Source organism: Pseudoglutamicibacter cumminsii, assembly GCF_003143995.1.
GTDB classification, from domain to species: Bacteria; Actinomycetota; Actinomycetes; order Actinomycetales; family Micrococcaceae; genus Pseudoglutamicibacter; species Pseudoglutamicibacter cumminsii_B.
In genome coordinates, this window is the sequence record NZ_QFWG01000001.1 from 1 (window position 1) to 115343 (window position 115343).

Consider the following 115343-nt stretch of genomic DNA (forward strand, 5'->3'; position numbering starts at 1 on the left):
CATCCTCAAACACGAGAGGTTCGCGTCCACTAAGCGGTCACCACACCACAAACCCACCCCCAACAGCCATACAGCTGCACTGACGGGGTGAGAGACACACACAAAACTGAATACAGAACACTATGTTCACGTAACACACAGGTTTCCCCACCAGCAACAACACTGGCAGGGGTGAGAGAGTTACGGCGGCTATAGCGTGGGGGAAACGCCCGGTCCCATCCCGAACCCGGAAGCTAAGCCCCACAGCGCCGATGGTACTGCAACCGGGAGGTTGTGGGAGAGTAGGACACCGCCGAACATAACCACAAATAGAGGATGTTGGTCCTGAAGCTCCCAACCCCCACACCAGGGGTTCGGTCGAAGCATCAGGACCAACACTCATCTAAACCACAAACACAACCGACCGAGATCTTGAGTCCATTGCGTCAAAGATAAGTGCGGCCCCTGTATATAACAGGGTCCGCACCTACCGTTTGGGCCGCGTCCTATGTCAGCTGCGGCGTAGCTGATTCATTAGAACGGAAACTGCTCCGTTCCTTCCGAGACGCTGATCCAGTGATCGGTAGTGAACTCTTCGATTGCCCATTCACCGTTGAAGCGGCCCAGGCCAGAGTTCTTTTCGCCACCGAACATCACGTGAGCTTCATCGTTGACCGTGATGTCATTGACGTGAGTCATGCCGGCCTTAACGTCGCGAGCGAAACGCATACCACGCGTCAAATCACGCGTGTAAACAGCCGAAGAAAGGCCGAACTCAGTGTTGTTAGCGAGCTCGAGGGCGTGAGCCTCGTTGTCTGCCTTGATGATGCCGACAACTGGGCCGAAGATTTCTTCACGGAACAGTTCCATCTCTGGGGTCACGTCGGCGAATACGTGGGGAGAGATAACGCGGCCCTCAACGGTTCCAGCCACGACTTCACGCGCACCTTCTTCGCGAGCCTGAGCGATCTTGCCAGTAACAGACTTCAGCTGGCTGTCGTTAATGACCGGGCCGACGATCGTGCTGTCTTCCAGCTGATCTCCGTATGCGATGTCTGTAGCACGCTTGGCATACGCTTCGACAAACTCGTCGTAGAGCGGTGCCTCGACAATGATGCGGTTGATCGACATGCAGATCTGTCCCTGGTGGAGGAACTTGCCCATGATCGCAGCACCAACAGCTTTATCGAGGTCGGCGTCATCGAGAACTACGAACGGCGCGTTGCCACCGAGTTCGAGCGCAACCTTCTTGAGGTGCTTACCACCAACCGCAGTCTTACCCACGTCCTTGCCGACAGGAGTAGAACCGGTGAAGGAAATGAGGCGAGGAACAGGGTGTTCAACGAAGTAGTCGCCGATTTCCGAGCCAGCGCCAACAACAACGTTGAGCACACCCTTCGGAAGGCCGGCAGCTTCGAAAATCTTGGCCAGCAGGAGGCCACCGGTCAGGGGAGTGTCAGACGCTGGCTTGAGAACTACAGCATTACCACAGCCCAAGGCAGGTGCAACCGAACGCATCGACAACGTGAGCGGGAAGTTCCACGGGCTGATGACACCAACAACGCCCAACGCTTCACGGAACACGTAGTTGGTTTTACCTGGGGTGTTGGACGGCAGGATCTGCCCGGCAATACGGGTAGGGAAGGTCGCGGCCTCGCGTAGCGAGCCGACGGCCAGACCGGTTTCAACGGTGGCTTTGAGTGCGCTCGAACCGGACTCGGTGCGGATCAGTTCGATGATGGCGTCGCGGTTCTCTTCGATCCAGTCCGCTGCCTTGTTCAGGATGTCGCCGCGTTCCTTCGGTGGGAGAGCGGCCCATTCACGCTGAGCCTTCGCTGCTGCTTCGTAGGCCGCATCGACATCTTCCTGGGAAGCCTGACGGATGGTTGCGATCGGTTCGTCGTTGAACGGGTTCGACGTCGTTGCGGAACGCTCAGAACTACCTGCGCGCCAGCCGTCGATGTAGAGATCCTCAGAAATCAGGTCCGCGTAGGATTGCGCTTCTGACATGTCGTGTCCTTTCTTTTTGAAACGGCGTGAAATTCAGTTCTTAAGAGGAAACCTGCAGGACGGCCTTGATGGTGCCGCCTTCGTGAGCGTCGGCGATGGCTTGGTCTAGGTCGTCGAAACCATAGAATTTCACGAGTCGGTCGAACGGGAAGCGGCCCTGCCTGTAGAGCTCGATGAGGGCAGGGATGAGGGTGCGGCTGTTGGAAGAACCACCCAGGGTACCCACAACCGTCTTACCGAACAGAGTGCGCATGTGGTCGAGCGAGAACCGTGCCTCTGCTGGGGCTCCACCCACCAGGATGAACGTGCCCATGAGGCCGACCGCATCGGCGGCTTGTTCGATGACCTTGATGTTGCCGGTGCAATCGATCACGTAGTCGGCTGGGCCGCTGCAGATCTCGTTGACGGCATCGACGATGTTCTTGTCACGGGTATTGACTGTGTGGGTTGCACCGAACTCGCGTGCCAGTTCAAGGCGTGAATCCTGCAGATCCATCGCGATGATCGTGGTGGCTGGGGTGTTACGCGCCGCCATGATCGCTGCGAGGCCAACCGCTCCGGTGCCGATGATGACGACCGATTCACCGGGGCCCGGCTGCGCCGTGTTGAGCACAGCGCCTGCGCCGGTCGTGATGCCGCACGCCAGAGGCCCAAGGAGGTTGAGGTCGATGTCCTCGTCTACCTTGACGAGTGCGTTGGCGCGGGTCAGGGAGTATGTGGCGAAGGAAGACTGGCCGAAGAAGTGGCCTGAGACGGACGAGCCGTCCGTGCGGGAGTAGGCCGAGGTTCCGGCATCGGGGCCGTGAAGTCGAATACCGGCGAGCAGCTCAGCGCCAATGTTGAGGCAGTAGCGGTGCTCTCCACGGACGCAGTTGCGGCATTCCCCGCAGAAAGCCCAACCCATGATGACGTGGTCGCCCGGCTTGATGTCGGTCACGCCTTCGCCGACGGCTTCGACGATTCCGGATCCTTCGTGGCCAAATACGCCCGGCAGGGGCAACGGCATGTCGCCGGACTGGGTGTTGAGGTCGGTATGGCACACACCGGTAGCTACGACCCGGACGAGGGCTTCTCCTGGTCCGGGGTTGTCTAGCTCGAGTTCTTCGCGAACGAATGGTTCGTTGATTCCTTCTACGACGTACGCGTCGATCTTCATGGTGTCTCCTGTTTTTTGTGTGCGAATTATGTGTGGGATGCGAACTCTGGCGTGGTTCAAGGACAATGCGGATCAAGGACAATGCGGATGAAGGGCGCTCTGGTAGCGCATGCTCACGGAATCTAACTGGCCCGCTGAACCTACTTCGGAGCCTATCAGTCAGTGATTCCCGTCACATCGATGTTGCGTGAGTGGTCTCCTGTGCTTGCGTCGCCCGACATTGTGGTCTAGCAGTCGGCTATCGACCGAGATATCTTCAGCAACAGACCCTGTGGGTAGGAACCACGATGTGGTGGCGAGCTTTCCCTCGAAGTCGTCGCTAAAATGGTCAGTGGCGCTTGAGGCACGAGCGCGGCACAATCACAAAGAGGGAAACGTGGCAGACGAGCAGAAACGTCGCTCCCCGCGCGGAGCAGGCCAAGAACATGGCAAGAACCACCACAATCGTGGTGGGCACAAACGTGGACACGGCGCCTCACCACGTGGAGAACGCAATCGTGACGGCTGGAAGCGCGGCGAGCGTGGTGGCCGCGATGAACGGTGGAACCGTGGCGATCGTCGCCGCGACGATCACCCAGGTCGTAGCGAATGGAAGCGTGACGAACACGACAACCGTCAAGACCGGAGCCGCGGAGAATGGAACCGCGACGAACGTGGCGGCCGTGACGAGCGCCGCGGACACGGCCGCGCGCAAGGCGATGACCGCCGCCGTGATGGGCAGCGCCGTGATGGCGGGCGTCCAGACCGCCGCCGCAACGATCGTCAGCGTGACGATCGCCAGCATAATGAACGCAACCGTCCGCAAGGACGCCGTGGCGGCGACATCCGCGCCGCAAATCGCCCCGACCGCGAACGCTCCCCAGAAATCGATCCGAGCGTAACCGGGAACGAACTCGATAAAGAAACGCTCCGCGAACTCCGCTTCCTCGACGAAAAGCACCGCCCATGGGTAGCGAAGCACCTCGTTATGGCCGGCGCACTGATCGATGTTGACCCTGAACTGGCCTTTGCGCACGCAGAAGCGGCGTCGCGCCGTGGTGGCCGCGTCGCCCTCGTCCGCGAAGCTGTAGGTCTGACCGCATATGCGGCTGGCAAGTACAGCGAAGCACTCCGTGAACTGCGCACCCACCGTCGCATCTCCGGCATCCACGACCACATCGCCACGATTGCAGACTGTGAACGTGCGCTCGGCCGGGTAGACAAAGCCCTCGAAACGCTGCGCTCCGACGAAGCGAAGGCGCTCAAGGGCCAGCCTCGAGCGGAAGCCGCGATGGTCGAAGCCGGAATCCTCCTCGACGCCAACAAGGCGGATGAAGCCATCAAGGCTCTGCAGATTCCAACGCTCGACATGAACCGCGCTTTCATCTTCAGTCCGCGCCTCTTCGAGCTGTATGCAGACGCACTCGAGGCCACGGGTCAGGAAACTGAATCCGCCGCTTGGCGTGCGCGGATCCCGGTTGCGATGGAGGCGCTGGGACTCAACGATGTTGAGCCAGAAATCGTTGACCTCGTGGAAGACGAAGCCGACGCGGCCGAGGATGCGGAAGCTAAGCCATCGGGCGAAGGCGCAGCTCAGGGCGAGGCTAAGGACGGCGAGACCAGCGGCGAGGCCGACACGGAATGAGTGGCCACACGCATCAGGACGCGTCCCTGCTAGACATGCACGACGCGCTTCTGTGCGACCTCGACGGGGTTGTATATGCAGGCCCGGACGCAGTTCCGCACGCGGTCGACGCGCTCGTTGCGGCGCAGGAGGCCGGTATTCGCGTTGCCTACTGCACCAATAACGCCTCACGCACCCCGGAAGAGGTAGCCGAACACATCAGTTCGCTGGGTATCCCGACCACGCCAGAGCAGGTCTTCGGTTCCTCGCGAGCCGCTGCGGAACACGCACGGCAGACCGCATCGGAAGCTCACATCCAGGAGCCGACCGCCTACGTCGTCGGGACCGAGGCTCTACGCCGGGAAGCTACCGACGCAGGGTTCGAGCTTGTTGATTCCGCCGCAGATCAACCCGACTTCGTGCTGCAAGGTTTCAACCCCGACGTCACGTGGCGGCACCTCGCGGAAGCCGGCTACGCGATCACCGCAGGCGCGCGATGGATCGCGACAAACACCGACACGACGATCCCGCGGGCGGAAGGCATCGCGCCGGGCAACGGGACGCTCGTCGCCGCGGTAGCGGCCGCGACCGGGCAGGAACCCATCGTGACCGGAAAGCCCGCCCCGACGCTGATGCAGATGGCGGCGAGGGCCTTGGGAGCACAGAATCCGCTCGTGATCGGCGACAGGCTCGACACCGATGTTGCAGGCGGGAACGCTGCCGGCTTCGCTACCGCGCTCGTCCTGACCGGGGTCGATACGCTCGCCGCGGCCAAGCAGGCGGAGCCTGGGCTGAAACCGCGTTACGTACTCAATGATCTACGCGACTTGCGTGCACCAGCCCACTCCTGTGTACTCGAAGAGAGCGGACCTCAAGAGAGCCTGAATGACTAGCGAGAACTCACCAGAACACCACGCGGCAACGGAACAGCCAGCGCAGGAACAGCCGGCGCAGGAGCTACCGGCACAGGAGCTGCCGGAAGTGCTGCAGCCGCTCGCTGACCTCGATTCGCTACCGGTCAGCGAACACCCTGAACGGTTCAGCCGCGTTCTTGACGACCTCACCAATGTCCTGGAGAGCGATCTTCCGTGAGCGCCCCTCAACGCCTTGACGCCGCACTCGCCGACCTCGGCTATGCCCCGTCCCGGACCCGCGCGGCCGTACTGATCCGCGAAGGCCGCGTCTTCGTCGAAGGCAAGCCGGCGACCAAGCCTTCGGCCAAGGTTAAGCCGGGTGCCAGCATCGTTATCCAGGAGCATGCCGAAGACCGCTGGGTGGGGCGCGCAGCAGGTAAGCTGCACGCGGCGCTGGAAGCACTCAGCGCTCGCGGGATCAGGTTGCCGATCAACGGGGCGACGTGCATGGACGCGGGGGCCTCGACGGGCGGATTCACGCAGGTTCTGTTGGATCACGGGGCCGAACGCGTGTATGCGGTCGATGTGGGGCATGGGCAGCTTCACTCGAGCCTGGCTGAGGATGAGCGGGTTGTGAACCGTGAAGGTGTGAACGTGCGTCACCTTGATCCGGGGTTCATTCCGGGCGGTGTTGATGTCATGGTGGGGGACCTGTCTTTTATTTCGCTCACGCTCGTGTTGGTGCCGCTGGCCGCACAGCTGCGTGAGGGCGGGCGAATGCTGATGCTGGTCAAGCCTCAATTTGAGGTGGGGCGTTCGAGGCTGAATAAGGCGGGCGTTGTGGTTCAACCTGCTTTGCGGCGCCATGCTGTGACGAAGGTTCTGGACTTCGCGGAGCAAGCAGGGCTGGGTTTGAAGCCTGTGACTGTGTTGCGTTCCGAGGTGCCGGGGCAAAACGGAAACGTCGAATTCTTTGTCATGTGGATAAAGGAAAACGCTGAATCGGAGGATTCATCCACAAGCGAGCGCAACCTGACTGCGTTGCTGGATGCCGTTGACTATTCTTGAAAGTCGGGAACAACAAGGAGCGTCAGTGCGTCGGATCTTGGTGATGACCCACACGGGTCGAGAAGAAGCTGTAGCGATCGCCATTCGTGCAGTGAGCGTTTTGTCGGCCCACGGCCTCTCACCCGTCATGATGCGTGATGAAGTCGATGTGATTGGCCAGTCTCGCATCGACTCCTCCTTGCCGGATGCGGCTTCAAACCTTGAGGTCCTGGGCGAGGGCGTGGGGCTCGATGAACTTGAGCTCGTCATGGTTCTGGGCGGCGACGGTACGATGCTGCGCTCGGCCGAGCTGACGCGTGGTAGCAATGTTCCTTTGCTGGGCGTGAACCTGGGGCACGTCGGCTTCCTTGCTGAAAGTGAAAAAGCGGATATCGACGCGGTGGTTGAGGCGATCGCGAATCGCGCCTACACCGTAGATGAACGCATGGCGATTGACGTTCAGGTGTGGCATGAGGGCCGCAGGGGCGCGCATACGTGGGCGCTCAACGAGGCGGCTGTTGAGAAGTCGAACCGTGAACGCATGCTTGAGGTAGCGATCGATGTGGATGGGTCGCCGATCTCGACGTTCGGTTGCGATGGTGTTGTGTTTGCAACGCCGACGGGATCCACGGCCTATGCATTTTCTGCCGGTGGGCCGGTGGTGTGGCCCGAGGTCGAAGCCCTCGTGGTTGCACCGATTTCTGCGCATGCGCTGTTCGCTAAGCCGCTGGTTGTTGCGCCTTCGTCAACGACCGCCGCTGAGGTTCTGACCCGTACAGATGCGACGGGTGTTTTGTGGTGCGATGGCCGCCGCATGGTTGAACTGGCTCCGGGATCCCGCGTTGAAGTGACTCGTTCCAAGACGCCAGTGCGGCTTGTGCGTTTGACGAATACACCGTTCGCGGAGAGGCTCGTGGCTAAATTCAAGCTCCCCACGGTGGGGTGGCGAGGCCCCGTCGAGGACCCGGGTGCACACCCTAAAACCTCTGAGTTGCCGGCGGTGCACCGCATCAGCGTCGTGGAGCCGCCGCATAATTCGGAGCGCCTGCCGTCGCATCGGGCCACGGAGCTGTACCACCACGAACCCAAGCAGCCGCTGGGGGAGCAGCCGGGTGCGCTGCCGGAGGAGCAGCAGCGAGGCGGAGGTGAGCCGCGATGATCGAGTCCGTCAACATCCGTGGCCTCGGTGTTATCGAGGAAGCCTCCTTGCCGTTCGGTCCGGGACTGACCGTGGTGACGGGTGAAACCGGTGCAGGTAAGACGATGGTCGTGACGGCGCTCGGGCTGATCTCCGGGACGCGCGCCGATTCCGGTGTGGTGCGCCGCGGCCAAGATGCTGCGGTCGTGGAAGCCACCGTGGTGGGTGCGCCAGACGACGCCGCGTTTCAGATCGCTTCCGAAGCTGGCGCCGAAACCGACGGGGAAGATGACGAATCGGTCCTGTATCTTTCCCGCACGATCGCGGCGAAAGGCCGCAGCCGAGCACACGCGGGTGGGCGAGCCGTGCCGGTTGCAGTGCTGGGGCGCATCGGCGAATCCCTCTTGACAGTGCACGGGCAGACCGATCAGTTGCGTCTCCGGGGCGCGGCTGAACAGAGGGCTGCGCTCGACGCCTTCGCTGGCTCCGAACTCGCGGCGGCGCTCGCCGAATATAAGGACGTGTACCGGGATCTCAAGGCGGCACGCGCGGAGCTGGCTGACGTCGAGCAGAACCGCTACGAACGTCAGATGGAAGAGCAGACCCTACAGGCCGCTCTCGAAGAGATCGATGCGGTGGACCCGCAAAAGGGCGAAGCTCAAGAGCTCGATGCGCGCGCTCACAAGCTTAGCCACATCGAGGAACTCCGTACCGCTTCGGCCACCGCGCACGCCGCGCTGGTGTCCGAAGAGATCGGTGAAGCGGTCGATGTCGTCTCACTTCTGGATGCTGCTCAGAGAGCGCTCGAAGCAGTTGACAGCCAGGACCCTGCGCTGGCCGAACAGACCCAGCGCTTGCGGGAAGTCGGCTACGTGATCTCCGACATCGCGACCGAGCTCGCGAGCTACCAGCAGAGCCTCGACGCCGACGGGCCAGCTGAGCTCGCTGCTGTCGAGGAGCGGCGCGCAGCGCTCAACGCGTTGACGCGCAAATATGCTCCCGATGTGGATGCCGTGATCGAGTGGGCGGCCAAGGCACGTGCCCGGCACCTCGAACTCATCGACGACCCGAGCCGCGTCGAGGAACTGACTCAGAAAGTCGAAGAGCTCAGCTCGGAACTCAGCGAACACGCTGAGAAGGTCCACGAGCTGCGTTCTGAGGCCGCGCAGCGGCTTGCCCAGAACGTAGACGAAGAACTTGCTGCACTTGCGATGCCGAACGCTCACCTCACTATCCAGGTGACCGAGACCGAACCGGGGCCGCACGGTGCCGACGAGGTCGCGTTCCTACTCGCCCCGCACCCTGGGGCTGACCCGCGTCCACTCGGCAAGGGAGCCTCAGGCGGTGAGCTGTCCCGAGTCATGCTGGCTCTTGAAGTCGTGCTAGCAGCAACCGATCCGGTCCCGACGTTCATCTTCGACGAAGTCGACGCCGGAGTCGGTGGGGAAGCGGCCGTGGAAATCGGCCGCCGGTTGGCCCGGCTTGCCCGCCACGTCCAGGTCATCGTGGTGACCCACCTGCCGCAGGTTGCCGCGTTCGGCGACCAGCACCTCACGATCAACAAGACCAGCCACAGCGACGGTGCCGACGGGTTCACGACATCGGACATCAAGGCACTCAGCGAGGACGAGCGGGTCAAGGAACTCGCCCGGATGCTTGCAGGCCAATCGGAATCCGAGGCGGCACGCGCGCACGCGCAAGAGCTGCTCACCGACGCCGCGCGCGAACGCAACGAAGCCAACTGAAACTCAACGTCAGCGACTCAAGCACGGTAACGAGGAGCCCATGTCCACGCATCAGCCAGAGCATCAGGCCGAGACCAGCGCACACGAACTGGGTGACGTCCGGGTTCCCGCGGCTGTCACTCACGCAGAAACCGTGTTCGACGGAGCGATCTTCGACATCACCCGCGAAACATTCACGATGCCAGGGGAGGACGCGCCCATCACGCGCGAATTCATGACCCACCCGGGCGCAGTGGGAATCCTCGCCGTGGACGAACACGGCCGGATCCTGCTTCAGAAGCAACGCCGCCAGCCCGTCCGCGCCGAACTGTGGGAAGTCCCAGCAGGGCTGCTCGACGTCGAAGGTGAACCAGCGCTGGACGCCGCGCGCCGCGAACTCGCAGAAGAAGCCGACCTCCGCGCCGATACCTGGCACGTGCTTGCAGACCACTACATGTCGCCCGGATGCTCCTCCGAGGCGATGCGCATCTACCTTGCGCAAGACCTCCACGAGATCCCCGAAAACGAACGCCACGAACGCACCGAAGAAGAAGCGTTCCTCGAACCACAATGGGTTCCGTTCGAAGACGCCGTCACAGCGGTATTGAGCGGCCGCATCGGTAACCCGACCACCGTCGTCGGGATCCTCGCGCTCGCCGCTCACAAGGCCCGCGGCAACCAAACCCTACGGCCAGCCGATGCGCCATGGCCAGCGCGCCCACACCATGCGTGAGGCCGCGACGACGCCGCTTGAAAAAAGCGCGGAGATCTACCTGCAGCATCTCGTGGTTGAGCGAGGCCTGTCGGCCAACACCGTCGCGGCTTATCGGCGGGATATCCGCCGCTACACGGACTTCTTGGCTAGCCAAGGCATAACGCAAGCCAGCGATATCACCCCGCAGAACATCAGCGCGTTCCAGCAGTCCCTCCGCGACGGAGCAGACGGCAAGAAGCCGCTAGCCGCCCGATCCGCGGCCCGCACGATCGTCGCAGTGCGTGGAATGCATACGTTCTGGGCGATGGAAGGCATTACGGCCGATAACCCTGCGGCCGATATCCACCCCAACGCCGTGCCCCAGCAACTGCCGAAAGCTCTGAGCGTTCCGGAAGTCGCGCGCCTCATCGACGCACCCGACACCTCAACTCCGGGAGGCCTGCGAGACCGCGCGCTCATCGAATTCTTGTACGCAACCGGGGCACGCGCATCGGAAGCGGTGGGCCTCGATGTCGACGATCTGAGCCTCATCCTTGACGGCAACTCAAGCCCTGCCGACCTCGATGAGGACGGGAACAAGCTTCCCTCTGTGGTGAGGGTCCGAGGCAAAGGCGACAAGGAACGCTACGTTCCGTTGGGTAGCTACGCGGTCGATGCGCTTAATGCCTATCTCGTGCGTGGACGGCCCGCGCTTGCGGCGAAAGGCAAAGGCAGCCCCGCGCTGTTCCTCAACCAACGCGGCGGCCGGCTTTCGCGCCAGTCCGTTTTCAACAGCGTCACCGCAGCCGCGAGCAAAGCTAAGCTGACACAAGAAATCAGTCCGCACACCCTGCGTCACTCGTTTGCGACCCACCTCATCAGCGGCGGAGCGGACGTCCGCGTGGTCCAGGAACTGCTCGGGCATGCATCCGTGACCACGACCCAGGTCTATACGATGGTCACCGCGGAGACGCTGCGCGAGGTCTTCGCAACCTCCCACCCGCGGGCCCGCTGAGCCGAACGGCTTACGAACATTGCGCCGAACGGCCTAAATTCCAAGAATCACAGACGCGATGCCGAAATAGATGAGCAGGCCTGTCGCATCGCAGAACGTTGAAATAAACGGGTTAGAAAACACGGCAGGGTCGGCGCCGACCTTCTTGGCGATGATCGGCATCATGCCGCCCACCACAGCCGCTTGAACACACACCGCAAGCAATGTCAGTCCGATCACGGTCCCGAACGTGAATCCGTAAATGAAACCGGTGATGACAAACGCGAGCGAACCCAGAATCAATCCGAGAACAAAACCGACCCGCAACTCACGCCAAATCACCTTAGGCAAGTCACGGATACGAACCTCACCGACCGCAAGCGCACGCGTCACAGTGGTCGCAGCCTGGTTACCGGTGTTACCGCCCGTGCCCGTGAGCAACGGGATGAACAGTGCAAGGATCACGACCGTCGACAGCTTGTCTTCGAACAGATCCAGCACCTTGACCGTCAACGCCGCAGACAACGCGAGCATCACAAGCCACACAACGCGCGACTGAACAATCCGCATGATCGAAGACGAGAGGTAAGACTTCTCGAGCGGCTCCGCACCACCAGAACGAGCCGCGTCTTCCGCGTCTTCTTCGTTGATGATCTCAACCGCATCGTCATAGGTTAAAACACCAAGCAAGCGGTGCTCAGCATCCACGATCGGCATCGCAAGTAACTTGCCGCCCAAGAAGCGGCGCGCGGTCTCTTCACGAGGATCCGTAGCGTGCGCTGACTCGGCCTCGCGCATGATCTCCCGGACGGTCATGTCATCGTCCGAAGACAACAGACGGCGCAGCCCCGTGACACCCAGAAGGATGCGGGAGTCATCCAAAACCGGAAGCAGATAAATCGTTTCCGGCTCGTCGATGTGCGCTTTGACGTGGTCGATCGCGCGCCGCACCGTCCACTCCGGGTGCAACCACAGCACCTCGGGCGACATGTAGCGGCCGATCGCGTCCTCGGGATAACCGAGCACCGTGGTGGTCATGGTGCGCTGTTCAAGATCCAGCCCAGACATCAGGCGGTCAGCGACCTTAGCCGGAAGCTCATCGAACAGGGACGCACGGTCGTCCGGATCGAGCTCGTTGAAGATCTCAAAAATCTCGCCGTGCCGCAGCTCAGCGATCAACTCGGCCTGGGTTGCAGGGGAGAGGCTTTCGAAAACCGCGAGCGCCGTGTCCTTGTCTAGAACGCGGTACACGATCGCCGCCTGGTCGGTCGGCAGCGTCTTCATGAGGTAGGCCATGTCGTGCGTTGGCACCTTGCGCGCAAGGTGGCCAAGCTTGACCAGCTCGGCTTCATTACGCGGGTGGTCGCGCAGCGAATCGATCAGCTGATCCATCGTCATGATGACTCCTCACCCCGGGCTGACAACGCGGCAATAGACCGCCGCCGTTTACACCCTACCCGCAAAGATATAACCAACGATGCGGGAGCTGGCTGACGCGGTCAACGGCGCCTTTCAAGCCCTAAAGTTTCGAGTTTCAGTTGAGGGTCAAGGCTCGCCGAGATATAGGGCAAAACCAGCTTTAATCACGGAAAAACCACTAGCCTTAAAACAGAGCACGCAAGCACATCACGACAACGAAACTCAGCACGGAAGGGCGGTCTCACCCGTGAGCGATCCAAACTCCTTTGGCCGAGTACCTGCGCCAGGCGGAATGCAGGAACTCAACGCCCTCGGACGCCCTCTGAGTAAGCTCCCTGAGCCACCTGTGCTGACCGAACACGGCCCGGCCCGCATCATCGCGATGGTCAACCAGAAGGGCGGCGTCGGTAAGACGACGTCCTCGATCAACCTCGCAGCCTCACTCGCGGAACTCGGCCGACGCGTCCTCATCGTTGATTTCGACCCGCAAGGTGCCGCATCGGCTGGCTTCGGCGTCAACCCGCACGAGCTCGACCTCACTGTCTACAACGTGCTCATGGAACGCCGCGTCGAGATCCGCGACGCGATCCTGCAGACGGACGTCCAGAACATTGACCTGCTGCCGGCCAACATCGACCTCTCCGCAGCCGAAGTTCAGCTCGTCAACGAAGTTGCCCGCGAACAGGTCCTCGCCTCGCAGTTGCGTAAAGTCTCCGACGACTACGACGTCATCATCATCGACTGCCAGCCGTCCCTCGGCCTGCTGACTGTCAACGCGCTCGCCGCAGCGCACGGCGTCATCATCCCGCTCACTGCGGAGTTCTTCGCGCTGCGTGCCGTGGCCCTGCTGATCGACACGATCGAAAAAGTCCAGGACCGCATCAACCCTGACCTGCAGATCGATGGCGTGCTCGCAACGATGTATGACCAGCGCACTCTCCACTCGCGTGAAGTGCTGGGCCGCCTCGACGAAGCCTTCGGCGACAAACTGTTCGAAACCGTGATCCGCCGCACCGTGAAGTTCCCGGACGCAACGGTCGCGATGGAACCGATCACCGAATTCGCTCCATCGCACGCCGGAGCGCACGGCTACCGGCGCCTCGCTAAAGAGCTCATCGCGCGCGGCGGAGCTCCGTGACACAGCAACCCGGCGCCGGACACGAGAGCACAGCTCCCAAAGCCCCCGGCCCGGCCGCGAGCGCAAACTTCCAAGTAACGCTCGAAAACTTCAACGGTCCCTTCGAGGTGCTCGTTGAGATGCTGAGCCGGCGCGACCTCGACATCACCGAAGTTGCGCTCGCCGAAATCACCGACGAATTCGTCGCGTATCTGCGCACGCTTGCCGATGAAATCGGCGCAACGGTCCTGGACGAAACCACTGAGTTCCTCGTCGTGGCGTCAACTCTCCTGGACATGAAAGCCGCGCGTCTCCTTCCGCAAGGCGAAGTTGAAGACGCCGAGGACATCGAACGCCTTGAAGCGCGCGACCTTCTGTTCGCGCGGTTGCTCCAATACAAGGCGTACAAAGAAGCCGCGACTGTTCTGGAACACCTGCTGGAAGCGGGAAGCCGGTTTGTCCCGCGGCAGGTCAGGGCAGATGACCCCGATGTGCGCGAGCACCTTCCGGAACTCGAGTGGACGCACACTCCGGAACAGTTTGCGGCCATCGCCGCGAAGGCCCTCGCGCGCAAACACACTGCTGAGCCCGATGAGGTCGGCACGGACCATATCCACGACGCCCCGGTTTCGGTTGCCGAACAGGCACAACAGATCGCGGCACGGCTCCGCGCCGCCAAGGCGCTCACTTTTAGCGAGCTCACTGCCGACGCCGAAGCGTCCCTCGTTGTGGTCGCGCGCTTCCTCGCTTTGCTCGAAATGTATCGAGACCGCGCCGTGGATCTTGAACAGGAATCCCCGCTGACTGAGATCATGGTCGAATGGATCGCTACAGGCTCCGGAGAGTTCCGGGTCGCTGAATACGACGGCGACGAGGAAGCCGCCTCACAAGGAGAAACCGCATGAGCGAAGAGACTGCCAACATCGAAGAACCACGCAACGGCGAAGCCCCAGGCAACATCGAAAAAGCAGACACGGCCGACGATGCGCAGGTTCGTGAAGGGCTCGAAGCCGTGCTGATGGTCGCCGACCGGCCGCTCACGGAAGCCGAGCTCGCTGAACTACTTGAGGTCGATGCGGTGGTCATCAGCCGCGTGCTCCACGAGCTCGCGGCGGAGTATGATGGAAAGTCGCGCTCCACGGGCCACAGCGACACCGACGAATCCAACACAGACGACGGCACCACAGACCAAGCCAACACAGGCGACGGCGATATCGACCAAGGCTTCAGCGTTCGCCGTGGCTTCCAGCTCCGCAGAGTAGGTGGCGGCTGGCGCATCGGGGCGCGGCAGGAGCATCGTGAGCTTGTGTCTCGCTTTGTTCTGGAAGGCCAAACGGCCAAGCTTTCAGCCGCCGCGATGGAAACCCTGGCGATCATCGCGTACCGGCAGCCGGTGTCCCGGGCCCGCATCGCAAGCATCCGTGGAGTGAACGCGGACGGCGTGGTGCGCACCCTGATGACGCGCGGTTTGATCGAACAGGTCGCGACCGATGAAGTCACTGGGGCGGGTCTCTTTGGGACCACGCCGGTACTTCTGGAAAGATTAGGCGTAGACAGCCTCGAAGAACTTCCAGACCTGTCGCCACTTTTGCCAGGTGTTGAAAACTTGGATGATGTACTGCCCTCGTTGTGATAATGACGGCGACGGCGGAATAGTCATTCGCTAATCGAAGGACGTTGAGACGTATGACTCGCCAGACTGGATCGAATTCGCGTGGGGGTTCGCGCCGCCGCGGGCAGGGTAAACCGAAGGAACAACCTAAGGGGTTCCAGGCGGGGCAGGTTCGCCGTGGTCATGCCCCGAAGCAGGATGAAGTAGACCAGTACGCGGGCGGTCAGAAACCTCAGCGTGGAGGCCACAAGGGCAACGCCCAGAAGCGTGGTGGCGCTAAAGGTAACGCCCAGCAGCGCGGTGGGCAGCAGCGCGGCCAGAAGCCGCGTGGTCCGCGTGCCTTCGCTGAGGATCGCTTCAATGATCTTGGTCCGGTGCGTCGCCGACGCCGTGGCCCGTCGACCCCTGTTGATTCCGGCCCGCGCAAGGAGCACAGCGAGGGCGAGCGTTTGCAGAAGGTCATGGCTAACGCGGGTGTCGCATCGCGCCGTGCGAGTGAGGAGATCATCCTCGCGGGCCGTGTTGAGGTCAACCACCAGATCGTGACTGAGCTGGGCACGCGTGTGGATCCTGAGGTGGATGTGATCCACGTTGACGGCATCCGGCTACAACTCGACACGGAGAAGACCTACCTGGTGTTCAACAAGCCAGCCGGCGTTGTGACCTCGATGAACGACCCCGAGGGCCGCAAGGACATTTCCGATTTCTTGCGCGAGGGGCAGGCTGAGCGCTTGTATCACGTGGGCCGTCTGGATTATGAGACGGAGGGCTTGCTGCTGTTGACCAACGATGGTGAGCTTGCGCACCGCTTGACGCACCCGTCGTTCGAAGTGTCTAAGACGTATTTGGTTCAGATCCGTGGCCCGTTGCCTGATGGTGTGGGTGCGCAGATGCGTGAAGGCATTGAGCTTGAGGACGGGTTGGCGAAGGTCGATTCGTTCCGTCTGGTTGATGGCTCCGGTAAGGACTTGTTGGCTGAAGTGGTTTTGCATGAGGGCCGTAACCGGATTGTGCGCCGCCTGTTTGATGCGGTCGGTTTCCCGGTGCGCCGCCTGGTGCGGACTCAGATTGGCCCGATCACGCTGGGTCAGCAGCGCCAGGGTTCGGTGCGTCGCCTGAGCAAGACTGAGGTGGGGCATTTGCTAGCGGAAGTGGGTTTGTAGGCCGTGGCTGAGGGGTACCTTCAGGGTCCTGTTCTGGTGATTGGGACGGGGCTTTTGGGCACGTCGGCGGCGCTGGGTTTGCGTGCTGCTGGCATTGAGGTTGGTTTGCGGGATGCCTCGCCGACCGCGCAGCGTATCGCGGTGGATATGGGCGCTGGCTTTTTGGCACCGCATGGCACGGATTTCGCGCCTTCTTTGGTGATCGTTGCTACGCCTCCGGATGTGACGCCGGGGATTATTGCGCAGGCTTTGGCGGAGTTCCCTGACGCGGTTGTGATTGATTTGGCCTCGGTCAAGGGGTCGATCATTGATGCGCTGAAGGCTTACGACGATGTGGCTGAGGCTGATCTGGCTCGTTACGTTGGTTGCCACCCGATGGCTGGGCGTGAGAAGTCTGGACCGGCGGCTGCCAGGGGTGCGTTGTTTACGGCGTCGCCGTGGGTTGTTGTTCCGCACGAGGGCTCTACGTCGCATGCGGTGAAGACCGCGAAGTCGGTGGGCTTGGATTTGGGTGCGTCGATCACGGTGATGGACGCTGAAACGCACGATGCGGCGGTTGCGTTGATTTCGCATTTCCCGCAGATCGCGTCTTCGCTTTTGGCGTCGAGGCTTTTGAACGCTCCGGCGTCGTCGTTGGCGTTGGCGGGGAATGGTTTGCGTGACACGACGCGGATCGCGGCGAGCGACCCGAGGTTGTGGATCCAGATTCTGGCGCATAATGCGCAGCAGTTGATCCCGATTTTGGAGGGTCTGCAGTCGGATCTGGATCGGTTGCTTGTCACGTTGCGTGACCCGTTTGCTTCTGGTGCTGCGTTGGATCTTGCGGAGCTGATGACGGAAGGGAATCAGGGGCAGGCGCGGATTCCGGGTAAGCACGGCGCGCCTCCGCAGTCTTTCGCTACGGTTTCTGTGATTGTGAATGATGAGCCTGGTCAGGTGGCCCGTTTGTTGACTGACATGGGTGAGGCCGGCATCAATATGGAGGACCTGCGGATGGAGCATTCGTCGGGTTATGAGGTTGGTTTGGTTGAGATCCAGGTTCTGCCTGGGCGCCGCGATGAGCTTGTGTCTGTTTTGACGGGCTTGGATTGGAAGGTTGTGCAGTGAGCATGGATGAGCGGGATGCTTTTGGTTCTCTGATTGTTGCTATCGATGGCCCGGCGGGTTCGGGTAAGTCGTCGGTGTCTAAGGAAGTGGCCCGGACGTTGGGTTTGGGGTACTTGGATACTGGCGCGATGTATCGTGCGGTGACGTTCGCGGCGTTGGAGTCTGGGATTGATTTATCGGATCAGGATGCTGTTGCCCAGGCTGTGATTGAGGCTGACATTCAGTTGTCTACTGATCCGGATGAGCAGCGCGTTGTGGTCAATGGCCGCGACGTGACGAAGGAGATCCGTGAGCCTCGGATTTCTGAGCGGGTTTCTGACGTTTCGACGAACCTGAAGGTTCGTGAGAACCTCGTCGAGCGGCAGCGCAACGCGATTGTTGATGCTGGCCGGATTGTTGCTGAGGGCCGCGATATTACGACGGTCGTGGCGCCTTTTGCTGATGCGCGCATCTTGCTCACGGCCTCGGAAGAGGTGCGGATGAAGCGCCGTGGCTTGCAGTTGAATAACACGCAGTCTGCGCAAGCCTTGGCTCAGCAGGTGGGGGAGCGCGATAAGAAGGACTCCTCGGTCGTGAACTTCATGGAGGCCGCTGAGGGTGTGACTTTGGTTGACACGTCTGAGCTGAACTTTGAGCAGTCTGTTGAGGCTGTTTTGACGGTTGTCGAGTATGAGGTCAGCAAGCAGGCCACGGCGATTGTCGATGGCGATGATGAGGCCGATGAGCAGCGTGCTGAGGCGCTGTTGGCTGGCTTGCAGGATTATGAGCTCGATGACGAGGACGCCGCTCTCCTGGCCGGTGAGGGATGGGAGGCCGATGAGCCTGGCGAGAACCCTCCTGTGGTCGCGATTGTGGGCCGCCCGAACGTGGGTAAGTCCACGTTGGTGAACCGTATTTTGGGCCGCCGTGAGGCGGTTGTTGAGGACCTTCCGGGCGTTACGCGTGACCGCGTGACGTATGACGCGGAGTGGAACCTCAAGCGTTTCCGCGTTGTGGATACGGGCGGTTGGGAAGCCGATGCGAAGGGCATGGATCGCCTGGTCGCTGAGCAGGCTGAGCGTGCCGTTGACGTCGCGGATGTTGTTGTTCTTGTGGTCGATGCGGTGGTTGGGGCTACCGCGGCCGATGAAGCGATCGTGAAGATGTTGCGCCGCAAGGGCCGCCCGGTCTTGTTGGTTGCGAACAAGGTCGATGGTCCGTCGCTTGAAGCTGATGCGATGGCTTTATGGAACCTCGGCTTTGGCGAGCCGCATCCGGTGTCTTCGTTGCATGGCCGCGGTACCGCGGACGTGCTGGATGAGCTGATCAAGATGTTGCCGGAAGAGTCCGCTTTCGGTGAGGCTGACCCGGAGGGTGGTCCGCGCCGCGTAGCTCTGCTGGGCCGCCCGAACGTGGGCAAGTCCTCGCTTCTGAATAAGCTGGTGGGCCACGAGCGTGCAGTGGTTTCCGATGAGTCCGGAACCACGCGTGACCCGATCGACGAGTTCGTGGAGCTCGACGGCCGCATCTGGAAGTTCGTTGATACGGCGGGTTTGCGCCGTAAGCAACACATGGCGTCTGGCGCCGACTACTACGCATCCCTGCGCACGGCATCGGCCCTCGACAAAGCCGAGGCGGTCGTCGTGCTTTTGGCTGTTGACGAGGAACTGGCTGAGCAGGACCAGCGGATCCTGCAGCAAGTGATCGACGCGGGCCGTTGCTTGGTCTTGGCGTTCAATAAGTGGGACAAGCTCGAGGACGAGCGCCGCTACTACCTCGAGCGCGAGATCGAACAGGACCTCAAGCACGTGTCCTGGGCTCCGCGGGTCAACATTTCCGCGAAGACCGGCTGGCACAAAGACAAGCTCGCGCCGGCTTTGGATATCGCTCTGGAATCCTGGGATCGACGCATCCCTACGGGCAAGCTCAACTCCTTCTTGGGTGAATTGGTCGCTGAGCATCCGCACCCGTTGCGCGGCGGTAAGCAGCCTCGTATTTTGTTCGCGACGCAAGCGAGCGCGCGCCCGCCGAAGTTCGTGTTGTTCACCACGGGCTTCCTGGATCCGGGATACCGGCGCTTTATTGAGCGTCGTTTGCGCGAGACGTTCGACTTCCGCGGAACCCCGATCGACATTCAGATGCGGGTGCGTGAGCGCCGCGGAAACAAGCGCAAAAAGTAACACACAGAAGTTTCAATTCAGAACAAAATTTTCCAACGTTAGAATGGCGAACATGTCTAAGGTTCTTTCCAATCTGCCCGTCGGCGAACGCGTCGGCATTGCTTTCTCAGGTGGCCTCGATACGTCGGTGGCTGTCGCATGGATGCGTGAAAACGGTGCGATTCCGTGCACGTACACCGCGCACATCGGCCAGCCGGACGAGCCGGATATCGAAGGTGTTCCTGGCCGCGCTAAAGAGTACGGCGCGGAGATCGCTCGCCTTGTTGATGTTCAGGACATGCTGGTCCAGGAAGGCATCGCCGCGCTTCAGACGGGTGCTTTCCACATTCGTTCGGGCGGTAAGACCTACTTCAACACCACGCCTATCGGCCGCGCGGTAACCGGCATGATGCTGGTGCGCGCCATGAAGGAAGACGGCGTCAACATCTGGGGTGACGGTTCGACCTACAAGGGCAACGACATCGAGCGTTTCTACCGCTACGGCCTCATGGCCAACCCGAACTTGAAGATTTACAAGCCGTGGCTTGACTCGAAGTTCGTTGACGAGCTCGGTGGCCGCCAGGAGATGTCCGAATGGCTCACCGAACGCGGCTTCCCGTACCGTGACTCCGCTGAGAAGGCGTACTCGACGGACGCGAACATTTGGGGTGCAACGCACGAAGCGAAGGACCTCGAGTTCCTCAACAACGGCGTGAACCTGGTTGAGCCGATCATGGGCGTGGCCCCGTGGGATGAATCGGTTGAGATCAAGACTGAGGACGTCACGGTGACCTTCTATGAGGGCATGCCGGTTGCGATCAACGGCGTCGAATACGAAGACAAGGTTGAGCTCGTCAAGGAAGCTAACCGCATCGGTGGCCGCCACGGGCTGGGTATCTCTGACCAGATCGAGAACCGCATCATCGAGGCGAAGTCTCGCGGCATCTACGAGGCTCCGGGCATGGCGCTTCTGCACATCACGTACGAGCGCCTGGTCAACGCGATCCACAACGAAGACACGATCGCGACCTACCACAACGAAGGCCGCCGCTTGGGTCGCCTCATGTACGAGGGCCGCTGGCTGGATCCGCAGGCACTCATGCAGCGCGAGGCTCTGATCCGTTGGGTTGCTTCCGCTGTGACGGGTTCGGTGACGTTGCGTCTGCGCCGCGGTGACGACTACTCGATCATGAACACCGAGGGCCCGAACTTGTCGTACCACCCTGAGAAGCTTTCGATGGAGCGTGTGGGTAACGCTGCGTTCGGTCCGGATGAGCGCATCGGCCAGCTCACGATGCGCAACCTGGACATCGCTGACTCGCGTTCCCGCCTCGAGCAGTACGCCGAGCAGGGCATCGTGGGTGGTGTGACCGCCAAGCTCGTGGGCGAGCTTGAAGAGGGTGGCGCTGAAGCGATCGTGGCCGGTTCCGAACAGGCCGACGAGGACCTGGATGAGGCATCAAACCGTGCCGCATTCGACATGGGCACCGACTAATCAACGACGCGCCTAAACAGCCGCGCGACATCAGCGCATAATAAAACCGGCGCATAAAACCAGCACATAGCGACGGGGGCTGCGGTTCAGATTGAACCGCAGCCCCCGTCGTTGTTGATAGCCCTGTTGCTGTTTATGGGGCGCTATGTATGGCTTCTAGTCCTGGCTAGCTTCTTGGCTTGGGTCGTATTCGCCGGGTTTGAGGCCGGAGACGTCGATCTGATCGAGCGGGATGAGGCGGCCCTGTTTTGTGACGATGGCGTGGATGCCCCAGATCGCGAGGAAGATTGGCAGGCCGATGTAGGAAGAAAGTACGGCGCCGAGGTTGCCGTTCTGGATGGCTTCGAAGTTCTGGCCGATGATGACCACGAAGATGACGCTCAACCCGACGATCGGACCGAACGGGTAGAGCGGCGCCTTATACGGCAGTTCGGACAAGTCGTGGCCTTGCCTGATGAAGGCCCTGCGGAAGCGTAGGTGGCTCCACGAGATGCCTGCCCACACGGTGAAACCACACAGCGCGGAGATGTTGAGTAGCCACGTGTAGGCCTGGCCTTCGCCCATGAGGTGGGTTGTGAACGCGAAGCCGCCGATGGCCGCGGTGGTCAGCAGCGCCGGGACTGGGACGCGGCGCTTGGAGAGCCACGTGAAGATTTTCGGTGCACGGCCGGATTCCGCGAGCGCGTACAGCATGCGGGTTGAGGAGTAGAGGCCCGAGTTACCGGCCGAGAGGATCGCGGTGAGGATCACGGCGTTCATGACACCGGCAGCGAGCGCAATGCCGGCGCGGTCGAACACGAGGGTGAATGGGGATGCCGTGATGTCTTCGTTGTTGGCGGCCGCGAGCAGGTTCGGGTCGGTGTAGGGGAGCAGGAAGCCGATCACGGCGATCGCCGCGATATAGAAGATCATGATGCGCCAGAACACGCCGCGGATGGCGCGCGGCATATCGCGGCGTGGGTTTTCGGATTCGCCGGCGGCGACGCCCACGAGTTCGGTGCCTTGGAACGAGAAACCCGCGACCATGAACACGGCGATGGTGGACCACGGTCCGCCCACGAACGGAGCTTCGCCTGTGGTCCAGTTATGGAAGCCAGGGGATGGGCCGCCGATCACACCGATGATCATGAGCACGCCGAGCACGAGGAACACGATGACGGTCGCGACTTTGATGAGCGCGAACCAGAACTCGGATTCGCCGAAGGCGCGTGCCGAAAGTGCATTGATGGCGGTCAGTAACGCGAGGAACACTGCGGCCCAGATCCACCCGGGCACATCAGGGAACCAGAACCGCATCACAAGCCCTGCAGCTACGAGTTCTGCCGCGAGTGTGATGGCCCAGTTGAACCAGTAGTTCCAGCCGGTTGCGAACCCGAATGAGGGGGACACGTAGCGGGACGCGTATACCTCGAAGGAGCCAGCTACGGGCAGGTGCGTGGACATCTCGCCGAGTGACTGCATGACCATGAGCACGACGAAGCCGATGAGCGCATAGGCTAGGAGCGCGCCGCCGGGGCCGGCTTGGGAGATGGTTGCGCCGGATGCGAGGAATAGCCCGGTGCCGATCGCGCCGCCAATGGCGATCATGCGCATGTGGCGAGCATGCAGGCTCCGGTTGAGGTTGTCGGCAGCATCGTTGTGTGCGTGCTCGGTTTTGCTCATGGGTAGACCTTCTATTAGTCAGGGTGACACGTGACGTTGAAACGTCATGTGCGCTGACGTTACCCGTTTCTATAAGCAAATGGTGAGACATACGTAAAAAAGACGTTAGTTTTGATGCGCGCGAAAGGTAAGTCTCAAACTCTGCCCACACATATCCGGATGTCAAGCGCTCAACAAGGTGGATACAAGGGCGCGTGATGTATGTTCACACGGCTGTGAACGTTGCTCTCAAGCGCTGAAGGCCGGCCGGGCTCCCCCTAAATTACGGGCTTTTCAAAGAATATTAAGTTTGTGAACGTAGGTGAGTTGACATTAGTTGTGAATGTAGGTACAGTTCTAACTAACGCAAGCATCATTCATGTTGAAAGGTCTTCATGTTATGGAAACGCTCCGAATGGCCAAGCCGCTTCAGTCCAGTGCCACCGCCCGCCGCTTGATTCTCGTGGACATCGAGAACTTCAACGGTCTTCCAGTCCAGAGCTCGAAGCAGGCCGAGTGGTGCAAGGCAATGCTCACCAACTGGCTCGACATCAAAGAAGGCGAGATCGTCGTTGTCGCAGTAGACGGCAGTGGCATCCTGGCTGTGAACGCAGCTTGGACTGGTGTGCGCTTGTGTATGGGGAAGGGAGAGGACGGGGCGGATCTCGTCTTGATCGAAGAGATCAAACGAATGAACCCAGGGCGATTCACTGAAATTGCGCTCGTTTCAGGAGACGGGATCTTCGCCGAGTCAGTTGCCCGTGCTGCGGCACTTGGGTTACCTACCAAGGTTTATAGCCATCGTTCCCAGCTCTCCAAGCGGCTCCAGCTTGCCGCTACGGAGGTCCACCTTTCGCAAGACTTCTTTGTAAACAACGATGCTGTGGCGGCAGACGCTACAGCGGTAGAAGACAACGTTATTCAGCTTTATCCACACATCAAGGAGACGGCATAAATGGGTGCCACCACCGGACATCTCACCCTCAAGGACATCGCGGAGCTGGCTCAGGTCAGCCGGCCAGCTGTCAGCAACTGGCGTGCGCGTTACAGCGATTTCCCTCAGCCTGTTGAGGAATCCACGCCTCGGAAACCACTCTTCGAATCAGCTGCTGTTGTTGATTGGCTGAAGCGCAACGGTTTCTTCCCTGAAGATGCCGAGAACGAATTGCGGCTCACTGCCCTCTGGGCCGTGGCGAATCTGCTGCGTAATGAGCTCGATGTCGATGACATTCCACTTGTGATGCTCACGCTACTGGCCCTAGATAAGGACGCGAACTTTAGCGTCTCGAGTGAGTATGAAGAGCTGAAAGCAAGCATCAGCGGCGAAACGCTGAAAGAAGTTCAGCAAGGAATAGCTTCGTTGAAGCTGGAAGATTACGGTAAAGCCGCGCAGCTCGTGGTGGATCGGTTCCTGGGCATCGGTTCGCGAGGAGCCCGTAGCCAGTATGGTACGAGCACCTCGTTGTCGAGTGCCACTGTTGTTGCGGCTGCCTCCACTACCTTGGACGACGTCGGCACTATTTTGGATCCGGCGTGCGGCATCGCTGCAACACTGGTTGGTGTGGGGCGTCAAGTTCCTGAGGCTCAGCTCATTGGCGTAGAACTTGAACCGCACATCGCGAGTTTGGCGCAGCTACTTGTTTATCTCACTGGATACGAAGCGAACATCGAAGTAGGGGACTCGCTTGGTGGCGACCCATTTTTTGATCGCAAGGTAGACCTGATCGTGTGCGAGCCTCCCCTCGGGATGCGAGCCACGCGTTCAGCCGGCGATGCTTTGCGCGGTGCGTCCCCGAATGCATCCCTTGAAGATCTGTTCCTGTTGTACGCGTCTTCGCATTTAGGGACTGGCGCGCGAGCATATGTGATGGCCAGCGAATATACGACGTTTGGTACGCGGTTCAAGGATCAACGGCAGCGCCTTGTCGCCGATGGTCGTGTTGAGGCGATCGTGGGTTTGCCGGTTGGTTTGTTCTCGTCGTCTCGGTTGCCTGCTGCGCTCTGGGTTTTGAGTTCAGAGCCGGTCAAGGAGCCGCTCCTGATCGATGCGTCTGCTGCACGTCCGAAGTCCGTCCCTGGTCGGATTGCTGAATGGCTTACTGTCGCACGCAACGGCGAAGCCACGGATGTTCCGTACAAGACGGTGTCGTTGGCGGATGTTGTGACTCATGATGGTTCGCTACATCCGGCGACGCATCTCAAAGAACCTCTTGATAGCGCAGAAGTGGCACCTGTTTTTGATGCTGCTCTTGAATCTCTTCGAGCAGGGGTGAAGGGGGTTGCGCGGATCAACCTGCCAAGCACCACTTCCGCCGCCATCACGCCGGCTGAATCTTCGACTGCTCTAGGAGACCTTGTTCGTGCGGGGCATTTCGAATGGTTCGCGGGTCGCTACCGTGCTGATGAGGATCTCATCGATGAGGAACATGCCGGTAAGGAGAGCGGGTCTGGTGTGGCTCGCATCGTTTCCTTGCGTAGGGACTCGAAGCCTGCATTCGTTGGCGAGTTCGAAGCGAAGCACGTCTTGCATTCGGCTGACATTGTTGTGCCACGCATCAGCAAACAGGAAGCCTGGGTGTTCAAGGAGGACGGCCACACGTGGGTGCCGTCCGGCCATGTCGCGGTGCTTCGCCCTGTCTCAGGTGAATATGACTCGGACTTTATTGCGGCGTGCCTCAACGCGCCAGTCAATATCGACACTCGAGGCATGGTGCCACGTCGGGTCCCGCTGCTTCGAGCTGTGATCGCTGACCTGAACCCTGAACAAAGGGCGATCGCGGCTGAACTGTCACGTTCGCTGGCTGAGGCTCGGGAGTCGGCGCGTGAACTTGAGCGCGAGGCTCTAGAAACGAGTGATGCATTCCTCAACCTCATTTTCGCTAACTAGGGACGCTGTTGCTCTAGCCGTTGCCGCTCTTTGGTGGATACGTTCGCCAAAGAGCGGCAACAATAGAGATATCTATGTTGATTCAAAGATAGGATTAACGTCGCACATATATTGAAGTGACGTGCATCAGTCCGGGTTGCGGAAAGAGGCTGAAGGTTTGGAAAAGATAGCGGTGGCCAGGAAATGGTTCGTAGAGGCTCGAACTGCAAAGGCTGCGGCGGCGGTCAGCCTGGTGGTCGGGTTGGGGCTTGCAGGTTGTGGTAGTTCCTCGGAGTCGGCGAAGGGAACGACGCCTTCCGAGTATTCCGAGCAGTCAGGCGGCGCAGATTCGGCTGCGCCGTCGAAATCGGTCAGTTCATCGGATTCAGCTGCGCCGTCAGAATCGGCTGTGCCGTCTGAGACTAGTGCAGGAACCCAGCCAGGCACGAGCTCCAGTAAGCCTCAGAAGAGCACAAACAAGCCTGAGAAGAGCGCGAGCAAGCCGAAGGTCAACCGCAAGAAATTTGGCGCGAACACGGTGGTCATGGAAGGCACCGTGCGGATTATGTCCAACCGAGAACTTATTGACGGGCCGATGAAGAAGGATCTCAATGGGTGGGTGCCGGTTGAGGCCGATCAAATGACGGACCGCTATCCGATCCTGGTTCTCGACAAACCAACCAAGCTGACGGGGCATCAAGCTGACCCTGAGCCACGCACTGAGACTGTGAAGTATGTTTCGCTGGGGCATTCAAGCCCTGAATGGGCCAACCTGAATGTGTGGAAGCGGTACGACGGCAAGCGCGTCGTTGTCGTAGCTAATCAGGATGATTTTGGGTGGCCTTCCGATGTTTCGATGCCGCTCGGCTGGCTGCGGTTCGCTGGGCACGAAACCGCGGACATCATCGTCCGCTGAGCCCACGCCTAGCTGGGCCTACTGTTCGACGTAGGTGCACAGGGCGCGACCAGGCTTGACGTTGTCCTGCTGCTCCGAGACGACCTTGCCGTTGATGAGGATCGTGCATTTCGCGGCGAGGTGCGCGCCTTGTGGGACGTCGAAGCTCACGCGCACGTCGGAGAGGTCGTTGCTTTCGCGCTTCACAACGAGCGGTTCGCTGGTTGCGGTGTCGAGCTTCCCGTGTTCGCCGCCGATTGCTGGGCCGAGCTTCCAATCCATCGAGGTGAGATCAGCCGGATTGGTTGTGCTGGTTTGAGGTTGGGTTCCGGTCTCCACGGCGACGCCGCGGAACTCCACCTCGACCGTTTCGGCCCCGCAACCGGCGAGCCCCACTCCGATCAACGCTGTCGCGAGGCCTGCGCCGAGCATCTTGGGTAGGCGACGTGCAGGTTTTGAAGCGTGACGGGTGAACATACGGGCCTTTCATTCTTTCGCGATCCGCGCTCGATCCGTGGTTGGTGCGCGGTGGTGATCGTGCCCATTGTCTCATCTGCTGATCAGCCGCGCGGGACCGCCACTAATTGGTCGCTTAAACCGGGCATAGTGTACGGTTGATCGGAGTCTGTCCACTCATTTTGGGCAGAGCCGTCCAGCCATGGACAGGTATCGGGCTATGGCGCAGCTTGGTAGCGCGCTTGTCTGGGGGACAAGAGGTCGTCGGTTCAAATCCGGCTAGCCCGACCACGATAAATACCACTGGCGGGGTTGCAACAGTTGTTGTTGCACCGCCAGTGTTCTCTCTGGCACAGTTTTATCTAGCTGTGCTCACTAGAACTGGTAGTCGGTTACGTCAGTTGGTAGGAACAGAACGCCGACGACCGTTCCGTCGCGGCTGATCGCAATGCGGGAGACGAGCTCGCCAGCTTCGTGCCGCAGTGTCGAGGCGACCACGGCGGTACCGACATTTTTTGTGGTGAGCGTGTCAACCGCGTCGGTCTCGGGGTTGCCTTTGATGGGGACGACTGTCTGATCGGTGATCTCTTGTAGCTCGCCGAGGTCGGTGAGGATCTCCGTCCATACCTGCGAGATGACGCTCCAGGGGAGGTCGTCACGGACCCCTGGGTCGAGCATGGCGATGGTTTCGCTTTCTTCGCCGCGTGCGATGTGGCGGATGAGTTGGTCTGAAACGTCAGGGAGGTGCGTGGTTGGTTTCGGGGCCATGGTTTCTCCTGTGAATGGATTGCGTACCGTGCCGAACCGTTTGAAAGCTGCTTGCCGTGAGACGTTGAGTGCTTTCCCGATGTCTGCCCATGAGTGGCCCGCGGTGCGAGCTTGGGCCACGGCGTCTTCTAGCTGGTGTTCGGCGAGGCTGACTGCCTGCATGCAGTGGTGGATATGCGTCAATGGATCCATGTATGTAAGTCAACCTTAGGTTGACACTCATGTCAACTCAGGGTTGACGTAGGTGTAAAATTGAAGCATGACCGAGAAGAAGAAGCGCTTCGATCTCCCGAAGCCGCTATCCCTCGCTTTCACTATCGCTATCTTTCTTGTGATACCGATTCCTGCCGCGATCTATTTCGGCGGTGTTGACTGGTTGACTCAGGGACCGCAGGCTGGGTTGAAAGAGTTTCTCATCACCTACGTTCTGAGCCTCGTGGTGCTACTCGTGAGCCTTGGTTTTACTGTTTTTCGCGGCCGCTAAAAGAAGAATGACAAGGGAGCTCATTAGGCGCTGAGGTTGCAGGGTAACTTCTACTTCTGAACCAGGGGCCTCAGGTAGATCCCGGCTGGTTTGTGGTGTCGGTTTTACAATCGGTGCCGGTGTCCGCCGCCGCACTCGCCGAGTGAAGTTGACCACGCTCTCGGTGGCATTAGGCAACAAAGAACAAGCTAAGCCCGTATTTCTGGGTTCCTTGCAAAGACCCATCGGGTAACTTTTATCTGTGATATCTAAACGTCGCAAAGAGTCATCTGATCCAGATTGCCACCAGCCTCGACAGAACAGTCATGCGATCGACCCTGCAGGAATGCGTGCCATCTGGCTACTGCTCGTAGCCGCGTTCGTATCGATCCTCAACGAAACAACGATGGCGATCGCCATTCCGGCGTTGAACCGATCCTTGGGCATCCCGCCCGAACAAGGGCAATGGCTCACTAGCGGCTTCATGCTCACCATGGCAGTCGTCATCCCAACGACTGGCTTCCTGATCCAGCGTTTCACGACGCGTCAAGTGTTCTTGGCGGCAGCTGGTCTCTTCGCTCTGGGCACCGCGGTGTGCATGGTCTCGCAGGGTTTCATTCCGCTACTGACAGGCCGCGTGATTCAAGCGGCTGGAACCGGCATCATGATGCCGCTGCTCATGACCACCATGATGGAAGTCGTGCCGGCTCAGCAGCGCGGACGGATGATGGGCCGCGTAGGCCTCGTCATCTCGCTGGCGCCAGCTATTGGCCCAACCATGTCAGGCATTGTCCTCGACACCCTGGGTTGGCGCTGGCTCTTCGGAATCGTGTTGCCCATCGCGATCATCTCTCTTCTCCTGGGATGGCGCTGGCTGGGCAACCTGGGGGAGTCCACGACCGCGCCCATCGACGTCCTCTCTGTGGTGCTATCCGCGTTCGCGTTTGGCGGCATCGTCTTTGCTCTGAATCAGCTGGCCAACGGCGGTTCCTCCACTGAGGGCTCTTTCCTGACCTCGCCAGCGGGTACATGGGTACTGATGGGCACGAGCCTTCTGATCCTCGTGTTGTTCGTACTCCGGCAGTTGGCTCTCCAGAAACGGGATGGAGCGCTCCTCGACCTCCGCGTGTTCCTGTCCAGCAACTTCGTGGTGTCCGTAGCGATCATGACGATCGTTGCTTTGGCGATGTTCGGAACGTTCTCGCTCCTGCCTCTATACCTGCAGTCCGTCGTGGGTCTCACAGCAACGCATTCTGGGCTCGTGATGTTGCCAGGATCGATCCTGATGGGGTTGCTGGGTCCCATCATGGGACGCATTTATGATGCTCGGGGACCTAGAATCCTCCTGATTCCCGGCACGATTTTCATCTCGGCTGCTCTGCTTTCGTATTCCATGGTGGGAGCGCAGACCCCAGTCTGGTGGATCGTCTCCACACAGATCGTGATGGCGCTTGGCTTGGCCGCGTCCTTCACGCCACTGTTTTCCGCGTCCCTGGGATCCCTACAACGACACCTGTATTCGCACGGTTCAGCCGTGTTGAACACGCTCCAACAAGTGGCTGGGGCAGCAGGAACGGCGATGCTCATCGGCGTGTACTCAGCCTCGCTTCACTCCGGTGAGGCGCGCGGGCTCACGGTTGTCGAAGCCGGGGAACCGGGCGCACACACCGCCTTCCAGATGGCCCTGATCGCTGCCCTCGTGGCGGTAGTGCTCTCCGTCTCTGTGCGCAAGCCTGAAGAGCCGGAAGTGCCAGATCGCTCTGTCGTTGTGGACGAGGACGACAACCCGGAGCAGAACAACAACGACTGACGCTCGCCTCAGGGCTGACTTCTTCCCGTTAACGTGTCCCACTTCACTCTCAGGAAGCGATAGGCTCAGAGTAAGCGCACAGGAAGTGCCTAATCTGATCTGTGCTTAACCTGATCCAGGGAAGGTGATGACGTGGAGATTGGTCGCTTTATCGAAGGGCAACCATGCTGGCTCGAGCTTCGGACGTCCGTACGGCGTGAAGCCCTCGACTTCTACACAGGCTTGCTGGAATGGCAGTACGAGGAACGCGATGGCCTCACCACGGCCCTGATTCGCGGTCGCGCCGTCGCATCCATCGTCGACAAGACCGATGATTCCCGCCCAGACGAGTGGATCACCTACATCGCCGTGGCCTCCGTTGACGACGCGATCGAACGCGTCAAAGAATCCGGCGGCGTCGTGCTCGAAGAAGCCGAAAACCGCCCAGGCCTTGGCCGTGTAGCGCTGGTAGCTGACAGCCCAGGTGACCTCGCCGCCGTCATGGGCCTCATGGAGATCGGGGACCACCAGGGCTACGAGGTCTACTACAAGGCGGGCGCGCCGTACTGGCACGAGCTCTACTCCCGTAACTTCCCGGGCACCGTGAAGTTCTTCGAGGACGTCTATGACTGGAAGACTCAGAACGTCTCCGACGTCGTCGGCCACGAATACGTGACTCTCCAGGGCGAAGAATCCGGCCCAGTCGCCGGCATCATGAACGCCTCGGCGGTGCTCAAGGACAACATTCCTGCGACTTGGCGTATCTACTGGGGCGTGGCCAACGCCGCAGCGCAGATCGACGTCGTCGGCCACCTCGGCGGCCGTGCGGCTAGCCTGCCAACCGAAACGAACATCGGCGCCGTAGCCTCCGTGATCGATCCAGGTGGCGCACGCTTCCTGATCGGCTCGGGCTACCCAGTTCTATAAACGAACCGGCCGGAACGCGGCCTAAATGTGGTGGGTGCGCACTGCCAAGGTGCGCACCCAACATGTTTAAAGAACTTCCGGAATTCAGCACCGCAGCAAAAGCAACGCGGCCAAGCGGCGGCAGGGAGAGCTTTTAGGTACCGCTTTCAGGGGTGACGAGCCCCTCCGCTTCCATCCGTAACAGGTGCTTCTTAGCGGCCTCGCCGCCAAGATAAGCACCCATGCGGCCATCCGTACGAACTACACGGTGGCAAGGCAACAACAGTGGCAACGGGTTTGTCGCGCATGCGGTACCAGCGGCTCGAACCGCATCGGGGCTGCCGGCCATCTCAGCGAGTTCGGCATACGTGATCGTAGTGCCGTAAGGGATCTGGGCGAGCAAACGCTGCGCGTGCTCGCGGAAACCATCACCGTGAGGGCCTTCCAGAGGGACATCAAACATGTCACGCTCAAGCATGAAGTATTCATCGATCTGCTCAACCGCCATGTCGGCCCACATTTGAGCCTCTTCGCGCAATCCGGCGTCAGCGTCCTCAAACAACCGTGCCATGCCTTTCTCAACGAAAGGGTTCATGCGGTGTTTGAAGTCGACGCGTGAAATCCCGTTAGGGGTAGCGGAAACGACGAGCGTCCCTACCGCGGTGGCCAACTCAGCCACGGCAGCGACAATATGAGATGAGTCGCTCATTTCCACTTTCACCTGCCTCAACATAAGAACGGAGCCTACATCTCAAGAGGATGTTGGTTCCGAGGTCAATAAATCCATAGTAGTCGGCCATGCCCCACAGGCAAGGCATTGCATCCACTATGCGGACTCACAGAATCCTGTTGGGTGCTTGTTAAGCGGTACAAGGCGGGTGTGGAACGGGAACGTTAGAGGCAGATGACGCTATGAGTCGTTGCAAAAAGAAACAGTTTTCCGCGTAGTTTTAGAATGGTGCCTCAGGTGAACCGCCATATGGCTTCACACAACATACGGAGGGCACTAAAAATGACTACAGAAACGTCTGGAACTATCCGTGCCGGCATCGTCGGCTACGGCAACCTTGGTCGCAGCGTTGAAAAGCTCGTTCAAAAGCAGGCCGACATGGAGCTCGTCGGCATCTTCTCGCGCCGCGATTCCCTCGACACCGAAACCCCCGTCATCCCGGTCGCGGATGCCGCCGACTATGCCGACAAAATCGACGTTCTGTTCTTGTGCCTCGGATCCGCAACGGACATCCCAGAGCAAGCCCCAGGTTTCGCCGAGAACTTCACCACGGTAGACACCTACGACAACCACGCCCTGATCCCTCAGCATCGCAAAGCGATGGATGAAGCCGCTAAGAAGGGCGGCAACGTCGCGTTGATCAGCACCGGATGGGACCCGGGAATGTTCTCCCTCAACCGCACGATGGGGGAGGCCTTCTTCCCGAACGCCCAGCAGAACAGCTTCTGGGGCACCGGCCTGTCCCAGGGCCACTCCGACGCGGTCCGCCGTATCCCAGGCGTCAAGTTCGGTGTGCAATACACCGTCCCAGCCGAGGATGCGATCGAAGCCGCTCGCACAGGCAACGGCGAGAACATCAACAAGTACGATGCGCACCAGCGCCGCTGCTTCATCGTCGCCGACGAAGCCGATCACGAACGCATCCACGAAACCATCGTGACCATGCCGGACTACTTTGAGCCATACCAGACTGAGGTTAACTTCATCTCCGAAGAGGAGTTCAAGCGCGACCACCAGGGCATGCCGCACGGCGGCCGCGTCATCACGACCGGTGACCTGGCGGGCACTCGCTCAACCATCGAATACTCCCTGGACCTTGAAGCGAACCCTGACTTCACGGCCGCAGTGCAGGTTGCCTATGGGCGTGCCGCTGCGCGTCTTGCCGCTGAAGGTCGCACCGGCGCAGTCACGGTGCTTGAAGTTCCTCCGTACCTCATCTCGCCAACGCCACTTGACGAACTGGTCAAGCGAGACATCTAATGCCGCATCAACACCGCGACGCCGGCGCCGACGTCACCACACCCGAGATGCTCAACCGCGTTGCGCGGTCACTTCCGGTGTGGGAACCAACGCGCCCTGGAAGCGGATACATTGAACTGACCCACCCGGACGGTGCCCGCATTCGCATAACAGCGGACGCGGTCATCGGTCGGCAACCGGGGGAGTTCGCTGAAAAAGAGGGTCTCATTGGCATACCGGTTCAAGACCCGCACCGGAGCGTATCCCGTGTCCACGCGCATCTCTGGGTGCGCCCGGACGCGCCTGCGTCTGTGAGCGATGCCAATTCCGGGAACGGGACCCGGCTCCAACGCGGTGAACACTACATATCCGTAGCTAACGAGCCTGAACCTCTTGAAGATGGCGACATCATCTGGTTAGGTGACGTTGGATTGCGCACCGCAATTCAACGCTGACCCCGGTGTGGGGTGACCAGAAACGGTGTAGATATGGATCAGTACAGCTACGGCCTCGGTACGGAACACTTCACTGCGACTCACGGCGATGAGCCACCTCATGACGCAGCTTCTTCAACCCGCTATCTGCAAAATGCACTCGCCGCATGGCGTACGAATCCGTCCCCTCAGAACTGGATGGGTTTGCTGTCGGAGTTCTACGGGGCCTACGTTGCCGTGCCTGTCAACAGCCAGGGGCAGTTGGTGATGTATATCCACGAAGGCCAACTCGCGATCCCCGCCCACACCCGCCGCCAAGCCGTCTATGAATGGTGCGCGGCACTCGGGATCCAAGAACGCCCGCAGATACGCATGATGCTGGGCGATGACCTCGTGAGTGTCATCGCCTCGATACGCCCTGATCACTGCATCATGCTCGATTCGCAAGAAGCCGCGGTTGCTATCTATGCTGTCGACGAATATGTTGCCGGCTACTCGCGCTTCGGCCGTTTGAAAGCCGCGCTACGCAGTAACGACGTGCAACGCGGCTTCGTTGACCGCATCGTCCATGAGCTCATGCGGCCCGGAGCACAAATCGTGTACATGATGAGTCCTGGCTCGAATCAGCAACACTATCCGCAACTGGTCAACAGGCCAACAGACGGCGCCGTGGCTTGCCCGCTGTTCACATCGGCCCTTGAAGTTTTCCGCTTCCAACCCCAGGCTGGGGCCGGTCAAACAAGCGTCGAATGGTTCCGCCGCTACCTGCCGGCAAACGTTCCCATCTGCATCGACTTGGCCGCTGAAGGGCACGTCGTTGAGATCAGCCCCCAGCAATTGGCTGCGGCGGGTTTCTGGATGTGAAGCAATCATCACCTCCGTGGTCAAAACTGCCCCTCAGCATGCGATAAGGTTGTGACAGTTGTTAACACGAGTGAAGGAGTGGTCATGACTCAGGGTCAACCAGATGGCCGCGAATCTGGCGTGGAGCCATCCACGCAGACAACCTCCGTCGCGCTACCGCCAGTCAGCGACGAGGTCATCGCTAAGTACCGTTTGTCTGAAGACGAACGCCGCGCTGTATCGGCTCTTCCGCAGGATTCCGCGCTTCTGCTCTCTAACGAGGGCGAGGTTCGTGGTGCACGATTCCTGCTGGATCAGGACGTGACTACGGTTGGTCGTCGCCCAGATTCAGATATCTTCCTCGATGACGTCACCGTGTCCCGCAAGCACGCTGAGTTCCGCCGCGAAGGCCGCACCTTCCGCGTCGTCGACTCCTCGAGCCTGAACGGAACCTACGTCAACGGTGACCGCGTTGACGACGTCGAACTCCGTTCCGGCAGCGAAGTGCGCATCGGCAAATACGTCCTGAAGTTCTACCAGCCTCTTCCTGAGCAGTGACTCGACGTAGAAACCTTGATGTAGTTCTGGGCCGAAGCTCCGCAGCCGCTGCTGCTCCAGCTTCCGGCCCTCAGCGTGAGCCTGCGCTCGCCCCGCGCAGTGGCGTCAAGAACATCGGCGACGTGTTGTCTATCCTGCAGGAAGATTTCCCTGCGGTGACCGCCTCGAAGATCCGCTTCCTCGAGGAGAAGGGCCTCATCACTCCGGCCCGTACCGCCGCCGGATACCGTAAATACACGGCCTCCGATGTCGAACGTCTGCGTTTCATCCTCGCGTTGCAGCGGGACCAGTACCTTCCGTTGAAGGTCATCAAAGAGCATCTCGATGCGGTCGACGCGGGGGAGAACCCGCAAGCCCTGCCGGGCGGCACGACGATCGCGCCACGCGTTCTCGACGAGGTTGAGGCTGAGCAGATCGCGGGTCACGTGCGGCCCCTGACGCGCGCTGAACTCGCGGGCCGTGCCGGTGCGTCGGTAGCTTTCGTTGACGAGCTGACGGAACTCGGCATGATTACTGCCGATGAAGACGAGCTCTTCGATTCGCTTGCTTTGCAGGGCGTAATCGCTGCGTTGCGTCTGGCTGAATACGGTGTTCAGCCGCGCCACTTGCGTCTGGTTCGTACCGCCGCGGAACGTGAGTCTGCGCTGATCGAGTCCGTTGTGACGTCCTCGCATCCGCGCCGTGATTCGACCTCGTCCGCTCGCGCCGCCGACCAAGCCGAGACCATGGCTGAGGCTCTATCTGCTTTGCACCGCTCGATGCTCTACAGCCGCATCGACCACTTTGACCGCTAAACCGGGGTGTTTCTGTGACATTGGACGGTTATCAGGCCGTTGAGGTTGAGAATGCCTTGATCGAGTTGCCATCGCAACAACCAGTTGTTGTGATGCATGAAGTCGGTGGGGATCGCGTGTTCCCGCTGTGGATCGGTTCGCACGAATTCGCGGTGCTTTCGATGTTGCTTGAAGGTAGTAGCGCGATGCGCCCGCTGACTCACGAACTTTTGCTCAGCATGGTTGATGCGCTCGACGCCGAGATTGTGCGTGTGCGCTTGGTGGATGTGGAGGACATGATCTTTCACGCCCGGATTGACTTGAATAATGGTCGTGAAGTCGATGCTCGGGCATCCGATGCGGTGATTCTGGCTACGCACGCTGATTTGCCGATCCTGATGTCACGCGAACTTCTGGATCACGTGGGGTTTGCGCGGCCTGTCGAGGAAGATCCCGCTGCCACTGACATGCAGGTTGAAGAGTTCAAAGAGTTTTTGGAAGACCTTGACCCGTCAGATTTCGAATAATTATGACGACACGCCTTCAAGTTAAACCTGAAGGTCTTTGACCCGGGGCCGGATTCGGCCTACTTTCTTAACTAGAAGAGTCTCCTCTTTTCAACCTTGTTGTCTCACATCACTCGCATCCGAGAACTGCAAGGTTTATAACCGCCCCAGTTCTCAAAGACTTGAACGCAAGGAGATCGCACGTGAGTCACGATGTAGATCAGCCGGATATGGTCCCTGTGACGCCCGGAAACCAGGGAATGCTGTTCGATGACGACCTCCCTGTTCTTGACGAAGCCGCCGGCTACCGCGGCCCAACCGCATGCAAAGCCGCTGGCATCACGTACCGTCAGCTGGATTACTGGGCGCGCACCGGGCTTGTTGAGCCAACCATTCAGACTGCGACCGGCTCCGGATCGCAGCGCCTCTACAGCTTCCGCGATGTCCTCGTTCTGAAGGTCGTCAAGCGCCTGCTCGACACTGGTGTGTCTCTTCAGCAGATCCGCACCGCAGTCGCGACCCTGCGTGAACGCGGCGTGGATGACCTCGCTCAGATCACCTTGATGTCCGATGGCGCCTCGGTTTATGAATGCACGTCGGCCGATGAGGTCATCGACTTGGTACAGGGCGGCCAGGGAGTGTTCGGTATCGCAGTCGGCCGGGTTTGGCGCGAAGTTGAATCCTCGATTTCCGAGTTGCCAGTCGACTACGCTCGCAACGAAGAGAACGCAGAGCCAGAAGTTGCGCATCCAGAAGACGAACTTGCACGCCACCGCGCACGCAAGTCCGCTTCCTAACCGAGCGACCCAAGCGAAGAAAAGCCTGGACAAAACTTAAACGACTGAGGGCCACGACGAACTGATTTGTCGTGGCCCTCAAACGATTAAGTCAGTGAATCAGCTTAGGGCTGTCGATACACCGTTTCGCGTTTAGCGCCGGCTACGGCGACGTCCCGCGCGACGCGAACCGCTTGCAGGCTTGTTCTTGAGCTGCGGCAGTTCCGGTGCGATCGTGCGCAAGGCATCTTCGAACGCCTCCGCGGCTTCCTTCGCGGCGCTACCCGGCCAGTGGTGCACCGCATAAGCCGCGCCCTGGATCTGTTGCCAGTTAGGGGTCTCCGGGATCGGCGGCTGGATGAGCCCGTCACCAAACATCACCGCGAGCTCGTTGAGGCGGAAAGCGTGCTCGGAAGAGTCGCGGCGGTAACGGTTCGCTACCACGCCATACGTCTCAATCGTGGTGTTGAACTCTTGCCGGAACAGCCTCAGCGCACGCAGAGCGCGCTCCGTGCCAGCCACAGAGAACAGTGCCGGCTCCGCAACCAAAACCACGCCATCGGAGGTGTACCACGCCATCCGAGTTAACCCGGACAGAGACGGAGGGCAGTCAATCAAAACGAGGTCATAGCGGCGCTCCGCCCCTTCAAGGACGCGCTTGAGGCGCTTAAGATCCCGGGTACGGATATCAGGGCGATCAAAATAGCCAGTCAAAGCGGAACCAGGCAGAACATCCAAGACCGCATCCGCATCGCCATCGGCTTTTGCTCGCTCAGTCCACGCCGACGGCGTCGGGTCAGTGTCAATCGACGCCTTGCGAGGCGACTTCAAGAGGGTGCCGATGGGTGTGGTCGCGTTCGGGGAAACGCCCAGTCCCGTCGATGCGTCCGCATGGGGGTCAAGATCAACCACCAGGGTGCGCACTCCAGCGGCGAGCGCGGCAGAAGCCAAACCCAAGGTGACGGAGGTCTTACCGACGCCTCCCTTCAGCGAAGAAACGCTGATGATCTGCACAAGCAAACACATCCTTGACGAGGTAGCAACAGTTTGGTTCTCATCATATCCAAAAGGAGGGGGTATTCCGTGTTGATTCCACTGTGTTCCTGTCAGCGGCTGCTCATACAGGTGGCTTGTGTAACATCTCGCACTTATGTGAACCCGAGCCCATGATTCATACAGGAATATATATAGGATGTTGCCACCGGGCTATATGTCCACGAGGGCTGTAAGTCCACGGATGAAGGCGGCCGCATCGATGTGGCCCCGTGTTTGAGGAGGCTTATCTGTGAAGCAGAAAAGCAAAGTGTTGGTCGCTAACCGTGGCGAAATCGCGATTCGCGCGTTTCGCGCCGCCGTTGAACTGGGGATGGACACGGTAGCTGTCTACCCGTGGGAAGACCGGAAGTCGATCCACCGTCAGAAAGCTGACGAGGCCTACCGCATCGGCGAAGAAGGCCGCCCGCTACGCGCCTACCTTGATGTTGAGGAGATCATTCGTGTAGCGAAGTCTTCGGGTGCAGACTTCATTTACCCCGGCTACGGGTTCCTTTCTGAGAACCCAGACCTCGCGCGCCGCGCTGCAGAAGAAGGGCTCACATTTGTTGGCCCGCCTGCGGAGGTTCTGGAGCTTGCGGGTAACAAGGTCGCGGCGATCAACGCGGCAAAGAGCGCAGGCATCCCGACGCTCGCCTCGACTGATCCGTCAGAGGACCTTGATCACCTGTTGAGCCAAGCCGACACCATCGGCTTCCCGCTCTTCGTGAAGGCCGTAGCTGGTGGTGGCGGACGCGGCATGCGCCGGGTCGAAAAGGTCGAAGACCTTCGTGATGCGCTAGAAGCGGCATCGAACGAAGCCTCGACCGCGTTCGGCGACGGCAATGTGTATCTCGAACAGGCTGTGCTCAAGCCGCGCCACATCGAGGTTCAGATCCTCGCGGACGGCGAAGGCAATACGATCCACCTGTACGAACGTGACTGCTCGGTTCAGCGCCGCCACCAGAAGGTGGTCGAGGTCGCTCCAGCACGTGACCTCGACCCGCAGGTGCGCGAATCCATTCTCAACGACGCCGTGAAGTTCGCGAAGGCCGTCGGCTACCGCAACGCGGGCACCGTCGAGTTCCTGCTCGATACCGAAGGCGAACGCGCCAACGAATACGTGTTCATCGAAATGAACCCGCGCATCCAGGTTGAGCACACCATCACCGAGGAAATCACCGACGTGGACCTCGTCGCTGCGCAGCTGCGCATCGCGATGGGCCAGACGCTCGCTGACCTCGGGCTGAGCCAAGACGCCATCAAGCCTCGCGGCGCTGCCGTTCAGTGCCGCATCACCACTGAAGACCCTGCTCAGGGCTTCCGTCCAGACGTCGGAACCATCGCGGCATACCGTTCCGCGGGCGGAACCGGCGTGCGCCTCGACGGCGGAACCATCTACGCGGGCGCGGAAATCTCGCCGCACTTCGACTCGTTGCTTGTCAAGCTCTCGACCCGCGGCGCAACCTACGACATCGCGACCCGCCGCGCCTTGCGCGCCCTGGATGAGTTCCGCATCCGCGGCGTGGCAACCAACATCCCGTTCATCAAGAACGTCTTGAGCCACCCAGAGTTCCAGGCAGGGCCTGTCGCGACCGACTTCCTCGACAGCCACCCCGACCTGACCGACATCCAGCCAAGCCGCGACCGCGGAACCAAGGCACTGGCCTACCTTGCGGACGTGACCGTCAACCAGCCCCACGGCCCACGCCCGGACATCATCAACCCTGCGCTAAAGTTGCCTGCCTACCCGGGCAACACGCTGGAAAACCCGGAAGCCTCGCCGTTCGATACGGTGAGCGGGCCGGCGCCAGCTGATGGCTGGAAACAAGTGCTCGATGCGGAGGGCCCGGAAGGGTTCGCTCGTGCACTTCGCGCTCACAAGGGCCTCGCGGTGACTGACACGACGTTCCGCGACGCTCACCAGTCGTTGCTCGCGACTCGCGTGCGTACCCGCGACCTGCTCGCGGCCGCACCAGCCGTAGCGCACACGCTCCCGCAACTTCTTTCGATCGAAGCGTGGGGCGGAGCGACCTACGACGTCGCGCTGCGTTTCCTCGGCGAAGACCCATGGAAGCGACTCGAGCTTCTGCGCGCCGCAGTGCCGAACATCCCAATCCAGATGTTGTTGCGCGGTCGCAACACGGTCGGCTACACGCCGTACCCGCAAGAAGTCACCGAAGCGTTCGTCGACCAAGCCGCTAAGGCCGGCGTCGACATCTTCCGCATCTTCGACGCCCTCAACGACATCGAACAGATCGCTCCGGCGATCGCCGCCGTACGCAAGACCGGAACCGCTGTTGCGGAAGCCGCGCTGTGCTACACCGGCAACCTGCTGGATCCGAACGAGAAGCTCTACACCCTCGAGTACTACCTCGAGCTGGCTCAGAAGATGGTCGACGCGGGTGCCCACGTGCTCGCAATCAAGGACATGGCAGGCCTGCTGCGACCAGCCGCGGCAACAAAGCTCGTGACCGCACTGCGGGAACGCTTCGACCTGCCAGTGCACCTCCACACCCACGACACCGCAGGCGGCCAGCTGGCAACCCTGCTGGCCGCGGCGGAAGCCGGTGTCGATGTGGTCGATGTTGCTGCCGCATCGATGGCAGGAACCACCTCCCAGCCATCGATGTCCGCGCTCATCGCCGCAACCGACAACACCGAACACGAAACCGGGCTGTCCATGACCGCGGCAAGCGACCTCGAACCATACTGGGAAGCGCTCCGGCAGGTCTACGCGCCGTTCGAATCCGGGCTCAGCTCGCCAACCGGCCGCGTCTACCTCCACGAAATCCCAGGCGGCCAGCTGTCCAACCTGCGCCAGCAAGCGATCTCGCTTGGCCTTGCCGACCGTTTCGAAAAAATCGAAGAAGCCTACGCGGCAGTCGACAAGATTCTCGGCCACCTCATCAAGGTCACCCCATCCTCCAAGGTTGTGGGCGATCTCGCGCTCGCGCTCGTGGGCGCGAATGTCGACCCAGCCGACTTCGAGCAAGACCCGACGCTGATCGACCTGCCGGCATCCGTCGTCGGATTCCTCTCCGGTGAACTCGGGACGCCAGCCGGCGGATGGCCAGAACCATTCCGCAGCAAGGCGCTCGCCGCCGGCGCGAAGGATATCTCCGTGGTGCCGCTCGATGCGGAGGACGCCGAAGCTCTCAAGGGCGAGGACGAGACCGTACGTGAAACGCTGAACCGCTTGCTGTTCCCGGCGCCAACCAAGGAATTCAAGCAGAAGCAGGACGAGTACGGAGACCTCTCCGTGCTCGAAACCCGCGACTGGCTCTATGGCCCACAGCGTGGCGAAGAGTCGCTCATTCCGCTTGAAGAAGGCGTGCGGCTGCTCGCGAGCATCGAAGCGATCTCGCCAGCTGACGAACACGGAATGCGGACCGTGCACTGCCGCCTCAACGGCCAGTCGCGCAACATCCAAGTCCGTGACCGTTCGGTTGAAGTCCGCGCAGCGCAAGCCGAAAAGGCCGACCCGGACAATCCGGCGCACGTCGCCGCACCTTTCGCGGGTGCCGTGACCGTCCGCGTCAAGCCGGGGGAGACCGTCGACCGTGGTGGCCGCGTAGCGACCATCGAAGCCATGAAGATGGAAGCCGCGATCACCACACCAACCGGCGGGGTAGTGCGCCGCGTCCTGATCGACGGAACCGGGCAGGTCAACGGCGGCGACCTCATCGTCGAATTCGAACGCGACTAGCCGACTTTTAACACAATGAGCCGTTTAGTGCTCGAGGGCGCCGCGTTCGTAATGACGCGGCGCCCTCGTCATGAGTGCGGCCTCGGCACAATGGCGGCACCTACGTGGGAAGATGAAAGCATGACTCATTACGATTTGGTGATCGTCGGTTCCGGATCAGGCAACTCGCTCGTGACCCCGTTCTGGGACAACAAGAAAGTTGCCATCATCGACGGCGGGGTATTCGGCGGAACCTGCCTCAACAAGGGATGCATCCCGACGAAAATGTTCGTCGTACCAGCCACCTTGGCATCAGAAACCGAACACCTGCGCAAGCTCGGCGTTGACATGCACGTTGACGCCGTGCACTGGGCCAAGATCCGCGACCGCATCTTCGGGCGCATCGACCCGATCTCAGAAGCCGGTCGGAAGTACCGCGCGGAAGAGATCGATAACGTTGACCTCTATGAGGAGAATGCGCGCCTCGTGGGACCACGAGAACTCGTGACAGACTCCGGGAAGAAGATCACGGCAGACCAGGTTGTGCTCGCGAACGGTTCCCGGCCATGGCTGCCGCCAGAGCGCGGAATGGACCTCCCAGGCGTTCACACCTCGGAGACGATCATGCGCATCGAACGGCTTCCACGCACCATGGTTGTGGTGGGCGGTGGGGTCATCGCCGCTGAATTCGCAGCGATCTTCCATGGCCTCGGCGTTGAAGTGACCCAGGTAGTGCGCAGTGAGCAGCTCCTCAAGACCCTCGACGACGAAATTGCGGACGCGTTCACGCAAGCCGCACTGCGGCGTTGGGACATCCACCGCGGATGGGACATCAAACGCATCGGCGTGGGTGGAGACGCGGAACTTGCCGCCGAGTTCATTCGGGGTGACGAGAAACTGACCCTCAACGCCGACGTTGTGCTCATGGCGACCGGGCGTGTTCCGAACTCCGACACGATCGACGCGAAAGCCGCGGGCTTCGACGTCGACTCTTCAGGGTTCGTCGAAACCGACGAATACCTGCGTGTGCTCTCCGGCGGTAGGCCCGTTGAGGGTGTCTGGGCACTCGGTGACATTACCAACCCGGCGATGCTCAAGCACGTAGCGAACCGCGAAGCTCGCGTGGTCTCCCATAACATGGAGAACCCCGAGCAGCTACGCGCAGTTGACCACAGCGTCATCGCATCCGCAGTGTTTTCCAACCCGCAGGTCGCATCCGCGGGCCTCACCGAGGCGCAAGCGATCCGTGCAGCGGAGGACGAAGGCCGCGACGCCAACGACGTCATCGCCTACACGCAACGCTATGCGGACGTTGCCTACGGCTGGGCGCTTGAAGACGACGAAGGCCTCGTCAAACTCATCGCAGAGAAGTCCACGGGTAAGATCCTCGGCGCTTTCATCATGGGGGAGCAGGCTCCAACGCTGATCCAGCCGCTCATCCAAGCGATGACGCTCGGGACGGATGCGTACACGATGGCTCGCGCACCGTACTGGATCCACCCGGCACTCACCGAGGTCGTTGAGAACGCGCTACTCGGGCTTGGCACGCAGCCGCCTGAGAACCCAGCACTTTAGCTTTAAACGCGTTTTAGCTGTAAACCACTGTGGCTCCCCTACACAAGTAGGGAGCCACAGTGGTTTATGAGTAGGAATCAGGATTCGTAGAGTTTCTCCACCTCGTCCTGGAAGTCCTTCAGCACAATCTGGCGTCGGATCTTCAAGCTCGGAGTCAAGTGACCCGTCTCCTCGGTCAGATCCGTCGTCAAGACCCTGAACTTACGGATCGACTCAGCGCGCGAGACCGTGTCGTTCGCCGCATCGACACCCTCCTGGATGTCAGCGAGCAGATCCTTGTTTTCGACCAGATCCTCAACCTTCGTGTCAGCCGGCAGGTTGTGACGCTCAAGCCAACCAGGAAGCGCTTCCTCGTCGATCGTCACGAGCGCGCCCACATATGGGCGACCCTCACCAACCACAACACACTGCGAAACGATCGGGACACTACGAACGCGATCCTCCATGATGCCCGGAGCCACGTTCTTACCCGATGCGGTCACCAAGATCTCCTTCTTGCGGCCCGTAATCGTGAGGAAGCCGTCCTCATCGATAATGCCCAAGTCACCCGTGGCAAACCAGCCGTCAACGAACGTGTCCTCGGTGAGGTCTTCACGATTGTGATAACCCTCGAAAACACAGACACCCTTGACGAGGATTTCGCCGTCTTCGCCGAGTTTCATCTCGTTACCCGGCAACGGGCGGCCAACAGTACCGATCTTGATCTTCTCTGGAGTGTTCACAGTCACCGGCGCGGTGGTCTCCGTAGCCCCATAGCCCTCCAGAACCGTCAGGCCAATACCGTTGAAGAAATGCCCCAGACGCTCACCCAGCGCACTACCGCCAGACACCGCGTGAGTCACTTTGCCGCCCATAGCAGCGCGCAACTTCTTGTACACCAGCACATCGAAAAGCTTGTGCTTGACGCGAGTAACGAACGAAACCTTGCCCTCAAGCGACTGCCGCGAATACTCCTCGGCAACCTTGGCTGCACTCGCGAAAATCTTGCCTTTTCCGCCATCTTCAGCCTTCTGCTGTGCGCCGTTGAAAACCTTCTCAAACACGCGCGGAACAACAAGCAGGAACGTCGGTTTGAACGAATCTAACGCTGGCAGCAGATTCTTCAAGTCAGAGGTGTGCCCGGTACGTGCGCCGCCGCCAACCGCCATCAACGCAATAAAGCGAGCGAAAACGTGAGCCAAAGGCAAGAACAGGATCGTCGAGGCATTCTTAGTAATGACGCCCGGAACGGCTTTCGCAGCGTTATCCGAAAGGTCAACGAAATTCGCGTGCGTGAGCTCGCAACCCTTCGGCTTGCCCGTCGTGCCGGACGTGTAAATGATCGTCGCGATATCCGACTTAGAACGCGTAGCCTCCTGCGCCGCGCGGTCCTCTTCCGAGACCTTCTCGCCATCAGCACGCAACTGATCCAGCCCATCGGTATCCATTACGAGCGTTTCAGAAACGTTAGATAACGATTCCGAATCCTTAGCTCGCTTGACGCCCTGAGCATGGCGATCGTTCTCTACTATCACGATGTTCGAGCCGGAATCCTTCAGAACCCAAGCGATCTGGCTAGGGGAGGACGTCTCATAGATCGGCACCGAAATGCCACCGGCATAAGCAACCGCGAAATCGATGAGGCTCCACTCGTAACGAGTAGCCGACATCAACGCAACGCGATCGCCCGGCTTCACGCCGCGATGCATTAAGCCGCGCGCAATAAGTTTCGCATCTGCGGCGAAATCACGAGCGGACACGTCAACCCAACCGTTGTTGCCGTCCGGTTTAGAGAACAAAGGAATATCGGCATCGTTCGCTAGATGACGTTCGACCAGATCAACCAACGTGGCGCTATCTGGGTTCACGACCACAGCCGGAACAGAAACGGTCTCCACGGGCAAACTCCTGACTTCTCGTGTTGGCGATGGACCACACAAACACTGAGTGTGATGCGTGTCACCATATGTTTATCAACACTTTATGTCATTGGGCGTACCGATGCGTAACCACGCGCCGTCAGACTCGGCCGGCATCAGACTCTGGCGCCGTCATCCCAAGGGTCACGCCGATGCCGAGGCAACGTCCACCCCAAATACAGCAAGGCGCCCAACTCAGCCGCGATGAACACCCACCAAGCGAACGACGGCAGGGCCACCTTGAACAGCACGCAGACAAGCATCAACAGAGGCACACCCGCCACGACAATCCAGGCCAGGACTCGATCCGGGCGACCGGAGAAAACCGATGGGGGCTCCTCGGGAACATAATCGGTGTCCTCATCTTCGGCTTCCTCACCCGGAGGCCAGTCTCGTGGACCAGAACTTCCAAGACCAGAGGGCTCATCCATTGCCGTGGGGAAAAACGGCTGCGACGCAAAGAAATCCTCAAGGTCAGCGGCTTTGTTCTGAGCCCGCTGCTCCGCCGAGGGCTCACGCGGGGGTTTCTGGGACCCCGAAGACTCCCCAGCGTTAGGCTCTTGCGTTCCTGGATCCTGGATTCCCGGGTCCATCTGTTCAAGGCGGGCTACAAGATCAGCCCACGCCGCGTCGTCATCACGACGATCCTTCACGACACCTCACACACCTTTCGCCACATCGCGGGCAATCCCATCAACCACATCGCGCGACTCAGAGAAAATCAACGGAGCGTCCTCATCCAACGTCGCAACGTGGAAACTGTTCGGGAGATCAACGCGCCGCAACTGTTCCCGAACACTAGGACGCAAACCACGCTGCAAATGCGTCACGGTCGAATCCGGAACCACATGGTCAACAGCCGAACGGAACAACGTGATCGGAGCCTCGACACCCGGCAACATGCGGCGAGTACGCGCAACCAAACGCGTCATCTGATCCACAGCCGTAACCGGAACACGATCATACGCACCCTCAGTGACACCCGACTTCCGGATGTCATCTCCAATCGCAGGAACCGTAGCCACAAACCGCCTCACAAGCCCAGCGAACGTTGCCTGCAGAGGATACGAAAACGCCGGATTCACCAAAAATAAATGAGCCGGGCGGCGCACCGCACCCAGGTAAGCCGTCAACGTTCCACCCATCGAGAGACCACCAACAGCAACCGCATCGCACTCAGCCGCCAACGCATCGTAGGCATCCTCGACGCACGCACGCCACTCATCAGCGCTAGCAACCTGCAGATCCTGCCACCGCGTCCCATGACCAGGCAAGAGCGGCATCGACACCGCATGCCCCGCATCCTGCAACGTACGGCCCCAGTCGCCCAGCGAGGCCGGGCGAGACGTGAACCCATGAATCAGCAGAACCCCAACACCCGAAGTTCCGGGAACGAAAGAACTCGGCACTGCAGAACCCGGTTGGGGGACAAACGCTTCATCAGCCACCATTGGCACCCTTCTCTACGCGCTGCGCCACAACAAACCACACTACGTTGTGAACCCAAGGTTACGTTCAAAACCCAAGATTACGCTGAAAAGCTCAACCTTTATGCCCCACGCCGCCGGGCTTCGTAGACTGGAGTAATGCTGAACAACGCCGTATTTTCCGATGCTGGATCACAGACAGGCCCTGCCACCGACCCGGCCTTGGACCGGTGGCGTTCGCTACCCATCAAACAGCAGCCAGACTGGACAGGAACCGAAGCACACGACCGCGCCGTCGCGGAGCTCGGAACCAAACCGCCGCTCGTATTCGCCGGTGAGGTAGACGCCCTGCGTGAACAGCTAGCCCGCGCAACTCGAGGCGAAATGTTCGTGCTGCAAGGTGGGGACTGCGCTGAAACATTCGCCGGCGCAACCGCTGACAAGATCCAGGCGCGAGTCAAGACTATTCTGCAGATGGCCGTCGTGTTGACATACGGCGCGCAGATGCCCGTGCTGAAGATGGGGCGCATGGCTGGGCAGTTCGCCAAGCCGCGTTCCTCGGCCACCGAGACCCGCGATGGCGTGACCCTGCCGACCTTCCGCGGGGAGATCGTCAACGGCTTCGAATTCACAGAAGAAGCACGCATGCCAGACCCGATGCGCATGGTCCAGGCCTACGACACGTCGGCCGCAACGCTCAACCTGATCCGCGCGTTCACCCAAGGTGGCTTCGCGGACCTGCGTTCCGTTCACTCCTGGAACCGCGGCTTCATGAGCAACCCGGCTTACCAGGAATACGAAGAGCTCGCGGCCGAAATTGACCGTGCCGTTCGCTTCATGGACGCATGCGGCGCCGACTTCGAGGCACTGCGTCGAACCGACTTCTACGCTGCGCACGAAGCGCTGCTGCTCGACTACGAACGCGCGCTCACCCGCACCGACTCCCGCACCGGGAACCCCTACGCAACCAGCGCCCACTTCTTGTGGATCGGGGAACGCACGCGCGATATCGATGGCGCGCATGTCGACTTCCTGTCGCACGTCGAAAACCCGCTTGGCGTCAAGCTTGGGCCGACTTCGACCGGCGAGGACGCGCTGCGGCTCATCGAGAAACTCAACCCGAACCGTATTCCGGGCCGACTGACCTTTATTACCCGCATGGGTGCGTCCAACATCCGAGAAAAGCTGCCGCCTATCGTCGAAGCGGTGAAGAGCGCTGGTGAAGACGTTCTGTGGATCACCGATCCGATGCACGGCAACACCGTCACCAGCTCCAACGGCTACAAGACCCGCCGCGTCGAAGACGTCATGGACGAGGTCAAGGGCTTCTTCGAGGTACACCAGTCGCTTGGAACCGTGCCAGGCGGCCTGCACATCGAGATGACCGGCGACGACGTCGCCGAATGCCTCGGCGGCGCGGACCCGATCCGCGAAGACCAATTCGATGACCTCTACGAGACCGTTTGCGATCCGCGGCTGAACCACTCGCAATCGCTAGAGCTCGCGTTCCAGGTAGCCAACGGGCTTGCGCACCGCTAAACGGAACTAGCAGGATCGAAGCACGAAACGGGAAGAATCCGGGGAAGAACACAATGACTGAACAGAACAGTGCTAGCAACCTCAGCGTCGGACCATACGCCCTGTTTGACCGCGACGAGGATCCCAACGACCTCATCAGTGGCTTCTGGCGGGCAGACTATGCGCCGAACACATTGCCAGAGCGCCTCGTTCTGGCGTTCCTTGGTCCAACCGTCGACGAATTCGCGCACGAACGCGGCTGGGAATGCCGTGTAGAACTCGATTCGATTACCCGTGACTTCCCGTACTGGGTCACCGAGCACAACGGGGTAGAGGTTGGCGTAGTTTTGGCTCCGCTTGGCGCATCTGCTGCAACCCAGAACCTCGAGTTCGGCTTGGCGCTGGGCGCCAACAAGATCATCGCTGTAGGTAGCTGCGGAGCGCTAGACACGCAAGAAGAGAATGTGTTCTTTATTCCGCAGCGCGCACTCCGCGATGAAGGAACAAGCTTCAAATATCTGCCGGCCGAGGACTGGATCGACCTCGATGCTGCAGGCATCGAAGCCGTTGAAGCGGCGCTTGCCGCCCAAGGTCGCGCAGGCGAACGCGTCACCGTATGGACGACCGACGGCTTCCTACGCGAAACCCCAGCGATCATCGAACGCCGCCGTGCGGCAGGATGCGACGTCGTAGACATGGAATGCTCCGCGCTCGCTGCTGTATCGCGTTTCCGCGGTGCAACGTACGGGCAGTTGCTCTACACCGCTGACTCTCTTGCTGACCTGGACAAGCATGACCCGCGCGGATGGGGTAAAGCCTCGCGCGGTATCGCGCTCGACCTCGCGATTGAGGCAGCAAGCCGGCTCTAGTCTTCGGCGTCGGTCGGCGCCGGGGACTAAAGCCGGCTCTAAACCACGCCGGCTCTAGACAACACCGATCGTGATGGTCGAGCCGCGCTTGGCCATCTGGCCTGCACCTGGGTCTTGCTTCACGACGCTGTCGATAACCGTGCCGAAGCTGCCCTCCTCAACAGCTACCTTGAAACCGGCCTCCTCGAGGATCCGCGTCGCTTCGTCGCGGCTCTTGAACTTCACGTTCGGAACCTCAACAACATCGGGTCCTTTGGAGACGATGATCTCGATTTCGCTGCTGCGCTTGACCTCCTCGCCGCCCTCCGGCGAGCTGCGGATTACGTTGCCTTCGCGGTAAGTGTCAGAGAACTCTGGCTCGCCCTCAACCACGGTGAAACCAGCGGCTTTGAGCAAGTCTTTCGCGTCGCTGACGCTACGCCCGCGGACCTGCGGCACCTCGACGGGGGCAGGACCGGAAGACAACACGACATCGACGGCCGATCCTTCAGTGATCTGAGCCCCGATCTGCTCGGATTGCTCAATCACGAGTCCAGATTTCGCTTCGTCGTGTCGTTCGGTCACGTCGCCGAGCTTCAGTTTCGCTTTCTTGAGCTGAGCTTCGGCGGCATCACGGTCTAGACCGTTGAGGTTAGGCACGCTGATCATCCGTGGCCCGCGCGAAATCACCAAGTTCACACCCTGGTATCGGCGGACCGTGTCACCGGCTTTTGGGTCGCTGGATATGACCTTGCCTTTCTCGACGGTTGTCGAGTAGTCCTCGCTCGTGTTGGCGTGCGTTCCAGCTTCTTCGAGTTGTGAAATCGCGCTCGATTCCGTCTGGTTCTTGAGTTCCGGGACCACGATCTCGGCGCCTGGCCCGGCACCGAACCACCACGCGCCAGTGCCGCCTAGCAGCGTCACGATGAACACGATCAGCGCGATGAACCAGGCCTTGCGTTTGGTTCCTGGCTTGGAGACGGATTCAGAAGGCTTGCGGGCCGCGCGCCCGGTGCGGGGGCCGGGTTGAGCGTCCGATGCGGGAGCAGCTCCGCCGGAATGCTGGCTTGGAGCGGCAGTGTGGCCCGCATCGTACGCCGGGCCCGAGTCCGCTGGCGGTTCGATATTTTGTGATTGCGTATCGGCTGGCAGGCGTAGCTCGTGCTGTGGGATGCCGCCTTCGGGCACAAGGCTCGTGTCTGAATCCGGCGGTGGCGGGGAGAAAACCGACGTCCCGTCGTCACGGGCCATCGGTACGAAAGTGGTGGCCGCATCGTTATCGATGTCATCGCTTGCGGCTTCGGATTCAGGCTCTGCGTCCTGGGCGCCGGCGTTCGCGGCGGCAGCGTCTTCTGCGGCGGACGGCTCGTCGTCAGCGGGTTGGGTGCGTGCCAGGAGGTTCTGCGTCGCGACGACCAGTTCGTGGAGCGTGACGGGTTCGTCTCCGAGGTCGAGTTCATCCTCGGAGAGGTGATCTTCGATGCGGCGGAGCTCTTTGAGGAAATCTCCGGCGTGCGGAGGACGGTCATCCGGCTGGTGTTCGGTGGCCCACGCGACGAGGTGGTCGAAATCTTCGCTCAGCTCAGGCACTACATCGGATGGTGCGGGCACGGTTTCGTTGACGTGGCGCATCGCAACGTCCCAGGTTGTTTCACCCGTGTACGGTTGGTGGCCGGTCAGCAGCTCGTAGAGCAGGATTCCGCACGCGTAGATGTCGGTACGTTCGTCCGCGCCGCGGCCCGTGACGAGTTCGGGGGAGACGTAGGCGACGGTGCCGACGAGGCCGCCGGTTGCGGTGTGTTCGCTCGCTGCGCGTGAGAGGCCGAAGTCTGCGAGTTTGATACGACCGTCAGCTGAGATCAGGACGTTTTCGGGTTTGATGTCGCGGTGGACCATGTGTGCGGCGTGCGCAGCGGCGAGGCCTGCGAGGACTGCGTCCATGACTTCGAGCGCAGCGCGCGGTGTCATCGCGCCTTGGGTTTTGATGACGTCCCGGAGCGTGACGCCGGGGACATATTCCATCACGAGGTAGGCTTCGGAGCCGTCGACGCCTTGGTCGTAGACGTTCACAACGTTCGGGTCGGTGAGCCGGGCGGCGGCGATCGCTTCGGCTTCGAACCGTTCAACGGCTTGCTCGGAGTCCGCGAGGTGGGGGTGCAGGACTTTGAGCGCTACTTGGCGGCGGAGTTTGAGGTCCGTGCCGAGGTAGACGGTGGACATGCCTCCGCGCGCGACTCGACGCTCGATGCGGTATCGATCATCGAGTACTTCGCCAACTAGGGCGTCGCGGCGTTCTGGCATAGTCACACACTAGATCTTAGGTGAAAGTGGGGATGAATCCTTTGAAGCGCATCGTAGATGTGCGGCTTCGTGACGATTAAACGGCCTGAGGTTTAAACGCCTGAGGATTAAAAATGTGGGCGTCCGGGGTGAACTATGAACTAGCCCCCGGACGCCCACATCAATGGTGTGCGCTTAGGATGCGCGGCGTGCGCGTGCGGCGCGGCGCTTCATTGCGCGGCGCTCGTCTTCGCTGAGACCGCCCCATACGCCGGCGTCTTGGCCGGTTTCCATGGCCCACGAGAGGCACTGTTCAATGACAGGGCAGGTACGGCACACATTCTTTGCTTCTTCGATCTGCAGGAGTGCAGGACCTGTGTTGCCGACTGGGAAAAAGAGGTCAGGGTCTTTCTCCAGGCAAGCGGCTTTATCGCGCCAACTCATGCGGTGAATGCTCCTTGGTTGATGTGGCGGGGGTGGACCACGTTTGGTGGGTTCCCGCCGTGCTTGTTACGTGGGTGCCGTAACGGTTTTGTGGCGCCTGCAACCGGTGAACTTTTGGAAGGTGGTGCAGGCAGTTTGCTTACGAGGACGTTGGGAAACAAGACGGCCCACGCATCGTGGGCCGGTGTATCTCCAACATCAGGTACTGGGTTCAATTTTCCCATGGGCTTGGGAGGTAAACAAGGGTGTTCGCTACTTGAAAGTCACTAAACGGTATGGCGTTGATCACCGTTTGTGCACCTGGAACTGAATTTCTGTTGGTTTTTGTTCTCGCCCTGTTCATGTTTCTGCTCGGGGTGAGTGTGGGTGCTGTTGTGCCGCTTAGAATGTTGGGCATGATGACACAGTCTTCTGAACCTCGTATGACCGCGCCTACTTCGGTCAAAGTGACTGTAGCGATGCTTGGGATTGAGGTTTTAGGTGTTGCGGCCGCACTGATTATGTCGATTGTGAATCTGAATCAGCCGGGCCCGTTGAATATGGCGGGCCGTATTTTCATGTTGGTTCTGATCGCGGCTGCTGGGGCTGGTTTGTTGGTGACTGCGGTTCAGCATTACTTGGGTAAAGCGTTTACGCGCGCGATCATCGTGGTGTGGCAGCTGTTCCAGATCATCATTGGGGCGCAAGCGCTTGCCGCTGGTGGCGAGTTGTTCGGCGTCGGCATCTGGATGGGTATTGCGATGGTGGTTACGGCTGGGGTCGCGCTGGTCATGGTTTTCGCACCGGCGACTCGCTTGTATCTTTCGATTGACGACGTTCCCCGGTGATGAGGGGAGCAGGCCACTCATAGGAGTGGGACTGCTCGGTAGGTTTCTTGGTTGATGTTGACGAGCACGTGGTGGGGCTGCGTCGTGCTCGTTAGCGGTGGCCTCCAGTTCAGTGGCTCGAAGTCGCTGGGGGCGACGGGTGGGATGACGACGGTGGAGTTGCTGAGCGCTGTGCTGCGCCACCACGGCATGAGGTAGGCGAGGCGTGTTGGTGTGCTGGCTCCGAAGATGATGGGCTGGCCTTCCGCAATGCGACGTTCGCAGCGGGCTATGACCGCCGGCGTAAGGGCTTCCGCGTTGTCAACGATCCAGATGGTCTGATCTTCTGATGCTTCGGGTGAGTCGTCGCGCTCAGGGTTGATTCGTTTGATGGTGTAGCCGGCACACCATTGGTTAATGAGCTCGTTGCGTGCGAGTGCGTCCGCGCCGATCACGAGTCCTGCCGGTGTTGCCGGGATGGCGGTCGCCGTCTGGGCGGGAACGAGGCTCACGCGTAGCTCGGGGACCAGTGCTGCTGTGCTTCGCTGAGTCCTGTGCGAGGTGGCACTTCGGGTGGTACTTGCGATGTTTGGCGTTGTGCAGTTTTCTCCCCAGCGGTGAGGGTTTGGGTCACGGCGGGGCGCTTCGTCTGCGGTGGGAAGCTGCACGGCAAGGCCTTGGGACGGTGTTGCTGTTGAGCACAGCACGCCGCGTCCTGGAATGGACGGGACAGGGCGGATGCGAGGCCAGACGTGTCGGGCCTCTTCAGCGACGGCATAGGGAAGATAGATCCGGTGCGCGAGTGTCGAGAAGGTTCGCGATGTCGCGAGGTCCCGCCCTCCGTTGATGATCACACCAACCGTGCCTTTGAGTGCAAGCTCTCTCACTGTCTGTTCCCGATAGGTTGCTGCACGGTCGGAGGCGTCTGCCCACCAGCTGCTCGGGGAGATGATCCACAGCGTCGGTGGCGTGGTTTTCTGAGCTCCCGTGTATCCGCCCACGCTCGCTTTGCCACCGTGGCCCGCATTGCCGCCCGCGTGCGGGCAGCGGCCTTTTTTGAGTTCGCGTAAGACTTCGGTTGCGAGGCTGGTTTCGTTCGGTCCTACGTAGCAACCCCATACGTGTTTGGTTGACTCGAGGATTCCGAGTCCGTCCAGGACTATAACTGAACGCGCCGATCGTCCTTCGTCCTGACCCGATAGGGCGTGTGCGAGCCCCCGGACCACAGCCGCGTCTTCATTGCCTTCAGCGCCGCAGATCCCTAGCGAATACGGGGCACGAGGGGCGAAGTTCCCAACCCTCATCTCTGGGGTAGTGATCAACCCCAGTGTTGGAGCGCCACCGCATTGAGCAGTCGCATCGTCAAGACCGGAGAGGCTGTCTAGGTCGCGCGGGGAGAGATTTTCAGGCAAAGCCGGCGGAATGATCGCGTCGCCTAGCCCCTGAGGGTCCCGTGCCATGATTTGTTCGAGACGTTCAGCTAGAGTCGGCACGCCGTGGCTAGAGACTTCCCGCGAGGCTTCATCGCATACTCGTGGGCCGCGGACGCCGATGTGCACAGTGGTAGGCGCGTCGCTCGTCGGCTCAACCATGCCGTGGATGAGCGGGCTGCCTGTTGACGCGATGATGACGCGGCCTGGTTCAGATGCGGGAATCTCAGCTGCGGCAGTAGAGCCGATCAAAGACATCGAATCTGCGGTGTCTACAAGCCGAAGGCATACGGTGAGTGAAATGTTCGCCTTAATCTCTGGTGTGACGATCCCTTGCGGCCGTTGGGTTGCCAGAATCAGGTGGAGGCCTAACGCACGGCCAAGCGTCGCTAGACGCATGATGTCGGTGAGGATGCTCGGATGGTCTTGAGCGAGGATCCGGAACTCGTCGATCATCACGATGAGCCGCGGAGGTGCCTCCGGTAGCTCCGAAACATCTGAGACTCCCGCCCCACTGAGTAGTTTTTCGCGGCGGGTCATCTCAATCCGTAACGCCTCAACGATGCGGAAGACCTCACTCCCGTCGAGGTCTGTGACACACGTTTCCACGTGGGGTAGCGATGCGAACTCGCTGAATGTTGTGCCGCCTTTGAAGTCAACGAGGGCCAACCGAAGATGCTCGGGTGAATAGCGTTCTGTCAGGCCAAGAACCCACGCGCGGAGCAATTCGGACTTTCCGGAACCGGTGGTTCCGGCGATGAGCGCGTGAGGGCCGTCTTTAACGATGTCGACGGCGAGCGGGGCTCCGTCACTGCCGGTACCTAAAACGGTTGCCGCACTGTGCCGCGCCTCGGCTTTCGCAGGCCCGGCAGCAGGCAAGGAAGCGGCCGGCAAGGACTCAGCTCTATGTTGAGGGTCTGTTGCCGCTTGGAATATCACGGATGCATGATCAAGTGCTTCGAAACTGATGCTGTCTGGTTGGAACATCTGTTGAGAACCATCGTGATCGAGTGTCGCTGACAGTGTTTGCTGGGTGTCTTCGCTACACGTAATGATCCACTCGTCTGGGCCTGCCCCTTGATCGTGGGTGCGCGCGCTACGGGACTCGACGCGTACAGTGATCGGCTCAGCGCCGGGCGTTGGCGGGACGAGCAGGCACTCATACGCCTGAATAGCGTCATCCAAACGAACAGCGTTCACGCCTAGCAAGCGTGCGGGCAACCGCGAGGAAGCTGGGATCCGGAGACCCCAGCCCGCAGGTAGGCCGCGTTCCATGAACGAAACAAGCACTGCCCTCAGAATGCCAAGACACTGGGCTGGCGGCCCGACGATGCGCACGCTCTCTCCCGGCTGCAGATGAAGCACTGCCGGCCATTCGTGCGGTTCACGGCCGATGCCGCGCGACAGCTTGATACTCGTGGGTTCCCCGTTGGCGGTCAGCGGAAGCCGACACTCACGCACAGTCCCGACGCGCAGGCTCACTGAGTCTGTGCCGTGGGGTGTAGCCCCGAACTTTCCCCAACGGTCAGGTGTACTTTCTGCCGGAGCATTCGCTGTCTTGCCTGAGGTCTGCCGGCCCAGCGTCTGGTGCCACGAAGCGATGATCCGCGCCGGTGTCGGGGCATTGTGCTTCAAAGTTTCGATGTGACGGAGACCTTGCTGGCGGAGGCGTCGGCGATAGCGGCGGCGCTCCGCAATGTTCTGTCCCACCATGAACGATCCCGTGAGGACGCCCAGTACACCGAACACCAACATGAACCACGACCCGAGCGCCAGCCATAACGCGATCCCGATCCCCAGGGGAGCTACCGCCATGACGAGCCCAAGCCACGGGAACTTCGGTGGTGCTTGCACCGAAACGTCAAGCCGGTGTGGCAAAGGCGCTGTGCAGCGTCGCCGCTGAGTGCCCACGACAAGCCGCACAGTCGTGTCACCTGCCAGAACCGTGTCAGCGTCGGTGATGGCAGCTGAAACAGTGCGCTCGCCGTTGACGCTGAGTTCGCCATCGAGCTCCGAGATGGTGATGCCCGTTGCGGTGACACGTATGAGGGCATGTTCGCGGGACATTGCGGGGTCGTTGATTTGGATCCTTCCGGGGCCGCGGCCGATGAGGGAGTCACCTCGGGGGAGTGTGAAGACTGTCCCGCAGTCGGGCCCGGAATCCACGATGAGGTGTAGGGAGTCCCGATGCCGGTGCTCGGTGGCAAGCTCGCTGGCTGACGCCGTGCGGAGTTTTTGTGCGGTGTTGGACTCGCCCACGAGGGTTTGCGTGAGATGTTCGGCGGCGTCCTTCCGAAGTCCCGGAAGGTGAAATACGCGGGCTTGGTGTGGATCGAGCAACAACATGCGGCTGGCTCCTGAGTAAAAACAGTGATTTTCCGTTGTTGAAGCCAACGTAGTGAAGAACCTGCTGTGGATGCGCTGTGAATAGGTGTTGTGTGGATAACCTTCGTTATCCACATCGTGCTGTTTGATGCTTGCGGGCGTTTGGTTAGTGCTTTTATCGTCGAAACCGCATAGCAAAGTCATTCCAGTGGCGTTCGCACGTCCATGGAGAGTGCGTCAGGAGGTGGGTATGAGCGACATCGCAACCATGATCGAACACGATGTTCGCCAACGAATGCGCCGTGAGGGCCTGGACCCCGTCACGGCACCTACGCAAGTGCGTGCACTCGTCTCGCAGGCTCTCGAGGAATACGATCTGCGTTCGCTCACGGAATCCCTCACCCCGCTGCGGCAACGCGATGACGTAGAACGCACGATCGTTGATTCACTCATTGGCCTTGGGCCGCTGCAAGCCCTCATGGAGGACCCCGAGGTCGAAGAGATCTGGCTCAACGGTCCGGACAAGATCTTCGTCGCCCGTGCTGGGGTTGCATCACTCACACCCATCAAAATGACCCAGGAAGAGCTGCGTTCCCTCGTGGACCGCATGCTCGCCGGAACAAATCGCCGCGTCGATTTGTCGTCACCGTTTGTGGATGCCGCCCTGCCCGACGGATCGCGGCTTCACGTAGCGATCCCTGACATCACGCGGTCGGTGTGGATGATCAACATCCGTAAGTTCGTGGCCCATGCCCACCGGCTCAGCGACCTCGTTCGCCTCGGTTCGCTCAGTAACAGCGCTGCAGCATTCCTTGAGGCGTGCGTTGAAGCCGGCCTCAACATCGTGGTTTCAGGGGCTACCGGAGCGGGCAAAACGACGATGCTCAACGCGCTTTCCGCCTCGATCGGGGCGCGGGAACGTGTCATCACCGTCGAAGAAGTGTTTGAGCTTAAGGTTCCGCTGCGGGATGTCGTGGGGATGCAGTGCCGGCCAGCGAACTTGGACGGCATGGGTGAGATCACGCTGCGCAGGCTAGTGAAAGAAGCGCTCCGGATGCGGCCAGACCGGATCATGGTCGGCGAAGTCAGGGAAGCGGAAAGCTTCGACCTGCTCCTAGCACTCAACGCCGGATTGCCGGGGATGGCGACGATCCACGCGAACTCCGCACGAGAAGCGATCAGCAAACTGTGCTCGCTGCCCTTGTTGGCCGGCGCGAACATATCGCAAGAGTTCGTCGTCCCAACCGTGGCTTCGACGATGCACGTGGTGGTTCACTGCTACCGAACCCCAAGCGGCGAGCGCGGTGTTGACGAAATCGTGATGCTCAAAGGATCCGACGGGCAAGGGGTCATCGAAACATCAACAATTTTCAAACGTTCCGACGGTGAACTGCGTCCCAACCAGGATGCCGACCCCGCACACGTCCGCTTCGCTGCTCGCGGCATCGACCCGCGCAGTTTCTTGGTGGAACGCACATGAGCGCAATCCTAGGGCTGACGCTGGGGCTGGGTCTGCTTCTGATCTGGCAATCAGGTTTCGAAACCCGGCGACGCGCACGCTCCCTCACAGCGGACACCAGGTTGCGACGCACTATGGACCAAGCCGGCCTCCAACACGTCACAACCGTGACGTTCCTCCTCATCAGCGGCGGGATCGTCGCAGTTGCTACGGCGATCTATTTCCTCGCAACATCAACGCTGACGGTGTCGCTTGTTCTGTGCGGCATTACCGCAGTCCTGCCGGCGTGGTGGCTCCGGCACAAAGCAGACCAACGCACCAAAGCACTGCGGCAAATGTGGCCCGACGTCGTGGACCACCTCCGCTCAGCCGTACGCGCCGGACTGCCGCTCAACGAAGCGCTCGCACAACTGAGTTACGAAGGCCCTCAAGAACTCCAGCCAGCGTTCAGAGCCTATGCGGCAGACCTCAAAGTCACCGCCAACATGGACGCGACCCTCGACAGGTTGGCGCATCGACTCGCGGACCCCGTGGCTGACCGCATCATCGCCGCAGTCAAACTCACGCGCGAAGTCGGCGGAGCCGACGTCAGCATCATGCTCAGCACGCTCTCCGGATTCCTCCGAACCGACGCCCGAACCAGGGGAGAACTCGAAGCCCGCCAGTCTTGGACAGTCAACGCGGCCCGGCTTGCGATCACAGCGCCGTGGGCCATCCTGCTCGTTCTGTGCCTAGAACCGCGCATCGCCCAGGCATATTCAACGCCAACGGGGCTCATGGTTCTACTCGGGGGAGCGTTCGTAGCGGTCGTGAGCTACCGGATCATGATGCGCATCGCCCGGCTACCTGAACCACAGCGGGTGGTCGCATGAACATCTACGTAGCCAGCGCACTCCTGACGCTCGTAGGGCTCGCAGGGATCGCATTGATTATCGACTTTGTGGTCCGAGGAAGAAGCCTGCCCATCGGCGACAGAATTGCTGCACAATTCGGTGCCCGCACACCCCAGCCGTGGAGATGGCGAACCCTCAATCCGTTACGTTATCTCTCCCCAAAAGCCGTGCGAGCAGCGCGCTATTCAACCACTAACACGCGTGCCTCAAGCCCCCACATTGCGATGCGAGAGAAGAAGATCGCGGCAATGCTGGCGGCCGCAGGGCTAGAAACCAGCGTGGCCGAACACAAGCAACACCGGCTCGTTGCATCCATCGTCGCCGCAGGGGCAGCGGGAACGATCTTCATCGCGCTCAGCACACGGCAAAACATCCAACCCGTCGCTGCCGCCATCGCGGTCATCGCGAGCGCCATCGCTGGAACCTGGCTCGTCGACGCCCGGGTCAACCGAAAGATCAAACAACGCCGCCAAACGGCAATCGAACAATGGCCTGAATACATCGAACTCGTCGCGCTCGCCGTGGCCGCAGGTGACGGAATGCGCTCAGCGATCGCCCGCGTGGGGCAACAGTTCCCTGGTGTTCTAGGGGAGCGGATCCGCGACATGCTGATCCAGATGCGGACGAACGGGAACGTTGGCGAAGCTCTGATTGAGTTTGCGGATGAGCTGGAAAGCCCCACGATCCAGCGATGTGCCTCCACGGTGAGTGTCGCCGCGGAACGCGGCACTCCGCTGGCAGCGGTCCTACGAGATCAAGCAGCAGACGCTCGCGAATCAGCGCGACGAGACCTCATGGAAGCCGCAGGCAAACGCGAGCTCGGGATGCTGTTACCAGTGGTTTTCGGTGTTCTTCCGCTGTCCGTGGTCTTCGCGGTATTCCCAGGTCTGAGCCTGCTCACGATGTCTGTCTAGAAACCACACTCCCTGAAACTTTTGCCATCACTCCTGGAAATCCACTCACGAAAGGAACCAACCATGAACAATCGATTCACCCGCACCCGACTAGGTTCATCCATTACGGCTATGTTTTTGAAGTTCTCGGCTCTCATCGCGGGCGGTGCGGCCGCAGGTGAAGACCGTGAACGCGGCGACGTCCCGGGCTGGGTTCTCGTGACGCTCATGTCAGCTCTGCTGGTTGCCGGAATTTACGCGGTTGCCGGCCCAGCATTGGTCAAGATGTTCAACGAAGCGGTCGGTAAAGTCGGCGGCATGTAATGGCCCGCTGTACGCACGATGAGCACCGGGAGCGAGGCTCTGCCGTCGCGGAAACAGCGATGATCATGGGTTTAGTCGCTCTGCTGTTCATGATCCTGATCCAGCTCGCTGTTTTCCTGCATTGGCGCAACATGGCAGCTGACGCGGCAACCCACGGCGCACGCTACGGAGCATTTCCGGATCAGGAGGCCAGCGCCGGAGCGTTGAGGGCGCAAGAACTGCTGGATTCCTCGCTCAAACAAGGCACCGGACAAGCGCAGGCCGAGCTCATCAAGCGCGACTACGGGCCGGCAGTCAAAGTGACGGTGACCGTTAATGTGCCGATCCTCGGTTTCCTCCCTTCACCGCTCGAATATTCGACCAGCGCGGTCGTGACTAAAGCGACGTACTAATGCACTCAACTCTGATTCAGGCGACGTCTCGCGGGCCTGCAACCCACGAGACGCTAAAACCAAGCATCAAAACTGAACCTGAAAGAGGCAGCGCGATCATCGAGTTCATCGGGCTGTCCGTGCTCCTCGCTATCCCGCTCATGTACCTCATGCTTGCGATATCGATGGTGCAAGCCAGCAACCTTGCCGCCGTCGCGGCAGCGGATCAGGCGGCCCGCATCGTGAGCCATTCCAATGCCACGCCAGATTCTGGAACATCCGGCACGCGGGAGAAAGCCGAGCACGCGATCGCAGACGTCATGGATGGCTACGGGCTCGCGGCCGGCAACGCGAGCCTCAGCGTCGAATGTTCCGGCCCATGCCCCGGTCCCGGTTCCCTCATCACCGCACGCGTCGAAGTACGGGTTCCGCTGCCGTTCGTGCCTGAGGGCGTGCAAGGGATCGTCAAGACGCACTCAGAAACAACGATGCTGGTAGGGGAGACAGAATGAGCTCCGTCCACACGGAAACAGGTACGCAGGAAGAGGGCCGCATCGCCGTGATGATCGCCGGGCTCATGGGCCTGCTCATAGCGGTCATAGCAGTGACATCGGCGCTCAACCATGTGGCGATATCCCAGCGGAAATTGACCTCGATCGCTGACTCGGTGACCAGCACTGCGGTGCTGAGCAAATCGCAAGCGAAAGCAGTTCAAGAAAACGGGCATCCGGACGTCAACGCGGCGAGAGCCGACATCGAAAGGCAACTGAAGAAGACACCTTTGCCACCGCAGCTGCAAAACCTGCGGCTCGATAGCGTCGAATTCAGGGGCGAACCACTCACGCTCCACGTGAACATGTCAGCCACCACTCAGATCCCGATCATCGGCGGTATCTTGCCAGGTTCTGCACACGTACACACCCACGCGTTCAGCCGCCTCGAGGTCCAATAGCCGATGCGGACACGCCCGGGCGCACGACGGGTAGACTTGAAATCACTATGTCTTCAACTGATTACGCCGCCGAGATCCGCGACCTCCGACACACTCTTCACGAGATCGAAGAGGTTTCGGACATTGAGCAGCTTCAAGCCGAGATCGACCAGCTCGAAAAAGAAGCCGCCGCACCAGACCTGTGGGACAACCCCGACGAGGCGCAAAAAGTGACCTCCGCGCTGTCCCATAAGCAGGCTGAACTCGGCCGCATCACCGGCATGGGCGCGCGCATCGATGACTTCGAAACGCTCATCGAACTCGCGGAAGAAGAAGGCGAACCAGAGCTTCTCGAAGACGCCGATTCCGAACTCGCCAAGATCAAAGAAAAGCTCTCCGAGCTCGAGATCATGACGCTACTCAACGGCGAATACGATGCCCGCGAAGCCGTCATCACGATCCGCGCCGGCGCTGGTGGTGTCGATGCCGCAGACTTCGCGGAAATGCTGTTGCGTATGTACCTGCGCTACGCGGAACGCCGCGGCTGGAAGACCAAGGTCACCGATACGTCCTACGCCGAAGAAGCGGGCCTGAAATCCGCGACTTTCGAAGTCAACGAACCATACGCATTCGGAACCTTGTCCGTCGAAGCGGGAACCCACCGCCTCGTACGCATCTCGCCGTTCGACAACCAGGGCCGCCGCCAAACATCCTTCGCCGCGGTCGAAGTCATCCCGCTCATCGAAACCACCGACCACATCGAGATCCCTGAAAACGAACTCAAAATCGATGTGTTCCGTTCCTCCGGGCCGGGCGGCCAGTCCGTCAACACGACAGACTCTGCGGTGCGCATGACCCACATCCCAACCGGCATTGTGGTCTCGATGCAGAACGAAAAATCGCAGATCCAGAACCGGGCCGCGGCGTTGCGCGTCATGCAGTCCCGCTTGTTGCTCCTCAAGCAGGAACAAGAAGCCGCCGAAAAGAAGGCGCTCGCAGGCGACGTCAAGGCGTCATGGGGCGACCAGATGCGCTCCTACGTTCTGCACCCGTACCAGATGGTCAAGGACCTGCGCACCAACCACGAGGTCGGCAACACCGGCTCGGTGCTGGACGGCGACATCGACGGGTTCATCGACGCCGGCATCCGCTGGCGTGCAAGCCAACGCAACCAGGATGAAGACTAAGCACGACGCCGACTAAACACGACACAGACTAAACCGGCCCGGCGCATCGTGCGTTAGGCTACCTGTGTCTGACCGACCGTGATCCGCGAGGTTTCTTTGGTGTGGTCGGTGATCCGGCCATCGACCAACGTCACCATTTCGTCGAAGCGGTGCGCATGCTGCAGGTCGTGGGTCACCAGGAGCGTGGTGACGTCAAGCTGCTTGGTCATGCGGATCAAGAGGTCGATGATCGTTGCGCCTGCGCGTGAATCGAGCGACGAGGTCGGCTCATCCACCAGCAAAACCGATGGGTTGGCCACGAGCGCGCGTGCGATGTTGACTCGCTGACGCTGCCCTCCGGAAAGCTGCGCTGGCCGCAAGTTTGCTTGGGCGCTGAGACCAACCGCCTCAAGCAACTCACCTGCGCGGGCCCGTGCCGCGCGTTTCTGCGCGCGCGTCCCGGCAAGCTCAATCACGGCACGGATCTGTTCGTGGGCGGTCAGCGAAGGCAGCAGGTTGGACTGCTGGAACACGATCCCGATCTTCTCGCGACGCAAACGCGCCGCCTCAGCTGGCTTGAGCCGGCTGGCTTCGATCCCGTCGATCATGACGGACCCGGAATCCGGCTGGGTCAGCGTCGCCGCGACCGTGAGCAGCGAAGACTTGCCCGAGCCCGACGGCCCCGTGATTCCGACGAGCGTGCCCGGCTCCGGCGTGAGAGTCACGTTATCGAGTGCGGTCACGGTGTCGTTGCCGTCTGGGTAGGTCAGGTTCAGATTGGTCAGGGAAAGCATGGTGGTCCTTTCGATGGGTAGATACGGGACGATGCTGCGCGGGCGGGTTTAGTTGAGGGCCTGCATCGGGTCGGCTTTGGTCACGGAACGCAGTGCGAACGCGGCTCCGATGAGCCCCAGGAGGGTCATGAGGAGGCCCGGTGCGAGCGTTGTGAGCCAGTTGCTCACGAACGGAACGCTTGCGGAGATCGCTGGCCCGACGAGCATGATGATTCCGATGCCCGCGCCAACGCCGACGGCCAAGACGAGCAACGACTGGCCGATCGCGTCGCGCAACAGTGCGCTCACGGGGGAGCCGAGGGCCCGCATCACAGCGATGTCGCGGGTTCGTTGCAGGGTCCACACGGTGAAGAACGCGCCGACAACGAGCGCGGAGATCGCCATGAGCATCCCGATCATCATCCCGAGCGAGCCGACTTCTGAACGGAAAGAGCCGACCGCCAAAAGCTGTTCGAAACCCGCGGGAGACACCGTGTGGGCGGCCGCGTTGATGTTTGCGGCTTCGTCGTCAGAGACGTCGGCGTGGACCAGCAGGGCGTTAGGGTGACCGGTTCCGCCGGTGCGCTCGGACAGCTCTTGCCACGCGCTCCACGACATGCCGATGACTGGCACGTGCGAGTAGTGCCCGGTTCCGGTGACGTCGGCGACAGTGAATTCGTGGCCTGCGATGGTGATCGCGGCTCCGGCTTCTATGCCGAGTTCTTCTGCCGCGTCTTCGCTCAAGGTGACGTTAGTTCCGGACGGGGCGGCGGAGTCGTCGGCTTGGTTCGGTCCGGTACCGGCGCCGAGGTCAGCGCCCGGGCCATGGGCTACCAGGGCGACGCCTGTCGTGACATCGTCGTGAGCCGCCGCGATCTGAGTGACCCCAACGGCGGTCACGTTGCTACGGCCAACATGATCTTCCCAACGCTGTTGAGCATCTGGGGCGATGGATGAGGTGGACATGCTCGCGTCCTGACTACCGTTCGGCGCGGACATCACGAGGCGGTCTGCCTTCCAGGAACGGACGGTGTCCACGTTGGCGCCGGCGAGGCCGCCGGTCAGGCCGGTCAGAAACCCGACCAGGAGGGTCATGAGCATCACGACAATGGTGATGATCGCGAAGCGCCCTTTCGCGTGGAGTACATCGCGCCAACCGAGAAACATGTCAACCTCGTTTTCTGTGCCGTCTCTTCGCAGCTCCGCACTGGATCTGCGTTGTTCCGCCGCTGCGTTGTTCGTTGCTTCCATTCCATCGAGTTCGGGGCTTCAGCGGATCCGGCGCAAGACTGATCTTGAATGTCGACATGGTTGAGGTGCGGGATCAATCTTTCGGTTGATGCGTTGCGGCACCTGAGGACCCTTGGGCGCAGTATTCTCGTTTATATGGTTGAGTCCACGCCGTCTGTTGCCCGCTCTGCGCCGGAACCGGAGCACGTCGTATCCGCGATGGCGCCTGCTTTTCGGTTGCTCCGCGCGGGCTTGCATGTGGTGATGTTGGTGTGCGCTGGCATCGCTGTTGCGGCCGGTGTGAAGCTCGTCAGCGTGCCGGGGCAAGAGGTGCGTGGTTGGCTTGGGATCGTGGGCGTGGCCGCGTTTGTTGCGGGCTGGGCCGGTGGCGCGGTTCAGGTTGAGCGTGGAAAGATCCGCGAGAACACCACCTCGACCGTGCTGGGACTCAGCGGGATGGCCGCGGCTTGGATACTTGCCGCGAGCCAGATCTTCGAAGCCGCGTATCTGGTGTTCCCGTTCTTTTTCGCGCTGCTGTTCCTACTGGGAATGAGGTTCGGAACCATCGCAGTCATGGCGGCGACGGCGTGCGCGATCCTCTTCATTTCCCAACGTCTGGGGTTTTCATTCGCTGTCGTGATTGGTCCGGTGCTGGGTGCTTCGGTGAGCATCATGATCGGGTGGGCTCTGCGTGCGGTTGCGTATCAGGCTGCGTTGCGTGAGTCGCTACTACAGCGGCTGCTCGATACGGAACGCGAGCTGACCGTGACCCAGCGGGAAGCCGGCATTCAAGCCGAACGCGCTCGCTTGGCTGGCGAGATCCACGATGGTGTTTCGCAGTCTTTGTCTTCGATCCAGATGTTGCTGCACGCGGCCGAGCGTGGCCTGCCAACGGATGATGCGCATCGTAAGACCAAGGAATACATCGTGATGGCGCGTTCAGCTGCCGAGGACGCGCAGTCGGAGACGCGAGGGATTTTGCGGCGAATGGCGCCCGCGGCTTTGTCTGATGAGACGCTCACTGGCGCGCTCGAACGGATCGCCGATGTGGGCGCTGGCCCGGCCGTGGTGGTCATGAGCGATGACCCTCCGTTGACGATGAGCCAGCAGGCCGCGCTGTTGAGGATCGCGCAGGGTGCGGTCGGGAATGCGCGCCAGCATTCGCGGGCTCACCGCGTTCTGGTTTCGCTTGAACACGATGCGGATTCGGCCACGCTGACGATCAGCGACGACGGCGTTGGTTTCGTTCCGGGGACCGTTCCGGAAGGCTCGCGCGGCCGGGGTCATTTCGGGTTGGCGTTGATGCGTGAGCGGGCTGAGCAGATGGGCGGCGAGTTCGCTGTTGAGTCCCGGCCGGGTCAGGGAACGCGGATCTCGGTTCGCATCCCGCTTGAAAGCGTTGACGGGCAACAAAACACAGCGGGCGAGGAGGAAGCATGAGTGGAGCTGGCGAGGCCATCCGCATCGTAGTGGTGGATGATCATCCGGTGGTGCGGGCTGGTTTGCGCGCGCTTTTGGAGATGGAGGATGACCTCACGGTTGTGGGGGAGGACGGCAGCGAAGACGGCGCCGTCGCCGAGGTTGAACGTGAACGGCCTGATCTGGTGTTGATGGATTTGCGGTTGGATCACGACGGCTCTGGTGCCGTTGCGATTCAGCGGTTGCGTTCCGCGGGGCTAATGATGCCTGTTCTGGTGCTCACGAATCATGACACGGACGCGGACATCCTCGCCGCGGTTGAGGCGGGGGCTTCCGGATACCTGCTCAAGGACGCTCCACCTGAAGAGCTTTTGCCTGCGGTGCGTGCGGCGGCCGCGGGGCAGTCGGCGCTTGCCCCGGCAATCGCGAGCCGACTCATGGAACGCCTGGTTTCTCCCTTGCCGAGCCTCACATTGCGCGAGCTGGAAGTTCTGCGCTGCGTTTCGGACGGTCTCACGAACGCCGAGATCGCCCAGAAGCTGTTCGTTTCGCAAGCGACCGTCAAGACCCACCTTGTGCACGTGTTCGAAAAGCTCGGGGTCACGTCCCGCACCCAGGCGGTAGCGGAGGCGCGAGACCGCGGCCTGTTCTAGAAGCCGCCGCACAACAGCAGGCCCCGGGCAACGTTTGTTGTCCGGGGCCTGAACTGTAACGGTTCACTAGCGGCTAGATATAGACGACGATGTCCTCGCCCTTGATCTCGCATGCGAAGCGTGGAAGCGCGGCATTCGCTGGGCCGGAGATGACGCTGCCGTCTTCGGCCTTGAACCAGGATTCGTGGCACGGGCAGTGGAAACGGTTTTCCGAGCCAGGGCTGACTTCGCAACCAGCGTGGGTGCAGACCGCCGAGAAAGCCAGAACTTCCTTCTCCGATGGGCGGAAAAGAACAAGCTTGGTCTTACCTGCGGTTACGCTCGCTTGGCCGCCAACAGCAAGATCGCTCGTCTTCAAGACAGGCTCAGGCTTGCCCGTGGCCTCCGGGATTTCGTTGGGACCGCTCGCCCCACACGCCGCAAGGCCGAGGGCAGCCGCGCCCAGAACCGCACCGCCAAGAACAGCGCGACGGGACGTGCAGCAACCCTGGTGGACCGCATCGTGCTCAACTGGTGAAGCAGCCTCAGCTGCCGGGGCTTCGACTTGCGAAATCTTGTTCTCCATACCGCCTATTGTCTCACTTCGAAGAGGTCGGCAGGCTCCACGCGCCGAACGGTGCGCCGTTGGTGCGTTCGCTCGCGCCCGACTGATCCAGGAACGGCGTGATACCGCCCAAGTGCTGCGGCCAGCCTGCGCCGAGGATCATGCACAAGTCGATGTCCTGCGGGCCAGCGACGACGCCCTCATCGAGCATGATGCGGATCTCGGTTGCCAGCGCGTCGAGCACCGTGGTGAGCAGCTCATCCTTGGTGATCGTGGCATCCCCGCGTTCAAGAAGCGCAAGGTTCTCTTCCGGAATGAACTTGCGGCCGTTCTCATCCTTCGACCAGATCGAGGTGACCTTGTTGTCGATGAGCGTCTGCAGGTTCTTCGACAACAGGAAACGCTCCGGGAAGCTGCTGTGCAACGTCTCAGCGACGTGCTGAGCGACAGGCAAGCCCACCATCGCGAGCAGATCGAACGGGGACATCGGAAGGCCCAGCGGATCCAGAGCAGTGTCCGCTTCGTGCGGATCCATGCCCTGATCGAACGCGTCCATGACCAAGCCGAGCAAAAGCAAAAGCAAACGGTTGACGACGAACGCCGGCGCGTCCTTGACCAGAACGGCAGTCTTGCCGAGGCTCTTCGCGGCCGCGAAGGCCGTAGCCAGGACCTGATCTGAGGTCTCAGGGCCACGCACGATCTCGATGAGCGGCATCTGCGCTACCGGGTTGAAGAAGTGGAAGCCGACGAGGCGCTCAGGGTGCTCGAGGACCTCGGCCATCTCCTTGACCGAAAGCGAAGAGGTGTTGGTTGCGAGGATCGCGTCCGGGCGAACGATCTGCTCAACCTCACGGAAAACCTGCTGCTTGACGCCGATCTCCTCAAACACGGCCTCGATCACGAAATCGGCATCCGCGTACACACCCTTATCGGTGCCAGCCGTGATGAGGCCCTGGATCGCGCGAGCATCCTCTTCCTTCATGCGGCCACGCTCAACGTTCTTAGCGAGGTAGCCCGCAACGTGATCCAGGCCAGCCTGAGCGCGCTGCTCATCCATGTCCGTCATGACCACTGGAACCTGCAGCTTCTGAGCGAACACCAGCGCAAGCTGAGCCGCCATGAGCCCAGCACCGACCACGCCGACCTTGGAGATTTTCTGAGGCTCAACATCGGGCACGCCTGCCGGACGCTTAGCGCGGGCCTGGAACAGCTCGAGGAACGAGTAGATCGTGTTCTGGAACGCAGGCGTGAACATGAGGTACGCGAGCTTGTCGACCTCAAGCGCACCCGATTCCTTCTGAGTCATCGAGCGGTTCGCATCCAACGTATCCAGAAGTGCCGTCGGGGCCGGACGGGTTTCAGCGTGCGTTGCCTTCTGTACCAGGCCGCGAGCGTACTTGAGTGCGGCATCCCAGCGGGCGGAAACCTCAAGGTCGGACGGATCCTCGGGCTCGCGCTGGGCCTCAGGGGCTGTGCCATCCAGGACCGAGGCGGCCCACTCGAGCGAATCCTGAAGGAAGTTCTCCTGCCCGAAAGCGATGTTCGCGCCGCCCATCTCAGCCAGCTGGCTACCGTTCAGGAAGCGGTTGCCCTTGAGAGGGTTTTCAAGCATGACCTTCAAGCTGTTTTCGATGCCCACCAAGCGAGGGAAGCGGTAGACGCCACCCCAACCAGGGATCAGGCCGAGGCCCGCTTCAGGCAGGCCGAGTGCGCGCACCGCGGTGTTGACGGTTCGGTAGTCGCACGCGAGCGCGGTCTCGAAGCCGCCGCCGAGGGACTGACCGTTGATAAAAGCGAAGCTCGGGACGTCGGCGTCCGCGATGACGTCGTAGGCGACGTGGCCGAGTTCCGCGAGCAAGCGTCCATCTTCAGGGTCAGTGAGGGTGCGGATCGTGCTGAGGTCAGCGCCGGCAGCGAAGGTGCGGCCGGTTCCGGTAACGGCGATAGCGTCGATCTCGCCGGCCCCAGCTCGCTTGACCTGTTCTTCTGCTGCACGGCCGAAGTTCAGGAGGCCGGCCGGCCCCAGGGTTGCTGGATGCCCTTCCTTCTCAGAAACCATCGTCATGACCGCGATGGTGTGCCCGCCAACCTTGTGGTCCTCAACCTGAACCTGGGTCACGACCTCGTAAGGGGCGGCCGAACGCAGGTCATCGAAGCGCGCGAAACGGTCTTGTGCACTCGATACGGAGCTGTGGGATGAAGCCTGGTTACCGGCAGGGTTAAGTGAATCGGTCACGTGAGTTCCTCCTAGGAAGCGGTACAACCTCTCAACAGGAGGTTACCGCATAGTAGTGAGGTGAATCACATGTACTTAGCTATGAGCGGATTAGGGCCGGTTTCCACGCGAGGCGAGCTCAGTGTTCAAGGGGCTCAGGCTCAGTGCTCAAGCGGCTCTGGTTCTAGGAAAGCGACGGTAATCACGGCAGCGGTGCGGCGGATCTGCCACTCGCGGGATCCGAGTTCCCGTAGCTTCTTTTGAACAGAATCCAGCGTGACAACCTCAGGCGGTTCCCACGAGATTTCCTTCAAAACAGCGGGAGCTAAAAGATTCTCCAAAGGCATACCCAAAGCCTGGGCATCCCGCTCCAAGCGCCACCGCGCGGTCTGATACCGCTCAGCGGCATCAGGGAATCGGTCGTTCCACGACCGCGGGGGAGGCATCGTTGAACGGCGCGCCGTCCGAGGTGGGAAACGCGTCGCGTTCCGGGCCCGAGCAATCGCGGTGACCCAACGGCGGGCCTCCTTGCTAGCCAACCGGCCGCGGAAACCATCCGTGCGCAACAGAGCCGGAACCGTCGTCGGGAGCGCACGAGCCGCAGCGATGATCGCCGAATCCGGCAAAAGACGGCCCGGAGCGCGGTCCTTGTTTTGGGCGACCTTCTCGCGCTCTTCCCACAGCTCCTTGACCGCCAGAATCTGGTGCTTGTCCTTCAACTGGTGCAGGCCGTGGGTGCGCCGCCACGGATCCTTACGCGGCTGCGGGCCGGGCTTGAGGCGTTCATACTCGAACTCTTCTTGCGCCAAATCCCACTTCTTCTGGCCGCGCAGAAGCTTCTCAAGCTGGTTCCGCAACTCGATCAAAACCTCAACATCGAGTGCCGCGTAATTCAGCCAATCCTCAGGCAACGGCCGCATCGACCAATCCGCGGCCGAATGCTCCTTCGCCAAGCGGACGCCGAGCATCGTCTCGGTCACGTACGCCAAACCTACGCGCGGAAGTCCCGCTAGACGGGCGGCGAGCTCGGTGTCGAATAACCGAGGCGGCTGCAGTTCGAGCTCACGCAAGCACGGCAAATCCTGGTGCGCCGCGTGCAAAATCCATTCCGCGTCCGCGAGCGCCTCGTTCACATCCAGAAGATCGTCGAACGCCTCAGGATCAATCAGGAACGTGCCAGCGCCAACCCTGCGCAGCTGAACCAAGAACGCGCGCTGACCGTAACGGAAACCGGAAGCCCGCTCCGCATCGACCGCCACTGGGCCGTGCCCTTCGCGCAACTGAATGACCGCGTTATCGAGTGCGGCCCGCGTCGAAATCACCGGTGGGATCCCCTCGGCGGGGGAGTCAAGAAGGGGGAGGTCTGAAGGCTCGCGCTCCGGGAACTGGCCAGAGGCGAGAAGGGCTGCCGGCGGTGGATCAAGCTTCATGGTTCTTCTGATCATACTAAGGAGTAGCCACGATCAAGGGTCAACGCCCGATGCGGAAGCCAGCTCAGCATGCTTGTCACCTAGGTGAGCCGGACGTTGGGCATCGGTGTGACGCCATCTTCCATAGGAGGTAGCCCCGCGAAGGAGCACACCATGTCGCACCACGCCTCGAGCTGGTTTTGGACGTTGTAATCCTCAGGCGTCCACGAGGCTCGAAGCTCAATGTCCACGCGCTCAGGCTGCTGCGCGAGGTCGCCGAAATTCTCACTCAACGCACGCGTGGCCGTGCCGCCGGCGCGGCGATAAGGGGCGCCGTGTTCCTCAAGGGCTTCGACCAGCCACGTCCACGCAACCGATGCGGCGAGCTGATCGTTACCCATCTCGCCGTCCACCTCGGCGCGGATGTAGGTCACGATCCGCATCGTTCCATCCCACACGGGATTACCTTGTGGATCAAACAGCAAAATGAATCGGCCCGTCGCGAGCTCATCATCCCTGTGAGGGTCCGCGACATTCGCCTTTAACGCGACGGCGTATGGAGCCAAGCGCTTAGGGGCAGGGATCTCCTCGAGCGTCATCTCAGGACGCACCAAGGCGCGCTTCAGACCGTCCAGCACCAACGAAAATTCGTGCGGGACGCCGGCTGAACCCAACCGTGCTGTCTCTGCGCTAAAACTCACACAGCTAGCTTATGGAACACGAAAATCTTTGTGGCGGCGGCGCGCCGGTAACGCCGGGCAGAGGCTCGGAAACGGGCCGCTGGAGGCTTACTCGGCGCCTATGCGGAGCTACTCCACTGGTTTCTGAACCAAACAGATCGAATTGATGCAGTAGCGCTGATCCGTTGGAGTGTTGAAACCCTCGCCCTCGAAAACGTGCCCCAGGTGCGAATCGCAGTTCGCGCAGCGCACCTCAACACGGCGCATACCCAGCGAGTTGTCGACCAAGTACCGGATCGCATCGGAATCCTCCGGCGCAAAGAACGCGGGCCAGCCGCATCGGGCATCGAACTTGGTGTCCGAAGAAAACAGCTCGGCACCGCACGCACGGCACGCATACACCGCATCGGTCGTGTCATCCGTGTAAGCGCCCGTGCCCGGACGTTCCGTGCCGGCCTGACGCAACACAGCGTACTCTTCAGGGCTCAGCTGCTCACGCCACGCGGCGTCGCCGCGGCCCAGCGGATCTTCAACAGGAGAATGCATGTATTCAGTCTACGAGGGGGCATGCACAGAACTAACGAGAGATTGCCTCTGGCGGCGACAGATGTAAGTGAGATGATGGGGGACATGGGATCCGGAGCGAAGAAGTCACCGCGCACGGGCTCACGCATGAGTCCGTCCTCATGGGCCGCTGTGGGGCTCGGCGCGGGAATCATCGGCACAGGCGTCATCACCGGACTCGCTTCGCTGTTCGCTCGCGCCGTCGTCACTCCGTCACGCAACAACGCCGACGAAGTGAAGATCCTCGGCGTTGGCCGCGACCACATCGGCGAGTACGTCGATCTGCAAACGCGTGACCCTCAAGCCACTGCACCCGGGCGCTACTCGCTGTGGTTCAACAACCAGTCGGGGCACGCGAAAATCGGCGACATCATCTCCACACCATCCGGAACGCACGTGCGCCGCCGCATTATCCGCGTCGACCGCGGCGACCTCGCCCGCGCAACCCACGGAAACATCGGCGGCAACTATTTCATCGACCCCACCGACGCCGGCGTCCTCGCAACCGACGTCCACGTACCGCTCACGGCCGGGCCCGCACCTGCATGGCTTGTCGAGGGCGATCAACATGCGGACACTTGGGCGATCCTGATTCACGGTCGCGGAGCAACACGCCTCGAAACCCTTCGCGGACTCAAGCCACTCAGCGAGCTCGGGCTCACTGTGCTGTCGATGAGCTACCGCAACGACGGCGAAGGCCCTGAAGTCAACAACGGCCGCTACGGACTCGGCGCAACAGAATGGCACGATGTGGATGCCGCGATCGGATACGCGCTCAGCCAAGGTGCGCGCGACGTCGTACTCGTGGGCTGGTCGATGGGTGGCGCTATCGCTTTGCGGACGCTCGAGCTATCGCGGTTCCGGCACCGCATCCGCGCGCTCGCGCTCACCGGTCCCGCCGTAGACTGGTTCGAAATCCTGCGCTACCAAGCGAAAATCAACAACATCCCGTACCTCTCCGGGCGCATCGGCGGGTGGATGCTCGGCCAGCCCATCGGTAAGAAACTCACCGGGCTGACCGCGCCCATCGACCTCAACGCGCTCAACTGGGTTGAACGCGCCGGCAATATCAAGATTCCAGTTCTGATCCAGCATTCACGTGACGACGGCTTCGTGCCTTTCGTCTCCTCCGAACGGCTAGCGAAAAAGAATCCGCGCTACGTGACCCTCGTGCCGTTCACGCGCGCAGGGCACGTACGTGAATGGAATGTTGACCCGCAGAAGTGGGAAACAACTCTCAAGGACTGGCTACAGAAAACGCTGCGGATCTAACGCGTAGACGCGCCCGCCCCGTAAAGGGGCGGGCGCGTCTCTAAAGCGCTAAACGTTCCGGCGCGGGGCTAGTACTCGAACCGGATCAGGCGTCAACGAGTTCCTTACGTACACGGTTCTTGATCCGGCCCAGCATGGCCGTCATGCCGCGCAAACGCAACGGCGAAACCGCGCGCGCCAAACCGATGGTTGACGGGTAATCATCCGGGGTCTCTAAGACCTCCTCAGCAGGCAAGCCGTGCAGACCCTCGACCAAGACGCCAGCGAAACCGCGCGTCGTTGGAGCCTCAGGCGGTGCCGTGATGAACACGCCTACAGTGTGGTCTGCGTCGTCGGCGACCTCAACCGTCAAAAACACAGGGGACTGGCACTCAATCACCTGCTCAAGCTCGGCGTCCTGATAACGCTCCGGGAGCTCCGGAAGGTTATCCGAAAACTCAAGCAACAGCTCAAGACGCTGAGGCTCAGGCAGCGCGTTGAAATCCTCGGCGATCTCCGCCAAAGCAGTTGGCAAAGCCATAGAAACTACCTCCTAAGCGTTGCGGGTCGCGGAAGCCGGAACAGTGCCAGGTTCCTCACCCAAAACGATCGGGACGCCCACAACGTTGCCCCACTCAGTCCACGAGCCGTCGTAGTTACGGACGTTCTCAAAACCAAGCGCGTACTTCAAGATGAACCACGTCAACGCAGAACGCTCACCGATGCGGCAATAAGCAATCACATCGTCGCCTGGCTTCAAACCAGCGTTGTCCATGTACAGGGCCTCGAGCTCAGCACGCGGCTTGATGGCCGACGCCTCACCAACGGCGCTTGACCACGGAATCGAGGCCGCCGTCGGAATATGACCACCACGCAACGCACCTTCCTCTGGGTAGTCAGGCATGTGCGTGCGCTCGCCCGTGTACTCCTGCGGCGAACGGACATCGATCAGCGGCGTGGTGCCCAGCAACGAAAGAACCTCAGGCAAGAAAACACGCAACGTCGAATCATCGCGCTCAACTACCGGGTAGTCCGTCGCCTCACGTTGTGGAACCTCGCGGGTCAGGGCACGGCCTTCAGCGATCCACTTATCGCGGCCACCATCCATCAATCGAACATCCGGGTGACCGAACAGCTCCAGAACCCACAGTGCATAAGCCGCCCACCAGTTCGACTTATCGCCGTAGACCACGATCGTGTCATCGCGGCTGATGCCCTTGCGGCTCAACAGAGCAGCCAGGCCTTCGCCGTCGACGTAATCGCGGGTCACCGCATCGTTGAGTTCCGTGTGCCAATCCAACTTGACCGCGCCCTCGATGTGGCCGGTCTCATACAACAGAACATCCTCATCGGACTCGACGATCACGATGCCGGGCTCGTTCAGGTGATCCTCAACCCACTGGGTGGTCACCAGCTTCTCCGGGTGCGCATACTGCGCATGACGAGCTTCCTCCGTCAAAACCTCTGACATAACTGAACGATCTCCTTAAAGTCTGTTCGCGTCCGGAACCAAGGCCGGCATCATGCCAGCCGGGAAATGCACCTATTCAGAACAACCTGCACCCACTTAGAACAACAACAGTGCGGGTGTAATGATTCCCTCCCAGCCTAGTTACAAACAAAACGCCGGCCAGAAGTAGCACACACAAAAGGAAACATTCACAAGATTGCGTAAGATCGCAGGCAGAGACATCGTCGATTGTGCGCCGCGAGGTGCACGCTGAGTCTGCAACTGACACCGCAATCTGAGACACCGCTATCTGAGGGAAAGCATCTACGTGGCAACCATTCACAAGTTGACCGACATTACTCCCAACGTCGCCGCAGAGGCGCTCCTTGACGGTATGCACCCGTCGTACCGGTTTGGTGAGGTGTCTTTCGACACATACATCCCGGACCCTTCTCAGCCGAGCCAGGCCGCTGCGGTGAAGCGTTTGCAGGAGTTCGCCGAGGCCGTCAACGTGGATGCTTCGCCATCTAAAGGCCTCATGAAGTTGTTCGGCAAGAAGAAAAAGGCGAAGGGACCGGCGGGTATTTATCTCGACGGCGGCTTCGGTGTCGGTAAGACCCACCTTTTGGCGTCGCTGTGGCACGCGACGGAAGGCAAGCGCGCATTCGGCACGTTTGTTGAGTATACGAACCTCGTGGGTGCCCTCACGTTCCCGCGCGCGGTTGAGATCCTCAAGACCTATAACCTCGTGTGCATCGACGAGTTCGAGCTCGACGACCCGGGCGACACTGTCTTGATGTCCCGCTTGATGCGCGAACTGGCCGACGCCGGGGTCAAGCTGGCGGCGACATCGAACACTCTGCCTGGTGCGCTGGGGGAGGGCCGCTTCGCAGCCCAGGACTTCCAGCGTGAGATCCAGGTTTTGGCGGATCAGTTCGAGATCATCCGCGTAGATGGTGAGGATTACCGTCACCGTGGTCTCCCTGACGCTCCAGAGCCGATGGCAGACGACGAGTTGATCTCCTTTGCGGAGGAACGTTACCCGGATGCTCACATCGCTGAGGATGACTTCCCGCAGCTCGTGGATCACTTGTCTAAGGTTCACCCGTCGCGTTACCGCAAGCTTCTGAGCGATACCGATGTGCTGGTCCTGCATAACGTCGAGACCATCACCAACCAGGCCATCGCGTTGCGGTTTGTGGTTTTCGCTGACCGCCTCTACGACAAGGACGTGCCAATCGTCGCTTCCGGCGAGTCCTTCGACCACCTCTTCACCGAAGAAATGATGGCCGGCGGCTACATGAAGAAATACTTCCGCGCCGTGTCTCGTTTGACCGCGCTGGTCCGCGAAGGCCAGGGCGCCGAATCCTAATCGACACTGAATCCTGAACGCACGTCCTAGCGTCTGGTGCGTTGTTGCCGGGCGCTAGGACGTAGCCTCGTACTTAGTGCGGCTCGTGCTTAACGCGGAAGGCCGGGAACATCGTTTGATGTTCCCGGCCTTCCGTCTTGCGAGCGGACAACGGGATTCGAACCCGCGACCTCCACCTTGGCAAGGTGGCGCTCTAGCCAGCTGAGCTATGTCCGCGAATGACAGTCCAGTTCAGGACCGTATTTATACAAACCGTGGTTCTGATCTAAACAGAACCGTGGTTCTCGTGCGCGATACTGGGTTCGAACCAGTGACCTCTTCCGTGTCAAGGAAGCGCGCTACCGCTGCGCCAATCGCGCCTATTCAGGCTGCAAATCACTTAGTGGAGGTGGGGACGGGATTCGAACCCGCGTATACGGCTTTGCAGGCCGCTGCCTCGCCTCTCGGCCACCCCACCACATCCGTAACAAGTACGGTGCCCTTGCGGGCCAGCAAGTGGTTTGCGAGCGGACAACGGGATTCGAACCCGCGACCTCCACCTTGGCAAGGTGGCGCTCTAGCCAGCTGAGCTATGTCCGCATGTGGTGTCACCCGCGGTTCGTTTCCTGTTCGGAAAGCGTTTCCGCTGTGATGCCAACGAGTGATTACTCTAGACCAGTTTTTACCGCTTTGCCAAATCGGCTCAAACTAGGGGCGTGTCACTGGGGCAACGCAACCTTGGTGCTGCCCGGAATTCCGCGTAAACACCTATTGAATTATTCGACGAGATTAGTTTCGTGGCACCGGCGGGCCGAGCCACAGCAGTGTCACAAACAGCACCGCCACGAAAGCAACTAGCAGCACAATTGCGAGCCATACGTGACGCAAGATCCATGCCTGCACGTGTTCGATAAAGCCGCGTGGCTCGTCGCCACCTGGAGCGAGCCGCCAGCCGCCTTTCAAGAGCCCCTTGCGGTCAACGTAGAGGTCAAACGGCAGGGTCGCGAACGGAACAACGGCCAGCAAAACACCCGTTACGCCGATGCGTGCAGGCCACTTCTGGTTGACCCACACGAAAACCGTCGACGTCGCGTAGCTCAGGAAGACGAAGCCGTGGATACCGCCGGCGATTGGCACGATGTTGGTGACATCGAGCCTACGCAGGATCAGGGCGGCAATGAGCCCGGCCCACGTGAAGATCTCCGCGATCGCGAAGGTGCGGAAAAGCAGGCGCGGGGTGACGGCATGAGTCTGAGATGTAGATGTCATGAAGTGGTTGCTCCGGTAGCGGTCGATGCGGACTTAATTTTAGATGCGGCCGCTCACGCAGAGACGGCTTCAGTAGCGCTAGATGCGGTTGCGCTGGTGTTCACAGCGCGGCGCAGTGCCACGAAGAAGACGATGAGGGCCGCAGTGATCGCGATGTGTCCGAGGCCCGCGATGCCGGAGATCATCGCGGAGGACTCCTTGCCGAGCACCGTGAGGGTCCCGTGCCAGATCATCATTGCGGAGGTTACGACGACACCCGCGTTGTAGAGCCAGAAGAACCAGCCGAACAGCTTGGGGCTACGGGAGATCGCAAAAGCTTTCTCGATCACGAGGAAAATTAGGAACGCCATGAAACCCAGCGCGAGCAAGTGCGTGTGAACGACCCCAAGCTGCGTGAACTGGCCTTCAGGAAACTCGTTGATCTTGGTGAATTCGCGGTAGAACACGCCCGCGCTCAAGCCTGCGATCATGTAGAGCAAGGACGCGTTGAGGAGCTTCTTCACGGTTTTACTTCCTTTCGAACACCGCGCATGCTTTGAAACAGTGCATGGGCGCTGTGGTTTATAAGGCGCTGTGGTCTGGGGCGCAGTGGTTTATGTGGCGCTGTGGTTTGACCTATACCTCGATTCAACCCGCGCGCACGTCGTTAAACATCGCGATCAGTGTTGAAACCGGCCTCAACCTTTCGGTTGATAAGGGTGATGGAATCGACCATGTTGTGGGAGCAAACTGTCAGGGGTAGGTGACACACTGGGGAACATGACACAGCCACTGCTCGCGCATCAGACCTCGTTGGGGCGAATGTATTCCCGCACTGTTGACGGACTTCCCGAAGTTCCGTCGATTACCACCGTGATTTCCCGTCACGCAGTAGACATGACGGGGTGGGCTGGGCACATGGCGGCGACCGCCGTTATTAACGATGCGCGACTGGCTGGCTCGGTAGGCAACAAGGTTCAGCTCAAGCAGATTGCACGGCAAGCATCTTCAGCTGCTGAGAAATACCGCGATGAGGCTGCGGCCCGTGGTGACCGGGTCCACAACTATGCCGAACACAAGGCGCTGCGCGAGCTGGGTCGGCCGCACGAGGCCGCGCAGATGCGCGAAAAACTGCAGGAACACGGCGAAGGCGCCTACGCGGATCGTTTCGACGAATGGTGGGACCTCTACGGGGTCAAACCGATTGAACCCGAAGTCACAATCTGGAACCACACCGTGGGTTACGCCGGAACGCTCGATCTTGTCGCCGAGATCGGGGGAGTCACATGCCTCATCGACTACAAGACGCGCGGAACCACCCGCGACGGCCGGGTCAAAGCCCCGGACCCTAAAGTCGTGATGCAGCTCGCCGCCGGCGCACAAGCCGAGGAGTATTTGAGCGACCCTGAGAACGGAACATGGGAGCCCTGGCCCTTCCCGAAAGACAGCGTGTTGTTGGCTGTCGCCCTCGGGGAAACCGAAGTACTACCCATGCGAGCGCAACCGCACAGCCTCGAAAACGCTTGGAAACGCTTCTGGGCCCTACGCCAAGTTTGGGAAACCGAATCCGTGGCATTCAGCGCCGCAGCCGAACTCCAACCCGTCCCGCCACCAACCGCACGCTAAATGACGCCGCACGCTAAATGACCAACTCAAGCAGGGAGCGCCGAACCACACGTACTCTTTCTCGCATACGATGGAAGAGCGCGCATCCGTGGCACCTATGGGCGTGTGCGGTACGCCTTCAGAAACACAGCGAAGCGCCTTCAGAAATACGGCGAAGTGCCTACAAAACTAAGCGAAGCACATTGAGAAAAGGAGTAGCGTGACAGTTCACGCGATTCGAACAGTAGGGGACCCGGTCCTACGTACCGTGGCAGATCCCGTCACCACATTCGATGCATCACTAGCCGCTCTGGCTGAAGACATGCACGAGACCATGAACGACGTCAAAGGCGTTGGCCTGGCCGGCCCACAGATCGGCATCAGCAAACGGATCTTCACCTACAACATCGACGGTCACGTCGGCACGGTCTGCAATCCCGTCCTCGAAATCCTGGACGAAGAAGCCGTCGAAGACGACCGCACCATCGAAGGGTGCTTGTCCGTTCCCGGGATCCAAATGCCGCTGGCACGCCCCAAGAAAGTGCGTCTCACCGGCGTTGACATCACCGGTGAGGAACTCGAAATCATCGCCGATGGCCTCCTCGCGCGCTGCTTCCAACACGAAACCGACCACCTCAACGGCAAACTCTTCATCGACCGACTCACAGGTGAAGAGCGCCGCCGCGCACAACAAACCCTGCGCCACAACACGTACCAAAGCAACGTCGACCACGTGCAAGACCAGCGCGCCGCCACCATCGGGAGCGCCTTCTCAAACAAAACCGGCAACTCATTCCTAAGGAGCTGATGCGTTCATGGCACGAATCCTCTACGCCGGAACCCCCGACGTCGCAGTGGCGCCGCTAGCGCAGCTCATCGCAGACGGCCACGAAATCGTTGCAGTCCTGACGCGTACCGACGCCCCCATCGGACGCAAACGCGTCATGACGCCATCACCCGTGGCGGCCTACGCCGAAGAACACGGGCTCCCCACCATCAAAGCCGACAAGATCACAGACGAAGCCCACGACGCGATCGCCGCACTCAACGTCGACGTTGCGGCGGTCGTCGCATACGGCGCCATGATCCCACGCCGCACCCTCGACCTCCCAGAATTCGGGTGGGTCAACCTCCACTTCTCACTCCTGCCAGACCTGCGCGGAGCCGCGCCTGTTCAGCACGCGCTCATCCGGTGCCACGACATCACCGGCGCCACAGCGTTCGTGCTCGATGAAGGCATGGACACCGGCCCGGTGCTCGGCGTCATGACCGAAGCCGTGCAACCAAGCGACACCGCAGGCGACCTCCTCGAACGCCTCTCCACAGAAGGCGCAGTGCTGCTGAGCCAAGCGATCACCGGCTACGTCTCCGGTGCCGTGGTGCCACAACCACAAAAGGGCGAGCCGACTCTTGCGCCGAAACTCGAACGCAACGACGGCCGCGTCGACTGGAGCACATCCGCCGAAGCCGTGCGCGGACGCATCGCCGGAACCACACCAGAACCCGGTGCCTTCACACACTTCAACGGGGCGAGCATCAAACTTGAACGGGTGCGCATCACAACCCCAGACGAGCTCGAAGACCACGAGAAAAACCTTGCCCCCGGCCAGCTGAGCTTCCGCAGCCGGAAGCCAGCCCGCGTCGTCGTCGGTACCGGGTCTTCACCGGTTGAACTGACACGCGTGCAGCCCGCAGGTAAAAAGATGATGGCCGCCGCTGACTGGGCTCGCGGAGCCCTCAGCGATGGGGAAGGACGCTTCGAATGAGCCGAGATTCACGCTCGAATGACCGCACCCCACGCTCCCGCGGAGGGGCCAGGAACGATCGCCCACGCCGCGATCAACAGCAGGGCCAGGGTAAAAGGCAGGGTAGCGCCGACGGCTCGCGCCGCAACGCTAAAGGCCGCGAACGAAACCGCGGCGGCCGCCAGCCCCGCCAATTCAGCGCCGCAGCTCCATCCCAACGTAGCCGCAGCGCAGACCCCGCACGCAAAGTAGCGTTCGATGTTCTGCAGGCTGTCGCCGTCGACAACGCGTACGCGAACCTCGCCCTGCCGCACCATATTCGCCGCGCCCGCCTCGACCAGCGGGACGCCGGCTTCGCAACCGAGCTGACCTACGGCTCGCTCCGCGAACTCGCAAGCCTCGACGCGGTGCTGGCCGAATGCTCCGACCGGCCACTCAAAAACATCGACCCGCCGGTTCTGGATGTTCTGCGGATCGGCACGTACCAGCTGTTGCACATGCGCGTCCCGCAGCACGCCGCAGTCGACGAAACCGTGGCGCTCGCCCGCGACTGCGTGGGTGCAGGCGCGGGTGGCTTCGTCAACGCGGTGCTCCGCCGAGTCACGGAACGCTCACGTGAAGAATGGGCTGAAACGCTCGAATCCTCCATCACAGATCCGATGGCGCGGCTCGCACTGCGGTATTCGCACCCCGAATGGGTGGTTCGTGCGCTGCGCTCTTCGCTCGTCGTGCACGGGCGTTCGACTGAAGAGCTCGAGACCCTACTCGAAGCCGACAACGTGGCTCCCGCAGTTCATCTGGCCGCGCTTCCAGGGATCGCAACCGAGCAAGAACTCAAACGCCTCAAAGCCACACCGTCAACCTGGGTTCCCGAAGCCTACTCCGTGAACTCAGGTGGCGACCCGCTGCGTTGGCCTGGCGTTGCCGAAGGCCACATCCGTGTACAGGACCACGGTTCGCAGCTCGCCGCCCGCGTCCTCGCGGAAGCCGATGTTGCAGGCACCGACGCTGGACGTTGGCTTGATATGTCCGCAGGCCCCGGAGGCAAGGCAGCGCTGTTGGCCGCGATTGCCGCTCAACGCGGGGCACACCTGACGGCGAATGAAGTTCAGGAACACCGCTCGAACCTTGTGAAGCAAGCGCTTCGCGCGGTCGATGAGAAGGCATGGACATCCGTCACGGGTGACGGCCGAGACATCGGTAAGGCACAGCCGAACCACTACGACCGCATCCTGCTCGACGCCCCATGTTCAGGGCTCGGTGCGTTGCGTCGCCGCCCGGAAAGCCGCTGGCGCAAACAGCCATCCGACATTCCAGCTTTGACCCGCCTGCAGAGCGAACTTCTGAACTCCGCCCTTGACGCGCTACGCCCAGGTGGGGTGCTCGCGTACGTGACGTGCTCACCGCACCCGGCGGAAACCCTCGCGATCCTCGAAGACGCGTTCCACCGTCGGAAAGACATCGAACTGCTCGACACCGGAGCCGTCCTCGACTCCGTAACGCTCACCGGCAAAGGTGACGCGACCCGCCCAGCCGACCCCGTCGTCGGAACCAACACCGGTTCCACGGCCCAACTTTTCCCGCACTCCCACGGAACCGACGCCATGTTCATGGCCCTCATTACCAAGAAGGAACAAGCATGAGCCGCCACACCTGCGCAATCCACCCTTCGATCCTCTCGGCCGACTTCCTTCGCCTAGGGGAGGAACTGCAAGCCATCAAAACCGCCGATGCCGTGCACGTTGACGTCATGGACCAGCACTTCGTGCCGAACCTGACATTCGGCCCTCCAGTGGTCAAGCGGATCCAGGACGAGTCCCCGCTCCCCCTCGATATCCACCTCATGATCGAAGACCCAGACCGTTGGGCCCCTGAATACGCGGACATGGGCGCCTACTCGGTCACATTCCACGCGGAAGCCGCAACGGCACCGATCCGCCTGGCTCGCGAACTGCGTGCTCGCGGATCGAAGGCCTCGATGGCTCTGCGCCCAGCGACCGGCCTGGACTCCTACATGGACATGCTCCCTGAGCTCGACATGCTGCTGCTCATGACGGTTGAGCCCGGCTTCGGTGGGCAGGCTTTCCTTGACGTTGTGGTCCCGAAGATCCGCGCGGCACGCAAAGCGATCGACGGCTCCGGTGCCCAGGTTGCGCTGCAGGTCGACGGTGGTGTCACGACCGAGACGATCCGCATCGCCGCTGAAGCAGGCGCGGACACGTTCGTTGCAGGCTCGAGCGTCTACGGCGCCGAAGACGTGGCCGTAGCGATCGAAAACCTGCGCCGCGAAGCCCGCGACGCCATCGGACACTAAACCTTCCGAACAGCGTGGGTGTCGTTGATTCGCCACCCACGCTCAACCCACGCTCAGCGGACCAATACTCAACTCGCGCTCAACATTGCGTCACCGTGCCATCCTCCGAGCCGCACCCTGGGCTACAGTGGTGATCACGTGCTCCGGGGTCGGTGAAATTCCGAACCGGCGGTGATAGTCCGCGACCCGTTGTCTTCAATCGAGGATCCCCTCCGATTGAGTAACGGCTGAACTGGTGAAACTCCAGTACCGACAGTCAAAGTCTGGATGGGAGAAGCACGGTTTACGCTGAGAAAGTGTTCTCCACGTAGCCAACTGGCTGGACAACCAAGTCAACTGGCAACGTGACCGTTCAGCCGCGTCGCAGGATGCAACGCAGGCGCACGGACGAGTCAAGCCGACGAGTCCAAGCCACCTGCCGCATCGCACGCTAGAGCGCAACTGAGCGAAGAAGCCACTCACGTATTCCTCAACCCGGGGCCGCCGTAGAGCGAGAAAGGGTTAGGAATGGATTTTCTGCGGTGGCTTGTCGACATGTTCAACGGGACCATCGATCTGCCTGGCGGGCAGGTTCTTGTGGTCCGCGAAGTCGTCGGCAATGTTTTCGGTTTGGCATCGGCTCTGGGCGGTATGCGCCGTAAAGTGTGGGCCTGGCCTATCGGTATTGCGGGCAACCTGCTGTTGCTCACCGTTTTCTTGGGTTCGTTGATCGATCCAAACGCGACAATGCCTCACCTGCTGGGGCAGGCAGGCCGTCAGATCATGTTCATCGTGGTCTCCGTGTACGGCTGGGTCCGCTGGAATCAGAGCCGTAAGCAGCGCGGCGCTGGTGCGTCCCAGGCGATCACCCCACGATGGGGTGGCTGGGGCGTGCGCGTCGGGATGCTGTTGGTCATGGTGATCGGTACGGTTGCCCTGACTCCGCTGTTCGCTGCGTTGGGTTCATATGATCCGGTGTGGGCTGACGCGTGGACGTTCATTGGTTCGCTCGTGGCTACCTACGGGATGGCGAAAGGCTGGACTGAGTTCTGGCTCGCGTGGGTCGCCGTGGATATCGTGGGTGTCCCGCTGCTGTTCTCGGCGGGCTACTTCGCTTCAGCCTTCATGTACCTGTTCTATGGCGTGTTCACGCTGATCGGCTTCTTCGTGTGGGCCCGGGCTCAGAAAAACGAGAAGCCATCAATTTCGAGCATGGAGACACTCGACCCAACCGTGGAGTGACGCTCGACCCGACGGTGGAGTGACGGCCTGACACGGGAGATATGAATCGTTGGCGCCGGTTTGAGACGAACCTCTCAAACCGGCGCCAACTCGTTTCAGCGCTGGCTTGTTCCGGAGCCATACCAGCGCCGCGCCGGTGCTCTGCCAGCGGGCCTGGATGGTCTTTGTGTCGTCACGTTCTGCAGTTGCGAGGCTGGGGTTGATTAGGCTGAGGGTGTGAAAAGCTTCGAGGAACTCTTTGCTGAACTGCAAACCAAAGCTGTAGAACGCCCTGAGGGCTCCGGCACTGTCAAACAGCTGGATGCGGGCATCCATGCGATCGGTAAGAAGATCGTTGAGGAGGCCGCAGAAGTCTGGATGGCTTCCGAATACGAGTCGGACGAAGAAGCTGCTGAGGAGATTTCGCAGCTTTTGTATCACGTCCAGGTCATGATGATCGCTAAAGGTTTGTCACTGCAGGACGTGTACAAGCATCTGTGAGTCGCTGGCCTGGCGAGCATTCGTGCATCGCCAGCGTTGTGGTGGGTCGTTGATTGAGTGGGTCGTTGATTAAGTTTGTGAAGGGTGCGTTGTTGTGTCGACTTTGCGTGTAGCTGTTCCGAATAAGGGTTCGTTGTCTGCCGCCGTGACGGAGATGTTGTCTGAGGCTGGCTATCGTCAGCGTCGTGATTCTCGTGAGCTGGCGTTGACTGACCCTGAGAACGATGTTGAGTTCTTTTATCTGCGTCCGCGTGACATCGCGGTTTATGTTGGCCGTGGTGTCTTGGATCTGGGGATCACGGGCCGTGATTTGATGATGGACGCCGATGTGGATGACGCGGTTGAGGAACTGATGCCGTTGGGCATCGGTGCTTCGACGTTCCGCATCGCTGGTCCGCAAGGTGAGTTCTCCGATTTTTCGGAGCTCAACGGTAAGCGGATCGCTACGAGTTACCGGGTTTTGGTCGACCACTATCTTGAGGAGCACGGGATCCAGGCGGAGACGGTCCGTCTGGATGGTGCGATTGAGACGTCGATCCGCTTAGGCGTTGCCGATGCGGTGGCCGATGTGGTGGAGACGGGGTCGACGATGCGCGCGGCTGGTTTGGAGCCGTTTGGCCCTGCGTTGATGAAGTCTGAGGCTGTTTTGATTGGCCGGAAGGATCACCACCCGAAGGCGGAAGATAGGTTGGTGCGTCGTTTGCGTGGTGTGATTGTGGCGCGCCAGTACGCGATGCTGGATTACGACATCCCTAAGTCCTTGGTGGATGAGGCGATGCGTTTGACCCCTGGGCTTGAGTCGCCGACGATTTCCCCGTTGGCTGATCCTGAATGGGTTGCGGTGCGCGCGATGGTTAAGGAGAACCTGGTGAACCGTGTCATGGATGAGTTGTATGACGTGGGGGCTCGCGCGATTTTGGTGACCCCGATCAACGCGTGCCGTTTGTAGAAGGGCTAAGGCGGGGGTAAGGCTATGTCTGTTGCTGTTCGTGTGATTCCGTGCCTCGATGTGGATGCTGGCCGTGTGGTCAAGGGCGTCAATTTTGAGGGTTTGCGGGATGCTGGGGATCCGGTTGAGCTCGCTGAGCGTTACGGCCGTGTGGGCGCCGATGAGCTGACGTTTTTAGATGTCACGGCGTCTTCGGATGAGCGTGACACGGTGTATGACATCGTGGCTCGCACTGCTGAAGAGGTTTTCATCCCGTTGACGGTCGGCGGCGGCATCCGTTCGGTTGAGCACGTTTCGAAGCTGCTGAACGCGGGTGCGGATAAGGTTTCTGTGGCTACGGCCGCGGTCGAGAACCCGGACCTGATCAATCAGATCAGTGAGCGTTTCGGTTCGCAGGTTCTGACGTTGTCTCTTGACGCGAAGCGCAGCGATAACCCTGATCTTGCCTCGGGTTATGAGGTCATGGTCCGCGGTGGCCGTGTGGGCACGGGCCGTGATGCTCTCGAGTGGGCGGCCGAGGCGCAGAAGCGTGGCGTGGGCGAGGTCCTGTTGAACTCGATCGATGCTGACGGAACCCAGGAGGGTTTCGATACGCAGATGTTGCGCGATGTGCGCCGCGTCATTTCGGTTCCGTTGATCGCTTCAGGTGGCGCTGGTAAGCCTGAGCACTTCCCGCCGGCTGTTGAGGCGGGTGCCGATGCGGTGCTTGCGGCGTCGCTGTTCCACTTCGGCCCGGATCACATGATGGCTGAGGTCAAGGCTGCGATGCGCGCGGCCGGCATCACGGTCCGCTAGAGATACGCGGTCCGTTACGGAAACTGTTTTAGTCGCCTGAGAGTGAAGCCTCGAGTGCCTTTTTGGCCTCGGGGCTTCCTTCATAGAGGACGAGCGCGTGGTTGGTGCGTCCGTAGGCGAGCATGATGAGTTCGCTCACGGAGCCGTAGATCGCTACCGAATCGGTGCCTTTCTTGGCTTGGTAGCGCGTGCCGTCGGGGCGCACGAGGATGATGCCGACGGGTGCATGGCGGTAGAGCAACTTGGCGGCTTGCTTGAGCCTTTGCCACAGCTGATCGCTGTAGGCGGCGTCGAGCGAGCGTGGGACCCAGCGTTCACGGGCACGCCGAATGTCTTCGAGGTGCACGAAGTATTCGAGGAGGTTCGCAGCCGCGTCGACCCGTTTGAGGTTGAACGGCGAGAACTTTGTGGGCCCTTGCGAGAACTGCTTGATGAGCCGGGCGTAACCGCCGGGGTGTTCTGCTTGGGCCGCTAGGATGTCGAGTTTCCGTTCCATGCCGTGACGCAGGCCGGGCGCGCCAGTGATGCCGGCGGCCCACACGGAGTGTTCGCGGAGCACGAGGTGTGCTGCGAGGTGTCGTGTTTCCCAGCCTTCGCACAGCGTAGGGGCGTCCGGACCTACGGCGAGGAGCGCATCAGCGAGCGCTTGGCGGGAAAGTTTGACAAAGCGAGACACGCTCTCAACGTAGCACGTTCTTGGGGCGCTTCATGCTGTGACGTCGGACGCTGGGCGCCGCGTAGCATGGGAGGGTGTCTGATTCTCGTGAACTTTCTGCTGAGCTTGCCGCAGATGCCGCCTCCGATGCGAGCGAAACGTCTGCAGCGCCGGCCTTCGATACTGCCGTTTTGAAATTCAATGCGGACGGCCTGATCCCTGCTGTTGTGCAGGATGTTGAGTCTTTGCAGGTTTTGCTGCTCGGCTGGATGGATGCCGAGGCGGTGCGTCGGAGCGCTACGAGCGGCCGTGCGACGTATTGGTCTCGTTCGCGACAAGAATATTGGCGCAAGGGTGACACATCGGGTCACATTCAGGAAGTCGTTGCGATGCACTATGACTGTGATGCCGACACGATTTTGCTGACCGTGAGGCAGACAGGTGCCGCGTGCCACACGGGGACGCGTTCGTGCTTTGATGACCGTGTGATTCCGGTAACCACTCAAGCGCAGGAAACTCAAGCAGGGGAGAAGTGATGGGCGTTCCGAAGGTCATTCCAAACCTCACGCGTGAGGAGTTTGTTGCTACTGCGGCGTCGGCTGATGGCCCCCGGGTTATCCCGGTGACCGCTCGGATGCTCGCTGACGGCCTCACCCCGTTGGGCGTGTACCGGCGCCTGGCCGATCAGCGTCCCGGAACGTTCCTCATGGAATCAGCGACGGCCGGCCAGTGGGCTCGGTATTCCTTCATCGGCGCCGGAAGTGCCGCGATGCTCACCGAATCCGAAGGCCAAGCGGTGTGGGAAGGAACTCCGCCGGTCGGCATCCCGGCTGAAGGCAACGTCATGGATGTTCTGCGGGAGACCCTGCAGTTCCTCAAGCGTGGTCAGCAGAACGTGACCCGCCCATCGTTCCCTTTCGTTTCCGGCTTGATGGGATACATCGGCTGGGATGCGGTCCGTTATTGGGAAAAGCTTGGCGAAGGCCCTGCCGATGACATGCAGGTGCCGATGCTTGCGCTTCAGCTTGTGACCGACATGGCGGTCTATGACCACCTGGATGGTTCGCTGACCCTGGTCGCTAACGCCTACAACAAGAACGGCCTCGACACCGGCGCTGAAGGCGCTTATGACGATGCGGTGGTTCGCTTGCAGCGGATGGCTCAGCGGCTCGGTGAACCTTCAGTGGCCGAAGCCCCCGTGCCGATGCCGTCGGCGGATGTCTCGGGTGAAGAAATGTTCGCGACGGTGAAGCAGACGTGGGCTGAGCCTGACTTCCTGAAAGCGATCGATACGATCAAGGACGCGATCGTGGACGGCGAAGTGTTCCAGGCTGTTGTGGGCCGGCGCTTCGAGCTCCCAACACGAGCGAGCGCGCTAGACGTCTACCGCGTCCTGCGGGCGACCAACCCGAGTCCGTACATGTATGTCGCGACCTACCAGTCAGGGGAGGGCGAGCCGTTCTCGGTGATCGGGTCTTCACCGGAAGCGCTTGTGACCGTGAAATCCGGCAGCGTCGTGACCCACCCGATCGCTGGTTCCCGCCCACGCGGAGCAACCCCGACCGGCGACGACGCCCTCGCTAAAGAACTCCTCGAAGACCCCAAGGAACGGTCCGAACACATCATGCTCGTGGACCTTTCCCGCAACGACCTCTCGAAGGTCTGCACCCCGGGCACCGTGGACGTCACCCAGTTCATGGAGATCGTGCGCTACAGCCACATCATGCACATGGAATCCACCGTGACCGGCGAAGTTGAGGCCCACGCGAACGCCTACGATGTGCTGCGCGCCGTGTTCCCGGCCGGAACCCTCTCCGGGGCGCCTAAGCCCCGCGCACTGCAGCTGCTCGATGAGCTTGAACCGGTAGGCCGCGGAATCTATGGCGGCGTGGTCGGCTACTTCGATTCCGCAGGCGACATGGACATGGCCATCGCGATCCGGACCGCAGTCCTCAAGGATGGCACCGCCTACGTTTCAGCAGGCGCAGGCATTGTGGCTGACTCCCAACCGGATTCAGAAGCACTCGAGACCGTGAACAAGTCGTTCGCGCCACTGCGCGCCGTATGGCTTGCAGATGAACTCAGCTCACCTGAACGCGGAGGCGACAATGCCTCGAACTAACGAGCAACCACGCACTCAAACCACACCAAGCAAGCGACGCTTCGGGCAACGCAAACACGTCGTCCTCGCGGGGCTTGCCGTCTCGATCTCGGCGCTCATCCTCATCTCACAGACCTGGATCACAGTCGGAGCGCCCGACACCGGAGTTGCCGTGGCAGGCCTCGACGTAGCCGGCGGAACAGCCTCCCCAGCGGCAGTCGCGCTCGCCGTCGTGATGCTTGCCGCCACCATCGCGCTGACGATCGCGGGTCCCGTAACCCGTTGGATCATCACCGTGGTCCAGGCGCTCGCCGGCGCCGGCGTTGCCGGCGTCAGCATCTGGTCGGCGCTGTCGCCGCAAGATGCCGCAGCGACCAAGGTCGGGGAAACCTTTGGACTCGGGATTGTGAGTAGCAACTACGACGTCACGGTTTTCCCTTACATCACCGCGGTCCTCGGCGTGCTCATGGTTCTCGTTGCGGTGTGGGGTTCGCTCGTAGCCGCACCTGCCGCATCGAAATCAAGCAAGTATGACCGTGCAGGCTCAGCACCTCGTCGTGGCAAGCGCCAAGCTGGCACGGCAGGCGAGGTCGAGCAAGGCGAGATCAAGCCAGATGAGATCGAGCGGGATGAGATTGAGCTGGATGAAATAGATCAGTGGGACGCGTTGACGCAAGGCGAGGATCCCACCGATCCAGACGGGCCGAACACCGCCCGCGCCCGCTTCTACTGAGCAACATCACACGAGAAACATGACTCGCCGTGCGTAGCGATTGAGCGGTCAACGGCGAGAAGTGGCAGAATAGACATAAGCGTGTGTTCATGCTGCCGCTTCACTCGCACGAAGCCGGCCGTGCAAGGAACGCACACCTACCCGTGGCCTCACGGTCGCGGATGCCCCATAGAGGGCAGAGCATCACTGACCTGAGGTTTCAACTCGAAGGAGATAGGGATATGCCTCTCGATCGCCAGACCATTGCTCATGACCCAATCCATGAGCAGCACCTGGGCCACGGCAACACGGTTGCTTCGTGGGCAATGTTCACCATCATGTTTGTTGGCTTCCTGCTGTCCTGCATCGCCTTCACCATCCCGAACTGGTTCCTCTTCTGGACCGGCGGCGTGATCCTGGTTGTCGGCATCATCGTCGGCCTCGTTCTGAAGGCCGCTGGCTTTGGCGTGGGCGGATCCCGTACAAAGCACGACTAACGTTGTGAACGAACGGCCCCGCGAAAGACTCGCGGGGCTTCGTTCTATACAGGGTTGTTCTACACAGGGTTCTATACCCGCCACACACATCACTTATTGAACTCAACGCTGACTGAACGCAGCGCATAGTGATCTCAGTCCGCAGAAGGGGAGAGGCACGGCACATGGCAGAGACCACTGTTCTGGATCAGATCATCGAAGGTGTTAAGGAAGATCTGGCCGCACGTAAGCAGCTTGTGCCGCTTGAAGAGGTTAAGCGCCGTGCCGCTGAAGCCGCACCGGCCCGCGATGCGTTGGCCGCCTTGACACCTAACGCTGACTCCGCGTTCGCCGTGATTTCCGAGGTCAAGCGCCGCTCGCCATCCAAGGGCGCGCTCGCTGACATCCCGGAGCCAGCGGACCTTGCCGCTGAATACGAAGCCGGTGGCGCCGCCGCTATCTCAGTTCTGACGGAACAGCGCCGCTTCGGCGGCTCGCTCGCAGATTTCGATGCGGTACGGGCACGCGTCGACGTCCCGTTGCTACGCAAAGACTTCACAGTCGACGAGTACCAGATCTACGAAGCGCGAGCGCATGGCGCTGATCTGGTTCTGCTGATCGTTGCTGCCTTGACGGATCAGGAGCTCAGCGACTTCCTCGAGCTCACTCACGAGCTGGGAATGAACGCGCTCGTCGAAACGCACACTCCGGAAGAGATCGAACGCGCCGCGAAAGTCGGCTCCAAGATCGTGGGCGTTAACGTTCGCAACCTCAAGACCCTCGATGTCGATACCGGCCACTATGCTGAACTCGCCAAGCACCTACCAGCTGGGGTTGTGACGGTCGCTGAATCCGGCGTCGAAGACATCGAACAGGTCAAGACCTACGCACACGCGGGTGCAGACGCGGTCCTCGTCGGCGAGGCCCTCGTCAAACACGCACAGCCACGCGAAACCGTCGCCGAGTTCACGGCTACCGGTCACGCCATCAGGTCTGCTGCCCGCTAATCTCCAGCCAAACCATCAAGCTCACGCTGTACCCACCATCATCAAGGAAAAGCATGACCAGCACACCAGAGTCTGAAGAGAACCGCACCACCATGGCGGATTCGTTCATGGCCGGCTCCCTGCGTAACGCGCCCGGCCCTTACTTCGGTGAATACGGCGGCCGATGGATGCCGGAGTCCCTGGTTCGTGCGCTCGATGAGCTGGCTGAAACCTTCAACGCGGCCAAGGATGACCCTGAGTTCGTCGCCGAGTTCCAGGACCTGCTGGCCAACTATGCCAACCGTCCATCGCTTCTGACCGAAGCACCACGATTCGCAGAACACGCGGGCGGCGTACGGATCTTCCTCAAGCGCGAAGACCTCAACCACACCGGTTCGCACAAGATCAACAATGTGCTCGGCCAGGCGCTGCTCGCTAAGCGGATGGGGAAGAACCGCCTCATCGCTGAGACCGGCGCAGGCCAGCACGGCGTAGCAACCGCAACCGCAGCCGCACTCTTCGGTATGGAATGCGTTGTCTACATGGGCGAAGAAGACACTCAGCGTCAAGCGCTCAATGTAGCCCGCATGGAACTGCTCGGTGCGAAGGTTGTGCCAGTTGCGGTGGGCTCCCGCACACTCAAAGACGCGATCAACGAAGCGCTGCGCGACTGGGTCGCCAACGTCGACCACACCCACTACCTGCTCGGAACCGCGGCCGGACCGTACCCGTTCCCGAGCATGGTGCGCTTCTTCCACGAGTGCATCGGTAACGAAGCCCGCGAACAGATCATCGAACAAGCCGGGCGCCTCCCAGACGCCGTATGCGCATGCGTCGGCGGTGGTTCCAACGCGATCGGAACCTTCCACGCGTTCCTCGACGACAAAGAGGTTGAACTGCACGGGCTCGAAGCCGGCGGCGACGGAATCGACACCCCGCGCCACGCCGCCACGATCACCCTCGGCCGGGCCGGCGTGCTCCACGGCGCCAAGACCTACCTCATGCAGGACGAAGACGGCCAGACCATCGAATCCCATTCGGTCTCCGCAGGCCTCGACTACCCAGCCGTCGGTCCAGAGCACGCGTACCTTGCGGACATCCACCGCGTTCAGTACACCGCCATCACAGACAGCGAAGCGATGGACGCGTTCCGACTCCTTTCGCAAACCGAAGGCATCCTGCCAGCCATCGAATCCAGCCACGCACTCGCCGGCGCCATCAAAGTCGGCCAGCGCATGGCTGAGGAAGCGAAAGCCAACGGCCAAGACCCAGCCGAGCGCATCGTCGTGGTGACTTTGTCCGGCCGCGGCGATAAGGACGTCGCAACCGCAGCCCGCTGGTTCGGACTGCTCAACGAAAACGACGAACAGGAAGGCGAGTAAGCGTGAGCCAGCCCGCACCACGAATCACATCCGGCGACGCGATCGCTCGCGCGCGTCAAGAAGGACGCCCAGCTCTGATCGCCTACCTCCCGGCAGGTTACCCCGACGTTCAGTCGACGATCGACGCCGCGATCGCTGCAGCTAAGAACGGCGCCGACATCATCGAGATCGGCCTGCCATACTCCGACCCCGTGATGGACGGGCCTGTCATCCAGGCCGCGACAACCGAATCCCTAGCCAACGGTTTCAAGGTCCCGCAGGTCTTCGAGATCATCGAAAAAGTGACCGCCGAAGTCGACGCCGCGGTCCTCATCATGACCTACTGGAACCTCGTGATTCGCATGGGCGTCGACGAGTTCGCGCGCCGACTCGCAGAAGCCGGCGGCGCTGGCCTCATCACCCCGGACCTCTTGCCGGAAGAAGCCAGCGACTGGATGGAAGCCTCCGAGAAATACGGGCTCGACCGCGTATTCCTGACCGCTCCATCCAACACCCCTGAACGCGTTAAGCAGACCGTGGAAGCATCCCGAGGATTCGTATACTGCGTTTCGATCATGGGTGTCACAGGCGCCCGCGATACCGTCTCCGACGCCGCGCAAGGCGTTGTTGAAGCGGTACGTGTTGCAGGCGACATGCCGGCGTGCGTGGGTCTCGGCGTGTCCCAGCGCAAACACGTTGAAGAGATCGGCGCGTATGCCGACGGCGTGATCGTTGGTACCGCGCTCGTGCGCGAGCTCGGCGAAAACGGGCCGCAAGGCGTCGGAAAGCTCACCGCGGAACTAGCCGGGCGAGGTAGCGGCGCATGATCACACAGGCGACCACCACAGCACTTGTGCCGGCCGCGATCCCATCGCCGCCGAGGGAGTTCTCGGCGTTCCACCTCGGGCCGCTGACCATCCACATGTATGCGATCTGCATCCTCATCGGGATCATCGCAGCGCTCATCCTGACGCAGCGCCGCTGGAAGGCCCGCGGGGGCAATCCCGAGCTCGTGTGGGATGTAGCGATCTGGGCGGTTCCGCTCGGCATCATAGGTGGTCGCCTCTATCACGTGTTCTCGTCTCCGGACGAGTACTTCGGTCCCGACTATGACGGCACCGGGGACCCCATCAAGATCCTGTACATCGCCAACGGCGGGCTCGGGATCTGGGGTGCGGTAGCGCTCGGTGCGGTGGGCGTGTGGATCGCGACGCGCCGCGCAGGGGTTCGGTTCTCAACGTTTGCGGACGCCGCCGCGCCAGGCGTGCTGCTCGCCCAGGCCATCGGCCGCTGGGGTAACTACTTCAACCAGGAACTCTTCGGTAGCCCAACCGAGTTGCCGTGGGGACTCAAGATCGACGCGGACTCACCGACCTTCCCGGCCGGCATACCAGCCGAAACCCTGTTCCACCCGACGTTCCTGTACGAATCCATCTGGAACATCCTCGGCGTCATGGTCATCTTGCTGATCGACCGGACCCGTCACATGCGTCGCGGCTCGATCTTGTGGCTCTACATCGTGATCTACACGGCCGGCCGAACTTGGATCGAAGCACTGCGCATCGACGAAGCCCAGATGATCACGATCGCAGGCATCACGCAGCGCCTCAATGTGTGGGTATCGATCCTCGTGTTCATCGGCGCGCTCATCGCGTTCGTGATCGCGTATCAGCGTGGCAAGAACGCACCCGAGATCGACGTTGACCTGCCAGGCCGCACACCACGCGCGGTAACCGCCGCCACTAGCGCCGGCACAGATTCAGGTGACACAACCGACGGAGCCGCTACTGCATCGTCGGAAGCTGACAAAAACACAACTACATAAGCACCCACAATGAAACATTCGACCTACAGCCTGTGCTCGCCCCACGACGCGTTCACAGGGCTGTAGGCTTATCAACAGGTGAGAATATGCGCAGCATGAGCGCTGCCGAATACGAAACCACGATGAGGCATTGAACCATGATTGTTGACAAAGACAAAGCCAGCAAGACAAAGCGCCAGGTGCGGAGAGCCAAAATCGTTGTGACGTTTGGCCCTGCGCTCAGCACCAAGAAGATGGCGAAGAAGGCCCTCAAAGCGGGCATGAACGTCGCCCGACTCAACATGAGCCATGGCGATCACCAGACCCACCAGAACAATCTGGATAACCTGCGTGAGGCGTCGGAACAGCTCGGCAAGCCACTCGGCATTTTCGCTGACCTTCAGGGGCCAAAGATCCGTCTAGCGCGTTTCGCTGACGGGCCTCATGAGCTCGCTGAGGGTGACAGGTTCACGATCACCATCCGCGACGTTCCAGGCTCCAAAACTGAGTGCGGCACGACGTTCCCGGGCCTGGCTGAGAACGTCAACGTCGGCGACACGTTGCTCGTCAACGACGGCAAGGTTCGCTTGCGGGCGGTCGAGGTGACAGCCACCGATGTCGTAACCGAAGTTGAGGTTGGCGGCGAAGTATCGGATAACAAGGGCATCAACCTCCCGGGTGTTGCTGTGAATGTTCCGGCGCTTTCGGAGAAGGACGAAGAAGACCTGCGGTGGGCTCTGCGCGCGGGTGTGGACATGATTGCGTTGTCTTTCGTGCGTAACGCTTCGGACATCGATCCGGTGCATCAGATCATGCGTGAAGAGGGCCGGAAGGTCCCGGTGATCGCCAAGCTTGAGAAGCCTCAAGCGGTCGAGAACATCGAGGAAATCATTGACGCGTTTGACGCGATCATGGTGGCTCGCGGCGACCTCGGCGTTGAGTTGCCGCTTGAAGACGTTCCTGTGGTGCAGAAGCACGCGGTCGAGCTGGCACGCCGCTGGGCTAAGCCGGTGATTGTTGCTACGCAGGTTTTGGAATCGATGATGGACGCCCCGACGCCGACGCGCGCTGAGGCTTCCGACTGCGCGAACGCGGTTCTGGATGGCGCCGATGCGGTCATGCTTTCGGGTGAAACCTCGGTTGGTAAGTACCCGATCAAGACGATCGAGACGATGGCGCGGATCATCAAGTCGACTGAGGCGCACGGGTTGAAGCGGATTCCGCCGTTGGCTGCGCGTCCACGCACTCGCGGTGGTGCGGTGACTCGGGCGGCTGTCGAGGTTGCTGAGGAAGTCGACGCGTCGTATCTGGTTGCGTTCACGCAGACGGGTGATTCGGCGCGGCGTTTGGCCCGTATGCGTTCGGAGATCCCGGCGTTAGGCTTCACATCGAGCGAGCAGACGTTCCGATACATGAACCTGTTCTGGGGTATCGCGCCGGTTCTTGTGGATTTTGTAGATCACTCGGACAAGATGTCGCAGCAGGCGGAGGACTATCTGCTGGGTAGCAACTTGGCCGAAGAAGATGAGCTCGCGGTGATCGTTTCGGGTTCGCCTCCAGGCAAGGCTGGGTCGACGAACTCTCTGCGTGTGCATCGCTTGGGCGATATGACGCACGGCGGAGAGGCCGGTCAGCGCAACGAGGAACGCCATGAGGAAATCAAACCGTGGCGCACGCGTGAACAGGCCGCTGAGGACCTCGTTCTGCGGATGAACGAGGGGCAAGCTACCCGACCACCGGCAATCTAGCGTTGTTCTGATGCGTGAGAGGGCGCACGTGAGCTGTGTAGACACGGGCTCTGAGCTGGTGCTTGCCGAACGTGCGGGTGCGTTGGGTGTTATTACGCTCAACCGTCCGGCCGCGGTGAACGCGCTGAACCTCGAGATGGTTGAGGCGATGCACCGCGCGCTGGATGCTTTCGCAGCCGATGATGCGGTGCATGCTGTGTTGCTGCGCGGCGCGGGGGAGCGCGGTTTGTGTGCAGGCGGCGATGTGCGCGTCATTTACCAGGCCACGCTCGGCGATCCTGCGGTTGCGATGGATTTCTTCGCGGCCGAGTACCGCCTGGATTACGCGATTTCGTGTTACCAGAAGCCTTTCATTCCGCTCATGGACGGGCTGGTTTTGGGCGGCGGAGTGGGGATTTCTGTTCCTGGTTCGCATCGGATTGTGAATGAGTCGTCTCGGGTGGGTATGCCTGAGGCGGGGATCGGTTTCAGCCCGGACGTGGGTGCCTCGTATTTTCTGGCGCGTTCGCCTGGCGCGGTCGGCTGTTTCTTGTCGCTGACGGGCTTACACATCGGCGCGGCTGATGCGTTGTATTCGGGGCTTGCTGACGCTTTTGTTCCGTCGGCGAGCTGGGATGCGTTGATTGCGCAGCTTGAACGGGTCTCGTCTGCCTGTGAAGTCGACGATGTGGTGGCTGGCTTCGCGGCTCCGGTTGCGGATGCGAACGAGGAAGGGCCGGACGCTGGGCGTCTTGAATTAGCGCGCGGCTGGATTGATGAGGTTTTCTCGCGCGATTCGGTTGAGGAAATTTTTGCAGCGTTACAGGAGCGGGCTGAGTCGGCTGGCACCGATTCGCTTGAGCAGGAGGCGCTGGCTGCGATGCGCCGCAACAGCCCAACGGGTATGAAAACGGCGTTGGAAGCGCTCAAACGTGCGCGAAACCTCAGCCTCGCGGAGACCTACAAGCAGGATTACCGCTTGTGCGGAAACGCGGTGCTGGGGAACAGGGCAACACAGTCTGAGCCGCGCGGTGGTGCTAGTGGTGTCCAGCGGGCTGGCCACGACATGCGTGAGGGGATCCGCGCGCAGATCATCGACAAGGACCGCAACCCCCAGTGGAACCCGGCAACGCTTGAGGACGTCGACGCTGACCTGGTAAGCAGTTTCTTCGCCGAGGTTCCCGGATACCCGGACCTTGCTCTCCCTGACGCTGATTCCCCTGACAAGTCCGGCCGAGCGTAGAAGCAACTAGCATCTTAAAAGGCCTGTGGGGCACAACCATCGTTGTGCCCCACAGGCCTTCTGTGTGCCCGAGGCGGGACTCGAACCCGCACGATTTTCATCGCTGCATTTTGAGTGCAGTGCGTCTACCAATTCCGCCACTCGGGCTGGTGCTTATCCGAAGCTAACCTTCGCGTTAACTTGGGGTGTTCTAACCAGCGGGTTCTACTGTATACGCACTTGTGCTGAAAATGCACATTGGACTCGCGTGAGAGGGAGCGCGTGACGATTCACACAGTCTTGGTTCCCTCGCGGGGTCACGCTTTTGGGCTTAAAGGTCTAGCATGGTCAATGGAGCAAAATGAACGCCAGGTAAACGTGTGTTCAAGTGCCGTTTTCTTTGTTATCTAGTCTCGCACGCAGACTGGCAGGAAGCATGATGCAACGGTTGCTCCAATGAATTCACAGACGCAGAGAAAGGTCCAGCATGGATCCGTTCTTACTCGTTGTCATCGTCATCGCTCTAGCGTTGTTCTTTGACTTCACGAACGGCTTTCACGACACCGCGAATGCTATGGCTACCCCCGTTGCGACGGGTGCAATCAAGCCGAAGAACGCTGTGACGTTGGCCGCGGTCTTGAACCTTGTCGGTGCTTTCCTTTCAACCGAGGTCGCTATGACGGTCTCGAAGGGCATCATCAACGAATCCTCATCCAATGGCGGCATCCTCATCACACCGTCTGTGATCCTCGCAGGGTTGATGGGTGCGATCGTGTGGAACCTCCTCACGTGGCTTCTTGGCCTGCCGTCCTCGAGTTCGCACGCGCTGTTCGGCGGTCTCATCGGCGCGGCGATCGTGGGTGCTGGCTTCTCAGCAGTTAACTACGGAACGCTTCTGGAGAAGGTTCTCATCCCTGCTGTGGCCGCGCCGCTCATCGCCGGTGCGACGGCTTTCTGCGCAACGAAGCTCGCGTACCGCATCACGCGTCGAAACAGTAACCAGATTTCACCGAAACGCGGCGGCTTCAAGATTGGCCAGATTTTCTCGTCCTCGCTCGTTGCGCTGGCTCACGGCACGAATGACGCCCAGAAAACGATGGGCATCATCACCCTGGTTTTGGTTTCGGCCAACATGCAGGAAGCTGGCACGGGCCCACATTTCTGGGTTATCGCGAGCTGTGCTTTCGCCATCGCATTGGGTACCTACACGGGCGGTTGGCGCATTATGCGCACCATGGGTACCGGCCTGACTGAGGTCAAGCCTCCGCAGGGTTTCGCAGCTGAAGTCTCCACCGGTGCTGCGATCTTGGCTTCGTCGCACCTGGGTTTCGCGCTCTCAACTACGCAGGTCGCTTCGGGTTCCGTGGTGGGATCCGGCCTGGGCCGTAAGGGTGCAGGTGTTCGTTGGCGTACGGCCGGCAAGATCGCGACGGGCTGGCTGTTCACACTGCCAGCTGCGGCGATCATCGGCGGTATTGCGGCTGCTTTGACGCACATCGGCCCGGTGGGCGTGTGGATCGTCCTGATCACTGGTCTGGCAGCGATGCTCGTGATCTTCCTGATTTCTTTGCGTAACTCGGTGACTCACGAGAACGCGATGCGCGGTGTCGAGGTATCTTCTGCGGCGGTCCACATCCCAACCAAGAAGGAACGTCGCAGTGCAGCCCGTGCCTTGCGTCGTGAGGCACGCGAGGCCCATGAGCACGCGAAGGCGGCTGCCGCGAAGGCCAAGTCCGAGGCGCGTAAGGCCCGCCGCGCCGCTCGAGCGGCAACTCATGCGAGCCGTATAGCCCGGAAGGCGGCGGCCGCAGAATTGCGTGAGGCACGTCGGGCGCAAGACATCGAGGAAGCAGCACGGTTGAGCTTCATCGCGGCAGTTGACAGCCAAGCGGCAGCTGAAGAGTCCGATGTTGCGGCTCGTGAGGCTGAACGCGCGGCTAAGGAAGCACGTAAAGGCCGTGATCGTGTCGAATCGAAGCAAGGGAAATAGCGGAGGAAACAAATGACTATTGAGTGGATGTCTTTCCTGCTGGTCTTTGCCGCGACCTTGGTGTCGACGATGTTCGTGGTGCTGATGTTTTCCACGGGCGTGCGCTTGCAGTCGATGCACGACGCGGCAACCGAGGAGGGTTTGCCTAAAACGAAACGCCTCAAGGCTGGCTACTACGCTTGCTACGCCGTGTCTGGCGTGATCGTGCTGATCGGTATCGCGCTGATCGTTCCGGCGCTCCATAGGGCGCTGGGTTTTTGACGTTAGGCTTCTAGAACCGTGGATAGCGATGAGGGCGGACCACCATGGATGGTGGTCCGCCCTCATCGTGTGCGGCTACTGTTCCGCCCACGCGCAGTCCGTGTTACCGCGGGTTGATGATCTGGTTGGTGATGCGTGCGCTCGCCACGAGCTTGTCCTGCTCGTCGTAGATTTTGATGTCGTGGTTCGTGGTGGTGCGGCCGAGGTGTGCTGGAGTGCACAGGCCACGTACACGACCCGAGACTCCGGCACGGTGGTGGGTGATGTTGAGGTCAACACCTACCGCGACTTTCCCCTGGAGGCCGGAGTCGACGATGTGTAGCGCGGCCGCGAACGAGCCGAGGGTTTCGGCGAGTGCTGCGCTGGCCCCGCCGTGGAGGATCCCAGCAACCTGAGTGTTGGTTTCAACAGGCATGGTTGCGGTGAGCTCATCGACTTCGAACTTCTCGAACACGATTCCAAGCTTCGTCACGAGCTCGCCTGGGCCGTTATGTCGCAGGTACTCCCAGGCCACAGTAGGGATGTTCGCTTGCGTGAGTTCGGTTGCGAACGGGTGGTTTTCGGTGGCCTCGGAGGTGCCGGCCGTTTCGGGTTTCGGGCTTTTGTCAGTCATGGGCATTAGGCTTTCATACGTGAGTGTCAACGCAAAGTCTTCATCGTCTGCATCTTCGTCGTCTTCTGAATCTAAGCCACGTTTGCTCATTATTGATGGGCATTCGATGGCGTTCCGCGCGTTTTTCGCTTTGCCTGCGGAAAACTTTTCAACGGCTACGGGCCAGCACACGAACGCGGTGCACGGTTTCGTTTCGATGCTGTTGAAAATGATTGAGCAGCGGGAGCCGACCCACGTTGCGGTCGCGTTTGACCTTTCCGGCCCTACGATCCGTTCGCAGCAGTATGAGGAATATAAGGGTGGCCGCGCTGAGACTCCGCCTGAGTTTGAGGGCCAGATTGAGCTGATCGATCAGGTCATGGGCGCGATGAACATCCCTACGCTGACGTACGAGGGCTACGAAGCCGACGACATCCTGGCGACGCTCTCGACGCGCGGTGCGGCGGAGGGTTTCGAGGTCTTGGTGGTTTCGGGTGACCGGGATACGTTCCAGCTGATCAACGACGACGTGCTCGTTTTGTACCCGATGCGCGGCATTTCGGATATCCCGCCGATGGACGCCGCGGCTGTTGAAGAGCGTTACGGGGTTCTGCCGCAGAATTACCCGGATATGGCTGCGTTGGTGGGGGAGAAGGCCGATAATCTGCCGGGTGTTCCTGGCGTGGGTAATAAGACCGCGGCCAAGTGGATCAACCTGTATGGCTCGGTTGAGGACATCCTTGCTCATGCTGATGAGATCAAGGGCAAGGTTGGTCAGAACCTGCGTGATCATGTCGATGATGTGCGCCGCAACCGTGAGTTGAACGCTTTGGTTCGCGATTTGGATGTGGATGTCACGTGGGATGACATGCGGGTGCGTGAACCTGAATGGGATCGCATCGAGGACCTGTTTGATTCGCTTGAGTTCAATACGTTGCGTCGTCGTTTGAACGATGTGATGGGTGGCTTGAGCGAGGACGAAGGCCCGGCCGTCGAGTTGCCGAACGCTGTTTCGGCGACGTCTGCGAAAGAGATTCGGGAGTGGCTTGATGGGGTTGCCGCGCCCGATGCTGTGGCTGGCTCTGTTGCCGCGTTGCGCGCTGAGCTTGCTGCTGAGCACGCGGTGGGCGAGGCGTCGGATGTTCTGAGCCTTTCGGTTGCTGTGCTTCCTGAAGATTCGGCGCAGGCTGAGGTTTTGCAGGTTGATCTTGCTCAGTTGGACGAGCAAGCTACCGATGTGGTCGCGGGCTGGCTGGCCGATTCCGAGCGTCCGAAGGTGGTCTATGACCTCAAGCCGATGTTGAAGGCGTTGTGGGCGCGCGGTTTGAAGGTCGCGGGCGTCATCGATGATGTTGCGTTGTCTGCGTATTTGGTTCAGCCGGATCGCCGCGGATATGCGCTTGAGGATCTTGCTCAGCAGCATCTGAAACGCACGCTGGGCGAGGCCGCGGCGCAAGAAGCTGGCCAGCTTGATCTGGGCCTGGACGAAGACGGTTCCGCCGTCGACGGCCGTGAGGCTGAGCGGGCGGACGTCACGTTGCGTTTGCACGCTGTGTTGCAGCCGATGCTGGTGGACCGTGAGGCTGAGGACTTGCTGACCCAGGTCGAGGTTCCGTTGGCGAGCGTTTTGGCGGACATGGAGGCCACGGGTGTGGCTGTGGATCTGGATTCGCTCGATGATTTGATCGACAGCTTCACTCAGAACATGAACCGTGCTCAGCAACAGGCTTTCGACGCCATCGGGCACGAGGTCAACCTCAGCAGCCCTAAGCAGTTGCAGACGGTTTTGTTTGAGGAGCTCGAGCTTCCGAAGACCAAGAAGATCAAGACCGGTTACACGACGGATGCGGCTTCACTTCAGGATCTGCTGGTCAAGACGGGGCATCCGTTCCTCGAGGCTCTGATGGCTCACCGTGACGTGAGCAAGCTGCGCCAGACCGTCGAAGGTTTGAAGAAGACTGTTGCGGCCGATGGCCGTATTCACACGACGTTCTCGCAGACTGCCGCGGCGACTGGCCGGTTGTCATCGTTGAACCCCAACCTGCAGAACATCCCGGTGCGTACCGAGGAAGGCCGCCGCATCCGCGACATCTTCACGTGCGGTGACAGCGCCGAACTGCTGACTGCGGACTATTCGCAGATTGAGATGCGGATCATGGCGCACCTCTCCGGCGATGAGGCGTTGATCCAGGCGTTCAAGGACGGCGAGGATCTGCACCGCTTTGTTGGTTCGCGTGTCTTCGACGTCGCCCCTGAGGATGTTTCGCCTGAGATGCGTTCCAAGGTCAAGGCGATGAGCTACGGCCTCGCATATGGCCTGAGCCAATTCGGTTTGTCCCAGCAGCTCGGCATTTCAGTGGATGAGGCCCGCACGCTGCGTAACGACTACTTCAAGCGTTTCGGTGCGGTCCGCGATTACCTCGACGAGGTTGTCGACCAGGCGCGAGTGGATGGCTACACCTCAACGTTGCTGGGCCGCCGTCGCTATCTTCCTGAGCTGCATAGCGATAACCGCCAGTTGCGCGAGATGGCTAAGCGTGCCGCCCTGAACGCACCGATCCAGGGGACCGCCGCGGACATCATCAAGCTCGCGATGCTGCGGATTCCTGCCGCATTCGAGGATGCGGGCCTGGAATCGAAGATGCTGCTGCAGGTCCATGACGAATTGATTTTCGAGGTCGTGGACGGCGAACAGGACAAAGTACGTTCGCTGGTGGTTGAGATCATGTCCAGCGCGATGGAACTGTCTGTCCCGCTGGATGTGAACATCGGCACGGGCCGTACCTGGCACGACGCCGCGCACTAGCACGATGCACGACGCCACGCACTAGCTACGTGGCTCGATACAAAACTTCCACGAAGATACTGATCTGGAGATAGAAATGAGCACTGACGTGGTTCGCGATGAGCAGTTCCGGGTTGTCCGTCATGCCCCGGATGGTCCGCTGGGCAGCCCAGATCCAGTGACTGAGGCGTTCATTGAAGCTATGGCGTTAAGCTTCCTGGAAGGGCGCCGGAGCAAGGAAGAGTTACAGGGCAAAGTTGACCGTTTCCGCCTGGACGGTTCGCTCTTGACGATGGTTCATGATGACAACCAGCCGTCGATCGCTCTAGATGCCGAAATCCCTGTCGCGACGTTCGCGGAGTTCCCCGGGAGGCTGTGTGTCCGGGAAGGCGTGCTGGTTGATACGCACATGGTCACTGAGGTGACAGTGCGTACCTCGCACCGTCGTCGAGGTTTGCTGACCAAGATGATGCACGCCTCCTTTGACCGCGCTAAGGAAGCCGGGCGACCGTTGGCTGCACTGACGGCAACCGAGGGCGTGATCTATGGACGTTTCGGTTTCGGTGTCGCCGCGCATACGGGAACATGCCGCGTCAAGGTTTTGCACGGTTTGCGTTTGCGTGATTCGGCGATCAAGGCGATCGAGGATTCGGGTGTTCGTGTTGTGGTTCCGTCCTGGGACGAGATGCCTGCGATCCACCGAGAGTCCTCTGAGGCTTTTGTGAAGCGTATGCCGGGTCAGATTGCGCCGGTTTCTTCGCAGATTCGTCGCGCTGAAGGCATGAGCAACTATTCGGCTGAGCCGGGGGAGAACCACGACCTGCGTCCGCTGGTTGCGCTTGGTCCGGACGGCGCGGTGCGAGGGCATGCGATCGCTGAGTTCTCGGGCTGGGAATCCAATCCGTTCACGTTGCAAGTTCATGAGCTCATGGCGGCTGATCCTGTCGCGGAGCTCGCGCTGTGGCAAGCGTTGGGTGCCACGGACCTGGTAGCGGAGCTTTCCGCCGATGCGGTGGTTGCCGATCACGCGCTACGTGTTGCTTTGATCAATGGTCGCGATGTTATTGACGGCGAGACCAAGGACGCGTTGTGGCTACGGATGCTGGATGTTCCAGAAGCGATGCGCGCCCGCGGGCTCAGCAGCGAGGGTTCTGTGGTGCTGGATGTGACTGACCCGTTGGGCTATGCGCAGGGTACGTTCCTGATCGAGACGGATGAGAACGAGACACGCGTTACTGAATCGCCTGAGGATGGCTCCATTGGCGCCGATGTTCCGCGCTTGAGCTTGGATGCCGAGGCATTGGCTGCCTTGTACTTGGGTACGTGCCGCGTGGCTGATCTGGTTGCGAGTGGGCGTGCGCAGGCTAAAGAAGCTGACCTGGAAGCACTTCACGTGTTGTTCCACTCCAAGGTGCCTCCGATTAACACAACCTATTTCTGATGCTCTGGTTGCATCGGCATCATGGGCAGAGTCTTGTCGTGAGGCAGCAGTAGACGATGGTCATACTTCATTGACTGGTCTGGCCCCATAGCATAGACTTGATTGAGTTGTGCATTTCGTGTGCCCTCACGCGTGCGCAATTTCATCATATTGTTCACTACTCGGAACAGCACATATCGAGCGAAGTATTCGCAGCTGTTTCCGACCGATTTACTATCCGTAACGGAGCCCCTACTACATGACCACTACGAACCCGGATCAGACCGGACTCCCGCAGGTCGCAGTCAACGACATCGGCTCGGAGGAAGATTTCCTCGCCGCAATCGACGCAACCATCAAGTACTTCAACGACGGCGATCTCGTTGAAGGCGAGGTTGTCAAGGTTGACCACGACGAAGTTCTGCTGGATATCGGCTACAAGACCGAGGGTGTTATCCCGTCCCGCGAACTGTCCATCAAGCACGATGTGGACCCGAGTGATGTCGTCGAGGTTGGCGACACGGTTGAGGCTCTTGTCCTGACTAAGGAGGACAAGGAAGGCCGTCTGATCCTCTCCAAGAAGCGCGCACAGTACGAGCGTGCATGGGGCGACATCGAGAAGGTCAAGGAAGAAGACGGCGTCGTTACCGGTACCGTCATCGAGGTTGTCAAGGGTGGTCTCATCCTCGACATCGGCCTCCGCGGCTTCCTGCCTGCTTCCTTGGTTGAGATGCGTCGCGTTCGCGACCTGGCTCCGTACATCGGCCAGCAGCTCGAAGCTAAGATCATCGAGCTCGACAAGCACCGCAACAACGTTGTGCTTTCGCGCCGTGCATGGCTCGAGGAGACCCAGTCCGCAGTTCGCACTGAGTTCCTCAACAAGCTCGAGAAGGGTCAGGTTCGCGAGGGCGTTGTTTCGTCCATCGTTAACTTCGGTGCATTCGTTGACCTGGGCGGCGTTGACGGCCTGGTTCACGTTTCCGAGCTCTCCTGGAAGCACATCGACCACCCATCCGAGGTTGTCGAGGTTGGCCAGAAGGTCACCGTCGAGGTTCTCGAGGTAGACATGAGCCGCGAGCGCGTTTCCCTGTCGCTCAAGGCAACCCAGGAAGACCCATGGCAGACCTTCGCCCGCACCCACGCACTGGGTCAGGTTGTACCAGGTAAGGTCACCAAGCTCGTTCCATTCGGTGCATTCGTTCGCGTTGAGGACGGCATCGAGGGCCTCGTTCACATCTCCGAGCTGGCTGAGCGCCACGTTGACCTCGCTGAGCAGGTTGTTCAGGTTGGTCAGGAGATCTTCGTCAAGGTCATCGACATCGACCTCGAGCGCCGCCGCATCTCGCTGTCCCTCAAGCAGGCCAACGAAGGCGTTGACCCAGAGGGCACCGAGTTCGACCCAGCTCTGTACGGCATGGCCGCAGAATACGACGAGGCCGGCAACTACAAATACCCAGAGGGCTTCGACCCAGAGACCAACGAGTGGCTCGAGGGCTACGAGGCTCAGCGCGCAGAGTGGGAGCAGCAGTATGCTGCCGCACAGGCTCGCTGGGAGGCTCACAAGAAGCAGGTTGCAGACGCAATGGAGAAGGACGCCGAGGCCGGCGCACAGCAGGCAGCTGCTCCAGCTCCAGCTTCCTACTCCTCCGAGGACCAGGGCGCTGCTGAAGACAGCGGCACCCTCGCATCGGATGAGGCTCTTGCTGCACTGCGGGAGAAGCTCACCGGCAACAAGTAAGCATCACATCGACTCCCGCTCGTGAGGTAAATACGCCAGCGGAGTAGATGACACGAAGAGGGCGGTTCCATCCGGAACCGCCCTCTTTGCGTATCAACTTGCTGTGCGTATCAACTTCTAGTGCTTGGCAACTTCTTGTGCTGTGCTGAGCAACGCGTGCCCGGTGCGCAACTGCGGGCGAGCAACAAGCCCGCCCGCAGGAGGACGTTAGTCCTTCTCCTCTTCGTTGAGGGTCACTAGCTGGATCGTCTGAGGCGCCTCGTTCGGGCGGATCAACATGCCTCGGCCGGCAGGGAAGTGGCGCGGACGGATCCGGCCGATGATAGGCCCTTCGCCGCTGTCGCCATCCATGAGCAGAGTTACTGCGCCGGCTTCGCGCAGGGATGCGAAGAACGGCTCATACATGGTTCGCGATGCGCCGCGAACTCGACGCGTGAGTGCAACATGCAGGCCGATGTCTCCACTCATTGCGAGGAACGGCGTGAACGCATGCAACGGCGAGGCCGCACCTGCGGTGAGGACATCGTAGTCATCTACGAGCAACACGATGCGCGGACCTTCGAATCCAGCGCTTTGTTGCTTGAGCGGGTCCACCTGTACACGGGACTGGACTTCCTTCACCACCGCGGCCGTCAGCTGTTCTGCATGCATCGCTGATGCCGCATATCCTCCGAGGTATTCCTCCGGGATAACGTTCTGCAGGTCACGCCGCGGATCGAAGACAGCGAACACGAGCTCCTCGGAGCTGTACTGCTGCATGAGCTCGTGGGCGAGCACCCGTAGGAGGCTCGTCTTGCCGGCCTCTTCGTCTGCAAGCACTGCGAGATGCGGTTCGCGGCCAAAAAAGTCCAGGTACCGGATCGTCTGGTTGCGTTCCAGAACGCCGAACCGTGTGTGACCCGGGGCGGGCGCCGCCGGTAGCTCGTCCACATGGATGTGCGTCGGAAGCAAGCGGACAGTTCGTGGAGTCTGCCGAGGGTAGTGCATCTTGACGATCTCAACTGCCTCGTTGAACGCCTTGATGAGTCCGTCATCGCTCGGTTCATCGTCGATGCGTGGCAGAGCGACTTGGCCGATGCGGCCATCGATGTTGAAGCCGCGTCCCGGCCTATTCTTCGGCAGGTGAGCGGCGGTCTTGGAACCGTGCATTGAATCGCTCGGCTCCGTCAACCGCATCTCCAAGCGCGTTCCGAAGAAGGACTGTTGAGCCATCCGGACTTCATTCCAGCGGGTAGCTGTCGCGACGATGTGGATGCCGTAGCCGCTTCCGCGAGTCAGGAGTGAGTAGAGCGAGTCTTGAAGATCCTCGAACTCGTCGATCAATCCGCCCCAACCGTCCACGAAGAGCACCACATCGCACACATCGAGCTCGGGGTGCTCACCCGAGGCGAACATTTCACGCATCGTGGATACCGAATCGATGTGCAAGGACTCGAACAGAGCCTCTCGCTCGGTCAAGAGGTCGGTGACTTCCTCAAGGGTTCGCCGCAAGGATTCCCTGCGCGTACGCACCGCGACACCTGCGGTGTGGGGAAGCCCCTCGATCGCGAGCAAACCTGAACCACGAAGGTCCAGCCCATACATAGTGACTTCGCGAGGCGAGTTCTCCAGCGCGAGCGAGAGCGCCATCGTGCGCAGAAGCATGGACTTGCCGGTTGCCGGTCCACCCAAGATAGCGATGTGGCCACCCGAGTGGGTCAGGTCAATTTCCCAACGGCCCTGCCACTGATGTGCGGGATCATCCAAGACACCGATCGGAACCATGATGCTGTGTGCCGCGTCGGCCTGTGGATGCGTTGGCTCTGTGAGTACCTCTTGTGGCATCGAGAGAGCCTGGTCCAGCGTGAGCTTGTCCAGCAGTGGCGGCAACCAGATCGGGTCAGTCACGGCGGGGTAGCGGCTCATCATGTCCACGGATGCGCTGAGGACGGTCGGTCCTTCGGTATCATCGTCGGCGGTAACGGGTTTCGAGGCTTCGTCCTCGTCGTCGGCTTCGTCCTGCTGCCTGGTAGCTGTCATGAAGTTCTGCGCGTAGAACTGATCGATCAGAACTACAGGGGTAGAGGCTTCGTTAGCGTTGCTATCCTCAGCGGTTTCGATGGCGAGCGGGCCGGAGACGTAACCGGCTTTGAACTGTTCGTAGACGGTCGTATCGACCTTGAGGTATCCGTAACCGGGCAGCGGTGGCAAGTGGAAAGCGTCGGTGGTTTCCAACACGGTGCGGGACTCCGCCTCGGAAAGCGTACGCAAACCGAGTCGGTAGGAAAGATACGTATCCAAGCCGCGAAGCTTCCCGGCTTCGAGGCGCTGCGAGCTCAGTAGCAAATGGACGCCGATCGAGCGGCCGATACGACCGATCGACATGAACAAGTCGATGAAGTCCGGCTGGGCGGTCAAAAGCTCACCAAACTCGTCAATTACGAGGAACAGGTGAGGCATGACTGGAAGGTCAGGATTACGACGCCGCGCACGCTGATAATCGGTGATGGAGGCGATGTTGCCTGCCGCTTTCAGCTGCTCCTGCCTCCGCAGGATCTCACCTTCGAGACTTGCGTAGATGCGGTCGACGAGCGAGACATCGTCTGCGAGGTTCGTGACGATTCCGGACACGTGCGGGATGCCCTTGAACGGGGCGAACGTAGCGCCACCTTTGTAGTCGACCAGAACCAGGTTGAGCTGTTCAGGGGAGTGAGTCAGGGCGAGGCCGAGGACCAACGTTCGCAGAAGCTCCGACTTACCGGAACCGGTCGCACCCACACACAGGCCGTGAGGACCCATGCCGTGCTGTGCGGCCTCCTTGATGTCTAGCCGCACCGGCTTTCCCTGCTGATCCAAGCCGATCGGAACCGTTAGGAAGTCTGGTCCGAAGTTCGGTTCCCACGACCTTTGCAGGTGTTGTTCATCCAGCTCCTTGAGGCCGAGCAACTGCGTGAACTTCATGCCCGCTTGCTGCTCGGAATGCTCGAGCGAGTCATGGGAAAGCCGCATCGGCGCCAACACGCGGGAGATCGCTTGGGCGAGCGCCACATCGGACTCATCCAAAATACCCGTGTGGCGTTGTGCCACGGAACCGTCAGTGTCCAGGCGCTGGACCTCAACCTCGGCTGCGGGGACGCTGCGCCACCGTCAGCGAGGCCGGCCTGATTCTTTCGGTCCTTGTTCTTGTTGTGTGTTGTGTTTCTGTTTTGCACGAGTCGAGCGGAGACATCCCCGGGTTCCTCGAGCTGATTCCGCAGCGCGTGGATGACGGTGATGCCCATCATCTCGAGGTCGGTTGCCGCACCGGCGCTGAAGTTCTCTACGGGGCCACTGTGCCTAAGGTCGATCACGAGCAGGCGCGGCTGGTTGAGATTGACCACTGTGTGGTTAGCAGGGGTGCGCCGCAGTTCAGCCGTGGTCTGATATCGGCGCTGAATGTTGCTGCGCAGAAGAGATGAGAGCTCCGACATCGTTTCGCTGATGCGGGGGACTGGCCCAAACGCCGTCGGTTGCTCTTGATCGAGGATATGGGGGAGTCTACGCACCCATTCCCAGTTCTCTCGTGCCGCCGGTGGAACGAGGAATGCGAGTTGGAGGTCCTCAGGTGAATGAAGTGACACAGCTTGCAATACGAGATTTCGGATCGCCTGGTCACAAAACTCGGTGTCTCCGATGACCGAAACCGTGTGGTCCGCACCTAGATGCACACGCAAAGGCATATCGGGGGTGGTCGCGAACCGGTCCTGAAGGACCTCAAGTTGCTGCTCGAGGTGCGGATCCGTGCTTTCGATCGATTGATCCTCGCCCTCAAGACGGAACTCAACACCGGTCGCATCGCCGATGCCGCATCGGACGTTGAGGTAGTCGCTGTGCTGGCGGCGCCGTTCCCACAGCCGGGACGGGGTGGAGATCATCTCAACGAGAGCGCTCGTGCGGGGATCCGTGACCTGCGCGCGTGAGCGTCGCTTGCTTTCTTCCGTCCGCAGTTCGTGGTGGCGTTCCTCGAGGTATTCGAGGTAGTTGTCTCGCAGTTGTTTGCGGCGCCGGGTCTGCTTACCGTTCTGGGAGGTCATCATGACAATTGCGCCGATGACCGTCACGATCATCATCAACGCACCAACGGCCGCGAACGGCGAGCCCCTGAACAGCATCATGACGGTCATCGAACCGGCCATACCCAGTAGGGGAATGAGACCCATGAAGCCCATAGCGCCGGACCCGCCTTCCTCGATCAAGGGAGGTCGTCGGATGGTCGCCAATTCGGGGTCGGCAGCGGGCGGCTCGGAACGAGCCGGACGGTGAAAGAGGCCGTTCGATTCGAGGGCGGTCAGTGATCGGCTGTCTAGAGTCATGATGCAGCTTTCGCGACGGCGAGCACGGTTGCGCCGAGCTGTGCCGTTTGGAGTCGTAACCTTTCTGAGAGCAGGTCCATGTTGAGCCGCCCGCCGGTTGCGACGTGGGCGTCGAAGCTCAGCTCAGGCAAGTAGTGTTTACGGCTCGCCGGCAGATAGGTGCGCAGGTTCGTCTGGCGGACGGCTTGCTTGGTTGCACGGATCTGTTTCGGTGATGCATGGATGCTGTCCACGAGGATCGGAATGATTCCGATGTGCGGGAAGCGTTCGTGAATGTACTTACAGAACGCTTCGCTGACGTCGATCGCGGCCGGATACATCGGAATCGGAACAATAAGCGCGTGAAGGCCTGGATAGAAGGCATTGATGACCTGTTCGGTCATCGGCAAGTCAAGTAGTGCGACAGACGCTTTTTCTGAGAGGAACTGGAAGCTGTTGTGCAACAGCGCTTTGTCATCCAGGTGCTCTTCGCTTTCACCCCAGGGGATGTAGCGCAGATAACGGTTGATTTCATCAGAGAACGTTCGGTAGTTCTGATTGACGGCCGTATTCTTCTGATTCATGAGCTCAGAGAGTAAAGCGAGGCCTCGCTCATCGCTTACCTTGCGCGGGTTGCGCGGGCCTAAGCGACGGAGCGTTGCGCCGTCACGGTTCAGTACATCCACGGCGAGGATCGACTCTTTTCGACCGTTCGCTAGCTGGTGCCCCAAGAGCGCTACAGTTGAGCTTGCGCCGGCACCACCCAGCGGGCTTGTGATGCCGATTCGGCGCCCCGTAATGACAGAGGTCTGGCACCCCTTCAAGGCGCGCTGATACGCCTCGGGGAAAGGGTCTGACAGCAACAGGTGAACAATGCCACGAGTGGCGCGAACCCACCACGAATCGCCTCGAGTTGTTGATGTGTATTTCGGGGTCGAGGATTTCTTCTCCGGGCGCGCCGGTTGCTTCTTCTTTAGAGGATGCGTCGGCATCTTGGTCTTGGAAAACATATTCAGGAAGTCCACCCTTCCGGCCGGTGTTTACCCCTGGAACGTCTCGATCAGGCGCGCGTAGAGGCCGAACGCACCCACCAGAACAGGGAAAATAGACAGTGTGAGCAAGGTTTCGATGCGGCGAGCACCCAGACGTAGACCCGCCGAGACATGCGCCGGGATTCGCCACAACGGTTGCGTCAAAATGAGGACCAACAAAAGCCCAAGTGCACCAGGCATAATCCATTCAGGCATCGATACGAACGGCAACCCGGCCCAGAAGACCCCGCCGATCACCGCGGCACCCAGCATGCACGTCTTCTCTGAAACCAGCGGCATGTGACGCGACCGCAAAGTCACCAACGCCATCGTGATCAAGACCAGCGACGTGATCCACGGGTTATGTCCGGTGGGTCCGAGCAAGAACACGGCGGTGAGCATCGTGAAGCAAATGAGCCACATCATGACCGCCATACCGGCGTGAGCGCGCATGACACGCGAAGCAACCGAGCTGCGGTACGGACGTTGACCGTCGGCGAGGTCATCGTCAACGCGGCTGAGTCCCGAGAGGATCAAAGCGATACGCGGGATCAAACCAACCAGAACGCCGCTGAGGGTAAGCATCCACAAGCCGAGGTGCTGAAAGCTCAAATCCAGAGTGAAACCGAGGTACCACAGGCCCGCTGTCGTGACTGATGCTAAGCCGATCAGTAACGCGGTTTTCCAGGCTCTGTGGTTGAGTGCGAGCGCCAGTAAGGTTGCTGCGATCCATGCATTCGCGATCATCCACCCGGTGAACAGGGCAGGCCCCGCTAAGAAAAGGGCGAGGGCTAGAAGCGTTGCGGATATGGCGGTGAGCTCAATGTCGGTAGCCCACCAACGATGGTCGATGACCGCCATCGCTACGAGAGGCAAGGCCGCTGCGGCTAGGGCCCAATTAAGGAATGAGTCACTGTTTGGTGCCGGTAAGAGATGCAACGCGAGAGGAACTGCCAGAAGCAGGACCAGCACCGTGCTGAGCAAGCGGCCTTTGGTAAATCGGACGGTGCTTGCCTGATCGGCTGTGAGTTCCGCGCTTGTGTCCGCGAGGTCGTAGACGACGGGGGAGCGGACGATCTCGTCGCGGCGGTCCAATCTGATGAGGGAGCCATCGGTGATCTGCGCGTCTGCCAGCGTTTCATGGAGCGCAAGGCTTCCTCCGCCAACTGGCGTCAATGTGAGCTCTTGCGGCGCGGCTTTGATGCCGGTGTGGGTGTGTTTGAGAATCTGCGGAATGAGTTCCCCGACGCTGACACCCGAGGGCAGTAGCATTTCGACGTTGCGGTCTGCTGCCAAGACCGTGATTCTGCGGTATCCGGTGTTCACCATGGAGCAACCTCATCGACGGTGCGCTGGATAGCAATCGGTTCGTTGGCGGGTGTCATAGCGCGGTTCATGCGCTCTCTTTCTTTTTTGAACAGGCTTGAGATGAAAGAGAAGCCGACGCAACCGGCACAAATGAGAGCGGCGATAATCAGGCCAATCACGACGTGTTTGATGCCGGTCATGAAGGTTCGGCGGCGACGGTCATTGCCGTAAAGAAGCGCGAGGCTGAGTCGCTGCCGACGAACAGCTACTGATTCGAGGATCTGCTCGTCACGGTTTTGCATGGGCCTCCTCAGCGCATTCACAGGAGCGGAAAGTGATAGCGGCCCGATTATGCGTGACCTACGTTACAAGCGGGTTAATGAGCCCGAAAGAGTCAATGACGTAAGGTTCCGCGAATGTTTATCAAATGTGAGATACGAAACAGTAACTATTTCGTTCGGCCCGGAATCACGGTTCTAAAACGGGTTAACTCAACTTCAACAGATTAAAGAATGGGAATTCTTGGGGGTTCAATCTCAGAGTTCACGGGAGTAGCGTGACGAGCGTTGGTCTGGGGCTTGGTGTGCGTAACAAGCCGGGGTCCCCGGGCTAATGCATCAATTGAAAAGCTTTTGAAGGGACATACCAATGAAGTTCGATATGGGATCGCAGACCCTCGCAACTCTGAACCAGAAGACCTCCGGATCCAACGATGACCTGGGTGGCCTCGTTCGCCAGCTCGTTGATGCTGTTGCTCCACTCGAGGGCAAGTTCAACGGTCAGGGTCGCGTAAAGTTCGACCAGTTCAAGGCTCGCACCGACGAGATCGCTGCTGACTTGAACTCCTCCCTGTCTAGGATTGCTCAGGGTCAGTCTGAGATGAACGTAGCTACTCAGACTGGCGACCAGGAGACTGCAGACAACTCGACCCGCAACGAGTCCTCTGCAAACTTTGACGGCGCTCGTTTCTCGTCGTCCCGCTAAGTCTTCAGCGCCATATTCTTTGATCAGCAGCATATTCATTGCTGATTCTTATTTGATTCTTATTTTACGCACAAGTAAGTTTTTTCAACTTAGTCTTTTAGGAGCAATCATGTCTTTGGATCGTATTTCGTTTGACACCGGTGTTTCTGGTCAGGTTCAGGGTGACATTCAGGGCATCATTTCCCGCCTTGAGAGCCTGATCGGTGAGCGTGACGCTCAGGTTGCTGAAGCTATGGCCGACTTCCAGATGGACGGCGTGGACGCTGAATACCAGCACGTTGAGAAGCGTTGGCACAACGCTTCCAACGAGGTCCGCAGCATCATCAACTTGGTTCGCCAGACCCTTTCGAACAACGACGAGACTGCAGTCAGCACGCAGTCCCGCGCACGCAACGCAGTCGCAAACATCGGCTAACAGAGGCCCGGAAGGGCCCGAACATTCTGTTCCGGAAGGTTGTGACTATGTTCTATTCCATTCATCATGCAGACGCCACGGGGACCGTTTCTGCGACGAACGGCGCAGCTGAAGAGCTAACGGCTGCAATGATCGAACTCTCGAATGCGTTCGTGTCGGCGGGTGGTGCTCTGCCGCATTCGCCAGTCGTGACGAATGCTCTGGCGGCTGTTTTTAGGGGAGCACTCGAGCCTGCCTCGGATTCGGTCATCAACCGGGTCAACACAGCAACCAGCAGCACGAGCATCGCGCTCAGCGCGTACTTGCAGGGCGACCAGCAGATGGACGCCAATGTGTGTGTGGCTCCAACCAAACCCGATATGCCGGGGGTGAGCTGAGTGAGCTTCGATGTTGTAGATCTCGATCAGAGTAGTTCGGCGAGCGCCGCAGGTTCGGATATCCGGTCGGCCGGCGAGGCCATCGTAGGAGCGATGAACAGCGTTCAGGGTCGGTGGAGCCCCATCGGCGGGCAATACATTGCGCCGGAATCCGGGCAGGTCGTCACCGCGATGGAAACTCCCACGATGACGAGCGTGCAGATCGATGAAGCCACGCAACGTGTGAAATCGGCGTTGGATTCGTATGCGTCGGCTTTGAATACCTTGAATCAGCAGCGTGAACGGATTCTGAGTAAGATCGCGCAGTACGACGCCATGAATCCACCTCCTGACGATGTTGACGCTCAGATGGAGAAAGAACGGCTCCGTAAAGAGATCGAGTCCGACTGCCAACAACTAGCTCAAGATAAGGACAGCGCGCAGAACGCGTGCCAGGGCCAGCTGCTTGGTATCTCGGTTGCCGGGCATTCGGCATCGATGGCTGACGGGGTCGACCTTGCGAAAGCCAATGAGGCTGGCGGCAAGGTCGTCGGTAGCTTCTTCAAAACTCTGTGGGACAAGGCTGCGCGCAACAACAGCTTCGATGGCGCGCCTGGCGTATTGCTTCAAGCGAGCCTGCTGTTTATGGACAAGTGGAAGTACACCGCCCAGGGCTTCCTGATGTCGGGACGCTGGACGACCTTGGCCAGCGGCGATACTGCGTGGAAACTGCCGACGACGTTCCAGTATCTCGCCGATAAGGGAGGTGTCGGCCTGGCCTTGATCCACAAGTTCAGCGGGTGGCAACATGGTGCCACTCCGCAAAGCTGGAATCCGATGGCGAAACCGACCACCTTCAAAGAAGGGGTCAAGGCCTTCGCCGGTCGTTCTCTGTTGAAGCTCGACGGTGCAAGCAACCGGGTTGCGTTGAACGCGGTTGACAAGCCGTTCATTGACGGTCTGAGCAAGGCAAGCAAGACTATTTCGCGCGTCGGAACGGGAGTTAGTTTCG

The 115343-nt window shown here is 60.5% G+C and carries 107 protein-coding genes, 6 tRNA genes, 1 rRNA gene and 1 riboswitch (1 of these 115 running past the window's edge); of the genes, 76 read left to right on the plus strand and 38 right to left on the minus strand.

The genetic code is table 11. From position 1 onward, the window contains the following. Positions 1-181: 181 nt before the first annotated feature. Positions 182-298: ribosomal RNA gene (gene rrf / locus CAY35_RS00005) — 5S ribosomal RNA — on the plus strand. Positions 299-513: 215 nt separating this feature from the next. On the opposite strand, the gene CAY35_RS00010 is transcribed toward rrf, so the two are convergent. The 3 genes from CAY35_RS00010 to CAY35_RS00020 form a co-directional block, all read right to left on the minus strand. Next, on the minus strand, positions 514-1989 hold the full coding sequence (locus tag CAY35_RS00010; RefSeq protein WP_109302788.1) for an aldehyde dehydrogenase family protein: 1476 nt from the start codon (positions 1987-1989) through the stop codon (positions 514-516). A gap of 40 nt (positions 1990-2029) precedes the next feature. Continuing rightward, positions 2030-3145 carry an NAD(P)-dependent alcohol dehydrogenase gene (locus CAY35_RS00015; protein WP_109302789.1) on the minus strand — a complete coding sequence of 372 codons (1116 nt, stop codon included), beginning with the start codon at positions 3143-3145 and terminating at the stop codon, positions 2030-2032. A gap of 475 nt (positions 3146-3620) precedes the next feature. Next, the gene (locus tag CAY35_RS00020) at positions 3621-4085 is read right to left on the minus strand and encodes a hypothetical protein (RefSeq protein WP_109302790.1); all 465 of its coding nucleotides are present in this window, start codon (positions 4083-4085) and stop codon (positions 3621-3623) included. 27 nt (positions 4086-4112) lie between these two features. Between CAY35_RS00020 and CAY35_RS00025 the strand changes: the two genes are divergently transcribed. Genes CAY35_RS00025 through xerD form a run of 8 tightly spaced genes read left to right on the plus strand, consistent with a single transcriptional unit; the run spans position 4113 to position 11220 of the window. Then, the gene (locus tag CAY35_RS00025; RefSeq protein WP_109302791.1) at positions 4113-4769 is read left to right on the plus strand and encodes a hypothetical protein; all 657 of its coding nucleotides are present in this window, start codon (positions 4113-4115) and stop codon (positions 4767-4769) included. Next, entirely contained in the window at positions 4766-5641 is an 876-nt protein-coding gene (locus tag CAY35_RS00030) for an HAD-IIA family hydrolase (RefSeq protein WP_109302792.1), read from the plus strand. Before CAY35_RS00025 ends, CAY35_RS00030 begins: the two co-directional genes overlap by 4 nt. Next, on the plus strand, positions 5634-5840 hold the full coding sequence (locus CAY35_RS00035) for a hypothetical protein (protein WP_109302793.1): 207 nt from the start codon (positions 5634-5636) through the stop codon (positions 5838-5840). Before CAY35_RS00030 ends, CAY35_RS00035 begins: the two co-directional genes overlap by 8 nt. Then, entirely contained in the window at positions 5837-6670 is an 834-nt protein-coding gene (locus CAY35_RS00040) for a TlyA family RNA methyltransferase (RefSeq protein ID WP_109302794.1), read from the plus strand. The genes CAY35_RS00035 and CAY35_RS00040 overlap by 4 nt, the downstream gene beginning before the upstream one ends. Continuing rightward, the gene (locus CAY35_RS00045; protein ID WP_109302795.1) at positions 6651-7808 is read left to right on the plus strand and encodes an NAD kinase; all 1158 of its coding nucleotides are present in this window, start codon (positions 6651-6653) and stop codon (positions 7806-7808) included. The genes CAY35_RS00040 and CAY35_RS00045 overlap by 20 nt, the downstream gene beginning before the upstream one ends. Then, positions 7805-9532: a DNA repair protein RecN gene (recN, locus tag CAY35_RS00050; protein WP_109302796.1), complete on the plus strand. Its 1728-nt coding sequence runs from the start codon at positions 7805-7807 to the stop codon at positions 9530-9532. Before CAY35_RS00045 ends, recN begins: the two co-directional genes overlap by 4 nt. A 40-nt stretch (positions 9533-9572) precedes the next feature. Further along, positions 9573-10244, plus strand: a complete 672-nt coding sequence (locus tag CAY35_RS00055; RefSeq protein WP_109302797.1) for an NUDIX domain-containing protein — start codon at positions 9573-9575, stop codon at positions 10242-10244. Continuing rightward, a complete protein-coding gene (gene xerD / locus CAY35_RS00060; protein ID WP_375231724.1) occupies positions 10210-11220 on the plus strand; it encodes a site-specific tyrosine recombinase XerD in 1011 nt (336 codons plus the stop codon). Before CAY35_RS00055 ends, xerD begins: the two co-directional genes overlap by 35 nt. A 33-nt stretch (positions 11221-11253) precedes the next feature. On the opposite strand, the gene mgtE is transcribed toward xerD, so the two are convergent. Next, complete coding sequence (mgtE, locus tag CAY35_RS00065; protein WP_109302798.1) at positions 11254-12597, minus strand: magnesium transporter; 1344 nt, start codon at positions 12595-12597, stop codon at positions 11254-11256. 313 nt (positions 12598-12910) lie between these two features. On the opposite strand from mgtE, the gene CAY35_RS00070 reads away from it, so the two are divergent. From CAY35_RS00070 to argG, 7 genes are read left to right on the plus strand one after another with little or no spacing between them, the layout of a single operon-like run. Next, on the plus strand, positions 12911-13756 hold the full coding sequence (locus tag CAY35_RS00070; RefSeq protein WP_101629979.1) for a ParA family protein: 846 nt from the start codon (positions 12911-12913) through the stop codon (positions 13754-13756). Further along, positions 13753-14640, plus strand: coding sequence for a segregation and condensation protein A (locus CAY35_RS00075; RefSeq protein WP_258265554.1), 888 nt, complete (start codon positions 13753-13755; stop codon positions 14638-14640). Before CAY35_RS00070 ends, CAY35_RS00075 begins: the two co-directional genes overlap by 4 nt. Then, positions 14637-15368: an SMC-Scp complex subunit ScpB gene (gene scpB / locus CAY35_RS00080; RefSeq protein ID WP_109302799.1), complete on the plus strand. Its 732-nt coding sequence runs from the start codon at positions 14637-14639 to the stop codon at positions 15366-15368. The genes CAY35_RS00075 and scpB overlap by 4 nt, the downstream gene beginning before the upstream one ends. Before the next feature lie 53 nt (positions 15369-15421). Then, positions 15422-16510, plus strand: a complete 1089-nt coding sequence (locus CAY35_RS00085) for a pseudouridine synthase (protein WP_109302800.1) — start codon at positions 15422-15424, stop codon at positions 16508-16510. Positions 16511-16513: 3 nt separating this feature from the next. Beyond that, positions 16514-17617, plus strand: a complete 1104-nt coding sequence (locus CAY35_RS00090) for a prephenate dehydrogenase (protein ID WP_109302801.1) — start codon at positions 16514-16516, stop codon at positions 17615-17617. 2 nt (positions 17618-17619) lie between these two features. Beyond that, entirely contained in the window at positions 17620-19776 is a 2157-nt protein-coding gene (gene der, locus CAY35_RS00095) for a bifunctional cytidylate kinase/GTPase Der (RefSeq protein WP_109302802.1), read from the plus strand. Positions 19777-19828: 52 nt separating this feature from the next. Continuing rightward, complete coding sequence (argG, locus tag CAY35_RS00100; protein ID WP_101630138.1) at positions 19829-21250, plus strand: argininosuccinate synthase; 1422 nt, start codon at positions 19829-19831, stop codon at positions 21248-21250. Between the two features lie 156 nt (positions 21251-21406). Here the strand turns inward: argG and CAY35_RS00105 are convergent, their stop codons facing one another. Next, on the minus strand, positions 21407-22912 hold the full coding sequence (locus tag CAY35_RS00105; RefSeq protein WP_109302803.1) for an amino acid permease: 1506 nt from the start codon (positions 22910-22912) through the stop codon (positions 21407-21409). A 394-nt stretch (positions 22913-23306) separates the two neighbouring features. On the opposite strand from CAY35_RS00105, the gene CAY35_RS00110 reads away from it, so the two are divergent. The 3 genes from CAY35_RS00110 (at position 23307) to CAY35_RS00120 (ending at position 26673) form a co-directional block, all read left to right on the plus strand. Beyond that, positions 23307-23846 carry an NYN domain-containing protein gene (locus tag CAY35_RS00110; RefSeq protein WP_146191878.1) on the plus strand — a complete coding sequence of 180 codons (540 nt, stop codon included), beginning with the start codon at positions 23307-23309 and terminating at the stop codon, positions 23844-23846. After that, positions 23847-25778 (plus strand): N-6 DNA methylase, encoded by a 1932-nt coding sequence (locus CAY35_RS00115; RefSeq protein WP_109302805.1) that lies wholly within the window; start codon positions 23847-23849, stop codon positions 25776-25778. A 388-nt stretch (positions 25779-26166) separates the two neighbouring features. Further along, positions 26167-26673, plus strand: a complete 507-nt coding sequence (locus tag CAY35_RS00120; protein ID WP_146191879.1) for a hypothetical protein — start codon at positions 26167-26169, stop codon at positions 26671-26673. Between the two features lie 18 nt (positions 26674-26691). Here CAY35_RS00120 and CAY35_RS00125 read toward each other — a convergent pair whose 3' ends face one another. Continuing rightward, on the minus strand, positions 26692-27129 hold the full coding sequence (locus CAY35_RS00125; RefSeq protein WP_109302807.1) for a hypothetical protein: 438 nt from the start codon (positions 27127-27129) through the stop codon (positions 26692-26694). Between the two features lie 193 nt (positions 27130-27322). On the opposite strand from CAY35_RS00125, the gene CAY35_RS00130 reads away from it, so the two are divergent. After that, positions 27323-27399, plus strand: a tRNA-Pro gene (locus tag CAY35_RS00130). An 84-nt stretch (positions 27400-27483) separates the two neighbouring features. On the opposite strand, the gene CAY35_RS00135 is transcribed toward CAY35_RS00130, so the two are convergent. Then, positions 27484-28068 (minus strand): hypothetical protein, encoded by a 585-nt coding sequence (locus CAY35_RS00135; protein ID WP_146191880.1) that lies wholly within the window; start codon positions 28066-28068, stop codon positions 27484-27486. Between the two features lie 67 nt (positions 28069-28135). Between CAY35_RS00135 and CAY35_RS00140 the strand changes: the two genes are divergently transcribed. The 3 genes from CAY35_RS00140 to CAY35_RS00150 all read left to right on the plus strand — a co-directional run bounded on the left by CAY35_RS00140 (position 28136) and on the right by CAY35_RS00150 (position 31055). Then, the gene (locus CAY35_RS00140) at positions 28136-28360 is read left to right on the plus strand and encodes a hypothetical protein (RefSeq protein WP_109302809.1); all 225 of its coding nucleotides are present in this window, start codon (positions 28136-28138) and stop codon (positions 28358-28360) included. A gap of 325 nt (positions 28361-28685) precedes the next feature. Further along, positions 28686-30149 carry an MDR family MFS transporter gene (locus CAY35_RS00145; RefSeq protein WP_181377421.1) on the plus strand — a complete coding sequence of 488 codons (1464 nt, stop codon included), beginning with the start codon at positions 28686-28688 and terminating at the stop codon, positions 30147-30149. A gap of 132 nt (positions 30150-30281) precedes the next feature. Beyond that, positions 30282-31055 carry a VOC family protein gene (locus CAY35_RS00150; protein WP_109302811.1) on the plus strand — a complete coding sequence of 258 codons (774 nt, stop codon included), beginning with the start codon at positions 30282-30284 and terminating at the stop codon, positions 31053-31055. Between the two features lie 133 nt (positions 31056-31188). On the opposite strand, the gene CAY35_RS00155 is transcribed toward CAY35_RS00150, so the two are convergent. Next, the gene (locus CAY35_RS00155) at positions 31189-31743 is read right to left on the minus strand and encodes a methylated-DNA--[protein]-cysteine S-methyltransferase (protein ID WP_109302812.1); all 555 of its coding nucleotides are present in this window, start codon (positions 31741-31743) and stop codon (positions 31189-31191) included. A 303-nt stretch (positions 31744-32046) separates the two neighbouring features. Here CAY35_RS00155 and CAY35_RS00160 point away from each other — a divergent pair, with 303 nt between their 5' ends. From CAY35_RS00160 to CAY35_RS00190, 7 genes are all read left to right on the plus strand, one after another. Further along, complete coding sequence (locus CAY35_RS00160; protein WP_109302813.1) at positions 32047-33024, plus strand: diaminopimelate dehydrogenase; 978 nt, start codon at positions 32047-32049, stop codon at positions 33022-33024. A gap of 47 nt (positions 33025-33071) precedes the next feature. Further along, on the plus strand, positions 33072-33458 hold the full coding sequence (locus CAY35_RS09970; RefSeq protein WP_375231731.1) for an FHA domain-containing protein: 387 nt from the start codon (positions 33072-33074) through the stop codon (positions 33456-33458). Between the two features lie 33 nt (positions 33459-33491). After that, complete coding sequence (locus CAY35_RS00170; RefSeq protein ID WP_109302815.1) at positions 33492-34301, plus strand: hypothetical protein; 810 nt, start codon at positions 33492-33494, stop codon at positions 34299-34301. An 84-nt stretch (positions 34302-34385) separates the two neighbouring features. After that, on the plus strand, positions 34386-34838 hold the full coding sequence (locus CAY35_RS00175; RefSeq protein ID WP_109302816.1) for an FHA domain-containing protein: 453 nt from the start codon (positions 34386-34388) through the stop codon (positions 34836-34838). Continuing rightward, on the plus strand, positions 34835-35632 hold the full coding sequence (gene ftsR / locus CAY35_RS00180; protein WP_309136502.1) for a transcriptional regulator FtsR: 798 nt from the start codon (positions 34835-34837) through the stop codon (positions 35630-35632). Before CAY35_RS00175 ends, ftsR begins: the two co-directional genes overlap by 4 nt. A gap of 14 nt (positions 35633-35646) precedes the next feature. Beyond that, positions 35647-36138, plus strand: a complete 492-nt coding sequence (locus CAY35_RS00185) for a bifunctional nuclease family protein (protein WP_109302817.1) — start codon at positions 35647-35649, stop codon at positions 36136-36138. Between the two features lie 209 nt (positions 36139-36347). Next, positions 36348-36914, plus strand: coding sequence for a MerR family transcriptional regulator (locus CAY35_RS00190; protein ID WP_101630004.1), 567 nt, complete (start codon positions 36348-36350; stop codon positions 36912-36914). A 132-nt stretch (positions 36915-37046) separates the two neighbouring features. Here the strand turns inward: CAY35_RS00190 and CAY35_RS00195 are convergent, their stop codons facing one another. Then, entirely contained in the window at positions 37047-37907 is an 861-nt protein-coding gene (locus tag CAY35_RS00195; protein WP_109302818.1) for a ParA family protein, read from the minus strand. Positions 37908-38178: 271 nt separating this feature from the next. Here CAY35_RS00195 and CAY35_RS00200 point away from each other — a divergent pair, with 271 nt between their 5' ends. Both CAY35_RS00200 and CAY35_RS00205 read left to right on the plus strand, forming a co-directional pair. Continuing rightward, positions 38179-41634 (plus strand): pyruvate carboxylase, encoded by a 3456-nt coding sequence (locus CAY35_RS00200; protein ID WP_109302819.1) that lies wholly within the window; start codon positions 38179-38181, stop codon positions 41632-41634. 120 nt (positions 41635-41754) lie between these two features. Next, positions 41755-43188 (plus strand): mycothione reductase, encoded by a 1434-nt coding sequence (locus tag CAY35_RS00205; RefSeq protein ID WP_109303050.1) that lies wholly within the window; start codon positions 41755-41757, stop codon positions 43186-43188. Between the two features lie 77 nt (positions 43189-43265). Here CAY35_RS00205 and CAY35_RS00210 read toward each other — a convergent pair whose 3' ends face one another. From CAY35_RS00210 to CAY35_RS00220, 3 genes are all read right to left on the minus strand, one after another. Further along, complete coding sequence (locus CAY35_RS00210; protein ID WP_109302820.1) at positions 43266-45065, minus strand: AMP-dependent synthetase/ligase; 1800 nt, start codon at positions 45063-45065, stop codon at positions 43266-43268. Between the two features lie 137 nt (positions 45066-45202). Then, positions 45203-45739 carry a hypothetical protein gene (locus tag CAY35_RS00215; protein WP_109302821.1) on the minus strand — a complete coding sequence of 179 codons (537 nt, stop codon included), beginning with the start codon at positions 45737-45739 and terminating at the stop codon, positions 45203-45205. 6 nt (positions 45740-45745) lie between these two features. After that, a complete protein-coding gene (locus CAY35_RS00220) occupies positions 45746-46537 on the minus strand; it encodes an alpha/beta hydrolase (protein WP_109302822.1) in 792 nt (263 codons plus the stop codon). Between the two features lie 135 nt (positions 46538-46672). Between CAY35_RS00220 and CAY35_RS00225 the strand changes: the two genes are divergently transcribed. Next, positions 46673-48052, plus strand: coding sequence for a class II 3-deoxy-7-phosphoheptulonate synthase (locus CAY35_RS00225; RefSeq protein WP_109302823.1), 1380 nt, complete (start codon positions 46673-46675; stop codon positions 48050-48052). A 53-nt stretch (positions 48053-48105) separates the two neighbouring features. After that, complete coding sequence (locus CAY35_RS00230; protein ID WP_109302824.1) at positions 48106-48900, plus strand: nucleoside phosphorylase; 795 nt, start codon at positions 48106-48108, stop codon at positions 48898-48900. 54 nt (positions 48901-48954) lie between these two features. Here the strand turns inward: CAY35_RS00230 and CAY35_RS00235 are convergent, their stop codons facing one another. Next, a complete protein-coding gene (locus tag CAY35_RS00235; protein WP_109302825.1) occupies positions 48955-51180 on the minus strand; it encodes a Stk1 family PASTA domain-containing Ser/Thr kinase in 2226 nt (741 codons plus the stop codon). A 174-nt stretch (positions 51181-51354) separates the two neighbouring features. Beyond that, positions 51355-51603, minus strand: coding sequence for a WhiB family transcriptional regulator (locus CAY35_RS00240; RefSeq protein ID WP_101630012.1), 249 nt, complete (start codon positions 51601-51603; stop codon positions 51355-51357). A gap of 395 nt (positions 51604-51998) precedes the next feature. Here CAY35_RS00240 and CAY35_RS00245 point away from each other — a divergent pair, with 395 nt between their 5' ends. After that, entirely contained in the window at positions 51999-52430 is a 432-nt protein-coding gene (locus tag CAY35_RS00245) for a hypothetical protein (protein WP_146191882.1), read from the plus strand. 17 nt (positions 52431-52447) lie between these two features. On the opposite strand, the gene CAY35_RS00250 is transcribed toward CAY35_RS00245, so the two are convergent. Further along, on the minus strand, positions 52448-56185 hold the full coding sequence (locus tag CAY35_RS00250; RefSeq protein ID WP_181377422.1) for an FtsK/SpoIIIE domain-containing protein: 3738 nt from the start codon (positions 56183-56185) through the stop codon (positions 52448-52450). A gap of 229 nt (positions 56186-56414) precedes the next feature. On the opposite strand from CAY35_RS00250, the gene CAY35_RS00255 reads away from it, so the two are divergent. The 8 genes from CAY35_RS00255 to prfB all read left to right on the plus strand — a co-directional run bounded on the left by CAY35_RS00255 (position 56415) and on the right by prfB (position 62222). Beyond that, positions 56415-57644 carry a CpaF family protein gene (locus tag CAY35_RS00255; RefSeq protein WP_109302828.1) on the plus strand — a complete coding sequence of 410 codons (1230 nt, stop codon included), beginning with the start codon at positions 56415-56417 and terminating at the stop codon, positions 57642-57644. Further along, a complete protein-coding gene (locus CAY35_RS00260) occupies positions 57641-58495 on the plus strand; it encodes a type II secretion system F family protein (protein WP_109302829.1) in 855 nt (284 codons plus the stop codon). Before CAY35_RS00255 ends, CAY35_RS00260 begins: the two co-directional genes overlap by 4 nt. Then, on the plus strand, positions 58492-59430 hold the full coding sequence (locus tag CAY35_RS00265) for a type II secretion system F family protein (protein WP_109302830.1): 939 nt from the start codon (positions 58492-58494) through the stop codon (positions 59428-59430). Before CAY35_RS00260 ends, CAY35_RS00265 begins: the two co-directional genes overlap by 4 nt. Positions 59431-59541: 111 nt before the next feature. Further along, complete coding sequence (locus CAY35_RS00270) at positions 59542-59733, plus strand: hypothetical protein (RefSeq protein WP_109303051.1); 192 nt, start codon at positions 59542-59544, stop codon at positions 59731-59733. Next, positions 59733-60125, plus strand: a complete 393-nt coding sequence (locus CAY35_RS00275) for a TadE family protein (protein ID WP_109302831.1) — start codon at positions 59733-59735, stop codon at positions 60123-60125. The genes CAY35_RS00270 and CAY35_RS00275 overlap by 1 nt, the downstream gene beginning before the upstream one ends. Further along, a complete protein-coding gene (locus tag CAY35_RS00280) occupies positions 60125-60616 on the plus strand; it encodes a pilus assembly protein TadE (protein ID WP_109302832.1) in 492 nt (163 codons plus the stop codon). The genes CAY35_RS00275 and CAY35_RS00280 overlap by 1 nt, the downstream gene beginning before the upstream one ends. Beyond that, positions 60613-61056, plus strand: a complete 444-nt coding sequence (locus CAY35_RS00285) for a hypothetical protein (protein WP_109302833.1) — start codon at positions 60613-60615, stop codon at positions 61054-61056. Before CAY35_RS00280 ends, CAY35_RS00285 begins: the two co-directional genes overlap by 4 nt. Positions 61057-61103: 47 nt before the next feature. Continuing rightward, positions 61104-62222: a peptide chain release factor 2 gene (gene prfB, locus CAY35_RS00290; protein WP_109302834.1), complete on the plus strand. Its 1119-nt coding sequence runs from the start codon at positions 61104-61106 to the stop codon at positions 62220-62222. 53 nt (positions 62223-62275) lie between these two features. Here the strand turns inward: prfB and CAY35_RS00295 are convergent, their stop codons facing one another. Beyond that, complete coding sequence (locus tag CAY35_RS00295; protein WP_109302835.1) at positions 62276-62995, minus strand: ABC transporter ATP-binding protein; 720 nt, start codon at positions 62993-62995, stop codon at positions 62276-62278. Positions 62996-63043: 48 nt separating this feature from the next. Next, on the minus strand, positions 63044-64141 hold the full coding sequence (locus tag CAY35_RS00300; protein ID WP_181377423.1) for an ABC transporter permease: 1098 nt from the start codon (positions 64139-64141) through the stop codon (positions 63044-63046). Positions 64142-64360: 219 nt separating this feature from the next. Between CAY35_RS00300 and CAY35_RS00305 the strand changes: the two genes are divergently transcribed. Both CAY35_RS00305 and CAY35_RS00310 read left to right on the plus strand, forming a co-directional pair. Beyond that, a complete protein-coding gene (locus CAY35_RS00305) occupies positions 64361-65644 on the plus strand; it encodes a sensor histidine kinase (protein ID WP_181377424.1) in 1284 nt (427 codons plus the stop codon). After that, positions 65641-66276 carry a response regulator gene (locus tag CAY35_RS00310; protein ID WP_109302838.1) on the plus strand — a complete coding sequence of 212 codons (636 nt, stop codon included), beginning with the start codon at positions 65641-65643 and terminating at the stop codon, positions 66274-66276. The genes CAY35_RS00305 and CAY35_RS00310 overlap by 4 nt, the downstream gene beginning before the upstream one ends. A 73-nt stretch (positions 66277-66349) precedes the next feature. On the opposite strand, the gene CAY35_RS00315 is transcribed toward CAY35_RS00310, so the two are convergent. The 5 genes from CAY35_RS00315 to msrB all read right to left on the minus strand — a co-directional run bounded on the left by CAY35_RS00315 (position 66350) and on the right by msrB (position 71670). Beyond that, a complete protein-coding gene (locus CAY35_RS00315; protein ID WP_109302839.1) occupies positions 66350-66841 on the minus strand; it encodes a Rieske (2Fe-2S) protein in 492 nt (163 codons plus the stop codon). A 13-nt stretch (positions 66842-66854) separates the two neighbouring features. Then, positions 66855-69056: a 3-hydroxyacyl-CoA dehydrogenase NAD-binding domain-containing protein gene (locus CAY35_RS00320; protein ID WP_258265556.1), complete on the minus strand. Its 2202-nt coding sequence runs from the start codon at positions 69054-69056 to the stop codon at positions 66855-66857. Between the two features lie 140 nt (positions 69057-69196). Continuing rightward, the gene (locus CAY35_RS00325; RefSeq protein WP_109302840.1) at positions 69197-70465 is read right to left on the minus strand and encodes an HRDC domain-containing protein; all 1269 of its coding nucleotides are present in this window, start codon (positions 70463-70465) and stop codon (positions 69197-69199) included. Positions 70466-70545: 80 nt separating this feature from the next. Then, complete coding sequence (locus CAY35_RS00330; protein WP_375231725.1) at positions 70546-71145, minus strand: DUF3000 domain-containing protein; 600 nt, start codon at positions 71143-71145, stop codon at positions 70546-70548. 108 nt (positions 71146-71253) lie between these two features. Continuing rightward, the gene (msrB, locus tag CAY35_RS00335) at positions 71254-71670 is read right to left on the minus strand and encodes a peptide-methionine (R)-S-oxide reductase MsrB (protein WP_109302842.1); all 417 of its coding nucleotides are present in this window, start codon (positions 71668-71670) and stop codon (positions 71254-71256) included. A gap of 84 nt (positions 71671-71754) precedes the next feature. On the opposite strand from msrB, the gene CAY35_RS00340 reads away from it, so the two are divergent. Next, positions 71755-72960, plus strand: coding sequence for an alpha/beta hydrolase family protein (locus CAY35_RS00340; protein WP_219930422.1), 1206 nt, complete (start codon positions 71755-71757; stop codon positions 72958-72960). A gap of 85 nt (positions 72961-73045) precedes the next feature. On the opposite strand, the gene CAY35_RS00345 is transcribed toward CAY35_RS00340, so the two are convergent. Both CAY35_RS00345 and CAY35_RS00350 read right to left on the minus strand, forming a co-directional pair. Beyond that, on the minus strand, positions 73046-73480 hold the full coding sequence (locus CAY35_RS00345; protein ID WP_109302844.1) for a SufE family protein: 435 nt from the start codon (positions 73478-73480) through the stop codon (positions 73046-73048). A 12-nt stretch (positions 73481-73492) separates the two neighbouring features. Continuing rightward, on the minus strand, positions 73493-74410 hold the full coding sequence (locus CAY35_RS00350) for a sulfurtransferase (RefSeq protein ID WP_109302845.1): 918 nt from the start codon (positions 74408-74410) through the stop codon (positions 73493-73495). A 307-nt stretch (positions 74411-74717) separates the two neighbouring features. Here CAY35_RS00350 and zapE point away from each other — a divergent pair, with 307 nt between their 5' ends. Further along, positions 74718-75761 (plus strand): cell division protein ZapE, encoded by a 1044-nt coding sequence (gene zapE, locus CAY35_RS00355; RefSeq protein ID WP_109302846.1) that lies wholly within the window; start codon positions 74718-74720, stop codon positions 75759-75761. 142 nt (positions 75762-75903) lie between these two features. On the opposite strand, the gene CAY35_RS00360 is transcribed toward zapE, so the two are convergent. From CAY35_RS00360 to CAY35_RS00385, 6 genes are all read right to left on the minus strand, one after another. Continuing rightward, positions 75904-75977 (minus strand) — tRNA-Gly (locus CAY35_RS00360). Between the two features lie 71 nt (positions 75978-76048). Beyond that, positions 76049-76120, minus strand: a tRNA-Val gene (locus CAY35_RS00365). A 24-nt stretch (positions 76121-76144) separates the two neighbouring features. After that, positions 76145-76218, minus strand: a tRNA-Cys gene (locus CAY35_RS00370). A 48-nt stretch (positions 76219-76266) separates the two neighbouring features. After that, a tRNA-Gly gene (locus CAY35_RS00375) sits at positions 76267-76340 on the minus strand. A 189-nt stretch (positions 76341-76529) separates the two neighbouring features. Beyond that, the gene (locus tag CAY35_RS00380) at positions 76530-77009 is read right to left on the minus strand and encodes a DUF3817 domain-containing protein (protein WP_109302847.1); all 480 of its coding nucleotides are present in this window, start codon (positions 77007-77009) and stop codon (positions 76530-76532) included. A 53-nt stretch (positions 77010-77062) separates the two neighbouring features. Continuing rightward, complete coding sequence (locus tag CAY35_RS00385; protein ID WP_109302848.1) at positions 77063-77512, minus strand: DUF2871 domain-containing protein; 450 nt, start codon at positions 77510-77512, stop codon at positions 77063-77065. Positions 77513-77556: 44 nt separating this feature from the next. Between CAY35_RS00385 and CAY35_RS00390 the strand changes: the two genes are divergently transcribed. From CAY35_RS00390 to hisF, 10 genes are all read left to right on the plus strand, one after another. Then, positions 77557-77751 (plus strand): hypothetical protein, encoded by a 195-nt coding sequence (locus CAY35_RS00390; protein WP_109302849.1) that lies wholly within the window; start codon positions 77557-77559, stop codon positions 77749-77751. A 17-nt stretch (positions 77752-77768) separates the two neighbouring features. Continuing rightward, on the plus strand, positions 77769-78614 hold the full coding sequence (locus CAY35_RS00395) for a cytochrome (RefSeq protein WP_101630037.1): 846 nt from the start codon (positions 77769-77771) through the stop codon (positions 78612-78614). 199 nt (positions 78615-78813) lie between these two features. Next, positions 78814-79401, plus strand: coding sequence for a peptide deformylase (gene def / locus CAY35_RS00400; RefSeq protein ID WP_219930423.1), 588 nt, complete (start codon positions 78814-78816; stop codon positions 79399-79401). A gap of 7 nt (positions 79402-79408) precedes the next feature. Continuing rightward, positions 79409-80359 (plus strand): methionyl-tRNA formyltransferase, encoded by a 951-nt coding sequence (fmt, locus tag CAY35_RS00405; protein WP_109302851.1) that lies wholly within the window; start codon positions 79409-79411, stop codon positions 80357-80359. Further along, on the plus strand, positions 80356-81981 hold the full coding sequence (locus CAY35_RS00410; protein ID WP_109302852.1) for an RsmB/NOP family class I SAM-dependent RNA methyltransferase: 1626 nt from the start codon (positions 80356-80358) through the stop codon (positions 81979-81981). Before fmt ends, CAY35_RS00410 begins: the two co-directional genes overlap by 4 nt. Next, the gene (gene rpe, locus CAY35_RS00415; RefSeq protein ID WP_109302853.1) at positions 81978-82652 is read left to right on the plus strand and encodes a ribulose-phosphate 3-epimerase; all 675 of its coding nucleotides are present in this window, start codon (positions 81978-81980) and stop codon (positions 82650-82652) included. Before CAY35_RS00410 ends, rpe begins: the two co-directional genes overlap by 4 nt. Positions 82653-82787: 135 nt before the next feature. After that, positions 82788-82935, plus strand: a riboswitch (FMN riboswitch). A gap of 224 nt (positions 82936-83159) precedes the next feature. After that, on the plus strand, positions 83160-83873 hold the full coding sequence (gene pnuC / locus CAY35_RS00420; RefSeq protein ID WP_109302854.1) for a nicotinamide riboside transporter PnuC: 714 nt from the start codon (positions 83160-83162) through the stop codon (positions 83871-83873). A gap of 216 nt (positions 83874-84089) precedes the next feature. Continuing rightward, positions 84090-84353 carry a phosphoribosyl-ATP diphosphatase gene (locus CAY35_RS00425; RefSeq protein ID WP_109302855.1) on the plus strand — a complete coding sequence of 88 codons (264 nt, stop codon included), beginning with the start codon at positions 84090-84092 and terminating at the stop codon, positions 84351-84353. A gap of 103 nt (positions 84354-84456) precedes the next feature. Continuing rightward, on the plus strand, positions 84457-85302 hold the full coding sequence (hisG, locus tag CAY35_RS00430) for an ATP phosphoribosyltransferase (protein WP_181377444.1): 846 nt from the start codon (positions 84457-84459) through the stop codon (positions 85300-85302). Positions 85303-85326: 24 nt separating this feature from the next. After that, positions 85327-86097 carry an imidazole glycerol phosphate synthase subunit HisF gene (gene hisF / locus CAY35_RS00435; RefSeq protein ID WP_109302857.1) on the plus strand — a complete coding sequence of 257 codons (771 nt, stop codon included), beginning with the start codon at positions 85327-85329 and terminating at the stop codon, positions 86095-86097. 28 nt (positions 86098-86125) lie between these two features. Here hisF and CAY35_RS00440 read toward each other — a convergent pair whose 3' ends face one another. Further along, on the minus strand, positions 86126-86773 hold the full coding sequence (locus tag CAY35_RS00440; RefSeq protein ID WP_109302858.1) for a TIGR03085 family metal-binding protein: 648 nt from the start codon (positions 86771-86773) through the stop codon (positions 86126-86128). Positions 86774-86847: 74 nt separating this feature from the next. On the opposite strand from CAY35_RS00440, the gene hisI reads away from it, so the two are divergent. The 10 genes from hisI (at position 86848) to CAY35_RS00490 (ending at position 97162) form a co-directional block, all read left to right on the plus strand. Further along, positions 86848-87288 carry a phosphoribosyl-AMP cyclohydrolase gene (hisI, locus tag CAY35_RS00445; RefSeq protein ID WP_219930424.1) on the plus strand — a complete coding sequence of 147 codons (441 nt, stop codon included), beginning with the start codon at positions 86848-86850 and terminating at the stop codon, positions 87286-87288. Next, positions 87288-88874, plus strand: a complete 1587-nt coding sequence (gene trpE / locus CAY35_RS00450) for an anthranilate synthase component I (RefSeq protein WP_109302859.1) — start codon at positions 87288-87290, stop codon at positions 88872-88874. The genes hisI and trpE overlap by 1 nt, the downstream gene beginning before the upstream one ends. Then, positions 88861-89586 carry a Trp biosynthesis-associated membrane protein gene (locus CAY35_RS00455; protein WP_181377425.1) on the plus strand — a complete coding sequence of 242 codons (726 nt, stop codon included), beginning with the start codon at positions 88861-88863 and terminating at the stop codon, positions 89584-89586. Before trpE ends, CAY35_RS00455 begins: the two co-directional genes overlap by 14 nt. Before the next feature lie 221 nt (positions 89587-89807). Beyond that, positions 89808-90062 (plus strand): HGxxPAAW family protein, encoded by a 255-nt coding sequence (locus CAY35_RS00460; RefSeq protein ID WP_101630049.1) that lies wholly within the window; start codon positions 89808-89810, stop codon positions 90060-90062. 164 nt (positions 90063-90226) lie between these two features. Next, positions 90227-91048, plus strand: a complete 822-nt coding sequence (gene trpC, locus CAY35_RS00465; protein WP_109302861.1) for an indole-3-glycerol phosphate synthase TrpC — start codon at positions 90227-90229, stop codon at positions 91046-91048. A 53-nt stretch (positions 91049-91101) separates the two neighbouring features. After that, positions 91102-92409, plus strand: a complete 1308-nt coding sequence (trpB, locus tag CAY35_RS00470) for a tryptophan synthase subunit beta (protein WP_109302862.1) — start codon at positions 91102-91104, stop codon at positions 92407-92409. A 2-nt stretch (positions 92410-92411) separates the two neighbouring features. Beyond that, positions 92412-93215, plus strand: a complete 804-nt coding sequence (gene trpA, locus CAY35_RS00475; protein WP_109302863.1) for a tryptophan synthase subunit alpha — start codon at positions 92412-92414, stop codon at positions 93213-93215. Further along, positions 93212-94213, plus strand: coding sequence for a prolipoprotein diacylglyceryl transferase (lgt, locus tag CAY35_RS00480; RefSeq protein ID WP_109302864.1), 1002 nt, complete (start codon positions 93212-93214; stop codon positions 94211-94213). Before trpA ends, lgt begins: the two co-directional genes overlap by 4 nt. Positions 94214-94392: 179 nt before the next feature. After that, entirely contained in the window at positions 94393-95940 is a 1548-nt protein-coding gene (pyk, locus tag CAY35_RS00485) for a pyruvate kinase (RefSeq protein WP_109303054.1), read from the plus strand. Between the two features lie 10 nt (positions 95941-95950). Next, a complete protein-coding gene (locus CAY35_RS00490; RefSeq protein WP_109302865.1) occupies positions 95951-97162 on the plus strand; it encodes an enoyl-CoA hydratase/isomerase family protein in 1212 nt (403 codons plus the stop codon). A gap of 65 nt (positions 97163-97227) precedes the next feature. On the opposite strand, the gene CAY35_RS00495 is transcribed toward CAY35_RS00490, so the two are convergent. Further along, positions 97228-97309, minus strand: a tRNA-Leu gene (locus CAY35_RS00495). 319 nt (positions 97310-97628) lie between these two features. On the opposite strand from CAY35_RS00495, the gene CAY35_RS00500 reads away from it, so the two are divergent. Then, positions 97629-99131, plus strand: coding sequence for an inorganic phosphate transporter (locus CAY35_RS00500; RefSeq protein ID WP_109302866.1), 1503 nt, complete (start codon positions 97629-97631; stop codon positions 99129-99131). A gap of 12 nt (positions 99132-99143) precedes the next feature. Further along, on the plus strand, positions 99144-99392 hold the full coding sequence (locus CAY35_RS00505; protein ID WP_109302867.1) for a hypothetical protein: 249 nt from the start codon (positions 99144-99146) through the stop codon (positions 99390-99392). 103 nt (positions 99393-99495) lie between these two features. Here the strand turns inward: CAY35_RS00505 and CAY35_RS00510 are convergent, their stop codons facing one another. Next, entirely contained in the window at positions 99496-100005 is a 510-nt protein-coding gene (locus CAY35_RS00510) for a hotdog fold thioesterase (protein WP_109302868.1), read from the minus strand. On the opposite strand from CAY35_RS00510, the gene polA reads away from it, so the two are divergent. The 3 genes from polA (at position 100004) to rpsA (ending at position 105927) form a co-directional block, all read left to right on the plus strand. After that, positions 100004-102790, plus strand: coding sequence for a DNA polymerase I (gene polA, locus CAY35_RS00515; protein ID WP_109302869.1), 2787 nt, complete (start codon positions 100004-100006; stop codon positions 102788-102790). The genes CAY35_RS00510 and polA overlap by 2 nt on opposite strands. A 76-nt stretch (positions 102791-102866) precedes the next feature. After that, the gene (locus tag CAY35_RS00520; RefSeq protein ID WP_109302870.1) at positions 102867-104210 is read left to right on the plus strand and encodes a GNAT family N-acetyltransferase; all 1344 of its coding nucleotides are present in this window, start codon (positions 102867-102869) and stop codon (positions 104208-104210) included. A gap of 238 nt (positions 104211-104448) precedes the next feature. After that, entirely contained in the window at positions 104449-105927 is a 1479-nt protein-coding gene (gene rpsA / locus CAY35_RS00525; RefSeq protein ID WP_101630060.1) for a 30S ribosomal protein S1, read from the plus strand. 207 nt (positions 105928-106134) lie between these two features. On the opposite strand, the gene eccCb is transcribed toward rpsA, so the two are convergent. From eccCb to CAY35_RS00550, 5 genes are read right to left on the minus strand one after another with little or no spacing between them, the layout of a single operon-like run. After that, the gene (gene eccCb / locus CAY35_RS00530) at positions 106135-108915 is read right to left on the minus strand and encodes a type VII secretion protein EccCb (protein ID WP_309136514.1); all 2781 of its coding nucleotides are present in this window, start codon (positions 108913-108915) and stop codon (positions 106135-106137) included. Further along, on the minus strand, positions 108864-110258 hold the full coding sequence (locus CAY35_RS09765) for a hypothetical protein (RefSeq protein WP_109302872.1): 1395 nt from the start codon (positions 110256-110258) through the stop codon (positions 108864-108866). Before CAY35_RS09765 ends, eccCb begins: the two co-directional genes overlap by 52 nt. After that, a complete protein-coding gene (locus tag CAY35_RS00540; RefSeq protein ID WP_101630062.1) occupies positions 110255-111247 on the minus strand; it encodes a hypothetical protein in 993 nt (330 codons plus the stop codon). Before CAY35_RS00540 ends, CAY35_RS09765 begins: the two co-directional genes overlap by 4 nt. Positions 111248-111277: 30 nt before the next feature. Then, positions 111278-112597 (minus strand): EsaB/YukD family protein, encoded by a 1320-nt coding sequence (locus tag CAY35_RS00545; RefSeq protein WP_109302874.1) that lies wholly within the window; start codon positions 112595-112597, stop codon positions 111278-111280. Beyond that, positions 112591-112878: a hypothetical protein gene (locus CAY35_RS00550; RefSeq protein WP_181377426.1), complete on the minus strand. Its 288-nt coding sequence runs from the start codon at positions 112876-112878 to the stop codon at positions 112591-112593. The genes CAY35_RS00545 and CAY35_RS00550 overlap by 7 nt, the downstream gene beginning before the upstream one ends. Positions 112879-113224: 346 nt before the next feature. On the opposite strand from CAY35_RS00550, the gene CAY35_RS00555 reads away from it, so the two are divergent. The 4 genes from CAY35_RS00555 to CAY35_RS00570 all read left to right on the plus strand — a co-directional run. Continuing rightward, positions 113225-113560: a hypothetical protein gene (locus CAY35_RS00555; RefSeq protein WP_101630064.1), complete on the plus strand. Its 336-nt coding sequence runs from the start codon at positions 113225-113227 to the stop codon at positions 113558-113560. A gap of 109 nt (positions 113561-113669) precedes the next feature. Then, on the plus strand, positions 113670-113975 hold the full coding sequence (locus tag CAY35_RS00560; RefSeq protein WP_109302875.1) for a pore-forming ESAT-6 family protein: 306 nt from the start codon (positions 113670-113672) through the stop codon (positions 113973-113975). Positions 113976-114022: 47 nt separating this feature from the next. Continuing rightward, complete coding sequence (locus tag CAY35_RS00565; RefSeq protein ID WP_109302876.1) at positions 114023-114352, plus strand: DUF6507 family protein; 330 nt, start codon at positions 114023-114025, stop codon at positions 114350-114352. Beyond that, positions 114353-115343, plus strand: the 5' portion of a protein-coding gene (locus CAY35_RS00570) for a hypothetical protein (protein WP_146191885.1). It continues 290 nt past the right edge of the window; the window shows 991 of its 1281 coding nt (coding positions 1-991); its start codon is at positions 114353-114355; its stop codon lies beyond the right edge, outside the window.

Excerpts from the sequence above, each read along its gene's own strand:
- CAY35_RS00010 (WP_109302788.1), bottom strand. The coding sequence starts at position 1,989 with ATGTCAGAAGCGCAATCCTACGCGGACCTGATTTCTGAGGATCTCTAC.
- CAY35_RS00015 (WP_109302789.1), bottom strand. The coding sequence starts at position 3,145 with ATGAAGATCGACGCGTACGTCGTAGAAGGAATCAACGAACCATTCGTT.
- CAY35_RS00025 (WP_109302791.1), top strand. The coding sequence starts at position 4,113 with ATGGCCGGCGCACTGATCGATGTTGACCCTGAACTGGCCTTTGCGCAC.
- CAY35_RS00030 (WP_109302792.1), top strand. The coding sequence starts at position 4,766 with ATGAGTGGCCACACGCATCAGGACGCGTCCCTGCTAGACATGCACGAC.
- CAY35_RS00035 (WP_109302793.1), top strand. The coding sequence starts at position 5,634 with ATGACTAGCGAGAACTCACCAGAACACCACGCGGCAACGGAACAGCCA.
- CAY35_RS00045 (WP_109302795.1), top strand. The coding sequence starts at position 6,651 with ATGCCGTTGACTATTCTTGAAAGTCGGGAACAACAAGGAGCGTCAGTG.
- recN (WP_109302796.1), top strand. The coding sequence starts at position 7,805 with ATGATCGAGTCCGTCAACATCCGTGGCCTCGGTGTTATCGAGGAAGCC.
- CAY35_RS00055 (WP_109302797.1), top strand. The coding sequence starts at position 9,573 with ATGTCCACGCATCAGCCAGAGCATCAGGCCGAGACCAGCGCACACGAA.
- xerD (WP_375231724.1), top strand. The coding sequence starts at position 10,210 with ATGCGCCATGGCCAGCGCGCCCACACCATGCGTGAGGCCGCGACGACG.
- mgtE (WP_109302798.1), bottom strand. The coding sequence starts at position 12,597 with ATGACGATGGATCAGCTGATCGATTCGCTGCGCGACCACCCGCGTAAT.
- CAY35_RS00070 (WP_101629979.1), top strand. The coding sequence starts at position 12,911 with ATGCAGGAACTCAACGCCCTCGGACGCCCTCTGAGTAAGCTCCCTGAG.
- scpB (WP_109302799.1), top strand. The coding sequence starts at position 14,637 with ATGAGCGAAGAGACTGCCAACATCGAAGAACCACGCAACGGCGAAGCC.
- CAY35_RS00085 (WP_109302800.1), top strand. The coding sequence starts at position 15,422 with ATGACTCGCCAGACTGGATCGAATTCGCGTGGGGGTTCGCGCCGCCGC.
- der (WP_109302802.1), top strand. The coding sequence starts at position 17,620 with ATGGATGAGCGGGATGCTTTTGGTTCTCTGATTGTTGCTATCGATGGC.
- argG (WP_101630138.1), top strand. The coding sequence starts at position 19,829 with ATGTCTAAGGTTCTTTCCAATCTGCCCGTCGGCGAACGCGTCGGCATT.
- CAY35_RS00105 (WP_109302803.1), bottom strand. The coding sequence starts at position 22,912 with ATGAGCAAAACCGAGCACGCACACAACGATGCTGCCGACAACCTCAAC.
- CAY35_RS00110 (WP_146191878.1), top strand. The coding sequence starts at position 23,307 with ATGGCCAAGCCGCTTCAGTCCAGTGCCACCGCCCGCCGCTTGATTCTC.
- CAY35_RS00115 (WP_109302805.1), top strand. The coding sequence starts at position 23,847 with ATGGGTGCCACCACCGGACATCTCACCCTCAAGGACATCGCGGAGCTG.
- CAY35_RS00125 (WP_109302807.1), bottom strand. The coding sequence starts at position 27,129 with ATGTTCACCCGTCACGCTTCAAAACCTGCACGTCGCCTACCCAAGATG.
- CAY35_RS00135 (WP_146191880.1), bottom strand. The coding sequence starts at position 28,068 with ATGGATCCATTGACGCATATCCACCACTGCATGCAGGCAGTCAGCCTC.
- CAY35_RS00140 (WP_109302809.1), top strand. The coding sequence starts at position 28,136 with ATGACCGAGAAGAAGAAGCGCTTCGATCTCCCGAAGCCGCTATCCCTC.
- CAY35_RS00145 (WP_181377421.1), top strand. The coding sequence starts at position 28,686 with ATGCGTGCCATCTGGCTACTGCTCGTAGCCGCGTTCGTATCGATCCTC.
- CAY35_RS00155 (WP_109302812.1), bottom strand. The coding sequence starts at position 31,743 with ATGAGCGACTCATCTCATATTGTCGCTGCCGTGGCTGAGTTGGCCACC.
- CAY35_RS00160 (WP_109302813.1), top strand. The coding sequence starts at position 32,047 with ATGACTACAGAAACGTCTGGAACTATCCGTGCCGGCATCGTCGGCTAC.
- CAY35_RS09970 (WP_375231731.1), top strand. The coding sequence starts at position 33,072 with ATGCTCAACCGCGTTGCGCGGTCACTTCCGGTGTGGGAACCAACGCGC.
- CAY35_RS00170 (WP_109302815.1), top strand. The coding sequence starts at position 33,492 with ATGGATCAGTACAGCTACGGCCTCGGTACGGAACACTTCACTGCGACT.
- CAY35_RS00175 (WP_109302816.1), top strand. The coding sequence starts at position 34,386 with ATGACTCAGGGTCAACCAGATGGCCGCGAATCTGGCGTGGAGCCATCC.
- CAY35_RS00190 (WP_101630004.1), top strand. The coding sequence starts at position 36,348 with ATGGTCCCTGTGACGCCCGGAAACCAGGGAATGCTGTTCGATGACGAC.
- CAY35_RS00205 (WP_109303050.1), top strand. The coding sequence starts at position 41,755 with ATGACTCATTACGATTTGGTGATCGTCGGTTCCGGATCAGGCAACTCG.
- CAY35_RS00220 (WP_109302822.1), bottom strand. The coding sequence starts at position 46,537 with ATGGTGGCTGATGAAGCGTTTGTCCCCCAACCGGGTTCTGCAGTGCCG.
- CAY35_RS00225 (WP_109302823.1), top strand. The coding sequence starts at position 46,673 with ATGCTGAACAACGCCGTATTTTCCGATGCTGGATCACAGACAGGCCCT.
- CAY35_RS00230 (WP_109302824.1), top strand. The coding sequence starts at position 48,106 with ATGACTGAACAGAACAGTGCTAGCAACCTCAGCGTCGGACCATACGCC.
- CAY35_RS00235 (WP_109302825.1), bottom strand. The coding sequence starts at position 51,180 with ATGCCAGAACGCCGCGACGCCCTAGTTGGCGAAGTACTCGATGATCGA.
- CAY35_RS00240 (WP_101630012.1), bottom strand. The coding sequence starts at position 51,603 with ATGAGTTGGCGCGATAAAGCCGCTTGCCTGGAGAAAGACCCTGACCTC.
- CAY35_RS00245 (WP_146191882.1), top strand. The coding sequence starts at position 51,999 with ATGATGACACAGTCTTCTGAACCTCGTATGACCGCGCCTACTTCGGTC.
- CAY35_RS00250 (WP_181377422.1), bottom strand. The coding sequence starts at position 56,185 with ATGTTGTTGCTCGATCCACACCAAGCCCGCGTATTTCACCTTCCGGGA.
- CAY35_RS00255 (WP_109302828.1), top strand. The coding sequence starts at position 56,415 with ATGAGCGACATCGCAACCATGATCGAACACGATGTTCGCCAACGAATG.
- CAY35_RS00260 (WP_109302829.1), top strand. The coding sequence starts at position 57,641 with ATGAGCGCAATCCTAGGGCTGACGCTGGGGCTGGGTCTGCTTCTGATC.
- CAY35_RS00265 (WP_109302830.1), top strand. The coding sequence starts at position 58,492 with ATGAACATCTACGTAGCCAGCGCACTCCTGACGCTCGTAGGGCTCGCA.
- CAY35_RS00270 (WP_109303051.1), top strand. The coding sequence starts at position 59,542 with ATGTTTTTGAAGTTCTCGGCTCTCATCGCGGGCGGTGCGGCCGCAGGT.
- CAY35_RS00275 (WP_109302831.1), top strand. The coding sequence starts at position 59,733 with ATGGCCCGCTGTACGCACGATGAGCACCGGGAGCGAGGCTCTGCCGTC.
- CAY35_RS00280 (WP_109302832.1), top strand. The coding sequence starts at position 60,125 with ATGCACTCAACTCTGATTCAGGCGACGTCTCGCGGGCCTGCAACCCAC.
- CAY35_RS00285 (WP_109302833.1), top strand. The coding sequence starts at position 60,613 with ATGAGCTCCGTCCACACGGAAACAGGTACGCAGGAAGAGGGCCGCATC.
- prfB (WP_109302834.1), top strand. The coding sequence starts at position 61,104 with ATGTCTTCAACTGATTACGCCGCCGAGATCCGCGACCTCCGACACACT.
- CAY35_RS00295 (WP_109302835.1), bottom strand. The coding sequence starts at position 62,995 with ATGCTTTCCCTGACCAATCTGAACCTGACCTACCCAGACGGCAACGAC.
- CAY35_RS00300 (WP_181377423.1), bottom strand. The coding sequence starts at position 64,141 with ATGTTTCTCGGTTGGCGCGATGTACTCCACGCGAAAGGGCGCTTCGCG.
- CAY35_RS00305 (WP_181377424.1), top strand. The coding sequence starts at position 64,361 with ATGGTTGAGTCCACGCCGTCTGTTGCCCGCTCTGCGCCGGAACCGGAG.
- CAY35_RS00310 (WP_109302838.1), top strand. The coding sequence starts at position 65,641 with ATGAGTGGAGCTGGCGAGGCCATCCGCATCGTAGTGGTGGATGATCAT.
- CAY35_RS00315 (WP_109302839.1), bottom strand. The coding sequence starts at position 66,841 with ATGGAGAACAAGATTTCGCAAGTCGAAGCCCCGGCAGCTGAGGCTGCT.
- CAY35_RS00325 (WP_109302840.1), bottom strand. The coding sequence starts at position 70,465 with ATGAAGCTTGATCCACCGCCGGCAGCCCTTCTCGCCTCTGGCCAGTTC.
- msrB (WP_109302842.1), bottom strand. The coding sequence starts at position 71,670 with ATGCATTCTCCTGTTGAAGATCCGCTGGGCCGCGGCGACGCCGCGTGG.
- CAY35_RS00340 (WP_219930422.1), top strand. The coding sequence starts at position 71,755 with ATGGGATCCGGAGCGAAGAAGTCACCGCGCACGGGCTCACGCATGAGT.
- CAY35_RS00345 (WP_109302844.1), bottom strand. The coding sequence starts at position 73,480 with ATGGCTTTGCCAACTGCTTTGGCGGAGATCGCCGAGGATTTCAACGCG.
- CAY35_RS00350 (WP_109302845.1), bottom strand. The coding sequence starts at position 74,410 with ATGTCAGAGGTTTTGACGGAGGAAGCTCGTCATGCGCAGTATGCGCAC.
- CAY35_RS00380 (WP_109302847.1), bottom strand. The coding sequence starts at position 77,009 with ATGACATCTACATCTCAGACTCATGCCGTCACCCCGCGCCTGCTTTTC.
- CAY35_RS00390 (WP_109302849.1), top strand. The coding sequence starts at position 77,557 with ATGGGCGCTGTGGTTTATAAGGCGCTGTGGTCTGGGGCGCAGTGGTTT.
- CAY35_RS00395 (WP_101630037.1), top strand. The coding sequence starts at position 77,769 with ATGACACAGCCACTGCTCGCGCATCAGACCTCGTTGGGGCGAATGTAT.
- fmt (WP_109302851.1), top strand. The coding sequence starts at position 79,409 with ATGGCACGAATCCTCTACGCCGGAACCCCCGACGTCGCAGTGGCGCCG.
- CAY35_RS00410 (WP_109302852.1), top strand. The coding sequence starts at position 80,356 with ATGAGCCGAGATTCACGCTCGAATGACCGCACCCCACGCTCCCGCGGA.
- rpe (WP_109302853.1), top strand. The coding sequence starts at position 81,978 with ATGAGCCGCCACACCTGCGCAATCCACCCTTCGATCCTCTCGGCCGAC.
- pnuC (WP_109302854.1), top strand. The coding sequence starts at position 83,160 with ATGGATTTTCTGCGGTGGCTTGTCGACATGTTCAACGGGACCATCGAT.
- hisF (WP_109302857.1), top strand. The coding sequence starts at position 85,327 with ATGTCTGTTGCTGTTCGTGTGATTCCGTGCCTCGATGTGGATGCTGGC.
- trpE (WP_109302859.1), top strand. The coding sequence starts at position 87,288 with ATGGGCGTTCCGAAGGTCATTCCAAACCTCACGCGTGAGGAGTTTGTT.
- CAY35_RS00455 (WP_181377425.1), top strand. The coding sequence starts at position 88,861 with ATGCCTCGAACTAACGAGCAACCACGCACTCAAACCACACCAAGCAAG.
- CAY35_RS00460 (WP_101630049.1), top strand. The coding sequence starts at position 89,808 with ATGCCTCTCGATCGCCAGACCATTGCTCATGACCCAATCCATGAGCAG.
- trpC (WP_109302861.1), top strand. The coding sequence starts at position 90,227 with ATGGCAGAGACCACTGTTCTGGATCAGATCATCGAAGGTGTTAAGGAA.
- trpB (WP_109302862.1), top strand. The coding sequence starts at position 91,102 with ATGACCAGCACACCAGAGTCTGAAGAGAACCGCACCACCATGGCGGAT.
- lgt (WP_109302864.1), top strand. The coding sequence starts at position 93,212 with ATGATCACACAGGCGACCACCACAGCACTTGTGCCGGCCGCGATCCCA.
- CAY35_RS00490 (WP_109302865.1), top strand. The coding sequence starts at position 95,951 with ATGCGTGAGAGGGCGCACGTGAGCTGTGTAGACACGGGCTCTGAGCTG.
- CAY35_RS00500 (WP_109302866.1), top strand. The coding sequence starts at position 97,629 with ATGGATCCGTTCTTACTCGTTGTCATCGTCATCGCTCTAGCGTTGTTC.
- CAY35_RS00505 (WP_109302867.1), top strand. The coding sequence starts at position 99,144 with ATGACTATTGAGTGGATGTCTTTCCTGCTGGTCTTTGCCGCGACCTTG.
- polA (WP_109302869.1), top strand. The coding sequence starts at position 100,004 with ATGGGCATTAGGCTTTCATACGTGAGTGTCAACGCAAAGTCTTCATCG.
- CAY35_RS00510 (WP_109302868.1), bottom strand. The coding sequence starts at position 100,005 with ATGACTGACAAAAGCCCGAAACCCGAAACGGCCGGCACCTCCGAGGCC.
- CAY35_RS00520 (WP_109302870.1), top strand. The coding sequence starts at position 102,867 with ATGAGCACTGACGTGGTTCGCGATGAGCAGTTCCGGGTTGTCCGTCAT.
- rpsA (WP_101630060.1), top strand. The coding sequence starts at position 104,449 with ATGACCACTACGAACCCGGATCAGACCGGACTCCCGCAGGTCGCAGTC.
- eccCb (WP_309136514.1), bottom strand. The coding sequence starts at position 108,915 with ATGCGGCTTTCCCATGACTCGCTCGAGCATTCCGAGCAGCAAGCGGGC.
- CAY35_RS09765 (WP_109302872.1), bottom strand. The coding sequence starts at position 110,258 with ATGACTCTAGACAGCCGATCACTGACCGCCCTCGAATCGAACGGCCTC.
- CAY35_RS00540 (WP_101630062.1), bottom strand. The coding sequence starts at position 111,247 with ATGTTTTCCAAGACCAAGATGCCGACGCATCCTCTAAAGAAGAAGCAA.
- CAY35_RS00545 (WP_109302874.1), bottom strand. The coding sequence starts at position 112,597 with ATGGTGAACACCGGATACCGCAGAATCACGGTCTTGGCAGCAGACCGC.
- CAY35_RS00550 (WP_181377426.1), bottom strand. The coding sequence starts at position 112,878 with ATGCAAAACCGTGACGAGCAGATCCTCGAATCAGTAGCTGTTCGTCGG.
- CAY35_RS00555 (WP_101630064.1), top strand. The coding sequence starts at position 113,225 with ATGAAGTTCGATATGGGATCGCAGACCCTCGCAACTCTGAACCAGAAG.
- CAY35_RS00560 (WP_109302875.1), top strand. The coding sequence starts at position 113,670 with ATGTCTTTGGATCGTATTTCGTTTGACACCGGTGTTTCTGGTCAGGTT.
- CAY35_RS00565 (WP_109302876.1), top strand. The coding sequence starts at position 114,023 with ATGTTCTATTCCATTCATCATGCAGACGCCACGGGGACCGTTTCTGCG.